The organism is Pseudomonas sp. LBUM1653, assembly GCF_059716115.1.
On the sequence record NZ_CP166803.1, the window covers coordinates 5450159 to 5565501 of the forward strand.

Sequence of the window (115343 nt, forward strand, 5' to 3'; positions counted from 1 at the left end):
GTTTGCCAGACCCTGCTGCTCGAACTGCACAACGGTGTGCTGCACATCACCCTCAATCGACCGGACAGCCGTAACGCCATGAGCTTGCAGATGGTTAGCGAACTGCGTGCGGTGCTGGCGGCGGTACACGATGACCGAGCGATTCGGGCCTTGGTGATCGGCGGTGCCGGCGGGCATTTCTGCGCTGGCGGCGACATCAAGGACATGGCCAACGCACGCGCCCAAGGCCCGAGCGCGCACCGTGATTTGAATCGATTGTTCGGTGCGTTGCTGCAAGAGGTGCAGCACGCGCCGCAAGTGGTGATCACCGTCTTGCAAGGCGCGGTGCTCGGTGGTGGCTTCGGTCTGGCCTGTGTCAGCGATATTGCCCTGGCCGATCACCAGGCGCAGTTCGGCCTGCCGGAAACCAGCCTCGGCCTGTTGCCAGCGCAGATCGCACCGTTCGTGGTGCAACGCATCGGCCTGACCCAGGCACGTCGCCTGGCCCTGACCGCGGCACGTTTCGACGGCACTCAGGCACGGCGGATGGGGCTGGTGCATTTTGTCGAGCACGATGCGCAGGCGTTGGCCGAGCGCCTCGATGAGGTGCTGGCCCATGTACTGTGTTGTGCGCCTGGGGCGAATGCGGCGACCAAGAAACTGTTGCTGGCGAGCGCGGTGCAGCCATCGGATGAACTGCTGGATCAAGCGGCCGAGTGGTTCAGCGAAGCGGTGACCGGGGCTGAAGGGGTCGAGGGGACCCAGGCATTTGTGCAAAAGCGTAAGCCGGGGTGGGCCTCTTAAATGCATCGCTGGCAAGCCAGCTCCTACAAAGAGATTTGTGAACCACACCGTCCACTGTAGGAGCTGGCTTGCCAGCGATGAGGCCCTCACATTCACCGCAAATCCCAGGGAATAGAACATGCCCGGATTCAGCAAAATCCTGATCGCCAACCGCGGTGAAATCGCCTGCCGCATCCAGCGCACCGCCCAGGCCCTAGGCTACCGCACGGTCGCCGTATTCAGTGACGCCGACGCCGATGCGCTGCATGTGCAATTGGCCGATGAAGCCGTGAACATAGGCCCGGCCCCGGTTCAACAGTCTTATCTGAACATCAAGGCGATCATCGATGCTGCCCGACGTACCGGGGCTGACGCCATCCATCCGGGTTACGGTTTCCTCTCGGAAAATGCCGGTTTTGCCCTCGCCTGCCAACACGCCGGCATCACCTTCATCGGCCCCAGTCCCGAAGCCATCGAACTGATGGGCAGTAAACGCCGGTCGAAAGTCGCCATGATCAATGCCGGCGTGCCCTGCATCGAGGGTTATCAGGGTGCCGAACAGGACGATGCGACCCTCATCCGCGAAGCCGAACGCATTGGCTACCCACTGATGATCAAGGCCAGTGCCGGCGGCGGTGGGCGCGGTATGCGCCTGGTGCATGCGGCCAGCGACCTGGCGCAACAGCTGCGCACCGCTCGCTCCGAAGCCTTGCACGGCTTTGGCAGTGACGAACTGATCCTCGAACAGGCATTGATCGAACCGCGCCATGTCGAGGTTCAACTGTTCGGCGACTCGCACGGTAACCTGATCTACCTTGGCGAGCGCGATTGCTCGATCCAGCGTCGCCACCAGAAAGTCATTGAAGAAGCGCCCTGCCCCGTGATGACCGATGAATTGCGCCAGGCCATGGGCGAAGCGGCGCTCAAGGCGGGGCGCGCGGTCAACTATGTCGGTGCGGGGACGGTGGAATTCTTGCTGGATGCACGCGGACAGTTTTATTTCCTGGAAATGAACACCCGACTGCAAGTGGAGCATCCGGTGACGGAACTCATCACCGGACTGGACCTGGTGGCCTGGCAGTTGAGCATCGCCCAAGGACAAGCGCTGCCGCTGCGTCAGGAGGACGTGCAACTCAAGGGACATGCCATGGAAGTGCGCTTGTACGCCGAGGACCCGGCTCAAGGTTTCCTGCCACAAACCGGACGAGTCACGGCGTGGGAACCGCGATTGCAGGACGGTGTGCGGATCGACCATGGCCTGATCGAAGGCCAGGACATCAGCCCGTTCTACGACCCGATGCTTGGCAAAATCATCGCTCACGGCCAAACCCGTGAAGAGGCTCGGCGCAAGTTGCTGCGGGCAGTGGAGGACAGCGTGCTGCTGGGGGTACAGAGCAATCAGCGCTTGCTCGCCAGCCTGCTGCAACATCCGCAATTCATCAACGGCGAATTCAGCACCGGGTTCATCGCCCGGTATTTTACTGAGCACCCCTGTTTGCATCGCCAGGTCCCGAGTGCCGAACAACTGGCCATTGCCGCGGCGTTGTTCTTTCAGGCATCCGCACAGGCGCATCCGGTTGCGCTGGCGGGTTGGCGCAACAACGCCAGCGTGCCGTTGCACTATCGTCTCGCACTGGACGATCAGGACTGGCCGGTGGCGTTGCACGCGATACCCGGTGAGCCACTGCGGATTCAAGTCGCCAGCCGCCACCTCGAACTGAAGATCATCCACAGTGACGGCCGCTGGGCCACCCTGCAAATCGACGGTATCCGCCAGCGTCACGCTTACCGCATGGAGGCCGGGCAGCTCTGGCTGTACACCGGTCCAGGCAGCCTGCGGCTGGTGGATCGCACTCAAGCGCCGGTCTGCAGTCAGGCCAACGTCAGCTCCGGCACCCTCAAGGCGCCCATGGACGGTTCGGTCATTGACGTGCTGGTCAGTGAAGGCAGCACGGTCAGCAAAGGCCAATTGCTGGTGGTGCTGGAAGCCATGAAAATGGAGCATCCGCTCAAGTCGGGCATCGACGGTGTGCTCAAGCGCTTGCAGGTGCAGGTCGGTGACCAGGTGAAAAACCGTCAGATTCTGCTGGAGGTCGAATAAGCCGCTAGGCGTAACCGTCGGCTTTGGCTACGCTCAAGCCCTATCAGCATGCGGAAACCGGGAACCCTGCGATGCCTCACTGGCTGGTCATTGATCTGGAAGCCACCACCGATGAGGGTGGTTGGCCAATAACGGAAATGGAAATCATCGAAATCGGTGCCACCCTCGTGGATCGCAAAGGCCGCGAGCTGGACTTCTTCCAACGTTTCGTGCGCCCGTTGCGGCGCCCCTTACTGACGCCGTTTTGCCGGGAGCTGACGCACATCACCCAGGCCAATATCGATGCGGCACAGCCCCTGGGCGAGGTCTGGGCGGCGTTCGAGCGCTGGTTGGGCCAACATCACTCGCGGCTTGAAGGCTGGGTCAGCTGGGGTGACTACGATCGCAAACAGTTGCTTCAGGAATGGCAACGCCTGGCACTCGACAGCGCGTTGAGCCGGGTGCCGCACATGAATCTCAAGCAGCGCTTTGCCAAGGCCCGGCGACTGGAACGACCGCTGGGGCTCAACGGTGCCCTGCAACTGGCGGGACTGCAGTTCACCGGTCAGCAACACCGGGCGCTGGAAGACGCGCGCAATACCGCACGCCTGTTGCCGCTTGTCCTTCCGCTTTAGAGAGGTGACTAGGCCTTGGGCCTTGTGCATACTGGCCGGCCCTTTATTAGTCCTTTTCAGCCCTTTTCGAGGAATCGCCCATGTTTAAAGTCAACGAGTACTTCGACGGCACCGTCAAGTCGATCGCCTTTGGCACTGCTGAAGGTCCAGCGACCATCGGCGTCATGGCTGCGGGCGAATACGAATTCGGCACCAGCCAGCGTGAAATCATGCACGTGGTGTCCGGCGCCCTGACCGTCAAGCTCCCGGACAGCAACGATTGGGAAACCTTCGCCGCCGGCAGCCAGTTTAACGTGCCAGCCAACAGCAAGTTCCAGCTCAAAGTGGCCGTAGACACTGCCTACCTGTGCGAATACCGCGGCTAAAACCCCGGGTTCACCACGAAAAAAATGCCCGTGTCCATCGACACGGGCATTTTTCATTGAAGGGCATTTATTCGAGGACGGTGACCGGCATGCCGACTTCGAGCTGGCCATTACCGTCGTTGACCAGGTTCTGCCCAAACATCGCACCATCGGCTTCGGTACGGTACTTCTGCAAGGTGGCGAAAGGTTCGCGGTCAGCGCTACGCTCGCCGGTTTGCGGGTCGATGGTGGTCAGGATGCAACGTGAACAGGGCTTGACCACGCGGAACTCGACATCGCCGATGCGCAGGCGTTTCCAGCCATCCTCGGCATACGCCTCGCTGCCCTCGATCACCAGGTTGGGCCGGAAACGCAGCATCTCCAGCGGGCGCCCGACGCGTTGTGACAAATCCTGCAGCGATGCCTGGCCAATCAGTAACAGCGGGAAGCCATCGGCGAAGGCAACCTGATCGTCGTCCTTGCCATAGCCCGATGCAGTGGTGCGTGCGCGGTCCAGTGGCACCTGCACCAGGCGCGTCGGCTTGCCGATGAACTGGCTGACCCAGGCGCCCGCCGCATCGCCGGCATCGGGCACGCGCAAGCTGTCACGCCAGATGGTCACGCCACGCAATTGAGCATCACTGGCGGGCAAGGCGACATCGATCGGCGAATGACCAGGGGCGCTGAGGGTCAAGCCACCCTCGGCATTCCACAACGCCGACAGCTGGCTCATCTGCGCCACCGCACGCTGGGTCAAAAAGCGTCCGCTGGCTTCATCCACCAACATCCAGCGTCGATCGCCGTCCAGCCCCAGCTTGTCGAGGCCGACCTGTTGCAGGATCTCCCCTTTGCCGGATTTCAATGGATAACGATACAGCGCGCTCAGACGCAACATGGCCAGCTCCCTGGGTGGACAAAAACGCCACCCTATACGAGCTTGATCACCGAATCAAAGCCCCAACCAAGGAGGCCTGACAGCCGACCTGGATTTTGTTGACTGAGTACATATCCATTCCTGCGGTAACGGCCACCTATGGTTTCGCTTTTACAGCGAGTCACTTGGAAAAGCCTGTAGGAGCGAGCATGCTCGCGATGGAGGTCAACGATGACGCGGGGAGCCTGACACCCCGCGGTGCTCTCAGGTTTTTCGCGAGCATGCTCGCTCCTACATGGCCCGCCGCGATCGGCCATCCTTGGCCCAGCGCGGCTAAACCGGCATCCATGCCGGTTTACCCACTACGCAGAACCTCCACTCGGCCTCTCGATGTGGCAAGAAGATCAAAAGCCAAAGCAGAGCAAAAGCAAAAGCAAAGCGAGGCGGCCTGACAGCCGACCTGATTACAGGCTTGTCCGCGATCCCCTGTGGGAGCGAGCCTGCTCGCGATTAACGTCCGGACAACGCGTTCATCCAGACAGCACGCGTTATCGTTGACGTCCATCGCGAGCAGGCTCGCTCCCACAGGGGATTTGGGGTATCCGGAAAAGTCAGGTCGGCTGTCAGGCCGCCTCGCTTTGGCTTTAGATTTGGGCGCCCCGTTAAACCACGATGGCCGAACGCAGGCATTGCGCAGTGGGTAAACCGGCAGGACGCCGGTTTAGCCGCGCTGGGCCATGGATGGCCCATCGCGGCGACCCACGGAGCAATGCCTTCGTTACGGCATGCCGAGCCCTAGCGAGGCACCGAGTGGTGGGGCAGAGCCTTTTGCTTACTTTTCGGCGTTTGGAAAAGTGAGTCGCTGTAAGAGCGAAACCATTAGTGGCCGTTACCGCAGCAATGGATATGTACTCCGACCCACACCCCGATCAGGCCGGCACCGCATCCCGCATCAAACGCTGGCGCACCACGTCGACGAGCTTGTCCGGCTGGAATTTGGAGAGGAAGTTGTCGCAGCCGACCTTCTTGACCATCGAGTCGTTGAAGCTCCCGGACAGGGACGTATGCAGCACCACATAAAGGCCGCGCAGTCGTGGATCGTTGCGTATTTCGGTAGTCAGGCGATAGCCGTCCATTTCCGGCATTTCCGCGTCGGTGAATACCATCAGCAATTTGTCGGTCATGTTGACCCCGGTATCCGCCCAAGCCTTGAGCATGTTCAGTGCCTTCAAGCCATCGCTGGCGATGTGCATCTTCACGCCCAGCTGCCCCAGGGTATCGCGCAATTGCGCCAGGGCCACATTCGAGTCATCCACCAGCAGCACCTCGCGGCCACGGGCGCGTTCGAGCAGCGGATCCTCGAGTTTTTCCCGGGAGACCTTGGCGTTGTAAGGCACGATTTCGGCGAGGACTTTCTCGACGTCGATAATCTCCACCAACTGATCATCAACCTTGCTTATCGCGGTAAGGTAATGTTGCCGACCGGCACTGCTGGGCGGCGGCAGAATCGCTTCCCAGTTCATGTTGACGATGCGATCCACCCCACCGACCAGGAAGGCTTGCACCGAGCGGTTGTACTCGGTGACGATGATCGTGCTGCCAGGGCCTGGCACCAGCGGACGCATGCCGATGGCCTGGGACAGGTCGATGACCGGCAGGGTCTGGCCGCGCAGATTGACCACGCCGCAAACGAACGGGTGACGCTGGGGCATCAGGGTCAGCTTCGGCAATTGCAGGACTTCCTGCACTTTAAACACGTTGATCGCGAACAATTGCCGCCCGGCCAACCGGAACATGAGAATTTCCAGGCGATTCTCACCCACAAGTTGCGTACGTTGGTCTACCGTATCGAGAATGCCGGCCATCGATGACTCCTGGGCTTGTGCGGATGAATTCACTGGATAGAGGGTTATCGGCTGTTTTTGCCGGACCTTGACCCCTTGGCATATGCCACGCTTTGGCATTGATGTCACATTAACATCATGCTTTACTGGCGCTGTTATTTCATCTGCTGCAATCTTTTCGTCGCGACCCCCGTTCGTGCGATTGGTTCCTCCATGTAGGGGATTCCCCTAGCAACAATCAGGTGCAACCTGATATTCGCAATATCCAATAGCCATTAATGTGACGCCATTCTCATTGCATGAATGGAGTCGGGCCTTTGTGTGCGATCACAAACCAGTGGCCAGCTGCCTTCTCAAGCGTTCAGCCCGCACTTGAGGCGTCCAGACCGCGAACTCAAGACATCAGGTTTACATTGCTCTCGTCGACACACACGACACCCTCCTCATTTCACATGACGTTGTGGAGATAAGCATGCCGAACAATCGTAAAGAGTGGGCAAAGCGTATTCCGGAGTTTCTCGTCGAGGCTGAAACACTCCTGGCCAGAACCGAGGAATGCCTGAGTCATCTGCAAATGATCAGCAATGACCCGGACGCCATCGACTGCATGCTCAGTACCCTGCTCAAACTGGCCAGCAAAGCGGATGCCCTCGCCCTCGCCGCCGTGTCAGAGTTTTCATTACACATACATGGCCTGCTCAATCACGCCCACAACCACATGGCACTGCACGACGAGGCCCTGGATGCGCTCAAGGACTGCCTGACGCTAATTGCCTGGCAACTTGAGCTGATCGACCAGAACACCGGCCAGCTCAGCCTCGATGAAACGGAACAGGCCACCCTGATCGAAGCCTTTGCGTTCCAGGTCGGCCAGAGTCAGTTTCGCCCCCCGGTTAATTCCAGGCCGTTCACTCTCGTTTCTTATTCGGAGCGCCAGGCTTAACTTCCCGCAAGTTCGTCCAGTTGCGAATAGATAACAGCATCACAAGACTCATGTCGCAATTGAATACTTCATATCTGCCAACGACACTTCGACACAAGTAACTATTGCTTGTACAAGTGTTCGCCTGCCCGAGCCGCGCGACCAACGGTATCCGAAGTGGTATTATGCCGCCCATTAGTTGACGTCAATTAACGGTAAGGCGATTGCAGCCTGCAAGTTCCAGGTCTGATTTCTTATACAAGACCCTGGTTTTCTTATACAAAATTCCGTAGAAGTCGACAGCTGACAATAAAAATCATCGATCTGTCAGCGCATGACCGATCGGCCCGCAGTGAACATCCATTGGCTCCATCCGCTATGTACGCCAGCCTCAAGTCAATCGCCAAGTGGCCACCCTCCCGAGAAAACGCACGCAGGCTCACGCTGTTGCTGTGCGCCGGCTCGACGCTCGGCAGCCTGCTGGTCTACAGCTTGTCCACGCGTTTGCCGCTGAGCCTGCTGGTACTCGATATTGCTGCTCTGGGCTGCGTCTGGATGCAGTACTGCCTGTCACGCAAGTCGATCAAGTTCCAACCCCAGGAGCTGGCCGACCGGTTGCTGCAAGTCCAGGAAAACGAACGCCACCGCCTCAGTCGGGAATTACATGACGACATCGGCCAGTTGCTGACCGCGGCAAAACTTCAGAGTGACTGGCTCAAGCGCAGGATGCCCGAAGACCTCCAGGGGCAATGCTCGGTGCTGTGCGACACGCTGGAAGAAACCCTCGCCAAGGTTCGCGATGTATCGGCCATCCTCAACCCCCGACAACTGGCCAGCCTTGGGCTGGAAGCCAGCTTGCGGGCGCATTTGCTCAAGACCCTGAGCAACACTCCGGTGCACTGGAGCCTGGAGTGCCATCAACGATTGACCGGCATCCCGGAAGAAATGGCCGTGGCGGCCTTTCGTATCACCCAGGAGGCTGTCACCAACATGCTGCGCCATGCCCAAGCGCAAAACCTGCTGGTCTGCCTGCAGCGTTTGCCCCAGGGCCTGGCGTTGATGATCAGTGACGATGGCCTGGGTTTCGCACCCGCCACTGACCCGGGGCGTGAAGGACAACGCGGAATGGCCGGGATGTCAGAACGGATCAAACAATTGGGCGGTACGCTGACCGTAACCAGCGAGCCAGGGAAAGGCACCCAAATCGAAGCCCTCTTCCCCTGGGCGCCTCGTGCGTTCGAACGGGCCAGTACGAATAAGGTTATGCATTGACTTGTAACTTACTTCTGGTGGATGACCACTCGCTGATCAGGGCTGGCGTACGCGCCCTGGTGCTGGACCTTCCTGGCTATGCGGTGATCGGCGAGGCCAACGATGGCTCGCAGTTGCTCGACATGGTCCAGCATCTGTCCCCGGATATCGTGCTTCTGGATATATCCATGAAGCAGACAGGCGGCCTCGAAGCCTTGCAACAGCTCAAGCGGGTGCGTCCGCAGAGCAAGGTGCTGATCCTGTCGATGCACACCGACCCGGCACTTATCATGCAGGCCCTGGAATCGGGTGCCCATGGGTATCTGCTCAAGGACACCACGGCCACCGAACTGGAACACGCGCTGCACGCCTTGCGTAACAATGAGCGCTACCTGAGCCCGGCCATCGCCCATACCGTGATCACCCAGGCATTGACCCGGACCCAGAAAAACCAGGCGGCCCCGGCAGACTCGCACAACCTGACAGCCCGCCAGCTGGAAATCCTTCGGCTGATCGTGCGTGGAAAATCCACCCGGGAAATCGCCAACGGCCTGGGCCTGAGCGTCAAAACGGTCGAAACCCATCGCTCGCAAGTCATGAAGCGCTTGCAGATCTTTGACGTGGCCGGCCTGGTGTTGTTCGCCGTGCGCGAGCAGATCATCAGTCTGGACGACTGACAGCTCCAGCCGCGCTCAACAAGGGTGACTGCTCGGGCAAATGCACCCACAACGCTGCCGGCCGAGCCGAGAACCGCAGGCTGTCACCCTCGAGTGGCTCGCCATCGAGGTTGATGAAAAGACCCTCCGAGGCTTTGATTTCAACCCATGGCAGGCGGGCCCGTACGAACATGTTATCGATGCCGAAGCCATCGGCCAGCAGGTCTTTCAAGGTGCTAACCAGCTCCTGCGGCGCCGGCAAAATACTGATGTCGAGCATCCCGTCGTCAGCCAGGGCCTCCGGGCAGAGCAGATGCCCCCCGCCCGCCTGCCGGCCATTGCCGATCCCCAAGGCCAGCAACTCGCCACTCCAGTGGAAACCAGGCCCCTGCAACTCACCGTACGCTGCATGCAACTCACTGAAACGCGTTAAGCCGGTGAACAGATACGCCGCACCACCCAGGACCTTTTTCAGTTCCTCGGAGGTATTGGCCGTGACCTGGCTGCCAAAACCCCCGGTGGCCATATTCAGGAATACCTGCCCACCGACTTCCCCCAGGTCGATGGCACTGGGTGCAACGTCCAGAAGCGCCAGTGCCTGATCCGGCTCCAGCGGAACACCGGCAGCACGGGCAAAATCGTTGGCGGTTCCCAGCGGCATCAGCACCAGGCTGGCCTGCTGCGACTGCCCGGCCATGGCTTCGGCAATATCGCGCAGGGTGCCGTCACCACCACCGGCAATGATCTGCCGATAGCCAGCCTCCAGCGCTTCGCCCACCAGCCGTTGCGCATCCCCGGCTTCCCAGGTCAGTCGAACGGCCAGCTCCCAGCCTTGTTCACGCTTGCTGTCGACGGCGGCCCGAACCGATTCGTTGAGCGCCTGCTTGCCATGCAAAATCAACAGCGCCTTACGTTCGCTCATTGTCGTCACTCCCTTCATTAATGGCGTATGGGATATGTGACCTTGCCACCCTGCGGAAAAGTCGAAAAAAACTGAATTATTTACAGTTGAGTCCAATAAGGAGATTTTTCTTACAAAACGTGAGGAATCGGCTCAATTGACCAGAAATGGCGATTGGTCCACTTTTGTGTCAGCGGTTTTCAGTCATCAGCAGGACACACACAAGGATGTGCAATGCAACGTCATGACATCAGGTCACCGGTGATTCCGGTGGTGCCGCTCGCAATGAAACGGGCCAATCAGAAAGCTGAACTCGTCAGCAGCGCAAAATCCAGCGGAGAAGTTGATATGCAACCTCGCGTCAACGAACTTGAGACACACCTCGAAACCCTGCGCAGCGATCTGGAAAAGATTCGAAGTGATGTCAAGTCCATTAGGTACAGGCTTGCCTATTCGGCCGGCGGGACAGCGGTTGTCCTTGGGCTGCTGGGCTGGATCGCCAACAGCCGTTTTGATCAGGTGGTATCACTGCTGCTGGCCCATTGACCCGCCATGGCTGCAAAACCCGGCTCGATCGACCGGGCTTGCTAACCTGGCGGCGGCCAGACTTAGCCCAACACTTCGCTCAGCGGGATGAAGTAGACGCTATCACCTGCCACCAGTGTGCGATCCTCCATGACCTCGACCAGCCCATCGGCCCAGGCGGCGCTGCGCAGCACACCGGAACTCTGATTCCTGTAGATGATGGCCCGACCGCTCTCCAGGCGACCGCGCAAGTACTCGCGTCGGTTGCCGGCCTTGGGCCAGTCGAACCCTGCCTGCACTTGCACCTTGAGAGGATCCACCTTCAGGACACCCATGCGCCGCAGCAGATAAGGCCGTGCCAGCAAGGCGAAGGTCACCAGGGTCGAGGCGGGATTGCCCGGCAAGCCGATCACCGGCACGCCACGAAAATGCCCGAAGGTCAGGGGTTTTCCGGGTTTGATGGCGAGCTTCCACAGCGCCAGCTCACCCTCTTCTCTCAGGGCGATGCCCAGAAAGTCGGCCTCCCCCACCGATACGCCACCGGTCGAGAGGATCAGGTCGACATCCCCTAACTCGCCCAGGCGCGCGCGCGTGGTCTCCAGGTTATCCGGCAGGATCCCGGCGTCGATCACCTCGCAACCCAAGCGCTGTAACCAGCTGCAGAGCAACACACGGTTGCTGTTGTAGATCTGCCCTGGCCCCAGCGCCTGCCCCGGCTCGATCAGTTCATCCCCGGTGGACAGCACCGCCACGCGCACCTTGCGAATCACTTCCAGCCCGGCACACCCTAGCGAGGCTGCCAGGCCCTGTTCGATCGGCCCCAGCCGTGTGCCCGCCGGCAGGATCAGTTCGCCAACGGTGGTTTCCTGTCCTTGTGGACGAATGTTCTGCCCGACGACCAGGGTTTCGGCGAAACGTACACGTCCATCGGACTGGACTTCGACGTTCTCCTGCATCTCGACGCAATCGGCACCCGCCGGGACAGGTGCCCCCGTGAAGATTCGTGCACAGGTGCCCGGCGTCAACGCAACCGGAGCCTGGCCGGCAAACACTTTCTGACTGACGACCAGCGGCCCTGTATTCCAGTCAGCCACGCGCAAGGCATAACCATCCATCGCGCTGTTGGGCCACGGCGGCAAATCGAGGGTCGACAGCAGATCATCGGCCAGCACCCGGCCCTGAACCTGCGCCAATGGCAAACGCTCGCGCTCGACAATTCGTGAGGCGTCCGCCATTTCCAGTAAACGCGCCAGGGCCACCTCGACCGGCATCAGGGGGCTGGTCTTGCCCGGCTTACCCGCGGGATTCACAGGGTGCCGCCTGTTTCAGGTGAGTCACGAAATTGCATGGGCGATGCCGCGAATCCAGCTGCTCGCCAAGAATGCCATCCCACCCCGTGCGCACGGCATTGGTCGACCCCGGCAAGCAGCACACCAGCGTGCCGTTGGCCAGGCCGGCCAAGGCGCGGGACTGGACAGTCGATGTGCCGATGTCTGCCACCGATATCTGGCGGAACAATTCACCAAAACCATCAACTTGCTTGTCGAGCAGGCAAGTCACCGCTTCCGGCGTGCTGTCGCGACCGGTGAAGCCGGTGCCGCCGGTGATCAGCACCACCTGTACGACGTCGTCGGCGATCCAGTTGGCAACTTGCGCGCGAATCTTGTAGAGGTCATCTTTGAGCAAGACCCGGCAGGCCAGGTTGTGTCCGGCAGCCGTCAGGCGGTCAACGAAGAGCTGGCCTGAGGTATCGGTTTCCAGGGTACGGGTATCGCTGACCGTCAGCACCGCGATGTTGAGCGGCGCGAAAGGTACATCAGCCTTGGCTTTCATAGGCTCGTCCAGTTGTAGGAGAAACAGCCCGGTGTTATATCACAGCGACCCCATTTTTCGCCGCCCCCATGGAGGCCTGGCATGACTTCAAACTTACCGTTGCCGCCCTGCTCCATTTTGCTCCTGGCAGGCGGCCGCGGCCAACGCATGGGCGGCCAGGACAAAGGATTACTGGAATGGCACGGCGAGCCTCTGATTGCGCATTTGCACCGCAAGACGCGCCCGCTGAGCGATGACTTGATCGTCTCGTGCAACAGGAACCTGGAAAAGTACGCGCCCTACGCCGATCAGTTGGTGCATGACGACGAAGGCGACTTTCCGGGGCCATTGGCGGGCATTCGTGCGGGTCTCAAGGCTGCTCGGCATACCCACCTGCTAGTCTTGCCTTGTGATGTCCCGCGCATCGACGAGGCACTGCTCACCCGCATGCGCGAAACCGCCGCCGAGCATCCCGACAAACCGTTGATGCTGCGCCATGACGGACACTGGGAACCCCTTCTGTGCATCATTCCCGTGGCCTTGCGCGCTGATTTCGAAACGGCCTGGAAGGAGGGTGAGCGCAGCCCGGGTCGACTGATGCGCCAGCTGGGCGCTACTGCATTGCAGTGCCTCGACAACGATCCACGGCTGGCGAACCTCAACACGCCGGAACTATTAAGCATGCCAGACACTGTGTCAGACTGAGTACCAAGGAACTTGCACGCGCTGTTTACGTCTCAAGCTCAGCAACCAAAAGAATTCATTTTCGGAGACACTTCCATGACTCAACGGACCCTGGCCACTTTCATGCTCGCACTGGGCCTCGCTACCCTCGCCGGTTGCGCATCGCCTACCGTGATCACCTTGAATGACGGTCGCGAAATCCAGGCCGTCGACACGCCAAACTTCGACAAGGATTCGGGCTTCTACGAATTCGAACAGCTGGATGGCAAGCAGACCCGCATCAACAAGGATCAGGTTCGTACCGTTAAAGAGTTGTAATCTTCGCGGCGACTACCGGATACATGAAAATGCCCCCGACCTGTCGGGTAGTGCTATTCACTTGAATAAGAACTGGATTGGGGGATATCCGTTGCTGCGGTAATGGCCACCTAGGGTTTCGCCCTTACGGCGAGTCACTTTTGAAAAGATCCCAAAAGTAACCAAAAGGCTCTTGCCCCACCACTCGGTGCCTCGCTTAGGCTCGGCATGCCGTAACGAAGGCATTGCTCCGTGGGTCGCCGCGATGGGCCATCCCTGGCCCAGCGCGGCTAAACCGGCGTCCTGCCGGTTTACCCACTGCGCAATGCCTGCGTTCGGCCATCGTGGTTTAACGGGGCGCTCGCGATCAAAAGCAAAGCGAGGCGGCTTGACAGCCGACCTAATTTCAACTGAACACGTTCGATCGTTCCCGCGCTCTGCGTGGGAATGCATCCTGTGACACTCCGCGTCACCGTTGCGCACGGCTCACGTCATGCGTCGTCAGCGGAACGCGGAGCGTCCCTGGCAGCATTCCCACGCAGAGCGTGGGAACGATCACAACGCGCACAGACCTGCAATCAGGTCGGCTGTAAGGCCGCCTCGCTTTGGCTGTTGCCGTTGCTGTTGCTTTGGCTTTTGATTTTCTTGCCCCCTCGAGAGGCCGAGTGGAGGTTCTGCGCAGTGGGTAAACCGGCATGGATGCCGGTTTAGCCGCGCTGGGCCAAGGATGGCCCATCGCGGCGGGCCCACGGAGCAGGACCGGAGCGAGGGCATGCCGAGCATTAGCGAGGCACCGAACGCCAGGGGCAAGAGCCCTTGGTTACTTGGGGCTCTTCCAAGTGACTCGCTGTAAAAGCGAAACCATAAGTGGCCGTTACCGCAGCAACGGATATACACCCAATCCAAATATGCACCAGCAGCCCCGGCGCTATGGGTTCGGCTCGTTGCTCAGTTTATCCACGCGTGCCAGCGCCTGCGTGGCTTCGGTGATGCATTTCTTGTCATCCTTGGCGGCTCGGGCCGCTTCAGCGCTGGCCTGCATCCGCTTGATTTCCATCGTGGTGTTTTCGGACGTGGCAGGCAGGCTGGTGACCTTGTCCTTGAGTTCCTGCAGCTTGATGGTGCACAGGTCGTTGTCTGCGGCGAATACGGGAGAGGCCAACATGGCGGCACAAATCAACATTCCAGCGAAAACGGTACGTTTCATGAATATCTCCTTGCATGGGAGGTCTCGGGGGCGCCTGAAGACCTTATGGCCGTGCCGAGATCATCGAACGCCACATGCGTGGCGCCTGATCAAAAGACTGTAGTCCTGCGCATAAATTCGATTTTTTTGAATCCCTTGCTCACCATTGCAACGTGATTGCGCTCTCGAACTCCCTTTCCTCGCCGGTGACCGGGTCTACAAACTTCAGCCCCTGGGCCAGCAGCTTCAACGGGTTGGCATAGTCATCTTCCACGTCCTTGAGCACCCGGGGATAAAACGGGTCGTTGCAGATGCTGGCGCCCAGGGCGGTCATGTGCACCCGCAACTGATGTTTTTTACCCGTCACCGGATAAAGCCCATAACGCCAGAGATCACCGTTCTTTTCCCTGACTTCGACAGCCGTCTCGGTGTTGCTGGCGCCCGGACCTTCCTGCATGCGAAAGAAAGGCTCGCCATCGATGAGCCGGCTCTTGTGCACCAGCGGGAAAGTCAATTCAGGCAACGCCCGGGCAATAGCCTCGTAGCGCTTTTCGATTTGCCGCGTTGGAAACAACGACTGATACGCCGAACGGCTTTGAGGGTTGGCGGAAAACAGCACAAGCCCCGCCGTATGCCGGTCAATGCGATGCAAGGGCACCAGATGCGGGTTATCCAGTCGACGGATAAGGCGACGCAACAAGGTTTGTTCGACGTATTCACCCGCCGGGGTCACGGGTAGGAAATGTGGCTTGTCCGCCACGACCAGATGCTCGTCCGCGTACAGAATAGACTCGACCACCGGGATCGGTTTTTCGTCCGGCACTTCGCGAAAATAGTGAATCCGCAGGCCTTCCTTGTAAGGCAGGTCAAGGGCAATTGGCGCGCCCTGCCCATCGAGGACGCGGCCGCGAGCGATTCTGTCCAGCCACTGTTCACGACCGATGGCACTGAAGTGCTCGCACAGGCAATCGAAAACGGTCTGCCAAGGGCCAGGCGGCAAGTACAGCGTGCTGGCCTGGCTGTGTGCAGCAGAGAATGTTGAAGTGGACATACAAAAGCTCTTACCTGGAATGCAGAGCGGTATTATCCAACAGCGGCGCAAACGAACCTAGCGCAGAATCCTCAAGCCGGTATCTGCGCACGCCCGGCTGCCTCGGTGTACTCCTTGAGCCAGCGCAGCACGTCGACCGCCTCCCAGCGACCCGGGTCATACAGTGCATACAACAAACCCTGGTAACCCACGACATCCAGCTGCCGGTGATAGCCTGCGCGCTGAAACAAGGCTTCGATTTCAGCAAAACAGGTATTGAAATGCGGCTTATTGAAGGGCGTTTTTCCTTCCGTCACCAGGCCGTCCAGGCGCAATTCGGCGACGGCTTCGCGTACCACATCCACCGACATGCGGTTAACGCTGCTCTTCAATTGTTCGACATTGACCACGACTCATCCCTCTCACGCCCGCAATTGCCCCGCCCATAACCGAAAACCAGCGGCGGCAGACAGCAATCCGGATAACTGTATGCGCATACAGTATCCGAATCGCGTCATTTAAGCCAAGGGGATTGTTCAGCGGGTGGGAGCCCACCCTCACAAAAACCGCTTACTGCAGGAATGCCACGACTTCTTCTGGCCCGAACGGCCAGCCTAACTCGGCACCTGTATCAACCCGACGCAGGACCGGAATCCGCAGGCTGTAGGCTTCGAACCAGGTTTCGTCGTCAGCGATGTCCACCAGCTCCACCAGCAAGCCACGCTCGACAAACTCCATCAGCATGGCTTCTGCCACTTCACAGAGATGGCACCCAACAGTGCCGAACAGCTGACATTCAGGAAGCATGAGCGCTCTACCAGAAAATTAAGTGCTTATTCTAGGCCTGCCCCGAAATGCCGTCGAGCCAATGAGCCCACTACTGATCCTGGCTGACGGCACCGATCTTGTGCACCGACAAATCCGCGCCGTAATACTCTTCCTCCTGGCTCAGGCGCAGACCATGGAACGCCTTGATCACGCCATACACCGCAAAGCCACCGGCCAGCGCCACCACCACACCCAGTGCAGTGCCGATCAACTGACTGACCAGGCTCACCCCGCCCAGTCCACCCAAGGCGGTCTGGCCGAAGAGGCCACAGGCAATCCCGCCCCAGGCGCCACACAGACCATGCAGCGGCCAGACACCCAGCACATCGTCGATATGCCATTTGCCTTGCGCGGCAGTAAAGCACCACACAAACAGCGCCCCGGCAATGGCACCGGTGACCAGCGCACCCACCGGGTGCATCAGGTCGGAACCGGCACAGATCGCCACCAGCCCGGCCAGTGGGCCGTTGTGCAGAAAGCCCGGGTCATTGCGCCCAACGATCAGCGCTGCCATCGTACCGCCGACCATGGCCATCAGCGAGTTCACCGCTACCAGCCCGCTGACCCCTTGCAGGGTTTGCGCGCTCATCACGTTGAAGCCGAACCAGCCGACAATGAGAATCCACGAGCCCAATGCCAGGAACGGGATGCTCGACGGCGCAAAGGCCACCAGCTTTCCTTCGCGGTAACGCCCATTGCGTGGTCCAAGCAACAGAACCGCCGCCAGCGCCAGCCAACCGCCCATGGCGTGCACCACCACGGAACCGGCAAAATCATGGAAGCTGGCGCCGAAGCGCTCCAGCAGCCAGGCCTGCAGACCCAGGTTACCGTTCCAGATCATGCCCTCGAAGAAGGGATAGATGAACGCCACGATCAGCGCTGTCGCGCACAATTGCGGGACGAACCGGGCACGCTCGGCGATGCCACCGGAAATGATTGCCGGGATTGCCGCGGCAAAGGTCAACAGGAAGAAAAATTTCACCAGGCCATAGCCGTGATCGGCATTGATCACGGCCGCCGGTTGCATAAAGGTGACCCCGTAGGAAATCCAATAGCCTATAAAGAAGTAAGCCAGGGTCGAAACGGCGAAGTCGCTGAGGATTTTCGACAAGGCGTTGACCTGGTTTTTTTGCCGGACAGTCCCGACTTCAAGAAAGGCGAAGCCGGCGTGCATGGCCAGCACCATGACCGCACCGATCAGGATGAACAACGTATTGGAGCTATGGACCAGGGTGTCCACAGCGCTTTGCAGATTTTCCATGGATTTGGCAGACCTTAAGGCTGAAAAAAGCACCAAAGCAGTTCGCGTGGGCAATCCATGCACCAAGTTGAGTCTTGTCGATTCGAGCAAGTCTCTCCCGATGAACCGTTTTGGAGCACTAGGTTCATCAAGGCCAATCATGACCGGGACATTTGCGCGGGTTTCGATTGTTTGAGTTAAGGTTTTACTGGAATCTTGCCCAGCAACAGCGCAACGGCGCGGGCCGACGCACCACGACACAGCAAAAGTTGTACCAGTCATTTGTACTGAACCTTCACACAAGGCTCATACTCGAACGATTCAGACGCCACTTATGGAGATCACCAATGGCCAGCATCAAGGCAAAGACTGCTCAAGAAATCCTGATGAGCGATTTTCAGACTCTGGTCAGCGATACCGAACGGTTGCTGGAACACACCGCCTCCCTGGCCGGTGACCAGGCCGATGAATTGCGCGAGCAGATCCACGACAGTCTGCTGCGTGCACGAGAAACCTTGAAATTGACCGAGGACTCCCTGCGCGAACGTGGCAAGGCTGCCGTGACCGCCACCGAGGACTACGTCCAGGCCAACCCGTGGCAATCGGTCGGGATCGCGGCCGGCGTGGGCTTCCTGATTGGCCTGCTGGCCACTCGGCGCTGATATGGCGATCGATGAATCCGGCTTGTCCGGGACAGGCTCAAACTCCTCACCGCGGCGCCTGGGTGCCGCCTTCCTTGGACTGCTGCACAGTCATGTCGAACTGTTCGGCATCGAACTGCAGGAACAAAAAGCCCGCACCGTGAGCCTGTTGCTGTTTGCAGGCCTGGCGCTGGTGTTTGCCCTGCTGTTGCTGGTGGGGTTGTCGACCCTGGTGATGATCCTGTTTTGGGACACTTATCGCCTGCCCGCCATCATCGCGCTTTGCGTGTTCTACACCCTTGCGTGCATCTTCTGCGGGATGCGCTTGAGAGCAGCGATCTTCGATGAATCCTCACCCTTCCATGGCACGTTGGAAGAACTGGCCAATGATCGGGAGCGCCTGTTGCCATGAACCTGCCTGAACTGCCTCGAAACAGCTCGCGCACGGAAATGCGCAAGACCCTGATCCGCCTGCGCATGGAAATGCATCGGCAGGAAATCCGCCACGAATCCGCGCAACTGCTGCAACCCTTGCAGCGTGTGCGTGGCATGACCCAAAACCTGCAGGATGGGTTCGGCATCAAGCATGCACCGCTGTGGGGCATGGCGGCCATTACCCTACTGGGCTTCCTGACCGGCAAGGGCACCAGGAACGGCGCCGGCGTGGGCAGCCTGACCCGGCTGGTCCGCTTGGGCACCACACTGGGGCCTCTGGTCAAACTGGTCATGCAAGGTTCTTCGCGTAAATACTGACCCTGTCAGTATCTGGCCACATTCTTGCAGTACCCTCGGGATTGAACCTCTTCATCGAGAGGTTCAATCCTGCGTGCCTACCCGGTGAACAGGCTTTATCCAAAAACAAAATCCATCAAGGAGGCCTTGTGATCGACGGGCAACCGCTCGCCTGCTTTCAGCCGTTCATCGATACCGCCACGGGCCTTATCGCCGGCGTGGAAGCACTGGGTCGACTGCGTCAGGCCGACGGCCAACTGGCTTCGGTGGGGCCGCTATTCGCCGATCCCCGAACCAACGCCGTTGCCCTGCGTCGCCTGGACCGCCAGCTACGCGATAACGCGTTGAGTCGCCTGCATGAAGCGCCCGGCGACTGGTTTCTCAGCCTGAACATTTCCCCTCGCTGGATCAGCCGCCTGCGCCCGGACCAACCCTTGCCGAGCCTCAGGCAACTGCAAAAGCACGGTGTAGACCCGCAGCGCATCGTTTTCGAAATTACTGAACTGGGTGGCGACATCCAGCGCCTGGCACAAGTGGTGGCGCGTTACCGGCAAGCCGGCGCGCGGATCGCCATCGATGATTTCGGCGCTGGGTATTCTCAGCTCGATCGGGTACTGGCGCTGCAACCGGACATCCTCAAACTCGATATGCGCCTGTTCCAAGCGGCGGCGCTGGGCGGGCCCAGCAGCGAGGTCGTCAAAGCCCTGGCACAAATGGCGGAAAAAACCGGTTGCTGGATCATTGCCGAAGGTGTGGAAACCGAAGCGCAACTGAATTTTGCCCTGGAGTGCGGCTCACGTTACGTCCAGGGGTTTCTGTTTGCCGCAGCTCAAGCGGATTTCTTTGCCGCTGACGCCTTCGTCGAGCGCTTTGCGCACCTACGTCAGGGCTATGTGCAGCAAAAGTTGGCCGAGCGCGGTCGCCTGAAGATCATGCGCCAGCAACTCAGCGAGCTGATGGCGATCCTGCAGGCCTGGGCACAGACTTGCGCCCCCCTGAGTGCCCTGCCGCAACTGGATGCCTTTCCCTGGCTGCTGCGTTTCTATCAGTGCGACCGTCACGGTACGCAGCTGACACCCAACCTGGAATGGCGCAATAACGGCTGGGTTGCCGACAACCGCTATCTGGGCCATAACTGGTCGTGGCGTCCGTATTTCTATCACCTGCTGGCTCAGGGTTGGGAAGAGCGTCAGCTGACCCTTTCCAGTACTTATCGCGACGCCACCAGCAACCAGTACTGCCTCACCGCCGGGCAATTTTTCGACAATGGCGAACGCCTGCTGCTGATCGATATCGATGCAGTCGGGCTGTAGTGACACTTGCAGGTACCGATGCGAACCGGGAAGCTAGTCAATCAGTCACCTGACGGAGAGAACCAGCCTTGGATTGGCCTACCCTGCTTACCCGCGAACGCCTCGGAAAGCCCCTGCACAGCCCGCAAGAACTGGGCCGCAGTCCTTTTCACAAAGATCATGACCGAATCATTTTCTCGGGGGCGTTCCGCCGTCTCGGGCGCAAGACTCAAGTTCATCCGGTCCACAGCAACGACCATATCCACACGCGTCTGACCCACTCGCTGGAAGTCAGTTGTGTTGGCCGTTCACTGGGTATGCGCGTCGGCGAAACCATCCGCAGCGCCCTGCCCGACTGGTGTGAACCCGGTGATCTGGGGATGGTGGTGCAATCGGCCTGCCTGGCCCATGACATTGGCAATCCACCCTTCGGCCATTCCGGCGAAGACGCGATACGGCACTGGTTCCAGCAAGCTGCCGGGCGGGGCTGGCTGGATGCGATGAGTGAAGCGCAACGCAATGACTTCCTCAACTTCGAAGGTAATGCCCAAGGCTTTCGGGTACTGACCCAGCTTGAATATCACCAGTTCGACGGTGGAACCCGGCTGACCTATGCCACCTTGGGCACTTACCTGAAATACCCATGGACAGCCAGGCACGCCGACTCCCTGGGGTACAAGAAACACAAGTTCGGTTGCTACCAGAGCGAACTGCCGCTGCTGGAGCAGATCGCGCAAAAACTTGGCCTGCCGCAGATTGAGGAGCAGCGCTGGGCACGCCATCCGCTGGTGTACCTGATGGAGGCCGCCGATGACATCTGCTATGCGTTGATCGACCTCGAAGACGGCCTGGAAATGGAGTTGCTGGAGTACGCCGAAGTCGAGTCCCTGCTACTGGATCTGGTGGGCGACGATTTACCGCAAACCTATCGCCTGCTCGGCCCGCAGGATTCGCGTCGGCGCAAACTGGCGATCCTGCGGGGCAAGGCCATCGAACACCTGACCAACGCAGCGGCCCGCGCCTTTGTCGAGCAACAGGACGCGCTATTGGCCGGCTCCCTGGCTGGCGACCTGGTGGAGCACATGCACGGCCCGGCCAAACGCTGCGTCCTCAACGCAAAAGACATGGCACGACAGAAGATCTTCCAGGACAAACGCAAGACCCTGCACGAGATCGGTGCCTATACCACCCTGGAAATTCTGCTCAACGCTTTCTGCGGTGCCGCACTGGAGCAACACAACGGTCGAACGCCGTCCTTCAAGAGCCGGCGGGTTCTTGACCTACTGGGCAACAATGCGCCAGATCCGAACGGCCCTCTACACAACTCGTTCCTGCGCATGATCGACTTCATCGCCGGCATGACCGACAGCTACGCCAGCCACATGGCCCTCGAGATGACGGGGCGTTCCAGCCACTGACGACAAACGGTCGATCAGCCATTACCCCCTCGGTAATGGCCGATCAATCCTGAAAATCCAAAAACATTCAACGAATACCGAATTCCCCTACAGCACCTGTCGAGTGCACTGATCGAAAGTTACGGCCTTGTCGGGAAACAATCACGCCTATCGGTTCCGATAGAAGAAGCGTGAATAATATGATCAACGACAATCTGCGCATCATGCTGGTGGAAGACCATCCGTTTCAGCTCAGGGCCACTCAGTGTCTGCTTGAGAGTTATGGCTTCACCCATTTGACCACCAGCGACTGTGCCGGAGGCGCCTTGCAACACATGTTCGGGGCAGAGAAGCCCTTCGATATCCTGTTATGCGATCAATGCCTGCCCGAAGTTTCCGGCATTGACCTGATAAAAATCGCCAGTCATCAGGGAATGATCAAGCAGGCAATACTTTTAAGTAGTCTGACAGCCACTGAATTGGGCGAACTTGAAAGCCTGGCAATCCTCAACGGACTGCCATTACTTGGCTACTTGATAAAACCTTTGAAACAATGCGAGCTGAGACAATTATTGAAATTGATTCCCTGACCCTATAACCAGGCGCTCATAAAAATGTTGCGATCCACAAATTACCGCGCTGCCTCCCCACAACTAAACAGCAACACTATGTGTGAAAACCGCCCCAAAAAACCGTTTGACACGTAAGTCAATTCCTTTTCGCTTGTAGGAACATTCCTATATTGCCACGACGGCCCCGTCAGTTCATACGTCGTCTCAACTATCTGAGCTAAGGTGCGCGCTTTATCTGAGCTCGCATGGGATTTGATTATGAACTCCGTTTTTATCGTCGACGATCACCCTGTCATCCGGCTTGCCGTTCGTATGTTGCTTGAACACGAGGGATTCAAAGTAGTCGGTGAAACCGATAATGGTGTCGATGCCATGCAGATGGTTCGTGAGTGCATGCCCGATCTGGTCATTCTCGATATCAGCATTCCCAAACTGGATGGCCTGGAAGTGCTGACCCGTTTCAACGCAATGCACACGCCCCCGAGAACTTTGGTATTGACTGCACAATGCCCGACGCTGTTCGGTATACGCTGCATGCAATCCGGCGCCTCGGGATATGTTTGCAAACAGGAAGAGTTGAGCGAACTGGTGAGTGCTATTAAAGCGGTACTATCAGGTTATAACTATTTCCCCAGTGAAGCCTTGAACCCTGCTCGTGGTGACGAAGCGCGGTGCGCCGAACTGGAACTGTTCAAGTTAGTCAATGACCGGGAGCTCATGGTAATGCAACTTTTTGCACAAGGTCGAAATAACAAGGAAATCGCCAAAGGCATGTTCTTGAGCAACAAAACGGTCAGCACCTACAAAAAACGCCTCATGCAAAAACTCAAGGCCAAATCACTGGTTGAACTCATCGAGATGGCAAAACGTAACGCGTTAGTGTGAGACACAGGATGCCCAGCCGCTTGAAGGACTATCTGCTGATCATGACCGCAGGCTTGTGCCTGTGCACCTCTTTGCAGGCCGCACAGGCCCCTGAACAATTCACCTTGCTCAGTCGTTCAGCGCCCCTGCACCTTGAAGTCCAGCTGGATCAACCACAACGACATTGGGTAGAAGGTAAACATGAACTGATCCTGGGTACTTCAGCGCCAGATTATCCCCCCTTCGACCTGACCAGCAGCGGTCATGACTACGAAGGTTTTACTGCGGATTACGCGGGAATTCTTGGCAAGGTCCTCGGCCTGCCCATCAAGGTTCAGCGCTTCACCTCCCGGGGAGCTGCGATCGAAGCGCTCGAAAACGGCGAAGTAGACCTGCTGGGCACCGCCAACGGATTCGAGGCGAGCAATGACGACATTGCGCTTTCCAGGCCCTATGCGGTCGATCAACCGGTCCTGGTGACACGTGAAGGCGAAACCCGGCCGCTCAATGATGGCCTTGCCGGGTTGCGCCTGAGCATGCTGTATCACTACTTGCCGCTTGAGGAGGTAAAGGCCCTGTATCCGAAGGCAATCATCACGTCCTACCCCTCTTACCAGAACGCGATCAATGCCGTTGCCTTTGACCAGGCCGATGTTTTTCTCGGTGACACCGTTTCAACCCATTACATGATCAACAAGGGCTATCTGAACAACATTCGCATGGCGAGTTTCGGCAAGCATGAAGCCCATGGCTTCAGCTTTGCCGTGCACAAGACCAATCCACAACTGCTCGACATCATCAACACGACGCTCGCGGCGATCCCCGCCAGCGAACGGGAAAACATCGCCAAACGTTGGAGCGCCGGGAGCGATATCCTGCTCACCGATCAAAAACTGGAGCTCAGTTACAGTGAGGAGCGCTGGCTGGCGCAACATCCGGTGGTCCGGGTGGTCGTCAATGAGGCCTATGCGCCGCTGACGTTTTTCGACAGTGCCGGCAACTTTCGCGGGATTGCCGCGGATCTGCTTGAGTTGATCAGATTGCGTACCGGCCTGCGCTTCGACATTCAGCGCAGCCGCAGTGACAGCGACATGATCGAGCGAATCAAGACCGACCAGGCCGACCTGATCGCCGCGCTGCTCCCTAGCGCGCGACGGGATACCTTGCTGAACTTTACCCGCCCCTACCTGCAGAACTCCTACGTCCTGTTGACACGCAAGGCGCACGACAGTCCGACAAACCTTGCACAGCTTCAGGGCAAGAGCCTGGCCATTGCCCGTGGCAACCCCCTGATCGACTATCTGCGCAGCGAGTTTCCGCAGATCCGGGTGATCAAGACCCGGGACACCTTCAGCGCCGTAGAAATGCTTGCCGAAGGCCGGGTGGAAGGCGCGGTGAACTCGCTGGTGATCGCCAACTACTTCATCGCATCGCAACTGTTCGAAACCGATCTGCAAATCAGCACCACCATCGGCACCCGGCAGGCGGCGTTCTCCCTGGCAACCGGGCGCGAGGCCAAGGAACTCAATGACATCCTCAACAAGGCACTGTTGAGCATCGCGCCGCAGGAGCTGGGCGTCATCAACAATCGTTGGCGCGGCTATTCGGCCTCCTCGCAAAGCACCTGGCGCAATTATCAACGGGTGTTCTACCAGATCGTCATCGGTGCAGGATTGCTGTTGTTGATCTCCGTGACCTGGAACGCCTACATGCGGCGCCAGATCAATCAACGCAAGGCGGCCGAGCGAGCGCTGAACGATCAACTGGAGTTCATGGGCTCATTGGTCAATGGCACGCCTCACCCGATTTATGTGCGTGACCGGCAAGGCCTGCTGCAAAGTTGCAATGACAGTTACCTGCAAACCTTCAACACAAATCGCGAAGACGTGATCGGTAAAAGCGTGACTCAGGGCACGCTGGGCAACGCCTTCGAAGCTCGGGAGTACCAGGCCGACTACCAGCGTGTCGTGGCCGAGGGCACGCCCATGATCCTTGACCGTGCGCTGCACATTGGCAGCCGCCGTTTGACGATCTATCACTGGATTCTTCCCTACCGCGACTCAAGCGGTGAGGTGCAAGGCATCATTGGTGGCTGGATAGACATCAGTGAACGAAGGCAATTGTTCGATGACCTGCGTTGCGCCAAGGAACGTGCCGACGAAGCCAACCGGGCCAAGAGCACGTTCCTGGCAACCATGAGCCATGAAATCCGCACCCCGATGAATGCTGTCATCGGCATGCTCGAACTGACACTCAAGCGCATCGAACACCACCATCCGGATCGTCCCGCCATTGATGTGGCGTACCACTCGGCTAAGGACCTGCTGGAACTGATCGGGGACATCCTCGATATTGCCCGCATCGAGTCCGGGCACCTGAGCCTGAACCCGGAACGGGTCAATCCAGAGGAAATCGTGGCGTCGGTGGCGCGAATCTTCGATGGTCTGGCCCGACAGAAGGGGCTCAAACTGCAACTTGAACTCAACCCGGCCAATCCGACGGTTGACGTGTTGCTCGATCCCCTGCGCTTCAAGCAGGTGCTGTCGAACCTGATCAGCAATGCCATCAAGTTTACCGAGCAGGGCCAGGTCAGGATCATTGTGGCCCTGCACCTGACCGGCGAGGCTGACCGGGTGCAAATGCTGCTATTGGTCGAAGACAGTGGCCCGGGAATCAGCCATGAGGATCAGCAACGCCTGTTCGAACCTTTCGCCCAGGCCGGTAATGCCGGGCAATCGGCCAGGGGCGGTGCCGGGCTTGGCCTGGTGATCAGCCGCAGCCTGTGCGACATGATGAACGGCAGCCTGCAGTTAAGCAGCCAGCCGGGCGTCGGCACCCGGGTGAGGATTTCGTTGCTGTTACCCACACTGCCTCGCGAATCCAGGGAGCAAACAGCTGAGCCCCCTATCCACTGCGCTACGCTTCCTTTGAATGTGCTGGTGGTCGACGACCACGCGGCCAATCGCTTGCTGATGTGCCAGCAGCTGGAATTTCTCGGCCATCGATTCAGTGTTGCAGCAGATGGCCAGGCTGGCTTGGACGCGTGGAAATCCGACGCTTTCGACCTGGTGATCGCCGATTGCAACATGCCGGTCATGAACGGATACGAACTGGCCCAAGCCATTCGTCGCCATGAACAGCACACGCAACAGCCGCGCTGCACCCTCCTGGGCTTTACCGCCAACGCTCAGCCGGAAGAGATTCAACGTTGCAAACAGGCCGGGATGGACGATTGCCTGTTCAAGCCTCTGTCCCTGGTCGCCTTGAGTCAATGGGTCAAAGGAATCCAGCCCAAGGTCGTCGCCCCGGCCTTCAGCCTGCAAGGCTTGCATTTGTTGACGGGGGGCAACCCGGCGTTGAACCTGCGCCTGCTGACCGAACTGTTGAACAGCAACCGCCTGGATCGACAGGGCCTGCAGACGCTGTCAGGCACACCGGACCTGCAGGCATTTCTCGACATCGCCCATAGAATCAAGGGTGCTGCCCGAATCGTACAGGCCACTCGGTTGATCGACAGCTGCGAGGCGCTCGAGGCCACCTGCCATGCCCACCTGTCCCCCGAGAAAGTGAGCGAATGTTGCGATGCGGTGGAGCGCGCACTGCTCGAACTGGAGCAGGCATTACTGCAACAAATCGGGCAAAACGACAACAGCACAATGAGCGAGGCTTAACTATGCTTGGTCGCGGAGCAGTGTGTTAACCATCACGGAGTGACCTGCATGCCCAGCCCACTGCGTCCGGATCAACGGCGATTTCCCCTGCACGTTCATATCAGCGTGATGTTCACTTGCCTGCTGTTGCTGACCGGGATCGTGCTGGGCATTTTCAACTACCGGCAAACCACTCAGATCATTCTGTCGAGCAGTGAAAAGCTGTTCAGCCGAATTGAGCAGGATGTGCGCCTGGACCTGCACGCCACCTATGAGCCGATTCGACATCTGCTGAGCCTGTTGAGGCACAACCCCGCAGCTCTGGCCCCCGATCTGCAACAGCGCCTGGCGCTGCTCCAACCCTTCAGTCAGTCGCTCAAAGACAACCCCGATCTGGCCTCGCTGTACGTGGGGTACGACACCGGTGACTTTTTCATGGTTCGCCCGCTGCGCACGCCAGAGCTGAAAGCGCTGCTCAAGGCCCCGGATACCGCGGCCTATCAGGTCTGGAGTATCGAGCGAAACAGCAGCGGCCGGGTGCATTCGCAATCCTTGTTTTTCGATCAGGACCTGACGCTCGTCAGCCGTCAGGACAACCTCGATGAAACCTATGATCCGCGTGGCCGCGCCTGGTTTACCAGCGCCAGCCAGGACCTTGACCAGATCACCACCGAGCCCTACGTTTTTTTCTCGACTCACAACGTCGGTACCACCCTGGCGCGGCGCAGCGGCGAGCATGCCGTGATCGCTGCCGACCTGACCCTGGCCGAGCTCTCGGCCACCCTGGCCAAACATGTGGTGACGCCCGCTACCGAGATCGTGCTGTTCGATGCCCAAGGCAATGCCATCGCTTATCCCGACAGCCGTCGCCTGATCGTTGACGATCAAACCGCCCGCCTGAGCAAGGCCGTCGACCTAAGTCCCGCCCTGGGAGCGCTGCTCGAGAAACCTGCGCAGGGCAATCGCCTGACCGCCATGGATCGCCAATGGATTGTTGCCCGCAGCAGCATCCAGGAAGGCGCCCCCCAAGGACTGCAACTGGCGATGTTGGTACCCGAAGATGAATTGCTCGCCGACGCCTACCGCATGCGCTGGCAAGGCGCGCTGATTACCCTGGCGACCCTGCTGTTGTGCGTGCCACTGGGGTGGCTGACGTCCAGGGTCCTGGTCAAGCCCCTGCGCGCCCTGGTGCAGGAGGCGGACGCCATTCGCAGTTTCGATTTCAACTTTCCCGCCGCACGCCGCTCTCCGGTGCTCGAGGTCGACCAACTGAGCGTGTCGATGGCGCGCATGAAAGACACCCTGGCGAGCTTCTTCCAGATCACTGACAGCCTGAGCGCCGAGACCCGGTTTGCCCCATTGCTGGAGCGGGTGCTGTTTGAAACGGTAAGGATTGGCCAGGCCCAGGCCGGCCTGATCTACCTGCGCGAAGGAGATGGCGATCTGATGGAACCCCAGGGCCTGGTGATCAACGACACGGCACAAGCCCTGTCTTCATTCGACCTTTGCACCCACGGGTTTCGGGACGCGCACAGCCCCGCCTGGCTGCAGCAGCTATCGACGGCCGACAACGTCGTCACCCACCTGGGCTTCGAACAGGCAGGGGATTTACAGCAAGTCCTGCTGGCAATGGCCTGTCCCCGCGTTCACCTGATCGGCATCCGCTTGCACAATCGTCACAACGAAACCGTCGGCCTGCTGGTGTTTCTGCTGGCCGACAGCGGTAACCAGAGCGACCTGGACAAACTGCGTCCCGACCGCATCGCGTTCTTGCAGGCGGTGTCCGGTGCTGCCGCTGTGAGTATCGAAAGCCAGCGCCTGCAAGGCCGGCAAAAACAGCTGCTGGACGCCTTCATCAAACTGCTGGCCGGCGCGATAGATGCCAAGAGTCCCTACACCGGTGGCCATTGCCAACGCGTACCAGCCCTGACGCTGATGCTCGCCCAGGCCGCGGCAGCCAGCCAGGAGCCGGCCTTCCGCGGCTATCAACCCACGGACGATGAATGGGAAGCGCTGCACATCGCCGCTTGGCTGCATGACTGCGGCAAGGTGACAACCCCGGAGTATGTGGTCGACAAAGCCACCAAACTCGAAACCCTGAACGACCGCATCCACGAAATACGCACCCGCTTCGAAGTGCTCAAGCGCGATGCCTGGATCAGCTATTGGCAAGCCATTGCCCAAAGTGGCGACGAGCAACACCTGGCGCAACAGCGCGATGTGACCCTGGCGGGGCTCGATGATGATTTCGCCTTCATCGCCCGCTGCAACCTCGGCGGCGAGGCCATGGCCGAAGCCGACCTGCAACGCCTGCGCAGTATCGCTCAACGCACCTGGACGCGAACCCTGGATGACCGGCTGGGTGTTTCCTGGGAAGAGAACCAGCGCCAGGCACGGACACCGGTACCGACACTGCCCGTCTGCGAAGCGTTGCTGGCGGACCGGCCCGAGCATCTGTTCGAGCGCGCCGAAGCCGAATTGATTGCCAAGGACAATCCCTGGGGCTTCAAGCTTGATGTCCCGCGTTACAAGTACAACCGCGGCGAGCTCTACAACTTGAGCATTGCCCGAGGCACCTTGACCTTTGAGGAGCGCTACATCATCAACCACCACATGGTGCAGACGATTCTGATGCTCAGCCACCTGCCCTTCCCCGAGCACTTGGGCAACGTCGCGGAGATTGCCGGCGGCCACCACGAGAAAATGGACGGCACCGGTTATCCGAAACGCTTGAAGCGTGAGCAGATGAGCCTGCCGGCGCGGATGATGGCGATTGCCGATATCTTCGAAGCGCTGACCGCCGCCGACCGCCCCTACAAGAAAGCCAAGACCCTGAGTGAAGCGCTGAGCATCATGGCCACCATGTGCCGGGATGCCCACATCGACCCGCAGTTGTTCGAGCTGTTCATCAACGCACAGATTTATCTGCAGTACGCCCGGCGCTTCCTCGACCCACGGCAGGTCGATGCTGTGGACGCACCAAGCCTGCTGATCAAGGCAGGCTTGAAAGTGTGATCAGCAGTCGGTCAGGCGCAGGAAAATAGCCGCCAGTTGCTCGATACCCGCTTGATCCTGCGCGGTGAAACGCGCCAGTTGCGGGCTGTCGAGGTCGAGCACGCCGATCAGGCGACCGTCCTTGACCAAGGGCACGACCAGTTCGCTGTTCGACGCACTGTCGCAGGCGATATGCCCGGCAAATGCGTGCACGTCTTCGACCCGCTGGGTCTGCAAGGTCGCCGCCGCCGTCCCGCACACACCCCGACCGAACGGAATCCGGACGCAGGCGATTTGACCTTGAAAGGGGCCCAGCACCAGCTCTTCATTACGATTGAGGTAGAACCCGGCCCAGTTCAAGCCCTCGAGCTGATTGAACAGGAACGCAGAAAACTGAGCGGCGTTGGCAATGAAATCGCGCTCGTCCGCCAGCAAGGACTCCAGCTGCGCGTGCAGCATGCCGTAGCCCTCGAGGCCCTGGCCGCTCTTTTGTAAATCGATCATGCCTTGTGCTCCAACAGTTTTAGCCCCACCCAATAGCGGGCGAATTGATACGCGCAGCGTCCGTTGCGATTGCCACGCCCCGTGGCCCAACGCACCGCGAGGATGTCCAGCTCTTCCGTGCGTTGCCACGGCAGGCCGGCCTTGTCGGTCAATTGACCGATCCAGTGTTCGACCACGTCGAGGAAGTGTTCCTGGGTGAACGGATAGAACGACAGCCACAAACCGAAGCGGTCCGACAGGGCGATCTTGTCTTCCACTGCCTCGCTGGGATGCAATTCGCCATCGACCCGTTTCCAGTTTTCGTTATCGCTTTCCTTTTCCGGCACCAGGTGGCGACGGTTGGAGGTGGCGTACAGCAACACGTTGTCCGGTGCCTGTTCGAGCGAACCGTCGAGAACGCTTTTGAGCACGCGATAATCGCCCTCGCCCGACTCGAACGACAGGTCATCGCAGAACAGCACGAAACGCTGCGGCAGCTTGGCGATCTGCTCGACCACCCGCGGCAAGTCCGCCAGGTGATCACGCTCGATTTCGATCAGGCGCAAACCAGCGTTGGCATGCTCGGCCAGCAAGGCGCGCACCAGCGACGATTTGCCGGTGCCGCGCGCCCCCCAGAGCAGGGCGTGGTTAGCTGGCATGCCATCGAGGAACTGGCGGGTATTTCGCCCCAGTTGCTCCACTTGGCGGTCGACGCCGATCAGGTCGCTCAGGCGCATGTCCAGGCTGACCTGCAGCGGCAGCAGAAAACCGCTGCGCCCCTCGCGCTGCCAGCGCGCAGCCAGGCAATGTGTCCAGTCGATGGCTTGCCGAGGGGTAGGCAGCAGCGGTTCGATACGGGCCAGAACGGCATCGGCACGTTCAAGAAAAGCATTTAATCGGGAATCCACGTCTTCTCCTCGGGCACGTTCACAGTAATGATGGCGATACAGCGACGAAACACAGCGTTCGATGAACGGTCAACCGCCCTGTAGCAGGGCTCACGGGATCACCCTGCATGATCGACTATGCTTGAGCAGCGAAGGAAAACGGAAGTGATTCAACACCCCATGGATATCAAGTTCACCAACCGTCTGTCTTACAAACAAGCGCGGCTCACCGTGCTGGTTGGTTTCGTTCTGGGTATGCTGCTCAGCGTGCTGCAAATAGGCATCGATTATGCCAGTGAAGACGCCTCCATCAACCGCGAAATACTGTCTTTGCTCGAAATCAGTCACAACCCCGCCTCGCGCATCGCCTACAACATCGACGCCGAACTCGCCCAGGAACTGACCCTGGGCCTGCTGCGCTCGCCCGCGATCATCGGTGCGAAACTGACGGACAACAACGGTAATATCCTGGCCAACGTCAAGCGTCCTGGCCTGCAAAGCGGCTATCGGGTATTGAGTGACCTTCTGTTCGGGGCCAAACGGCAGTTCGAAGACCGCCTGTACCTGGACCATTTGCCCGCCGAAGCCTTGGGTACATTGCAACTGGACGTCGACACTTACTCATTCGGCTACCGGTTCCTGCGGCGGGCCGAGGTGACCCTGCTCAATGGTTTCGCCCGCAGCCTGCTCCTGAGCGGTATCCTCCTGGCGCTGTTCTACGTAATGCTGACCAAGCCATTGGTGCGGGTCATCCGCGAACTCAGTAGCCGCGATCCGCGCAGCGCGGAGCCGACATCGCTGGAATGTCCGGCGGGACATGCCAAAGATGAAATTGGCGTGCTGGTGAAAGTCGCCAATCAGCAATTCGAAAACATCGCCACCGAAATCCAGCAGCGACGCAACGCCGAAAACCGCCTGACCGACTATCTTGGCCAGCTGGAGAACATCGTTTCGGCGCGCACAACCGAACTCAAGGCCATCAATGCCCGGCTCAGTCAATCCAACCAGGAACTGGAAGTAGCCCGCAGTACCGCCCTGGACATGGCCGAAGCGCGCTCAGTGTTCCTGGCCAACATGAGCCACGAAATTCGCACGCCCCTCAATGGCCTGCTGGGCATGATCGCGCTGTCGCTGGACGGCCCGCTGAGCGCCGAACAACAGCAACAGCTGGCCATCGCCCATGACTCGGGCAAAGTGCTGGTGGAGTTGCTCAACGATATTCTCGACCTGTCGAAATTCGATGCCGGCCAGCTCGAGCTCGAGCACATCCCGTTTGACTTGGGCTCGTTGATCGAAGACACCGCCAACTTGCTGTCGCAGAACGCCGCGCCGAGTGTCGAACTGACCTGCCTGATCGATCCGGACTTTCCTGCGCTGGTGCTCGGCGATCCGACACGGGTCCGGCAGATCGTCAGCAACCTGCTATCAAATGCGCTCAAGTTCACCCGTTTCGGCCGGGTCGATGTGCGTCTGTCGACCTACCAGGACGGCGTCAGCATCGAAGTCTGCGACACCGGCATCGGCATCCCTCGGGATGCCCAGGTCAAGATCTTCCAGCCCTTCACCCAGGCCGGTGCCGGGATCACCCGACAATTTGGCGGTACCGGGTTGGGCCTGGCCCTGACCTACAACCTGTGCGAAGCCATGCAAGGCCGGCTCACCATCAGTTCCGAACCCGGTTTCGGCAGCCAGTTCTGCGCGCAACTGCCACTGCCCAGTCACACCAGGGCACTGGCCCCGGCTCCCCTGCAGGGCAAGGTCATTGCAATTACCGCCGCCAGCAGCGGCTTGGCGGAACTGCTGAGCAGTGTGTTGCCCGGTTGGGGGCTTGATTGTCAGCAGCGTTCGATCGATGACCCGTTGCTCGGCCTGAACCCCGATGTACTGATCACCGATTGCCCCGAGTGCCTGTTCAACCTGCGCCCCACCATCTGTGCGCCGATTCTGCTGGTGACCGCTTACGGCAGTTTCTTGCCCAGCGAACAAGCCAACGCCCTCGCCCCCCTGCAGCAGCAGGCACGTCCCCTGGCACGCAATGCGCTGCATCAGACTTTGCGGCGCATCCTGCTGGCGCAAACCGACACCCCCAACGATACCCGGGTCGACGCTCGCGTCCCGCAGCGACGTGCGCGGGTGCTGCTGGTCGAGGACAACCCGGTCAACCAACTGGTGGCCAAGGGCATGCTGGGTAAACTTGGTTGCGACGTGGTCGTCGCCGCGCACGGAGCCGAGGCGCTTGATCAATTGGAGAACCGCGACTTCGATCTGGTGCTGATGGATTGCAATATGCCGGTCATGGACGGCTATGAAGCCAGTCGGCAAATCCGTCGCAGCGGTCGCTGGCCGCAACTGCCCATCGTCGCCCTGACCGCCAACGCCATGTCCGAAGAACGCGAACGCTGCCGTGCGGCGGGCATGAGCGACTACCTGGCCAAACCTTTCCGTCGGGAAGAGCTGGCCGCCCTGCTGGACATGTGGATACCCGCTACGACAGCGCCTTGATTTGCCCCAGCAAGTGATCAAGGCCGTCGCGCAGGTCATTCAGGCGATCCAGGTCCACGCCACTGTCGCACAACAGGCGAGCCTTGAGCGGCCCGACCTGGTCACGCAGCGCGGTGCCCTTGGGCGACAGGCTCAAGTGTACTTCCCGCTCATCCCGCGCCGAGCGCTGGCGTTGAACCAGTTGCAGTTGCTCAAGACGTTTGAGCAACGGCGTCAGTGTGCCGGAGTCCAGAGCCAGACGCTCACCCAGCGCCTTGACCGTCGGTTGCTCCGGGGCTGATTCCTGCCATTCCCACAGCACCAGCATCGCCAGGTACTGCGGGTAAGTCAGGCCCAACTGATCGAGCATCGGCTTGTAGGCGCGAATGACCGCCCGAGACGCGGCATACAGTTTGAAGCAAAGCTGGCTGTCGAGGTTCAGGGAATCGACGGACAAGGTGTTCATTTAAGCAGGGCTTCGATCTCGCGGCTCAGGTCCTGCGGCTTGGTCGCCGGGGCGAAGCGCTTGACCAACTTGCCGTCCTTGCCAATCAGGAATTTGGTGAAGTTCCACTTGATGCCCTGGGAACCGAGTACACCCGGTGCGCGCTTTTTCAACTGCACGAACAATGGATGGGCGCCGTCGCCATTGACTTCGATTTTCTTGAACAGCGGGAAACTTACACCGTAGTTCAGCTCGCAGAACTCGCTGATCGCCCCTTCGTTACCCGGCTCCTGCTTGCCGAACTGGTTGCAGGGAAAGCCGAGCACGACCAGGCCCTGGTCCTTGTAGGTCTGCCACAGTTCTTCAAGACCTTTGTATTGCGGGGTGAAGCCGCATTTGCTGGCCGTGTTGACCACCAGTACGGCTTTGCCGGCGTAATCCGCCAGGGTCTTTTGTTCGCCCTTGATGGTGGTGCAAGGGATGCTTAGGAGGTTGTCGCTCATGATTGGGGCACTCGAGGAGGGGGTGATGTGATAAACATAGCGAGCAATTGAATTGCGTGCAATTTAATTAATCAATCATCCCCACTTACCTGACGCAAACCTGAACCTGTAGGAGCCGGCTTGCTGGCGATCGGCGCGCCGCGGTGTGTCAAATCCACCGCCATCGCCAGCAAGTCGGCTCCTACAGGGGCTAATGCGTACTGCTCCCGATCAGGCCGGCCGGTAGGCCGCCCCGCTTTTGCTTTGGCTTTGGCTTTGGATTTTCTTACCCCCTCACGCCCTGAGCCTGTCCGGCAACCTGTGATTACCTCCATCGGCACCTATACCAACGTTGATCCATGCCGCGTCAAAGCCTGTGGGAGATTGTTGTCTGAGTACATATCCATTGCCGCGGTAACGACCACTTAGGGTTTCGCCCTTACGGCGACTCACTTTTCCAAACGCCGGAATGCCGGCCCAGCGAAAAGTAAGCAAAAGGCTTTTGCCCCACCACTCGGTGCCTCGCTAGGGCTCGGCATGCCGTAACGAAGGCATTGCTCCGTGGGTCGCCGCGATGGGCCATCCCTGGCCCAGCGCGGCTAAACCGGCGTCCTGCCGGTTTACCCACTACGCAATGCCTGCGTTCGGCCATCGTGGTTTAACGGGGCGCCCAAATCTAAAGCCAAAGCGAGGCGGCCTGACAGCCGACCTGACTTTTACGGCTGTACCTGGATCCCCTGTGGGAGCGAGCCTGCTCGCGATGGACTTCAACGATAACGCGTGCTGTCTGGATGAACGCGTTGTCTGGAGGTTTTTCGCGAGCAGGCTCGCTCCCACAATTGTATCGCGGACAGACCTGCAATCAGGTCGGCTGCCAGGCCGCCTCGCGCGGGCTTTTGATTTGGCTTTTGATTTTCTTGCCCCCTCGAGAGGCCGAGTGGAGGTTCTGCGCAGTGGGTAAACCGGCATGGATGCCGGTTTAGCCGCGCTGGGCCAAGGATGGCCCATCGCGGCGGGCCCACGGAGCAGGACCGGAGCGAGGGCATGCCGAGCCACAGCGAGGCACCGAACGCCAGGGGCAAGAGCCCTTGGTTACTTGGGGCTCTTCCAAGTGACTCGCTGTAAGAGCGAAACCCTAAGTGGCCGTTACCGCAGCAATGGATATGTACTCAGTCAACAAAATCCAGGTCAGCTGTCAGGCCGCCTTCGCTGCGATGCGGCGACCCGACAAGCCAATTACAAGGCTCGCATTATGAGCGTGGCACTAGGTCCAGGCACACGGAGTTGATGCAGTAACGCAACCCAGTCGGCGGCGGACCATCAGGAAACACATGGCCCAGGTGCGCGTCACATTTGGCGCAGACCACCTCGGTGCGGATCATGCCGTGGCTGACATCACGAATCTCGGTCATGGCGCTATCGCCGATCGGCGCATAAAAGCTTGGCCAGCCGCAGCCGGAATCGAACTTGGTCGTGGAGTCGAACAAAGGCTCATTGCAGCAGATGCAGTGGTAGATACCGTCGGTCTTGGTGTCGTTGTACTTGCCGGAAAACGGGCGCTCGGTGCCCTTGAGGCGGCAAACGTTGTACTGCTCCGGATCGAGCATGGCCTTCCATTCTTCCAGGGTTTTTTCCAACTTTTCCATCATCACACCTCAGCAGCTGAAAAAGCCCGATCTGTACCTTTTCCACGGATCGGGCGGCACGTATGATTGCGCCTCGTCAAACGCCAGTCTGGCAGCCAGACCACGCGCATTCAAACGGATTTATGGGTGCTGCCTCTCAAGGCGTCAGGCCTGTGTGATTACGCAGGATTCCCAGCACGGTTGTCCACACGCCGCCTGGATCGTTCATTTTCGGGAACACATCGCCATGCAGGTCAGCAAATCGAACAAGCTCGCCAACGTCTGCTACGACATTCGCGGCCCAGTGCTCAAGCACGCCAAACGCCTGGAAGAGGAAGGCCATCGCATCCTCAAGCTGAACATCGGCAACCCGGCGCCCTTTGGTTTCGAAGCGCCGGACGAAATTCTCCAGGATGTGATCCGCAACCTGCCGACCGCCCAGGGTTACAGCGACTCCAAGGGCCTGTTCAGTGCGCGCAAGGCCGTCATGCAGTACTACCAGCAAAAGCAGGTGGAAGGTGTCGGCATCGAAGACATCTACCTGGGCAACGGCGTTTCCGAGCTGATCGTGATGTCGATGCAGGCCCTGCTCAACAACGGCGACGAAGTACTGGTGCCGGCTCCCGACTACCCGTTGTGGACCGCCGCGGTGAGCCTGTCGGGCGGTAACCCGGTGCATTACCTGTGCGACGAGCAGGCCAACTGGTGGCCGGACCTGGCCGACATCAAGGCCAAGATCACCCCGAACACCAAGGCACTGGTGATCATCAACCCGAACAACCCGACCGGTGCGGTGTATTCGAAAGAAGTCCTGCTGGGCATGCTGGAACTGGCCCGCCAGCACAACCTGGTGGTTTTTTCCGACGAAATCTACGACAAAATCCTGTACGACGATGCCGTGCACATCTGCACCGCGTCCCTGGCACCGGACCTGCTGTGCCTGACCTTCAACGGCCTGTCCAAGTCCTATCGAGTGGCCGGTTTCCGTTCCGGCTGGATCGCCATTTCCGGACCGAAACACCACGCCCAGAGCTACATCGAAGGCATCGACATGCTCGCCAACATGCGCCTGTGCGCCAACGTGCCGAGCCAGCACGCGATCCAGACCGCGCTGGGTGGCTATCAGAGCATCAATGATCTGGTGTTGCCGCAAGGGCGCCTGCTGGAACAGCGTAACCGCACCTGGGAACTGCTCAACGACATTCCTGGCGTGAGCTGTGTCAAACCGATGGGCGCGCTGTATGCGTTCCCGCGGATCGACCCGAAGGTCTGCCCGATCCACAACGACGAAAAGTTCGTCCTCGACCTGTTGCTCTCGGAGAAGCTGCTGGTGGTGCAAGGCACGGCCTTCAACTGGCCATGGCCCGACCACTTCCGCGTCGTGACCCTGCCGCGCGTCGATGACCTGGACATGGCCATTGGACGCATTGGCAATTTCCTCAAATCCTATCGCCAGTAAGCGGCCTGTCACCGTGCGATGCCAGAAACATCGCACGGTGATTCATTCTGCAACACATGCTTGCGCCCTACCCCTGACCTCTGCCTCGATGCCTGTGCAATGACACATTGCCTGGTCACGTCGAGTAACGACGGGCACTCAGCCGTCGGTGGCCTGACAAACACTTCGCCGTCCCACGTCGGAAATGCCCTGCAAACAGCTACGCTATTGCTGTAGGACACAGTTTGAAATAGTCACTCGGTTGAATACCCCGTTGCAGCACCTTATATACCCCGCAGTACGCTACATCTTTAGCTTGAGGAGATTTCTACAACCATGATGCGCATCCTGCTGTTCTTGGCCACTAACCTGGCGGTCGTGCTGATTGCCAGCATCACCCTGAGCCTTTTCGGCTTCAACGGGTTCATGGCGGCCAATGGGGTTGATCTCAACCTCAATCAGCTGCTGATTTTCTGTGCGGTCTTCGGTTTCGCAGGTTCCCTGTTCTCGCTGTTCATCTCCAAGTGGATGGCGAAGATGAGCACCAGCACCCAAATCATCAGCCAGCCGCGCACGCGTCACGAGCAATGGCTGCTGCAAACGGTCGAGCAACTGTCCCGCGAAGCCGGGATCAAGATGCCCGAAGTCGGGATCTTCCCGGCCTATGAGGCGAATGCCTTTGCCACCGGCTGGAACAAGAACGACGCACTGGTCGCCGTCAGCCAGGGCCTGCTGGAGCGTTTCTCGCCGGATGAAGTGAAAGCCGTCCTGGCCCACGAAATCGGCCACGTGGCCAATGGCGACATGGTCACCCTGGCCTTGATCCAGGGCGTGGTGAACACCTTCGTGATGTTCTTCGCACGGATCATCGGCAACTTTGTCGACAAGGTGATCTTCAAGAACGAAGAAGGCCAGGGCATTGCCTACTACGTGGCGACCATCTTCGCCGAACTGGTCCTGGGTATCCTGGCCAGCGCCATCGTCATGTGGTTCTCGCGCAAACGCGAATTCCGCGCCGACGAAGCCGGTGCACGCCTGGCCGGTACCAGCGCGATGATTGGCGCACTGCAACGCCTGCGTGCGGAACAGGGCCTGCCAGTGCATATGCCTGACACCCTGAATGCCTTCGGCATCAACGGTGGCATCAAACAGGGCTTCGCCCGCATGTTCATGAGCCACCCGCCGCTGGAAGAGCGCATCGACGCACTGGCGCGTCGTCGCGGTTGAGAGCTTGCGAAGTAAATAAGAAGGCCCGCAGTGATGCGGGCCTTTTTTTGTCTGCTGATTTCGATTACCGGCTGGAAACCCGATAAACGCGCTCCTCAAACCGCGTAACGCCTGCCTCCAGAAACTTCCCGCTCTCGCTCAACACATCCTGGTCTTCCAGGATCTTCAGCGTCCACGAAGCACCGAACAAGCGTTGCACTTCTTCATCGAGCACAGCAAACGGCGGACCGGGCATCTGCGCCTGGTCGTAATCCAGCGTAATCAACAACCCAAGCGCATCCTTCGGCAGAATCCGCGATAGATGCGCGGCGTATTGCTCACGCATTGGCGGCGGTAGCGCAATCAGTGCGGCGCGGTCGTAAAGTGCGGCGCAATCGGCAACATCACCGGCAGTCAGTGCGAAAAAATCACCGCACCAAAGCTCGATCGAGCCTGCCCGATAGACCTTGAACGGGCCCTGTTCACTGACATCCGGGTCGAATTGGTGCTCATTGAAGAAATCCTCAATGGCCTTTTCCGACAGTTCGATTCCCAACACCTCATGGCCTTCGCGTGCGAGCCACAACAAATCCAGACTCTTCCCACACAACGGCACCAGCACGCGGGCGCCGTCCTCCACACCCAATTGCGGCCAAAACCTTTGCAGATAGGGATTCACTTGCGGCAAGTGAAAGCCGATCTGATTCGACGCCCACTTTTTGTGCCAAAACTCCGGCTGCATAAATAACCCCGAAAATTCGATCAAAACACCCTAAAACTTATATTAGATTTAGATCAATGATCTGACAGAAGATGGCGCTATCTTAACTCTCAGGAGCTCATCCATGTTCCCCAGCCTGTACATATCCCATGGCTCGCCGATGCTGGCCCTGGAACCTGGCGCCAGCGGGCCAGCCCTCGCTCGCCTGGCGACAGAGTTGCCCAGGCCAGACGCCATCGTGATTGTCTCCGCGCACTGGGAAAGTGATGAACTGCTGGTCGGCGGCAACCCGCAGCCAGACACCTGGCATGACTTCGGCGGTTTTCCACGGGCATTGTTCGAGGTGCAATACCCTGCCCCCGGTAACCCTGAGTTGGCCGCACAGGTGGTCAATCTGCTGCGCGCCAATGCCCTTCCCGCCCGCATCGACAGCACACGACCTTTCGACCATGGCGTCTGGGTGCCGCTGTCGTTGATGTACCCGCAGGCCGATATCCCGGTTGTGCAGGTTTCACTGCCCACCCGAGGCGGCCCGGCGCTACAGGCACGCGTTGGCCATGCCCTGGCAGGCTTGCGCGAACAGGGCGTTCTGTTGATCGGCTCCGGCAGCATTACCCACAACCTGCGAGAGCTGGACTGGCATGCCGGCCCCGAGAGCGTGCAACCCTGGGCTCAGGGTTTCCGCGACTGGATGATCGACAAGCTGGCGGCAAACGATGAAGCCGCCTTGCACGACTATCGCCGGCAAGCACCGAACGCGGTGCGTAACCATCCCAGCGATGAACATTTGTTGCCGTTGTACTTTGCCCGCAGTGCTGGGGGCCAATTCAGCATTGCCCACCAGGGATTCACCCTGGGCGCGCTGGGCATGGATATCTACCGTTTCGGATAAGGGCATGAAGCCTGCGGCGGCCAGGTTCAGGCCACATCGACGCCCACATCGACCCCAACATGGATCGCATCGTGGCGCCAAAACTCCAGGTCACAATCGATCAGCCGCTCATGCTGATCGTAATTGACCCGGGCGATGCGCAGTCCGGGACTGCCCACCGATACCCGCAAAGCGGCCGCCGCGTCCGCCGACAACGACGTCGGCACGATCTCGAAGCGCACCCGCCCGTAGTGCAGGTCGTAGTGCCGCGCATACAGCTCGGTGATCGACTGATTCAAGTCGAAATCCAGAATGCCCGGAAAATACTGCGGATTCAGATAGTGCTCCACGTACAACACCAGTCGCCCGTCGATACGTCGCGAACGACAGACCTGAATCACGCTCGACAACGCCGGCAACTGTAACCAGGCACAGACCGCCGCCGATGCCGGCTGCAATCGCGCCGAAATGACTTCGGTGGACGGCACCCGCCCCTGGGCGCTGACCATGGCGTGAAAGTGGCTGCGTTGCATCAGGTTGTAGGCCAGGCGCGGCGGCGACACGAACCAGCCACGACGCTCTTCGCGATAGATCTGGCCTTGGGCTTCGAGCTGCAGCAACGCCTCGCGTACGGTAATCCGCGTGGTACCAAACAACTCACTGAGCTTGCGTTCGGCTGGCAGCTTGCTCCCGGGAGCCAGCAGCCCGTGATCGAGCTGCTCCTGAAGCACCTGGCCAATGGCTGTCACCGCTTTTGTTGCCTCATCGCGCATCAACGTTACCTATCTGGACTAGACCAGCGCTCTTTCAGGGCAATACCTGCGAGAAAATCGGCTGTTTGAAGATTCTGCAAGCGTAGGCAATGCAGATGAACGAGAGATGACAAAGCCGCCCGACGGTCATTCCAATGGCGTGCAATACATCGGCCAAGTCCCTTATGTAATGGGGCTTCGCCCATGGTCTACGCTTACTTGGCACCCGCCAATACCGGGCAAATGAACATCCATCGGGGCGACGAACGACATCAAAGTGTCATCGAGCCGCCTTAGATTGGCTCAGGTATTGCTGACCTAGACCAACACAATCGCAATCGCAGCGTTGAAAACGCCCATAGGAGCTTCGGAATGAAACAGCTTTTCCTGGCATCACTGTTAGGCTCGACCATTGCCATGTGCACCGCCGCCATGGCGGCTGATGATTTGAAAACCCTTGAAGCCGCTGCGAAAGCGGAAGGCGCAGTAAACAGTGTCGGCATGCCCGATGACTGGGCCAACTGGAAAGGCACCTGGGAAGACCTGGCGAAGAAGTACGGCCTCAAGCACATCGACACCGACATGAGCTCGGCCCAGGAAATCGCCAAGTTCGCCGCGGAAAAAGACAACGCCAGTGCCGACATCGGCGACGTCGGTGCCGCCTTTGGCCCGATCGCGGTCAAGCAAGGCGTGGTGCAACCCTACAAACCAACGACCTGGGATCAGATCCCGGACTGGGCGAAAGACAAGGACGGCAACTGGGCGCTGGCCTACACCGGCACCATCGCCTTCATCGTCAACAAAAAGCTGCTGCACGGATCCGAAGTGCCGACCAAGTGGGCTGACCTCAAGACCGGCAAGTACAAGGTTTCCATTGGTGACGTAAGCACCGCGGCTCAGGCTGCAAACGGCGTTCTGGCGGCGGCACTGGCCAACGGCGGCGACGAGAAAAACCTTGAGCCTGCGCTGTTGCTGTTCGCCGACATCGCCAGGCAGGGTCGCCTGTCGATGTCCAACCCGGTCATTGGCGCCATGGAAAAAGGCGAGATCGAAGTCGGCGTGGTCTGGGACTTCAACGGCCTGAGCTACAAGGCCAAGATGGCCAATCCGGATGACTACGTGGTGCTGATCCCGTCCGATGGTTCGGTGATTTCCGGCTACACCACCATCATCAACAAATACGCCAAGAACCCCAACGCGGCCAAGCTGACTCGCGAGTACATCTTCAGCGACGCCGGCCAGATCAACCTGGCCAAGGGTAACGCCCGTCCGATCCGCGCCGAGCACATCACTCTGCCGGAAGACGTGAAGTCCAAGCTGCTGCCGAACGAGCAGTACAAAAAGGTCACGCCGATCAAGGACGCGGATGCCTGGGAAAAAACCTCCAAGGCCCTGCCGCAGAAGTGGAACGAAGAAGTCATCGTAGAAATGAAATGACGCGGTAGATCCCTGTGGGAGCGAGCCTGCTCGCGATAGCGATCTGACTTTCAACATTGATGTTGACTGACAGTCCCTCATCGCGAGCAGGCTCGCTCCCACAGTGGACCGAGTGAATTTCAAATTCCTGTTTCGCGGAGTTTGCCCCTATGAAACACAACGTCATCCTGGTCGTGCTCGACGGCCTCAGCTACAAGGTCGCCCACCACGCCATGGGGCACCTGCAGGCTTACGTCGGCGCAGGACGCGCCGCACTCTACAAATTGGAGTGCGAGCTGCCGGCCCTGTCCCGACCGCTCTACGAATGCATCCTGACCGGCGTGACACCGATCGACAGCGGGATCGTTCACAACAACGTCTCGCGCCTGTCCAACCAGCGCAGCATCTACCACTATGCCACCGATGCCGGCCTGAAAACCGCTGCCGCGGCCTACCACTGGGTCAGCGAACTGTACAACTGCTCGCCCTTCGTCGCGGCCCGGGATCGTCACACCGACAACCCTGACCTGCCGATCCAGCATGGGCATTTCTACTGGAACGATCACTACCCCGACTCGCACCTGTTCGCCGACGCCGAAAGCCTGCGCCTGCGTCACGCCCCGAATTTCCTGCTGGTTCACCCCATGAACATCGACGATGCCGGACACAAGCACGGTCTCGACACCCCTCAGTACCGTAACAGCGCCCGCTCCGCCGACATCATCCTGGCTGATTACCTGCAAGGCTGGCTCGACGCCGGTTACCAGGTGCTGGTGACCGCCGACCACGGCATGAACAACGACCGCTCCCACAACGGCCTGCTGCCCGAGGAACGTGAAGTGCCGCTGTTCGTCCTCGGCGATGCCTTCAGCTTCAATGCCGACGCGACGCCGAAACAGACCGACCTCTGCGGTACCGTCTGCGAACTGCTGGGCGTACCCCACGACAAACCCGTGTGCCGGGAGCTGCTCAAGTGACCTCCATGACTCGCGGCAAGTGGCTGGCAGCCCTGTGTCTGGTGCCCTTCGCCCTGTTCTTTATCGTGTTCGAAATCGCCCCGCTGACGTGGGTAATGATCAACAGCCTCGAATCGGAAGAGTTCGGTTGGGGTATTGCCAACTTCACCAAGATCTTCAGCTCGAAGTTCTATCTGCAGGCGATCCGGTACAGCCTCGAGATCAGCTTCTGGTCCAGCGTGTTCGGCATCATCATCGCCGTGCTCGGTGCCTATTCCTTGCGCCGGGTCGACTCCAGGCTGCGCAACTTCGTCAACGCCTTCGCCAACATGACCAGCAACTTCTCCGGCGTGCCTTTGGCCTTTGCCTTCATCATTTTGCTGGGCTTCAACGGCAGCTTCACCATCATGCTCAAGCAGGCCGGGATCATCCAGGACTTCAACCTGTACTCGAAAACCGGGCTGATCATTCTCTACACCTACTTCCAGATCCCCCTGGGCGTGCTGCTGCTCTACCCGGCCTTCGACGCCCTGCGCGAAGACTGGCGCGAATCCGCCGCGTTGCTGGGTGCCAGCGGCTGGCAGTTCTGGCGGCATATCGGCCTGCCGGTGCTGACTCCGGCGCTGCTCGGCACCTTCGTGATCCTGCTGGCCAACGCCCTCGGCGCCTACGCCACGGTGTACGCCCTGACCACCGGCAACTTCAACGTGCTGACGATCCGGATCGCTGCGATGGTCTCGGGTGACATTTCCCTGGACCCGAACCTGGCCAGTGCCCTGGCCGTGGTGCTGGTAGCGTTGATGACCCTGGTGACCATCGTCCATCAACTGCTGTTGAAGAGGAGCTACCATGTCTCGCGCTGAATTGGGGCCTGCCGGCATCTACCATCGGGTGGTGGTCTACCTGCTGTTTACCATCATGTTGCTACCGCTGATCGGCACCTTTATCTATTCGATTTCCAGCAGTTGGTCGGCCACCATTCTGCCCAGCGGTTTCAGTATTAAATGGTACGCGCAGCTGTGGAGCGATCCACGTTTCCTGAGCGCTTTCGGCCAGTCGCTGCTGGTTTGCGTCGGCGCACTGATTCTGGCGGTTGTACTGATCCTGCCGCTGTTGTTCGTGGTGCATTACCACTTCCCCAAACTCGATGCGCTGATGAACATCCTGATCCTGCTGCCCTTCGCCGTGCCGCCCGTGGTGTCATCGGTGGGACTGCTGCAGCTCTACGGTTCCGGGCCTTTTGCGATGGTCGGCACGCCGTGGATCCTGATCGGCTGCTACTTCACGGTAGCGCTGCCGTTCATGTACCGCGCCATCACCAACAACCTGCAAGCGATCAACCTGCGCGACCTGATGGACGCCGCCCAGTTGCTCGGCGCGAGCACTTTCCAGGCAGCGTTCCTGGTAGTGCTGCCAAACCTGCGCAAGGGCCTGATGGTGGCATTGCTGCTGTCGTTCTCGTTCCTGTTCGGTGAGTTCGTGTTCGCCAACATCCTCGTCGGCACCCGCTACGAAACCCTGCAGGTCTACCTCAACAACATGCGCAACAGCAGCGGCCACTTCACCAGTGCGCTGGTGATTTCCTACTTCTTCTTCGTGCTGGTTCTGACCTGGGCGGCCAATATCTTGAACAGGGACAAAAGCGAATGAGCTATGTCAGCGTCCAACATCTGCAGAAAAGCTACGCGGGCACCGCGGTGTTCAGCGATATCAACTGCGAAATCCAGAAAGGTGAATTCGTCACCCTGCTGGGCCCGTCCGGTTGCGGCAAGTCCACGCTGCTGCGTTGCATCGCCGGACTGACCTCGGTGGATGGCGGCCAGATCCTGCTCGATGATCGCGACATCGTGCCATTGAGCCCGCAAAAACGCGGGATCGGCATGGTGTTCCAGAGTTATGCGCTGTTCCCCAACATGACCGTGGAACAAAACGTCGCGTTCGGCCTGCGCATGCAAAAGGTTAACGCCGACGACAGCCACAAGCGTGTCGCCGAGGTGCTGCAGCTGGTGGAACTGACCGACTTTGCCAGCCGCTACCCGCACCAGCTGTCGGGCGGCCAGTGCCAGCGTGTCGCCCTGGCTCGTTCACTGGTAACCCGACCGCGCCTGCTATTGCTGGATGAGCCGCTGTCGGCCCTGGATGCGCGGATACGCAAGCACCTGCGCGAACAGATCCGCCAGATCCAGCGCGAGCTGGGCCTGACCACGATCTTCGTCACACACGACCAGGAAGAAGCGCTGACGATGTCCGATCGCATTTTCCTGATGAACCAGGGAAAGATAGTACAAAGCGGTGACGCTGAAACCCTTTACACGGCACCGGTGGATGTTTTCGCCGCCGGTTTCATCGGTAACTACAACCTGCTGGATGCCGACAGCGCGTCGAAGCTGTTGCAACGGCCGATCAACCACCGCATCGCCATTCGCCCAGAGGCCATCGAACTGAGCCTCGACGGCGATCTCGACGCCCAAGTGCGCAGCCACAGCCTGCTGGGCAATGTGATTCGCTACCGGATCGAAGCCCGAGGCGTGGAACTGGTGGTGGATGTGCTCAATCGCTCGGCGTCCGACCTGCATCCCGATGGTCAGCGCCTGGCGCTTTCCATCGATCCGACGGCCCTGTGTGAGGTAGCCTGATGCCCTTGCTGATGTTGAAGAGAGAGTTGCACTAATGGCCCTGGCAATTTTTGATCTGGACGAAACCCTGATCCACGGCGACTGCGCCTCGTTGTGGAGTGAGCAAATGGTCCGCCTCGGCTGGGTCGACGGCGAATCCTTCCTGCGTCGCGACAAGGAATTGATGGATGCCTACGGCAGGGGTCACCTGGCCATGGAGGACTACATGGCCTTCAGCCTGGAACCCTTGATCGGCCGAACACCAGCAGAAGTCGAGCACCTGGTCGGCCCTTGGGTGGAAGACTTCATCGAACCGATCATCTTCAGCGACGCCACCAAAGCCATCGCCGCCCACCGCAAGGCCGGCGACCGGATCCTGGTGATCTCGGCCTCGGGTGTCCATTTGGTCAAGCCGATCGCCGAACGCCTGGGCATCGATGAAATTCTTGGTATCGAGCTGGAAGTGGCTCACGGGGCGTATACCGGCAAGACCGTCGGCACCCTGACGTATCGCGAAGGCAAGATCACCCGGCTGCTGGAGTGGCTGGACGCGGAGGAAGAGAACCTTGAGGGCGCGAGTTTCTACTCGGACTCACGCAATGACTTGCCGTTGTTGCTGAAGGTGGATTTCCCGCACGTGGTCAATCCGGACCCGGTGTTGCTTGAGCAGGCCGAGAAATCCAACTGGCCAATCCATCTCTGGAAATAACACCGATCCCCTGTGGGAGCGAGCCTGCTCGCGAAAGCGGACATACATTCAACACATACGTCGAATGACACACCGCCTTCGCGAGCAGGCTCGCTCCCACAAGGTTTTGTGGTGTCAGGTCAGGCTTTCATCAATCACCAGCACCAATTTCCCCGCCACCTTATTACTCGCCAACTCGGCAAACGCCGCTTCGGCATCCTTGATCGGGAAAGCCTTGGCCAGTTGCGGGCTCAGGCGTTTATCCGCAAACAGCGGCCAGACATGCAGGCGTAGATCGCTGAACAGATCCGCCTTGAACTGATCATCGCGACTGCGCAGGGTCGAGCCCAGCAGTTGCACACGTTTGGCCAGCACCTGCGCCAGATCCAGCTTCGCCTCGCGCCCTCCCATCAGGCCGATCAACACCCAACGGCCATCAGTCGCCATCAGTTTCAGGTTCAGCGCTGCGTAGTTGCCGCCCACCGGGTCGAGGATGACATCGAACGGCCCCAGGTCGCGCAGGCTGTCCAGCTCGTCAGTGCGGACCACACCGCCCTGGGCGCCGAGCGCTTCGCAATAGGCCAGACGCTCAGCGGAGCCGACACTGACCCAGCACGGATTGCCGAACGCCTTGCACAGCTGAATGGCAGCTGAACCAATTCCACTTGCCCCGGCGTGCAGCAGAACTTTTTCACCGGGTTTGAGCGCTGCCAGTTGAAACAAATTCAACCAGACGGTCGCATACACTTCCGGCAACGCGGCGGCTTCGGCCAGCGACATTTCGTCGGGTACCGGTAATACATGCCGTCCGTCGACAACCACCTCTTCGGCCATGCCGCCCCCGGCCAGCAAGGCGCAAACCCGATCCCCCACCTGCCACGACGAACCCGGACCCACTTCGCTGATCACCCCCGAACACTCTAGACCCAGCACCTGACTGGCCCCCGGCGGTGGCGGATAAAGACCGGCCTTCTGCAACAAATCGGCACGATTGAGACCCGCTGCCGCCACTCGAATGCGAACTTGTCCTACATCACACGCAGGACTGGGCTCTTCAAGCCACTCCACTTGACCGTCAACGCCTTGCAATGCTTTCACAGTGCCTCCATAGTGAGTCTGGACTGAGCCCGAAGCTGTAACGCCGGGCTTTTTGCATTATGCGACCGGCCCTTGTGGAACCGGCGACTTCAAAGACGGCCTAATATGCGTTATCAATTGTCCCCGCGTCGAATCAACATGAAGCGTTTGTTCCCCAGCACTGCCCTCGCCCTTTTCATCGGTTTCGGCCTGCTGCCGATGTCGAGCAGTTCTTTTGCAGCCAATAGCTGGGACAAGCTTCAGCCCGACCGTGACGAAGTCATCGCCAGTCTGAACGTCGTGGAGTTGCTCAAGCGCCACCACTACAGCAAGCCGCCGCTCGACGACGCGCGCTCGGTGATCATCTACGACAGCTACCTGAAATTGCTCGACCCGTCGCGCAGCTACTTCATGGCCAGCGACATTGCCGAATTCGACAAGTGGAAGACCCAGTTCGACGACTTCCTCAAGAGCGGCGACCTCAACGCCGGGTTCACCATCTACAAGCGCTACCTGGACCGCGTCAAGGCGCGTCTGGACTTTGCCCTTGCCGAGCTGAACAAGGGCGTCGACAAGATCGACTTCAACACCAAGGAAACCTTGCTGATCGACCGCAAGGATGCCCCTTGGCTCAAATCCACCGCAGAACTCGACGACCTGTGGCGCAAGCGCGTCAAGGACGAAGTGCTGCGGCAGAAGATCGCCGGCAAGGATTCCAAGCAAATCCAGGAAACCCTGACCAAGCGCTACAAGAACCAGCTGGCGCGCCTGGACCAGACCCGCGCGGAAGACATCTTCCAGGCGTACATCAACACCTTCGCCATGTCCTACGACCCGCACACCAACTATCTGTCGCCGGATAACGCGGAAAACTTCGACATCAACATGAGCCTGTCCCTGGAGGGTATCGGCGCCGTGTTGCAGAGCGATAACGATCAAGTGAAGATCGTGCGCCTGGTACCGGCAGGTCCGGCGGACAAGACCAAGCAAGTCGCTCCGGCCGACAAGATCATCGGTGTTGCCCAAGGCAATAAAGAGATGGTCGACGTTGTGGGCTGGCGCCTGGACGAAGTGGTCAAGCTGATCCGTGGCCCGAAAGGCACTGTGGTGCGCCTGGAAGTGATCCCGGCCAGCAATGCGCCGAACGACCAGACCAGCAAGATCGTGCCGATCACCCGCGAAGCGGTGAAGCTTGAAGACCAGGCCGTGAAAAAGTCGGTGCTCAACCTCAAGCAGGATGGCAAGGACTACAAGCTCGGCGTCATCGAGATCCCGGCCTTCTACCTGGACTTCAAGGCCTTCCGTGCCGGTGATCCGGACTATAAGAGCACCACCCGCGACGTCAAGAAGCTGCTGAGCGAGTTGCAAAAGGACAAGGTTGACGGCGTGGTCATCGACCTGCGCAACAATGGCGGTGGTTCCTTGCAGGAAGCTACCGAGCTGACCAGCCTGTTCATCGACAAGGGTCCTACCGTACTCGTGCGTAACGCCGATGGACGGGTCGATGTCCTGGAAGACGAAAACCCCGGCGCCTTTTACAAAGGCCCGATGGCACTGCTGGTCAACCGCCTGTCCGCCTCGGCTTCGGAAATTTTCGCTGGCGCCATGCAGGACTACCACCGCGCCCTGATCATCGGCGGCCAGACCTTCGGCAAAGGCACCGTGCAGACCATCCAGCCGCTGAACCATGGCGAGCTCAAGCTGACACTGGCCAAGTTCTACCGGGTTTCCGGGCAGAGCACCCAGCATCAGGGCGTACTGCCGGACATCGATTACCCGTCGATCATCGACACCAAGGAAATCGGCGAAAGCGCCCTGCCGGAAGCCATGCCGTGGGACACCATCAAGGCGGCGATCAAGCCTGCGGTCGATCCGTTCAAACCGTACATCACCCAGCTCAAGTCCGAGCATGACGTACGCACGACCAAGGACGCGGAGTTCGTGTTCATCCGCGACAAGCTGGCCCTGGCGCAGAAACTCATGACGGAAAAAACCGTCAGCCTCAATGAAGCCGAGCGTCGTGCCCAGCACGCCGATATCGAAGCCAAGCAACTGGCGATGGAAAATATTCGCCGCAAGGCCAAGGGCGAAGAGCCGCTCAAGGAACTGAAGAAAGAAGACGAAGACGCTATCGCGGCCGAGGACGACAAGACCAAGCCGGAAGACGATGCCTACCTGAGCGAGACCGGGCGCATTCTCCTGGATTACCTGAAGCTCAATACGGCAGTAGCGAAGCACTAAGATTGACGGCAGTTTAATGCTGACGCTCCCCGGAGCGTCATCAAACAGTCATCATTCTGTCGTGAAATAACGGACCGGTAGCGCCTCTTTCAATCAAGAGCACGCCCGGTCCTTTTTTTTCGCCAGAGATCGCCATGACCACAACCGAACAGCTGAGTGCCTTGAGTTCAATCCTGGCTCAAAGCGGTTTGCACAGCCTGTTCCAACCCATCATTTGCCTCTCTGAACGACGCATCCTGGGCTACGAAGCCCTGAGCCGCGGCCCCTCCAATAGTCCGTTGCACTCCCCTGTCGCCCTGTTCGCCGTCGCCCGCCAGGCGGGTCGCCTGAGCGAACTGGAAATCGCCTGCCGGCAGAGTGCGTGCCGGCGCTTCAACGAACAACAACTGCCCGGCAAACTGTTCCTCAACGTTTCCCCGGAATCCTTGCTCGAAGCGGCTCACCAGCCCGGCCGAACGTTGCAGTTGCTGCAGGATTTCGGCATTGAACCGAACCAGGTGGTGATCGAACTCACCGAGCAGACCCCCACCGACGACTTCCAACTGTTGCATACCGCCCTGCATCATTATCGGGCCATGGGTTTTTCCATTGCGCTGGACGATCTGGGCGCGGGTTACTCAAGCTTGCGCCTGTGGTCCGAATTACGTCCCGACTACGTGAAGATCGACCGACACTTCATCGACGGCATTCACCTGGATGCCCTCAAGCGTGAGTTCGTTGGCTCGATCCTGCAAATTGCCAAAGCCTCGCGGGCACAGGTAATCGCCGAAGGCATCGAATTGCCGGAAGAACTGGCGGTGTTGACCGAAATGGGCGTCGACCTGGTCCAGGGCTATTTGCTCTGTCGGCCACAGGAGCATCCGCCGCGCGATGCCCGCACCTTGATGCCAAGGCGCGACAGCAGCTCCGTAGTGTTGGGCGATGACGGCAGCGACCTGAGTGCCCTGCTCAATGACCAGCCCGCGGTGGCCCGCGACACCCCGACCGCCACCGTGCTCGAAGCCTTCCGTCGCCAAGCCAACCTGAACTCGCTGGCGGTGCTGGATGAGCAAGGCCAGCCTTGCGGAATCGTCCATCGACATTCGCTCTCGGATGCCTTGCTCAAGCCGTTTGCCACCGACTTGTTCGCCCGCAAACCGATCAGCCGCCTGATGAGCGACGACTTCCTGGCCGTCGAGATAAGCCAGTCGCTGCAGCAGGTCAGCCGGCTGATTACCAGCCGCGCCCGGCAACGCATCGAAGAAGACTTCATCATCACCCTCAATAGCAATTACCTGGGCCTGGGCCGGGTGATCGATGTGCTCAAGCTGATTACCGAACTGAAAATCCAGCAAGCGCGCTACGCCAACCCGCTGACCCTGCTGCCGGGCAACGTACCGATCCAGCAATGCCTGACACGACTGCTGCAACAGCAACGCGAATCGGTGATCTGTTACGTGGACATCGACAGCTTCAAACCCTTCAACGACATTTACGGCTACGGCCGTGGCGATGAAGTCCTGCTGTGCCTGGCGCAATGCCTGAACGATCGCATCGACCCATCCCGCGACTTTGTCGGCCATATCGGCGGCGATGACTTCCTGCTGGTGCTAGGCCCGGACGACTGGCGCAAACGTTTGAACCAGCTGCTCGACGACTTCCACAGCCAGTGCCGACGCTTCTACCGCAGCGAACACCTGGAAGCCGGCTGCTTCATCGCCCCCAACCGCCAGGGCATGCGCCAGGAATTTCCCTTGTTGTCACTGTCGATCGGCGTGGTGCATCTACACCCACAGGCTTGTGGGCAACTCGATGCGAGCCAGTTGGCGGAACTGGCTTCGCAGGCCAAGCATCACGCGAAGAATGTGCCGGGGTATAGCGTGCATGTGATTGATAGTCTGGCGGGGACAGGGCGAGAGAGTGAATTGTTGATTGCGAAATTGCACTCCACTTGAGTACTTGATTGCATCGGTACTAAGCACTCGTTTGCATGCACTTGACCAGGCGTTAGCTATTAAGGCCCTTGTTAGGTCCCCTTTTACTCTTTTTCCGATAGTGGCAACGTGCCACAATTACTGGATGCCTGGCATCCCAGGGATTTCTATTGCAACGGCTCACCGCCTTTCAGGGCGGCTGATCCGGCTAAAAACAAGGAGTTGGCAACGTTGACGCCTCAGCAGGATTTACTCGTACCCGTGACTCGTACCCAAAAAATCACTTCGCTGATCACCCGTGGCATGGCCGGTCTCGGTGTTGTACTCAGTGGTTTATGGGCGTTGATCACTTATGCCGTACCCGACCCAAGTGCATTCGGTTTCACCTTCATTAGTTGGAAGAGCGTGGTGATGGTGGTCAGTACCTTTCTCTTTCTGAGCGCTGTTTCCATCGGTTGGCAAATCCGTAACCTCGCGCCAATCCTGAGAGGAACGCTTCAGGTTTTCATGGCGATTGGTCTTTCTTTCGGCTTCTTCATCTTGGGCACCGAATACGCCAAGCCTTCTTTCGAATTTGCCAAACTGCAATCGAGAATTGTCGAAAACGAAGGAACCAATCTGCTCGGTAAACGCATGGAAGTATTGGATAACGTCCGCATTGAATTGCTGGGTTGCGAGAACATTGGTCGCTTGCCGACCTGCACTTTCGAGTTGACCAACCTGAATACTGATCGAGGTTTTCGATTTAACGATGGCACCCTTCTGTTCGACGAAACGGGCGGCCCACTCAAACTTGAGTCGGTACGCGTCGGCCAGTTGGATGACGGTTATTACAGGGCATTCCAGCTGGTCAGGAACGTGCCGACACGAGTGACGCTGAACTTTCAACAAAGCGGCAGCAAGCTGAACAGGACACCGGCTATCAAGCTCAGTTTCCGGGATAAGAACGATGATTCACTAATGCTCAAATTCAGCGATGTGGCGATGAATTAAGCGAGAAATCATGCCGCTGCTCAGGAAGGCTTACTAAAAAAGGGGACCGGAGAATAAGGAAAAAGGGGAAAAAGCGGACGGATTTATTTTTTCTTCCCGTTTTGGGAATAAATCCGCCCCCTTTTTTGGTCCCCTTTATGAAATCAAGGAGAGGTCGACCACACGGCTAGCTCATAGCCATCTGGGTCGATGAAGTGGAATCGGTACCCACCTGGAAAAGAGAAAACTTCACGGCTAATTGTAGCGCCTGCTGCCATGAGCCTGAGTTTGGTAAGGTCTAGATCTTCCGCGTAGAGGATAACCAAAGGCCCGCCAGTCCGCACAGGTTCTCCTGTAGTGAATCCACCTGTCATACGACCGTCGCTGAACTCGCTGTAAGTCGGGCCGTAGTCGACGAAACTCCAGTCGAATACGCTTCCGTAAAAGGCCTTGCTTCGAGCTATGTCGCCGACGTTGAACTCGATGTTATCGATCTGATGGTCTTTTCCTCGAATGCCCATTGTCGCTTCCTTGGCTGGTAGGTAGGAAGCGAGTTTACGGTGAAAAGGGGACGGATTTATTTTTCCTTCAAGAAGCACGGCGTAGCGACGGCAAGGTAGTGAATGGCAAGAGTACCTATATGACCAAGTCGTTTGGTAATGCACCTATAAAACCACCTCTGGGTATCGAACCAGTTGCTGGATGGCCAGTGAACGGCAACAACTTTTTTTGGTTTCTGCGAGCTACGGTGAAGCACTGGAAAGCTTCATTTTTAATCCCTGGGTCGGCTGCTGCCCTTCGTAACTGGTCGTTATCGACCGAACGCAAGGAGGTAGGAACCTTTAAGGCCCACCCTCCCACAACTCAGCAGCCACCTGGGAGCATTGCTACGTCCAGTAATCGACCTGATGATGCCAGCCGCTCGACAAAAGTCGCAATTCAATCCCGAGCAATCTTGTCATTTGCCAAGGCTTAGGGCAGGGTCGATACCACTGAGATTTCTGCCAAAGGAGTCACCCATGTCAAAGCTCTATCCCAGTATCGATCCTGAGGGGCTGGTCGAGTACTCGGTGGTCTACACCGACCGCTCGCTCAACCACATGTCGCAGTCGTTTCAAGGCGTAATGAAGAACATTTCCAGCACCCTGAAACAGGTCTACAACGCCCAGGCTGTTGCGGTGGTCCCGGGCAGCGGGACATTTGGCATGGAAGCGGTGGCGCGACAGTTTGCCACCGGCCAGCAATGCCTGGTGATACGCAACGGCTGGTTCAGTTACCGCTGGAGCCAGATCCTTGAGATGGGCAACATCCCGGCGGCCACCACGGTGCTGAAAGCCCGACCGGTCGACACTGGTCGCCAGGCTGCCTACGCCCCACCCCCTCTGGACGAAGTGCTGGCAGCCATTGCGGCGCAGAAGCCGCAGATTGTCTTCGCCCCCCACGTTGAAACCTCATCAGGGATTATCCTGCCCGACGAGTACCTGCGGGCCGTCGGCGACGCCGTGCATGCGGTGGGTGGCCTGTTCGTGCTGGACTGCATCGCCTCAGGCACGCTTTGGGTTGATATGCAGAAATGCGCAGTCGACCTGCTGATCAGCGCACCGCAGAAAGGCTGGAGCGCCTCCCCTTGCTGCGCCCTGGTGATGCTCAGTTCTTTGGCTCTCGAGCGCATCGAACAGACGCATAGCAGCAGCTTCGCCTGCGACCTGAAAAAGTGGCTTCAGATCATGCAGGCCTACGAACAGGGCGGACATGCCTACCATGCGACCATGCCCAGCGATTCCCTCGCGCGATTTAACGAAGTGATGAAAGAAACGCAAGCCTACGGTTTCGACAAGGTCCGCGGCGAACAACAGGCTCTGGGCGATCGGGTGCGCGCAATGTTGACCGGCAAAGGCATCAAAAGCGTGGCCGCAGCCGGCTTTCAGGCTCCTGGCGTAGTGGTGAGCTACACCGATGATGCCGACATCAAGAGCGGTAAGAAATTTGCCAACCACGGCCTGCAGATCGCCGCCGGAGTGCCGTTGCAATGCGACGAGCCGGCCGACTTCCAGACCTTCCGCATCGGTCTGTTCGGACTCGAAAAGCTGCACAATATCGAGCGCACGGTCAGCACCCTCGAGCAGGCACTGGACGAGGTGATGGTTAACTAAGCCCTCATCTTGCCCGCAGCACAAGTCAGTGCAATTACCCCATTGATGGGGCAGCGGTGATTGGGAAGGATGTCTTCGCGGGCAAGTCTAATCGCCGCCCGCGAAGTGGCCAGATCAAACACTACAACTCTCTGAGTTAATCCGCCGCTGACCGAGCCCGTAACCGCCGCCCAATCACATCCAGTGCTGACTTCAAACTGCCAGGACTAATGGGCAGATCCACGCGATTCCAGCTCTTGCAGCTTCATCTGCGCCAGCGGATGCCCGGCCTTGGCGGCCATTGCCCAGAAACGCGCCGCTTCTGCCGGATCCGGCGCCTTGCTCGGGCTTCCGGCGAGGCTGATCACACCCACCTGATAGGCCGCCTTGCCATCACCGGCCAATGCCGCCAGGCGCAGCAGCCGAACACCCTCTTCGCGCGCGCCCAGGCCGACGCCACGAAAGGTCAGGATGTGCCCATAGAAACTCATGGCGCGGACATCGCCCAGGTTCGCCATGCGCGCGAACTGGCCTTCCAGCCAGCTCCAACCGCGAGGCTGGCGCACAAACCATGGCCAGTGAAACAACCGGCGGGCCAGCCAGTAACCGGCCCGCGCCTTTAGCCGCAGAAACACTCAGGCTTCCGCCGATTCGGGGTACTCGTATTCGAACACGCGAACCACTTCCGACGCGTGCCACGAGGCTGCGGCGACGCCGTCGGACGGGCCGGTGAAACGCCCCAATCGCTCGACACACTCGAAGAAACCGGTTCGCGGCAAGCGGCTGGCACCCTGGCTGATCACCAGCGAACTGCGCAGCGGCTGTTCGGCCTTGGCATCCAGCGCGGCCAGATGCTCAAGTGCGGCAGTCAAGGTTTGCATGGCTGGCGTAGGAAGCTGCAAACGCTCCAGCAATGCCCGATACGTCAGGAGATGGCGCTGACGGCGCGCCTGATCCAGCTCCCCCAGCAATCCGTCCCAATGGTGACGACTGATGCGTACGCTCACGATTCATCCCTCCACCCTGGCACCGTCAATTCCCAGGCCAGGCTGCGGCGAATCGCGGCGTCGGGTTGACGCTCACCACTTTCGATCAAGGCCAGATAAGACGGGCTGATGCCTACCGTGCGGGCGAGCGCCTCGATGGCGATGCCCTTCCCTTCGCGCAAACTGCGGAGTTGATCCAGACCTGGAAGAATGGCGTCTGGCGTTGTCGCGAGCGGCGTCGTGGCCGGACGCGACGGTGCTTCGTTGATGCCTGCTGCTTTCAGTAGAGCCTGATACTGAGCCCACGGCAGAACCGCGTATTCGGGCTCGCCTTCGCGTGTAATTATCTGAATATCCATGACTACCCCGTAGGACAACAACACTTAGCGAGTCGGCACTTTTCCCTAGAAGTGTAATCCTAACAGCGGCCAAGGTCGCGGGGGCTATCTATCTAAAGCACAGACTGGATCGAATCAGGTTTTTTTCGGTTTCTGCAGCTTGAGTTGCTGAGGGGTGTCGGGCAGGCGCTCGACCACGGCGAGCTTTTCCGGTACCTGGCGTTTGCGCCAGGTGCGGAAGGCGTTGAGTTCATCGTCGAGGACTTTCATCAGCCAGGCCAGCACGGCGATGTCATCGATCATGCCGAACAGCGGCAGAAAATCCGGAATGGCATCGACCGGGCTGAGGAAATACATCAGGCCGGCGACCACCGATATCAGCGCCTTGGGGCTGATGGCCCGATATTCGCCACGCCAGTACGCCAGGCACAGCGCCTGCAACAGGCGCAGATCATCCTTGAGCTTGCCCAACCGGTTACCCTGGCTGGCACTTTTACTCGCCACCGCAAACAGCAAGGTCGGCAAGCGCCCGCGGGCGAGCAGGCGTCCGGCCAGGGGCAGGAAACGAGCAAAATTCCAGGGTGCTTTCATGACGCCTCCGGCAAGAATGTTATCCACACAAATTGTGGATAACCTTGTGAACAGAGCCACTTTTCATGGCTGAAAGGCCCGCTGCATAAGGGCTGAACTCAGATCGGGCGTTTTTTGCCCATCTAAAAAAACCTAATATTTCATTGACTTGGAGGTCTACCGAGGGTTAGGCACGGCCCCTACACTGACTATGACTTCAGCTTACCGCAACTGTTCGCTTTGTTTACCCATTCAGAATGCCAGATGCGACAACGCCCCGCATGAGCGAGGCGTTGTCGTCAAAGCAGACGCGGATTACTTGGCAGCGTCTTCTTTTGCTGGATCCTTGATTGCCAGCAGTTCCAGGTCGAATACCAGCACCGAGTTGGCCGGGATCGCCGGGCTTGGGCTTTGCGCGCCGTAAGCCAGTTCGCTAGGAATATACAGCTTGTACTTCTCGCCTACGTGCATCAGTTGCAGGCCTTCGACCCAACCCGGGATCACACCGCTGACCGGCAGATCGATCGGGCTGCCGCGCTCGACGGAGCTGTCGAAAACGGTGCCATTGGTCAGTTTGCCGGTGTAGTGAACGGTCACTACGTCAGTCGGCTTCGGCTGGGCGCCATCGGCTTTCTTTTCCACTTCATATTGCAGGCCCGAAGCGGTGGTCACGACGCCAGCTTTCTTGGCGTTATCTTCGAGGAATTTCTTGCCGGCGGCTGCCGACTCTTCGCTCATCTTGGCCATACGCTCTTCGGCACGCTTTTGCAGCGCGGCGAAGGCTTCTACCAATTCTTCATCCTTGAGCTTCTGTTCTTTCTTGCCGACCGCATCTTCGATGCCCTGGGCAACGGCTTTGGAGTCCAGATCATCCATGCCTTCCTGAGCCAGGCTCTTGCCCATGTTCAGGCCAATCCCGTAGGAAGCTTTTTGCGCCGGGGTTTTCAGCTCTGCGCTGGTTTGCGAGTCGCAACCCGCAAGTACCAGGCTAACCAGGGCCACCGCCGCCGCCAACCGATGCTGTTTCATGCTATTTCCTTGTTCATGCGCCTAAAGGGCAATCGAGTAAAGTCGCGAGCTTATCAGGCGGCCACGACCAATGGCTACCGGCATGAGAGCCGCAAACTGGCGATAAGTTCAGGTGTTTAAACGCATTTAGCCATGTTGATGATGAAACTTCTGTCATCTTGCGCTCAGGGGGGCTGAACATCTGGCGTAATGGCCTCTTGCCGCATAACTGGCGCTGAGGCATAACGGAAGAAAAAATCGACAAGGATGTTCAACGTGCGCCTTTTGCTCCGCTTGCTGGGTCTGATTGTTGCCCTGGCGGCCCTCGCCGTGGCCGTGGTCCTGTACTACATCGCCAACCCGAAACTGCCGCGCCACGCGGCCGCGCAACAGGTGCATTACCTGGACCAATGGAGCGCCGAAGATCGCCAGCGTTACTATTTCACGCCTCAGGGCACTCAGGTCAAGGGCTTGCACTACGACTGGTTCACCGCCCTGGAACTGCCGTTTTCGCAACGACGATTTGCCTCTCCCGAGTACCTCGCGCGCTTCGGTTTCCTGATCGAACTTGAGCAGAAACCCACACCGGACAACCCCGGCAACCTGCCCGTGGGCTTCGCCCGGCATCAGAATCCCGGAAGTGCGGATACATTTCTGGATATTACCTGCGCCGCCTGTCACACCGGTGAACTGCGCTTGAACGGTCAAGCCGTGCGCATCGACGGCGGCGCTGCGCAGCATGTGTTGCCCTCCAGTGTGCCCACCCTGCAGGGCGGCAGTTTTGGCCAGGCACTGGTGGCGAGCCTGGCTTCTACTTACTACAACCCATGGAAGTTCGAACGTTTCGCCCGCAAGGTCCTGGGTCCTGACTACGAGGCCGGACGCCAACAGCTGCGCGAGGCATTCAAGGGCTCCCTCGATACCTTCCTCAAAGTTGCCTGGAATGACACTCATCGCGGGCTCTACCCGACCGAAGAAGGTCCCGGACGTACCGACGCGTTCGGGCGCATTGCCAACGCCAGCTTCGGCGACGCGATTTCCCCCGCCAACTACCGCGTGGCCAATGCCCCCGTCGACTACCCGCAGTTGTGGGACATGTGGACCTTCGACTGGGTGCAATGGAATGGCTCGGCGCAGCAGCCCATGGCGCGCAATATCGGAGAAGCTCTGGGGGTAGGCGCCACGCTGAACTTTTTCGATAGCGACGGGCAGCCACTCAAGGGCGACAATCGCTATCCGTCCAGCGTCCGGGTGCGTGATTTACACCTGATCGAGCAAACCCTGCAACGACTCAAGCCGCCAGCCTGGCCGGAAGAATGGCTGGGCGCGGTCGACAAACCGCTGGCCGCCAAGGGTCGCACGTTGTTCACGCAGAACTGCGCCGGCTGCCACGTACCGCACGTCAGCCTCAGCGAAGGGCGCCCGGTGCAACAGCTGAAAATGCTGCCAGTGGAGGTGATCGGCACCGACCCCGGCGCAGCCAACAATATCGCCGATCACCGCTTCGACCTGACGGCCTTGCAGTGGGACCCGGCCGAGCTGGCGCGACTGGACGTACAACTGCATCCAGCCCCCACCGAACCTCTGGACATGAGCCAGCTTTCGGTCGCCAAGGGGTTGGCCTACGTCACGGCATTCGTCGGCAACCGCGCCTATCGCGAGGCCGCCATCACGCCGACCGAGCGAGCGGACATGGATGGCTTCGGCCTGCCGATCGGGGTCCAGGAATTGCGTGCCTACAAGGTCCGCCCCTTGGCGGGCGTATGGGCAACGGCGCCATTCCTGCACAATGGTTCGGTGCCGAGTATTTATCAATTGCTTTCGCCCCAGAACGAACGCGCCACCACCTTTTACAAAGGCACCTTCGAGTACGACCCGAGGCACTTGGGCTATCGCACAGAAGCTTTTACCAATGGCTTTGTGTTCGACACCCGCATTACCGGAAATCACAACAGCGGCCACGAATTCCGCGCCGGCAAGCGTGGCAACGGCGTGATCGGCCGCTTGCTGCAACCCGAAGAGCGCTGGGCGTTGCTGGAGTATTTGAAAGTGCTGGGCGGCCCCCTGGAGGCGCAACTGCCATGAAATTTCTGTGGATGCGCCTGGGCGCCTTTCTCGGCAAGACCCTGCTCTGTTTGCTGGGCCTGGGGTTACTCGGCTGGGCATTAGCCACGGCGTGGTTCGCCTGGCAGCACCGTGGACCGGTGTCGGCGCAAGAGCTGATACCCGATGGCGAAGCCGCGATGACCCAGGACATCATCCAGACGGCGGTGCGTATCGTCGACCAGCACCGTGAAAGCACCCGCTACCTGCGCGATGCCCACGCCAAGGCCCACGGCTGCGTGAAAGCCGAGATTCAAGTGCTGCCGGACCTGGTGAACGACCTGCGTCAAGGGGTGTTCAGCGAACCGGGCAAAACCTGGCAGGCGACCCTGCGCCTGTCCAATGGCAACGCCTACCCTCAATTCGACAGCATCCGTGATGCTCGGGGCATGGCGATCAAGCTGCACGATGTGCCCGGCAAACAGTTGCTCAGCGATCAACCGGGTCGAGGTGAACAGGACTTCGTGATGTTCAGTCATCCGAACTTTTTTGTCAGCGATGTCGCCGAGTATCGTCAGAATGTGGCCGCCCAGGCGGACGGCAAAAAGGCACTGGCGTTCTTCCCGAGCCGGGACCCGCGCACCTGGCAGCTCCGCCATCTGTTTATCGCCCTGGCGACACTCGCCCCCGCCCCGGAAAGTCCGACGCGGGCAACTTACTTTTCGGTTTCGCCCTACAAGTTCGGTGAGGCCAATGCCAAGTTTCGGGTCATGCCGGATCCTGACAGCTGCCCGGCCTACACCCTACCCGCGCAGAATCAGAAGTTGCCGAATTTCCTGCGCAATGCGCTGTACCAGCAGTTATCGACCGATCGGATGCCGGCGTGTTTCGTCTTGCAGATACAGCGGCAAGACCCGGGCAAGTACATGCCGATCGAGGACACCAGCATCGAATGGCAGGAAAGCGATGCTCCCTTCGAGACGGTGGCGCGGATCACCCTGCCCGCCCAGGATTTCGACACCCCGGCACTGAACCTGCAATGCGATAACCAGTCTTTCAACCCATGGTTCGGGATTGAGGCGCACCGCCCCATCGGCGGAATCAACCGGCTGCGCAAAGCTGTTTATGAAGCGGTCAGCGACTATCGACACAGTCGCAATGCCGAGGCTTCACTGCGCTGACTCGGACTCGGACTCAATGAACACCGTCGCAGCCGCAGCCCCAGCTGGAGCTGGAGCCTGGACCCGGCCCTTTGGCCAGACATCGCTCGGATAAAGGACACTCAGGGTGCCGGCAGCCGCTACCAGATCGACAAACGCTTGCGGACGCAATTCACCGCTCACTATTTTTTGTTCAAAATCTGGATAGCCAGTGTTTTGCGGATCCAGTTGCGCCATCAGCCCCTGGACTTTCTCCGGCTCCGGCTTGGCAAAACGCAATACAGCCCCATCAGGCGTGCACAGAAACAAGCGATGATGAGGCGCTACGCTCACTCGGCTTAACCCGATGCGCATATCTTTGATAGAGAAGAAGTTTTTATAGGTTTGCAGGTCCTGTGAGGGAAGCCTGTCAGCAGCGATCGAGCTCATGGAGTGATAGAAGCCGTGAACCCGAAACTCTGCCGGGAGCAGTATGTTTCCGTGCAGATCCCTGGGGAAGAGAATGTGCCTGTCGAAACTGGCGTAATCACTCGACACAGGTGCGGTGACGACAAAAATATCCTGGGTTTTGTGCTTGAGAACAATGCCGACGTACTGCTGCTCGTTCGATAACTCGAGCATCTGCTCGTGGAGATAATGAGCCACTGCACTGGCATCCCCGAGGACCGGCCCACAGACAGGCATCAGCTCTATCGGCGGATTGTGCTGCAGTATGTCGTTCCTCCAGCTGGCTTTCAGCTTGCCCCTACGCCTCCAGAGACTACCGGCTACCAGCGTAGTTACACTACCGGCCGCCAATGCCAGCAAAATCAGGATACTGCTTGGGATTGCACCTCTTTCATACAGGCTCTCGAAAGCTTGCGGTCTACCATCAGGTTTTTTCTGAAGCCGGGGCGACAACTCCTTCTCGAAGTCTGATTGGATTGAGGTGTAAGCGATGAGACCGCCATCACTTGTCGACAGATAACATCTGGAATATTTACGTCGCGAAGACATTACCTTGGACAAATCGGCAACTGCATGGAACAGCTTGCGCTGGCCCCACTCCGCAGTGCTTTCATCCATGCCTCTGACCTTGTCGACGTGGGAGAGCAAGCCCGCTTCGAGGGTATATCCGCTCGGCACATCCATCTCTCCTGTGAGATTCACGGATACGGCTAACGGGAAATCAGGGTTTTGTTGTGTATCAGCATTTTCATCGGCGTCCCTCACCTCCTGGGCACAAAAAAAATGCCCTTCCTGGTTTTTGAGGATAAAGCCCGTGAACTCGGTACCTCGCCGACCTTTCAACGTCTCATGCATACAGGCTGCGGCGTCATCACAGGTCAGGAAAGCCGGATTCGATCCTGCTACCGAATCGGTAGAGGATGACGAAACAACAATTTCTGGAGGGAGGATATTCATGCTTTCAGTCTCTCGGTAGATTTCGAACGCTTTCCATGACCGTCATGGAAACGTTGCCCATCATCCGAAAGCAGCGTGCCTTGCAGGCACTACATAGTTATATCCACGGCATCCAGAGCAGAATTGCCAAACGCCAGACAGCAAAAAGCCCGCATTGAGCGGGCTTTCTGTGGTGACCTGGCGTTCAGTGTTCCAGGTAACCGAATATGGCGCAGCGGACGGGACTCGAACCCGCGACCCCCGGCGTGACAGGCCGGTATTCTAACCGACTGAACTACCGCTGCGCGAAACGCTTGAAACGAATGGTGGGTGATGACGGGATCGAACCGCCGACATTCTGCTTGTAAGGCAGACGCTCTCCCAGCTGAGCTAATCACCCTTCGCTTCGTTACGGGACGCATTATGCCACAAGTTTTCGTAATGTGTTGATTTAATTGAAGTTTTTTTCAAATAAATCCGAAAACCGGTGGAACGACACATCCTGCGGGTACAACGTAAAAACTTGAGACAGAAAAAAACCCGCGTTAGCGGGCTTTTCCGTGGTGACCTGGCGTTCAGTGGTCCAGGTTACCGAATATGGCGCAGCGGACGGGACTCGAACCCGCGACCCCCGGCGTGACAGGCCGGTATTCTAACCGACTGAACTACCGCTGCGCTAAACACTTGAAACGAATGGTGGGTGATGACGGGATCGAACCGCCGACATTCTGCTTGTAAGGCAGACGCTCTCCCAGCTGAGCTAATCACCCTTCGCTTCGGTGTGGCGCGCATTCTACGGAGCGCCCCCACCTCTGGCAAGCACTTTTTTAATTAATTTTCTGATGCCTTCCAAAGGCTTAGAGAAGGGTTGGCCTATGGCACACGGAAGACAATAATGCCCCCCTTTGTATAAAGGAGAGACTCACCCCATGTGGTTCAAAAACCTGCTTATCTATCGCCTGACCCAAGATCTGCCTGTTGATGCCGAGGCGTTGGAGACTGCACTGGCCACCAAGCTGGCGCGTCCATGTGCAAGCCAGGAGTTGACCACCTACGGTTTCGTCGCGCCGTTCGGCAAGGGCGAAGATGCCCCCCTGGTGCACGTCAGCGGTGATTTCCTGCTGATCAGCGCGCGCAAGGAAGAACGCATTCTGCCGGGCAGCGTCGTGCGTGACGCGGTGAAGGAGAAGGTCGAAGAGATCGAGGCCGAGCAAATGCGCAAGGTCTATAAAAAGGAACGCGATCAGATCAAGGATGAAATCATCCAGGCCTTCCTGCCGCGCGCCTTTATCCGTCGCTCCTCGACCTTCGCCGCCATCGCGCCGAAACAGGGCCTGATCCTGGTCAACTCGGCCAGCCCGAAACGCGCCGAGGACCTGTTGTCCACCCTGCGCGAAGTGATCGGCACACTGCCGGTGCGCCCACTGACAGTGAAAATGTCCCCGACCGCGACCATGACCGAGTGGGTCACCACCCAGAAAGCCGCGGACGACTTCTTTGTGCTGGACGAGTGCGAACTGCGCGACACCCACGAAGACGGCGGCATCGTGCGTTGCAAACGCCAGGACCTGACCAGCGAAGAGATTCAGCTGCACCTGAGCACCGGCAAAGTGGTCACTCAGCTGTCGCTGGCCTGGCAGGACAAACTGTCTTTCGTCCTCGACGACAAGATGGTGGTCAAGCGCCTGAAGTTCGAAGACCTGCTGCAAGACCAGGCGGAACAGGACGGTGGCGATGAAGCCCTCGGCCAACTGGATGCCAGCTTCACCCTGATGATGCTGACCTTCGGTGACTTCCTGCCGGCATTGGTTGAAGCGCTGGGTGGCGAAGAGACTCCGCAGGGGATTTAAAGCCTATAGATTTCCCCTGTGGGAGCGAGCTTGCTCGCGATAGCGGAGTATCAGTCGATATATTTTTTGGCTGTTATACCGCTATCGCGAGCAAGCTCGCTCCCACAGGTTTTTTGGTGCTTCTGAAATCACTTCAATAACAAGGATCAGGCCATGCGCGCACTGGCTGCATTGAGTCGTTTTGTCGGTAACACCTTCGCCTACTGGGTACTGATTTTCGCCGTCGTGGCGTTCCTGCAACCGGCTTGGTTCATTGGCCTCAAAGGCGCCATCGTGCCGTTGCTGGGGCTGGTGATGTTCGGCATGGGCCTGACCCTCAAGCTCGAAGACTTCGCCGAAGTCGCCCGCCATCCGTGGCGTGTTGCCTTGGGCGTGGTGGCGCATTTCGTGATCATGCCCGGCGTGGCGTGGTTGCTCTGCCAGGCTTTCCATTTGCCGCCAGAGATTGCCGTCGGTGTGATTCTGGTCGGCTGCTGCCCAAGCGGCACCTCGTCGAACGTGATGACCTGGCTGGCACGCGGGGACCTGGCGTTGTCGGTGGCCATCGCCGCAGTGACCACCCTCCTCGCTCCGCTGCTGACGCCGGCCTTGATCTGGCTGCTGGCTTCCGCCTGGCTGCCGGTGTCGTTCATGGAGCTGTTCTGGTCGATCCTCCAGGTGGTGCTGCTGCCGATCGTGCTGGGTGTCGTTGCCCAGCGTCTGCTCGGGAACAAGGTTCGCCACGCGGTGGACGTGTTGCCTCTGGTTTCAGTGGTGAGCATCGTGATCATCGTCACCGCTGTGGTGGCCGCCAGCCAGGCGAAAATTGCCGAGTCGGGACTGTTGATCATGGCCGTGGTCATGCTGCACAACAGCTTCGGTTACCTGGTGGGCTACTTCACCGGGCGCCTGTTCAAGCTACCACTGGCCCAGCGCAAATCCCTGGCACTGGAAGTCGGCATGCAGAACTCCGGACTGGGTGCAGCCTTGGCCAGCGCGCACTTCTCGCCGCTGGCGGCGGTGCCGAGCGCACTGTTCAGTGTCTGGCACAACATATCCGGGGCGCTGCTCTCGACGTACTTCCGCCGCATGAGCGAGAAGCAAGATCGCCAGGTCGCGGCTCAGCAGGCGGCTGACTGAACCGCGAACTTGTTCGAAAACTTGATCCCCGGGTTAATGCTGGGCACTATATTGCGCAACGCGAGGACGACCTCGCGGCTCGATCGAGTCATTAACCTGGGGACGACCCCGTCAATCGATGGAGGTCTTCCATGTCCTGGATCATTCTGTTTTTCGCGGGTCTGTTCGAAGTGGGCTGGGCCGTTGGCCTCAAGTACACCGACGGCTTCAGCCGTCCGCTGCCCACCGCCCTCACTGTAGCGGCCATGGCAGTCAGCCTTGGCTTGCTGGGCCTGGCCATGAAGGAATTGCCGCTGGGCACGGCCTATGCAATCTGGACGGGTGTGGGTGCTGTCGGAACAGTGATTGCCGGAATCATTCTGTTTGGCGAATCCATGGCGCTGTTCCGATTGGCCAGTGTGGCATTGATCATCGCCGGGCTGGTCGGGCTTAAAGTCAGCGCCTGATGCCTGCAAAAAAAAAGCCCGCCCCCTGTCGTCAGGGGGCGGGTTTTTTCATGGGCGTCTACCCGATCAGGTTTCGGCCAGCGCCAGGCGCTCACGCATCACCGGGGCCTTTTCCGAATGCTCCAGCTGCATGCAACGTTCCAGGAACAGGAACATATAGTCGTAGCTCTTGCATACGGCCTGACGCAGTTCCACTTGCAATGACTTGCTCGGATTCATGCCCGCCAGCGTGCTGATGATTTCGAGCGCTTCCCACGGGTGGGCATCGTCATACTGGGCATGCATCTTCAACCACTTCATGGCCCGCTTGCGATCCTCCTCAGGAAACGCCGCCGCGTAAAGACCATTGGAACAGACCAGCGCCGACCACTCCCCGGTCGCGCCTTCAATGGCGTAGTTGGTGGCGGCAATGGCAACGATCAGCGAATCGGCGGAACTGGTGTGCCAGCACCAATGGCTCAATGCGTGTAGCTCAGGTGCCACCTGCTGCGCCTGCAGATCCTCCAGGCTGACGCCGTGAGCACGGCTCCAGTTCACCCAGTATTCGGCATGGTTCAGTTCGACACGAATATTGCGCATCAACCAGCGACGCGCCATGTCCTCGCCCGGGTGGCGGGCAAAACGGGTCTTGGTCAGGTTCTGTGCCATGTATAACGCGAACTGCTCGACCACGGGCCAGCCACCGATCAGGTACTGGCGCATCGTCCTGGCGCTGAGTCGGTTATCTCGCATGCGCTGATACAGTTCGTGCTCTACAACCCGGCGCTTACTCTCGCTGCAATCCTGAATCAGGCGCTGGGCCCAGGCGGGATAACTTGCAGCTTCCATGAGTGGGCCGGTTCGGTTGAATGTCTCGATCACTGTCGGGTTCCTTTTGATTGTGATTGTTCTGATCAACGAGAGACTTCAACGGAACGTGCCGGGCGCCTTGAACAACAGGGGCTGCGGCCTGGCTGGACGACTTTGCAAGCTGTCGCGGGTAAACAGATGCGGGCGTTCTATGACATACCCTTGAGCGTAATCAACCCCGATCTCCAGCAATGCCTGCTCGATCTGGGGTGTTTCGACAAACTCGGCAATCGTGCGCTTACCCATGACATGACCGATGTGATTGATCACTTCGACCATTGCGCGGTTAATCGGGTCGTCCAGCATATCCTTTACGAAACTCCCGTCGATCTTCAGGAAGTCTACAGGCAAATGTTTCAAGTAGGCGAATGAGGACATACCGGCGCAAAAGTCGTCCAGGGAAAACAGGCATCCTAAGCCCTTGAGTTCATTGATGAATCTAATTGCACTAGCAAGATTGGAAATGGCGCTGGTTTCAGTGATTTCAAAACAAATTATTTCAGGTGGTATTGCGTAAGTAATGAACTGTTGACGCAGGAAGTCCAGGAACGCCTCATCTCCTATAGTTGTGCCTGACAGATTAATCGCACACATCGCTAAAGGCCCTTTGTGCTTTTCGGCTATACATTGGGCAATGATCTTGAATACGTTCTGTACAACCCAACGATCTAAGGAAGTCATCAGGCCATAACGTTCCGCTGCCGGAATAAAACTGTCGGGCAATATCATGCGCCCGGCTTCGTCATGTAGACGCAGCAGAATTTCGATATGCCCGCCGCCCTGTTCGATATGACCGAGCGGGGCGATTTCCTGTGCATACAGACAAAAACGATCTTCCTCCAAGGCCATGTGCAAGCGCTGCACCCAAGCCATTTCGCCAAAGCGCAGGGACAGCTCCGAGTCGTCGGCGTGATACACCTGAACACGGTTGCGCCCTTTTTCCTTGGCCATGTAGCAGGCCATGTCAGCAGCGCGCAGCGAGACTTCCAGGGTGGTCGGCTGCTGAGTGACATGCACCAGTCCGATGCTCACGGTGGTCACGAACGGCCGCCCCTTCCAGACGAAGTGCAAGTTCTGCACGGTCTGGCGCAACGCCTCGGCAATTTTCTCGGCCGCCTCCGGTCCACAGTTCTCCAGCAGGATGCCGAACTCGTCACCGCCCAACCGGGCCAGGGTGTCGCCCTCGCGCAATCCGGATTGCAACAGCGCACAGATATGCCGCAGCAGTTCGTCACCCGCCGCGTGTCCGCAGGTATCGTTGACCAACTTGAACTGATCCAGATCGAGGAACATCAAGGCGTGGCGCCCAGGCGTTCGCGTCAGGACCTGCAGCGCCTGTTCCAGGCGAAATTCGAACTCGCGGCGGTTGGCGAGCCCGGTAAGCGCATCATGGGTCGCCTGCCAGGACAGGTTGGCGATGTATTGCCGCTCCTGGGTCATGTCATGCAGCACCAGCACGGCACCGCTGACCTTCCCGGCATTGCGGATCGGCGCCCCGACCAGGGTGACCGACACCGTGCTGCCATCGAGGCGCTGAATGAGCTTGGAGTGTTCGCTGCCACCACTGAGCTGACCGCTCAGGATGTGCTCGATCAAGGTAAAGCCATCGGCCTGGGCATTGTCGTCCAGCAGATTGAACAGTGCCGCCAGCGGCAACCCTGTCGCCTGTTCGGCTTTCCAGTGCGTCAAGACTTCGGCTGCCGGATTCATGTAGGCGATCGCGCCCTCGACATTCGTGGTGATCACCGCGTCGCCAATCGATTGCAGGGTGATTTGCGCCCGCTCTTTCTCCAGTTGCAGGGCGTCGGCAAAAGCATGCCGCTGCTTGAGCAATTTATGCGTGCGCAGCAGCGCCAGGGCGATCAGGCCGAGGGCGGTGGCCAGGTTCGTCGCCAGCAGCAGTCGCAGGATCATCCGCGAACCCTCGCCCAGCGCATCGCTGAAGGCCTTTGCCGCCGGCGTTACCCCGTTGTTGATGGCGAAGATCTGTTCCTTCCAGCCTTGGATGTCGGCAGGGTTGGCCTGCTTGATGCTGATGTGCTGATGCATGTCCCTGGCGACGTCATCGAGTTGAACCAGGTACGCGTCACCCACGGTCCAGCGATCGATGGCTTTTTCGAGGTAGCTGAAATGGCGAAAATTGAGGTATAGCCAGATCAGGCTAGGGACGTCATCGGGATGGTTGCCACCCTTGAGAATCGCCCGCCTGGCCGCCTCGATATCGGGTGGTTGCTGGTCCAGTGCCAGGCGCAGCTCGTGCCCTCCCTGAGGGACGGCAATGGCCTCCTGGTACTTGAGGAATTTGCTCTCGTCGCGACTGTCGGCATACAGATTGAGGTAATAGATCGCGTCCTTCTGGCCCTTGGACCACAGGCTTTCACCGGCAACATAACCGCGCACCGCCGACAATACATAAAGACTGACGCCCCCCAACAGGGCCTGAAATAACACAACGGCGATAAATGGCCAGACGATGCCCAGCAACCGTGGCGTTCCGAGAGTCCGCGTTTGATTCATGAGGTCCCTTGTTTTAGCACTGCCAGATCATCATCCACGTGATCGCTACAGCTAGACTAGGGGGCCTTCCGCATCCCGGCAAGCGGCAACCCCTCCTCCCATTGCGGGAAACTCCACTCAAGATGCTGTGGCGCTGACTCAGTGCTGCTGCAAATGCCCATAAAGCTTGGCGTATAGACCACCATCGGCAATCAGTTGCTGATGGTCGCCATCCTCGGCAATCTGCCCACCGTCAAACACCAGCACCCGATCGGCCTGCTTCACCGCGGACAAGCGGTGCGCGATGATCAACGTGGTGCGGTTGCTCAAGAATCGCGCCAGCGCCTGGTGCAGGTTGTATTCGGTGGCGGCATCCAGCGCTGAGGTGGCCTCGTCGAGAATCACCACCTTGGGATCGGCCAGCACCATCCGCGCAATGGCCAGGCGTTGGCGCTGGCCGCCGGACAAGCGCACGCCGGATCGCCCGACAATGCTGTCCAGGCCATTGGGCAACTCGCGTACCGTGGTGTGCAATTGCGCGATTTCCAGGGCGTTCCAGCAAGCCTCGTCGCTGCGCTCACGGCCCATGGTCAGGTTGGCGCGTACCGTGTCGTTGAACAGCGCCGGGTGTTGCAGGACCACCGCGACATTTTCTCGTACGGTTTCCAGGCCGATCTCCTGTTGGGTCGAACCGCCGAAACGGATGGTCCCGGCCAGCGGCGTGTACAAGCCCAGCAGCAACTGCACCAGCGTGCTTTTGCCACCACCGCTGGCACCGACAATCGCGACTTTTTCGCCGGGAGCAATGGACAGGTCCATCTGGTTCAAGACCAGTTCGTCGCCGTAACCGAAACTCAAGCCCTGGACTTCGATGCCAACGGTTTCGCGACCTTTGAACGGGTCGATACCACCCGGGTATTGGGGTTCATCGGCCCGGGCAAGCAACTCGTTGATCCGCGATAATGCGCCGCCGGCAGCGTAATACGCGTACTGCAAATTCAGCAGTTGCTCGACTGGACCGATCATGAACCACAGGTAGCTGAATACCGCGAGCATCTGGCCGATGGACAGGTCGGAAAACAGCACGGTAAGCATGGCTGCGGCACGAAAAATATCGATGCCGAACTGGAACAGCAAACCGCTGGCCCGGTTCGAAGCATCGGTTTTCCATTGCGAGTTCACCGCGTAATCGCGAACGTCCCGGGCGCGTTGCCCCAAACGACCGAGGAAAAACCCCTGGCGGTTACCGGCACGCACTTCCTGGATCGCGTCCAGGGTTTCGGTCAATGCCTGGGTGAAGCGCGAGGTGCTGTCGTTCTCGAGCTTCTTCAGGTGCTTGACCCGCTTGCCCAACTGCACCGTGGCGTAGATCACCAGCGGATTGAACAACAGGATCAACAGCGCCAGTTGCCAGTGCATCCACAGCAGAATGCCCGCTGTGCCGACCAGCGTCAGCATGGCCACCAGGAACCGGCTGAGGGTTTCGCCGACGAATTTGTCCAGAGTGTCGAGATCGGTCACCAGGTGTGTGGTCACCGTGCCGCTGCCCAGGCTTTCGTATTCCCCCAGCGAGATGCGCTTGAGTCGCTCGATCAGGCGGATGCGAATGCGGTAGACGATGTCCTTGGCCAAGGCGGCGAACAAGCGCGCCTGCACCACGTTGAACAGCAATGCCGCGCAACGCAGGGCCAAGGTCACCACCAGCATCAAGCCGATGTAGCCCGCGGCTTTCTGCCAGACCTCAGGCAGTGCGAGGTTCATGATTTTCAGCGCGGCGTCGCCGTGCCCCAACAACACTTCGTCCACCAGTAATGGCAGGAGCAAGGGAATCGGCACGCTACATAGGGTCGCCAACACGGCAACACCGTTGGCGATCCACAGGGATTTCTTGTGATGAAGGGCCAGACGACGGATTTCTGCCCAGCTCAGCCGGTCGACACGTTTAACGGTTGGGGTGTCGTTGGCCAGATCATGCACAGGCAGCGCGCTCCAGCCAGCGGCCGAGCAAGGGGGACAGGACACTGAGGGGCTGATAGCCATTGGTCAGCAACGCCAATTGACCATTGCGTTCAGCCAGCAACGTCGGGAAACCGGCAATGCCCAGGTCCTGGACCCAAGTGAAATCGGCAGCCGTCGCGGCGTGCGTATCGGCACGGTCGAAAGCGGCGGCGAACTCGATGCGGGGCACCCCGGCCTGTTCCGCCAACTCAACCAGGACGCTGGCGTGGGTGACATCGCGACCTTCGGCGTAAAACGCATGCTGGATCAACCCGAGCAGCTTCCACGCACAATCCGGCGCCAGACCGCGTGCCGTCACCAGCGCCCGACAGGCCGGCTCGGTGTCATAGACGAAGCCTTCGGGCAACGCACCGTCGAGCTTGAAGGGCTGGCCGGTGGCCTCGGTGACCGCCTGCCAGTGCTCAAGTATGTAGCGGCGGGTAGTCGGCTCCAGCGCCGCGCCGCTACCGGTGCGCAAACCACCCACCACCAGGTGCACGTCCACGCCTGAGGCTTGCGCCTGCTCGACCAATGCGTTGGCAACCGGCGCGAAGCCCCAGCACCAGGAACACATCGGGTCCATCACATAGAGCAGGCGTGCAGACATGGTTCAGGCCTCGGTGGATGCTTGCTTATAGTTGTAGCCGATCGGGTGCGGCATGTTGCGCGCCTTGGCCAGTTCGATCTGCTTTTGCCGGTCGATGGCGCTGCGACGGGTTTTCTCGCTCAGCGTATCCCAGCAATGCGGGCAACTGATCCCGGCCACGTAGTGCTCGGACGCGCGGTCTTCGACGCTGATCGGTGTGCGGCAGGCATGACATTGATCGTAGTCGCCTTCGCTCAGGTCGTGGCGAACCGTTACGCGGTTGTCGAACACGAAGCAGTCGCCCTGCCACTTGGTTTCTTCCTGAGGCACCTCTTCGAGGTACTTCAGAATGCCACCCTTGAGGTGGTAGACCTCATCGAAGCCCTCGTTGAGCATGTAGCTCGAGGCTTTTTCACAGCGAATGCCGCCGGTGCAGAACATCGCCACCTTCTTGTGCACGGCAGGGTCGAAGTTGGCTTTGATATAGTCAGGAAATTCGCGAAAACTGGTGGTTTTCGGGTCGATAGCACCTTCAAAGGTGCCGATCGAGACTTCGTAGTCGTTGCGGGTATCGATCAGCAGGACTTCCGGATCACTGATCAGCGCGTTCCAGTCTTGTGGATCGACATAGGTGCCGACTTTTGTGTTCGGGTCGACGCCTTCGACGCCCAGGGTCACGATCTCTTTCTTGAGCTTGACCTTGGTACGGTAGAACGGCTGTTCGTCGCAGTACGACTCTTTATGGTCGATGTCGTCCATGCGCGCATCGTTCTTGAGCCAGGCCATCAGCCCGTCGATGCCTTCGCGGCTGCCGGACACGGTGCCGTTGATACCTTCTTCGGCGATCAGCAGCGTGCCTTTGATGCCGTTGTCGACCATCGCCTGGAGCAGGGGCTCGCGCAGGGCGACGTAATCTTGCAGGGTGACGAACTTATACAGTGCCGCCACGACAATCTGTTGTGTCATGGGTAAATCTCCAGGTGGCTACCCTCGTAAGGGGTGAACCGGATGCGAAAAAAAAACGCGCCGCAGGAGCGGCGCGTTGGACATTCTAACAAATAATTGTAGGAGCCGGCTTGCTGGCGATGGCGATCTTGAGGACGCCATCGCCAGCAAGCCGGCTCCTACAAGGGACGTATCAGGATTTGCTGCCGCCCGCACAGGTCGGCGAAGCAGGCGCCGCGTCAATTTGCGCCCATTCCTCAGGCGTGTAGGTGTGCAACGCCAAGGCATGGAACTCGCCCATCAGCTCCCCAAGCGTGCCGTAGACCTTCTGGTGGCGCTTGACCCGGTTCAAGCCTTCGAACTGCGCACTGACCACCACGGCCTTGAAGTGGGTCTGTAAGCCGCGGCTGTGCATGTGGCTTTCATCCAGCACCTGCAAATGCTCGGGCTGTAGCAGGCTCAGTGTCGATTCAATGCGTTGTTGCATGCTCATGCCCAACTCCGGCTCAAGGCTTTTTCTTGGCTGGAGCGGCGGCGCCTTTAGGCTCCAGCTCGGCGGTCATGTCAGCCAGCAGCTTGTTGACAACAGGCACCGCGCTTTCCAGCTTGGCCTGGGTCATCTGGGCCGATTGCTGGGTCAGCTGCGGCATTTTCTCCAGGACTTTCTTGCCCAGTGGCGACTGGTAGAACGCGACCAGGTCCTTGAGTTCCGACTCGCTGAAGTTGGTGGTGTAGAGCTTGACCATGTCCGGCTTCAGCTTATTCCAGCCAATGGCCTGGTCCAGAGCGGCGTTGGCCTTGGCCTGGTAGGTTTCCAGTACGGCTTTTTTCGACTCGGGGGCTTTGGTTTGCTGAAAGCGCTGGGCGAACATCTGCTGTACTTGCATGTACACCGGAGTACCCAGTTTGTCGGCATGCGCCAGGGTCAGGAAAGCCTCGGCACTGGCGTTGTGGCTGGCGGTATCGGCAAAAACAGGGCCGCTGGCGCAGACCAGTGCAACCGCGGTACAGATGGCACGAAGACGAGTCATCGAGTTTCCTTTTCTAGCAGGCGAGGTAAAACCCCAAGGACGACCATTCTGCGCCTAAAAAACTCTGTCGCTCAACCCCAAGCCTTGTCGCGTCTGATTTAGAGGGGTTGAATGAGCAGAATCCAGACTGATGGAACCACGGCCGCCGATCACGGCCTAAACTGCGCAATCAGACCTACAGGAGTGTGCATGATGAGCCGAATCGAAACCGACAGCCTGGGCCAGGTTGAAGTCCCGGATGAGGCCTATTGGGGTGCTCAAACGCAACGCTCGCTGGTTAACTTTGCCATCGGCAACGAACGCATGCCGCTGGCGGTACTGCACGGCCTGGCGCTGATCAAGAAAGCGGCAGCACGGGTCAACGACCGTAACGGCGATTTGCCCGCCGACATCGCCAGGCTGATCGAGCAAGCGGCCGATGAAGTGCTCGACGGCGAGCATGACGATCAATTCCCGCTGGTGGTCTGGCAGACCGGCAGCGGCACCCAGAGCAACATGAACGTCAACGAAGTGATCGCCGGACGCGCCAACGAACTGGCCGGCAACCCGCGTGGCGGCAAGTCCCCGGTGCACCCCAACGATCACGTCAACCGCTCCCAGAGCTCCAACGACTGCTTCCCCACGGCCATGCACATCGCTACGGCACAGGCGGTGCAACAGCACCTGCTGCCGGCAATCAGCGAACTGTCCGGTGGCCTGGCCGAGTTATCGGCCCGCCACATGAAACTGGTCAAGACCGGCCGCACCCACATGATGGATGCCACGCCGATCACTTTTGGCCAGGAAATCTCGGCGTTCATCGCCCAGCTCGATTACGCCGAACGGGCGATCCGCAGCGCGCTGCCGGCGGTCTATGAACTGGCCCAGGGCGGTACGGCGGTGGGCACCGGGCTGAACTCGCCCCACGGCTTCGGTGAAGCCATCGCCGCGGAACTTGCCGCTCTTTCCGGCTTGCCGTTCATCACCGCACCGAACAAGTTCGCGGCCCTGGCCGGCCACGAGCCGCTGACCACATTGTCCGGCGCGCTCAAAACCCTCGCCGTGACGCTGATGAAAATCGCCAACGACTTGCGCTTGCTGGGCTCAGGTCCGCGCGCCGGCTTCGCCGAAGTGAAACTGCCGGCCAACGAACCGGGCAGTTCGATCATGCCGGGCAAGGTCAACCCGACCCAGTGCGAAGCGCTGTCGATGCTGGCCTGCCAGGTCTTGGGCAACGACGTGACCATCGGCTTCGCGGCGAGCCAGGGTCACTTGCAGCTGAATGTGTTCAAGCCGGTGATCATCCACAACCTGCTGCAATCGATCCGCCTGCTGGCCGATGGCTGCAGCAACTTCCAGCAGCATTGCATCGCCGGCCTGGAACCGGACGCCGGAAAAATGGCTGAACACCTGGAACAAGGCTTGATGCTGGTGACAGCGCTGAACCCGCACATTGGTTATGACAAATCGGCGGAGATCGCCAAGAAAGCCTATGCAGAGAGGCTGACGTTGCGGGAAGCGGCGTTGCAGCTGGGGTATCTGACTGATGAGCAGTTTGATGCCTGGGTAAGGCCAGAGAATATGCTGGAGGCTGGGGCCAAGGGCTGAGATTTTTAGCGTCTGGTAGTCAGTCTTCGCGAGCAGGCTCGCTCCCACAATGAACGGTGCACGGATCAAATGTGGGAGCGAGCCGGCTCCGGGCGGCGTTCCGACGAAGAACGATGACGCGGTCTAACTGGCTGCCATCCGCACCTTGCGAGCCTTGAGCCCGGCAATCAACGACGGCCCCAACGCCACCAACGCCGACCCCAATACCACCAACACCGCCCCGCCATAACCCAAACCATTGATGGTTTCGGCGTGGACATACTCCGGCCACCACCAGGCGGCCACGGCAACGGCGGCAAGGGTCACCAGCGGCGTGATCGCCAGTGTCGCACTGACCCGCGACGCCTCCCAATGCGCCAGCGCCTCGGCAAATGCGCCATAGGCAATCAGGGTGTTCATGCAGCACGCCAGCAGCAGCCAGCCTTGCACGGGGGTCAATTGCAGCGCCTCCAGGGGATGCACCCAAGGCGTCAGCAACAGCCCGCAGAACAGGTAGATCACCATCATCACCTGCAACGAATTCCACACGGTCAGCAACTGCTTCTGCCCCAGCGCATAAAACGTCCAGACCGTGGAGGCCAGCAACACCAGCAGCACACCGGCGGTGTAGTCACTCAACGAAGTCAGCAGCTCACTCAGGCGCTGGTTGAAAAACAGCGCAAAGCCGATCAACAACACCAACAAGCCAATCCCCTGCCCCAGGCTGAACCGCTCCTTGAACACGAACACACTGGCGATCAGCAACATGATCGGGCCCATCTGCACCACCAGTTGCGCGGTGCCGGGGCTGAGCAGATTCAACCCCATCAGGTACAGCACGTAGTTGCCCACCAGACCAAGCACCGCCATCAGCACCAGCCAGCCACCCCGCGGCCCTAGCACTTTGCGGCTCGGCAGGCGCCTGGTTGCCGCCAGGTAAATGAACAGGCATCCACCGGACACCATCAGGCGAAACCAGGTCACCGTGACCGGGTCCATCACCAGCAGCACCTGCTTGAGTTTGATCGGCAGGATCCCCCACAACAACGAGGTCAGCAAAGCCAGGAACAGCCCATAAGCCCAGCGACCCGATGAAATGTGCATGCGAACCCCAATCCGGAATACAAGTAGCGCCATTCTAGGGGTTGAGCCGCGTGACACACAGGGACAGTTAACGCTTGGCCGCGAATGAAACTGTGCAGGTCGCAACATTATTCTGGCGAGATGCCGTCGATCAGATGGCCAGGCACTGCAAGTGGTTCATGCATAAGCTGATCGGAGCCACTCACAGGACTTCCCTCAGGAGATCGCCATGTACGGCATGCGCGCCCAGGACCACGCCCCCGCTACGCACTTTCGCAGTGACCGGTTATGCCGGGTGAATGGGGAGCTGTATTTCAGCACCCGGGAAAACACCCTGGAGGGGCCGTTTGCCAACCGGGAGGCGGCGCAGAAGGAGATTCAGGCGTATATCGCGCGGGTGCAATCTTTGCAGTTGAGCCGGTAAACCGAGGCGCCTGCATCGCGGGCAAGTCGGATCGCCGCACCGCCGCTCCCACAGGGATTTGCTGTGTGACGAAGATCCAGTGTGGGAGCGAGCTTGCTCGCGATAGCTATTTAACAATCACTACAAAATGCCAAGGTGTTTAACGCACCGCCTCGAACAGCCCGGTAGCCCCCATCCCGCCGCCCACGCACATGGTGACGATGCCGTAACGCAGATTGCGCCGCTGCAACTCGCGAACGATATGCCCTACCTGACGCGAGCCGGTCATGCCGAACGGGTGGCCAATGGAGATCGAGCCGCCATTGACGTTGTACCTGTCGTTGTCGATCTCCAGCCGGTTACGCGCGTACAGGCACTGCGAGGCGAATGCTTCGTTGAGTTCCCACAAATCGATATCGCCCATGTGCAAGCCCTTGGCCTTGAGCAGTTTCGGCACCGAGAACACCGGGCCGATGCCCATCTCGTCCGGTTCGCAGCCCGCCACGGAGAATCCGCGGAAGAACGCTTTGGGTTTCAAGCCCAGCGCCAGGGCTTTTTCCAGGCTCATCACCAGGGTCATGGAGGCGCCGTCGGACAGCTGCGACGAGTTACCGGCGGTGACCGAGCCCCCCTCGGCAAACACTGGATTCAATCCGGCCAGGCTTTGCAGGGTGGTACCAGGACGGTTGCAGTCATCGTGATCCACGACACCTTCGAGAATCTGCACCTGGCCGGTGGCCTTGTCTTCAACCCGGTACTTCACCGCCATCGGCACGATTTCATCGTCGAACAACCCCGCAGCTTGTGCCTGGGCAGTCCGCTGCTGGCTTTGCAGGGCGTACAGATCCTGTTCTTCACGGCTGACGTCGTAACGTCGAGCGACGATTTCCGCGGTCTGGCCCATCGGGAAGTAGATCCCCGGCACCTGCTCCTTGAGCAGCGGATTGATCAGGTGATCGGTGTTGATGCTTTTCATCGTCAGGCTGATGGACTCGACGCCACCGGCAACGATGATGTCGCTGCAACCGGATGCGATCTGGTTGGCGGCAATGGCGATCGCCTGCAAACCCGAGGAGCAGAAGCGGTTGAGGGTCATGCCGGCGACGCCGATGCCCAGGCGCGACAACACCGCGACGTTGCGCCCGATGTTATAGCCCTGGGAGCCTTCGTTGGAGCCGGCACCGACGATGCAGTCCTCGACACTGGCAGGGTCGATGCCGGTGCGCGCCAGCAAGGCGTCGACGCAATGCGCCGCCATGTCGTCGGGACGGGTCATGTTGAACTTGCCGCGAAAGGATTTGGCCAGGCCGGTCCGCACGCTGTCGACGATCACCACTTCACGCATGGCATACCTCATTGTTGTTGTCGGTTGAGAGTGGACCGAGCATAAGCCCACCCAATTACCGACCGCGACAATCATTCACCCCGCGTATGCGTAACCATCGCCTGACTACTTACCCTTGCGCGAATGCTTGTCCGCCTTTTCGAACGCCTCTTCCAGTGCACGGTTGATGGTGCGCAATACCTTGACCCGCGCCCAGCGCTTGTCATTGGCCTCCACCAGCGTCCAGGGCGAGATCTCCGTGCTGGTGCGGTCAACCATGTCGCCGACGGCGGAGCGATAGTCGTCCCACTTGTCGCGGTTGCGCCAATCGTCCTCGGTGATTTTGAAGCGTTTGAACGGGATCTCTTCGCGCTCCTGGAAACGTTCCAGTTGCGTCTGCTTGTCGATGGCCAGCCAGAACTTGACCACAATCACCCCGGCATCGGTGATCTGTTCCTCAAAGTCGTTGATTTCACTGTAGGCGCGCAGCCAGTCCGCCGGGGTGCAGAATCCTTCGATGCGTTCCACCAACACCCGGCCATACCAGGAACGGTCGAATACAGTGAATTTCCCTCGTGCGGGAACATGCCGCCAAAAACGCCAGAGATACGGCTGCGCCCGTTCCTCTTCAGTAGGCGCGGCAATCGGCACGATGTTGTATTGGCGCGGGTCCAGCGCCGCGGCAACCCGGCGAATCGCCCCACCCTTGCCCGCCGCGTCATTGCCTTCGAACACCGCCATCAACGCGTGGCGGCGCATGCGTTTGTCGCGCATCAACCCGGAGAACTTTGCCTGCTCAGTGATCAATTGCTCTTCATAATCACCCTTGGCCAGATGCACGCTCAGGTCGAGGCTGTCGAGCAGGTTCAATTGATCAACACTGGGGAACACCGGCGCGGCGTTGACTTTTTCCGGGTGGATCTTCGGTCGTTTCAAGGCGCCCTGCAGGCCTTCGAGCAGAATTTTCCCCACCACCAGGCTGCGATAATGCGCATCCTTTCCGGCGATCACATGCCACGGCGCATAGTCGCGACTGGTGCGGCGCAAAATGCGCTCACCGTATTTCACAAAGCGGTCGTACGTCTGCGATTGCTGCCAGTCCAGCGGGCTGATGCGCCAGCTGTGCAGCGGGTCGTCGGCCAATGCCTTGAGGCGGGCCTTCATTTGTTTTTTGGAGAGGTGGAACCAGAACTTGAAGATCAGTGCGCCTTCATCGCAAAGCATTTTTTCCAGGCGTTCGGCGGCGTTGATACTTTGATCGAGCCTTGGGTCCTTGATCACACCGTGGACCCGGGCCTGCAGCATCTGGCTGTACCAGTTGCCGAAGAATATGCCCATGCGGCCCTTGGCCGGAAGCATCCGCCAATAGCGCCAGGCCGGTGGCCGCGCCAGTTCTTCGTCGGTTTGCTGATCGAAGGTGCGGACCTCGATCAAGCGCGGGTCCATCCACTCATTGAGCAACTTGACCGTCTCGCCCTTGCCGGCGCCTTCGATGCCGTTGATCAGGATGATCACCGGAAACCGGCTCTGCTGGCGCAGTTCGAATTGCGCTTCAAGCAAGGCTTCACGCAGGGCCGGTACCTCGGCGTCAAAGGTTTCTTTGTCGATGGCGTGATCGATTTCAGCGGATTCGAACATGGATGGCTCCCTGGCAGATGTGAGCAAGACTAGTGGATTGACCTCTCCTGCGGGGGAGAAATCCCATTTTCATCGCTTCGGCCGTAGCAGGCCTTGCCATGGATCAAGCATCCCTTCCGCGATCGGATAGAATGGCGACCTTGCCGTTACCGAGCCTGCCATGAAACCTGTAATGCCCCACGCCCAGATCGACTGGGACGACCAAGGGCTCCCGCGCTCGCGGGTGTTCGATGATGTGTATTTTTCCGACCTGTCTGGGCTGGACGAAACCCGCTATGTGTTCCTGGAACAGAATGCCTTGCGTGAACGTTTCGCTGCGCTGCCGGCGGGCGGGCGATTGGTGATTGGCGAAACCGGGTTCGGTACCGGGTTGAATTTCTTGTGCGCCTGGCAGTTGTTCGAGCAGCACGCGCTGGCCGGTGCGCGACTGCATTTTGTCAGTGTCGAAAAATACCCGCTGAGTCTGTCCGACCTGCAACGGGCGCTGGCGTTGTGGCCGGAACTCAAGCCGTTCGCCGATCAACTGCTGGCGCAATACAGGGCGATCCATCAGGGTTTCCAGCGCCTGGTCCTGGATAACGGCCGCGTCACGCTCACCTTGCTGATCGGCGATGCACTGGAGCAACTACCGCAACTGGACGCGCAGATCGACGCCTGGTTCCTCGACGGCTTCGCCCCGGCGAAAAACCCCGACATGTGGACCGCCCAATTGTTTGCCGAACTCGCCCGCCTGGCGGCACCCGGTTCGACCATCAGCACCTTTACCAGCACAGGTTGGGTGCGCCGGCTGCTCAATGCCGCGGGCTTCAAGATGAAACGTACGCCAGGCATCGGCCACAAATGGGAAATCCTGCGCGGCACCTTCCTCGGCTGGCCTGCAGAAATCCCGCCCCCCGCTGTGGCGAAACCTTGGTTTGCCCGCCCGACCTCGCTAACCGGCAAACGTCGCGCGCTAGTAATCGGTGCCGGACTGGCCGGTTGTGCTACGGCCGCCAGCCTGGCTGCACGCGGTTGGCAGGTGAGTCTGCTGGAGCGTCACGAGGCGCTGGCGCAGGAAGCCTCGGGTAATCCCCAGGGCGTGCTGTACCTCAAGCTTTCCGCCCACGGCACAGCGTTGTCACAATTGATTGTCAGTGGATTCGGTTACACCCGACGCTTGCTTGAGCATTTGCAACGGGGCGTTGACTGGGACGATTGCGGGGTCTTGCAACTGGCCTTCAATACCAAAGAAGCCGAGCGTCAGGCGCAATTGGCGACGGCGTTTCCCAGTGACTTGCTGCACACACTCGATCAGGCACGCGCCGAGGCTCGCGCCGGTATTGCACTGCCATCGGGGGGCCTGTTTTACCCCGAAGGCGGTTGGGTACATCCGCCTGCGCTGTGCCAATGGCAGGCTGGGCAATCGAACATTGAGCTGCTGACACATCACGATGTGCTGGAGCTGCGCCGTGTGGGCGGAAGTTGGCAAGCGTGGGATGGCGACAGGTTGCTGACCGACGCACCTGCCGTGGTGCTGGCCGGCGCTGCCGAGATCAAGCGATTCACCTACAGCAGCGAGTTGCCGCTCAAGCGCATTCGCGGACAAATCACCCGCTTGCCCCAAACCCCGGCGAGCCAGACGCTGAGTACCGTGGTATGCGCCGAAGGCTATGTCGCGCCAGCACGCCTGGGCGAACATACCCTGGGGGCGAGTTTCGATTTCAACAGCGACGACCTGACCCCGACCACGGCCGAACATCTCGGCAACTTGCAGATGCTCGAAGAAATCTCGCTGGATCTGGTCGCTCGGCTCGGCGCGCACACCTTGCAAGCTGATGAACTTGAAGGTCGCGCAGCGTTTCGCTGTACCAGCCCGGATTACTTGCCGATTGTCGGACCATTGGCCGACAGCCAGGCATTCGCCGACGCCTACAACGTATTGAGCAAGGATGCCCGGCAAACCCCGGACATCCCTTGCCCCTGGCTGGATGGTTTGTACGTCAATAGCGGCCACGGTTCGCGAGGACTGATCACAGCGCCATTGTCAGGCGAATTGATCGCCGCGTGGCTGGATGACGAACCGCTGCCGCTGCCCAGAGCCGTGGCCGAGGCCTGTCATCCTAACCGCTTCAATTTGCGTCGTTTGATACGTGGCAAGGCCTGAGGCGTTCAATCCAGCGCAAAACAGGTCTTTGACTCGTCGGCCGTCATGGCTGCCTCGGTCAGGCGCTTCAACAAAGCGGTCTCAGCTTTCTGCATTTCACCGTTGATGCCGTTGATCGTTGAAAGATAAGTCGCGCCAAACTCCACCTCGTTTCCAAAGACCGCATCCATCCGAGCTTGAAAAGGCGCAACCAGATCAGTGAACTGTTTGGCATGATGCCGTTGCAAAAAATCGACCCAGAACGATCGGCTGAGCATGTCATCCAGGAGTTCGTGCGAGAGCTCTGCGGCGAGGACTTTGATGCGTGCTATCTCCAGGTGACCAGCCGTCACGCCTGCAATTCGTGCATAGCGCATGTGCCTGGGTTGGCCGACCAGGTCAAGTTCTTCAGCCAGACCGGTGCGGTAGGCCAGTTCAACTTCCACCGGATCCGGCCTGGGGTTGGTCTGCCCAATATGTTCTTGGGCGAGCTTCGCAAGATAATCCTGGCGGAACAGGCGTCGCCCTAGACTCAATAACCGAGCGGCCTGATCATGGGAGTTAGCGGCCTGGCGAACCAACGTGTCAAGCTCGACTGCCACCTCAAGATTACTGAATATCGCTGCGGCGGCATCCTCGCAATTGGCATGCAGTGCGAGCTTGAACAATCGGGCGCGCAATTGCGAGTCAGCCTGAGCCGCATCGATGACACTCCAGACCCGTCGGGTCATGTCCTCGCGCAGAAAGCGGTTATCCGCCGAGTCTCCTACTGCTGCCAGCAAGTCAAAGAACTCTTTGGAACCGGGTTCGTTTTTCAGCGCCAGCCATGCTTGATTACGACTGGCATAGGTCACTTCACGCGAATCTGGCATCCACAGGTCTCGAGCCCTTATGTCATTGAACACCACGGTCTCATCGTCCAGCAGCCCCATACCGATGCCCGTATTGGTACGGTAAGCTTCCAGCTTCGTACGGCTCGCCGCGGATATCGGGTTGTACGCCAGGTTGATCGCTCGGGCGAATTGCCCATTGACCTGGAACAGCCAGTCGGGCAATTCCTGAATCTGGTTACCTTGCAGGTCCACGAAGTCCAGATACGGCAAACGGGAAAGCCCAACAGGCAGTTCCGTCGCGTGAGTATCGCGCAACAGCAGAGATTGCAGATTTAACATCTTGCTGACGTTAATCGTGGCCCCCAAACGATTACCGCTGAGCCCGAGCGTGCGTAGATTGAGCATGTCGGCCAGCTTGCGCAATGTATGTTCGGTCAGCTGTATCTGATTATTGTTCAGTCTCAATTGCTCAAGGTCAGGCATGTGCGACAACACCTCAGGCAATCGTGTTAGTTGATTGCGATCCAGCTCCAGGCTGACAAGGCCTTTGAACGGATTGAGGAAATACGCCAGCTCATCTCCAGCCTGCATATCCTTGATTGAAAGGCTGCGCACATGGGCAACATCCTGTTCTGTCAGCGTCGGCAACGAGCCCACTGGGTTGCGCTCCAGCGTAAGCGTTGTAAAAGGCTGGTCTTGTGGCCAATGCGAAGGTGGTACCCGGCGCCAGCAGTTTTCGATTGCACTGGCCACCAGTCGACGGTTGGCACGGATATCATTGAGGTTACCCGGCACCGTCTTCATTTGTACTTCATCGTTACACCAGGTATGCAGCACCCCGCGCAGTTTCTTCAGTTGCTGCCCCAGCGCCTTGATTTGATTCACCTTTAACATCTGGGTACTGCCGGCATTGTCGAGTAACGACGTAACCTGGGCATCGGTGAACAGTGGATAGAGTTTTTTGACTTTACGAATCAAGCCCCTTGCATAATGACTCGCGGCGGAAGGATCTGCCTGAACACAGGCTGCAAGGTGTTTCGGTGTCTCACTGCGTTCACCCCGTAGCACCCGCCCGGTACGCGCCGGATCGCCAGCGGCGGCCCTGAATATCCGTGAACGTAGCGTCGCGATTCCCGCATCGGAGTCAGTGAGACCCATGCGAGTGCGTTGGGTGCCAGGCAATGCATCAACTATCGCCTGAAGCAGAGTGTTGCTCGTCCGGGTGGAAGATATATTGCCGTTGCGGTGGGTGACCTTATAGCCGGTAGCGGTCTTGACGATTACCCCGCGTGACTGCGCATCTGTCTCCCCCACGCTGTCCAGCAAGGTGCCTGTCACTGATCCCTGTCGTACTTCAAGTCGATAGCCGTCATCCCAACCTTGCACCCGATCCATCAGACCAAGCGTCAGTTTGTCGGTGTCCGCATTGGCCAGATGCGGGAAATGCAATCCCGTGAGTGCACGGTCCTGCCTGATTGCTGCCCGTGCCTCACTGACCTGCTGCGCAAGATCCATTCCAGGGATCTTTCGATCACGCAGGAAGCTGCGATCCCTGCCAGAGGCATTTTCCAGCAACTCCTGACACACGCGGGTGGGAAGGTCAGCGGCGTGTTCGCGCAGTGTCGCAACGTCACCGGAGGCCGTACCGTCATAGGTGTTATACATCCAGTCTTGCAGCGGCCGGCGATTACTCTTGAGGCTTGTCGCGATCTTCTTTGCCAACAGCTGCGATTTCGATTCCGTGGTCGTGCGACCGAGGAGGCCCTCCACTTCTGTCGGATAGAGACCACTGATGACAGTCTCGAGCAGTTTCCCCGAATCCAGCTCCGACTGATTGACGAGCACGCTGTTGACGTCATCATCGGGTGGTGCTGTCTCGGGGAAGCGCGACACGACCAGGTCCGCCTCGCCGCGCACTTCCAGGAAGCGATCCTCCGGCCAGCCGGGCAGCTTCGGCAGTGTATGCAGTTGCTCTTGAATGAAGTCCTTGTTCGCGGTCTCTCCCCGGTCCATTGCCGCCACCATCGCAGTGATGCGCCGGTCAATCTTGAAGCGCTCGACACAATCATTCAGCCGCTGCGGTAACTTGAGGTTGCTTTCATGCAGCTGGTGCAACTTGTCAGGCGTCATGTCGGTGATGTTGGCAAGCGCTTCCAGATCATTGCCGAGCTCGCTTAGGCGCGGATTCGTGCGCCCCAACGCATAAGCACCGTCGCGCCACTCGTGCGCATGCTCATAGGTATGCCGCCAGCCACCTTCCACATTTCGCTCGACGGCAGGCTGAAATGCGTCAGTGCGCACAGGATGATTGATTGTCCATGCCGATTCCGCGGCGTTGCCGGTGACTCGATAGGGTGCTCCTTCCATGACGATCGACGTCTGTCCGGCATGCCGGTAAAGCCCTTGCGAATCAGGTTGCGCGTCGATTGGCAGACTCGTGGTCTGTTTATAGGACTCGAGGTTGGGCTTCCACAATCTTGCTTTACCATCAGTGCGAGTGACGGCCTCGAAACCGTCGAAAAATGCCGCCTGCTCCTTTGCGCCCCTACCGATAGCCGTCGCGATGATTTTTCCGCCGGCAGCAAACGCTGCCAGCTGCGCGACGTTTTCCACAACACTCAACAAATGTGTCAACGCCTCGGCCCGCTCGTCATGCGTCCAGTCAATCACACCTTCATACACCTCGATGACGATGTCGACGAGAGCCGTAGCCAGCATGAATTGGCCGATCACCGGTACGAAAAAACCAGCTGCGTTCAACAGCAGAAGTCCACCGTCGAGCAATGTCTGAAGGATTTTTTCCCGTTGTTGCTCATCGACGTCTGCAGTCGGTACGGCAAGGATTCGCGCGTCTTCTTGAGTTTTTTGGACAAATGCACTGAAGAAAAAATCGCCAAGGCAGGTGTCGGCGGGCGCGGCAGCGAGCGTGCCCACGTTCTTGCCCTTGTCAAACGAGGTAAAAAACCCGGTTTTATCGTGGCCGTGCAAGTACTGCTCGGCGAAAGACTTTCTGTAGCTTTTGCTTTGCAAATGGAGGGCAAGGTAGACCTTGAATTCATCCAGCGAGGCGTATTCATACAGCGGTCGTCGGGGTTCGTTCGGCATGTAAACAACACACCGGGCCTTCGGCTCGGTATCGATGGAGACTTTGGTAAATACCAGTGCTCCACAGATGCAGGTGTCATGAATCGTCAAGCCCTGCCAATGCACCGGCCCGCCATCAAACACTGCGCCCTTGGTTTGAGCCGCTGGGAGATCCTGATCGATCACACTCAGCAGCATCGTATAAACAGCGGGAGTGATGGTCTTTTGCAGGGAGGCCATGTGAAGGGCGACGCGCATGTCCAGCACTTTCAGCCGCCGGATATCCGCGACGCTGGCCCGATCATCGGCAAGCGCATCATTTGCGGGTTTGGCCGGCAATGCCAAGGCCTCGTCGATATGGCGCTGATAGCGGGCACCCAGGTCGAGTTCACGACAGAGTGCGGCGAATTTTTCAGGGGTTGTTTCAGCGTCTGATGAGACCTGTTTATTGATGCGTATTACCGAGTCCGCTGGAAAGCCGCCGCTGCTTGCTTCCCCAGCGGTAAAGTTTTCCATGGCCGCCTGGAGCAGGCTACGTGATGTGGTGGTTTTCAGATCAGGGGACCCGAAGGCCGGGAGCACGCCTGTGGACGTGTACAGTGTTGTCGTGATGTCCAGCATGTCGCGCTCGACATCGAAATCGATCGTCCATTTACCCTTGAGGAACACCGCCAGTTGCTCTTTGCAGAACTCGTCCAACGGCTTGAGCTTTTTAAGCGCCTCTGTGACCTGGCCTTGGGCAACAAAAGACTGCTCGAACGTGGCCTTCAAAGCCTGCACCATGTTCAGGTCTGCAGTCGCCAACCATTGTGGGATAGACGCTTGCAACACTTGCGCCTTGTCCAGATCGCCTGTGTGTTCCAACAACGCCTCGAGACGTTGTGCCGCTGTCATTGGTACCGCCACAGGGGCGGTTTCGGAAACTGTAGCCGGCATGAGCAATATCCTTATTGCGTTAAGAGACGCTCAGTTTAGGAAGCCCGTCAGGCAATTGATAATTCGAATACCGGGTCGATTTGCAATCCATCCAAGCAGCTACTTCCATGCATCCCATCAATAATTACCGCCACGGCCAACAGCATTTCTGCCGTGCCTGCCATTCATCCGGCAATTCCTGCTTATAACGTATCGTTCTAAAACTCCCACTACCGAGGCGGGTCAGTTTCTGAGTACCCGCTGTTTTGGCGCGGTATCGATTGAACCTCCCCAACGGAAAAACCGGTAAGGAATTTATGTGCGGATTAGCTGGCGAGTTACGTTTTGACAATCAACCTGCAGACCTTGCAGCCATTGAGCGAATCACCCATCACCTGGCACCTCGAGGCCCTGACGCCTGGGGCTTTCACAGCCAGGGGCCAATTGCCCTTGGCCATCGTCGCCTGAAAATCATGGACCTGTCGGACGGATCGGCGCAGCCGATGGTCGACAATCAACTGGGCCTGTCCCTGGCCTTCAACGGCGCGATCTATAACTACCCGGAACTGCGCACCGAGCTCGAAAGCCTCGGTTACGCCTTCTATTCCGGCGGCGACACCGAAGTGCTGCTCAAGGGCTATCACGCCTGGGGCGAAGCGCTGTTGCCCAAGCTCAACGGCATGTTTGCCTTCGCTATCTGGGAACGCGACGCCAAGCGCCTGTTCATCGCCCGTGACCGTCTCGGCGTGAAGCCGCTGTACCTGTCGCGCACCGGCCAGCGCCTGCGCTTTGCCTCGGCGTTGCCTGCGTTGCTCAAGGGCGGCGACATCAACCCGATCCTCGATCCGGTGGCGCTCAATCATTACCTGAATTTCCACGCCGTGGTCCCGGCACCGCGCACATTGCTGGCCGGCATCGAAAAACTGCCACCGGCGACCTGGATGCGCATTGAAGCGGATGGCCGTACCGAGCAGAAAACCTGGTGGACCCTGCCCTACGGCCCACACGAAGATGAGCAGGATCTGACCCTCGAGGACTGGCGTGACCGTGTGCTCGACAGTACGCGCGACGCGGTGGCCATCCGCCAACGTGCAGCGGTCGATGTCGGCGTGCTGCTTTCCGGCGGCGTCGATTCAAGCATGCTGGTCGGGCTGTTGAGGGAAGTCGGCGTGGAAAACCTGTCGACCTTCTCCATCGGCTTCCAGGACGCCGGTGGCGAGCGCGGCGACGAGTTCCAGTACTCGGACCTCATCGCCAAGCACTACGGCACCCATCACCACCAACTGCGCATCGACGAAAACGAGATCATCGAACAACTGCCCGCCGCTTTCCGCGCCATGAGCGAGCCGATGGTCAGTCACGACTGCATCGCGTTCTACTTGTTGTCCAGAGAAGTGGCCAAGCATTGCAAAGTGGTGCAGAGCGGCCAGGGTGCGGACGAACTGTTCGCCGGTTACCACTGGTATCCGCAGGTCGACGGCGCCAGCGATCCGTACGCGGCCTATCGTGAAGCGTTTTTCGACCGCAGTTACGACGACTACGCCGCCACCGTGCAGCCGAAATGGCTGACGGCCAATGACGCTGCTGGCGACTTCGTGAAGGAACATTTCGCACAGCCCGGTGCCGACGCGGCGGTGGACAAAGCCCTACGCCTGGACAGCACCGTGATGCTGGTGGACGACCCGGTCAAGCGCGTCGACAACATGACCATGGCCTGGGGCCTGGAAGCGCGCACACCGTTTCTCGACTATCGCCTGGTGGAATTGTCAGCGCGGGTGCCGGGCAAATTCAAACTGCCCGACGGTGGCAAACAAGTCCTCAAGGAAGCGGCGCGCCTGGTGATTCCAAGTGAAGTGATCGACCGCAAGAAGGGTTACTTCCCGGTACCCGGACTCAAGCATTTGCAGGGAGACACGCTGAACTGGGTGCGCGAACTGCTGCTCGATCCGAGCCAGGATCGCGGCCTGTTCAACCCCGCCATGCTCGACCGCCTGCTGACTGACCCGCAAGGTCAATTGACGCCATTGCGCGGCTCCAAGTTGTGGCAACTGGCGGCCCTGAACCTGTGGCTCAGCGAACAAGGAATCTGACCGATGAAACCTCACGCCACGGCTATCAGTCAGCGCTTGTTACGCGGTCAGGCGCCCTCCTACGAACGCTTGCAGGCGCGTCTGGCCGAAGACGGCAGCACACTGGGCACCGAGCCGATTGCAGTGCATTGCGGCTGGGGCCGGTTGCTGATCGGCCATACCTTCGCCGATGCCGCCAGCCTGGCCCGGGAGTTGCTCAACGAGCGGCCCGGCGAACGCGATATCGCCCTCTACGTCGCCGCACCCCAGCAAGTGTTGGGGCTGGAGCCGACCCAACTGTTCCTCGATCCGTCCGACACCTTGCGCCTGTGGTTCAGCGATTACCGTCAGGCCACCCGGGTGTTCCGCGGCTTTCGCATCCGCCGCGCCCAGAGCGACGCCGACTGGAACGCCATCAATCAGCTTTACCACGCACGTGGCATGCTGCCGATCGATGCCTGCTTGCTGACCCCCAGACATCAGGGCGGTCCGGTGTACTGGCTGGCGGAAGACGAGGACAGCGGCGCGGTCATCGGCAGCGTCATGGGCCTCGATCATCACAAGGCCTTCAACGATCCGGAAAACGGCAGCAGCCTGTGGTGCCTGGCGGTCGATCCGCGCTGTTCGCGGCCCGGCGTCGGTGAGGTGCTGGTACGGCATCTGATTGAACACTTCATGAGTCGCGGGCTGAGTTACCTTGATCTGTCGGTGTTGCACGACAATCGCCAGGCGAAAAACCTTTACGCCAAGCTCGGTTTCCGCAACCTCTCGACGTTCGCCATCAAGCGCAAGAACAGCATCAACCAGTCGTTGTTTCTCGGCCCGGGTCCTGAAGCGGCGTTCAATCCGTACGCGCGGATCATCGTCGAAGAAGCGCACCGTCGTGGCATCGATGTTCAGGTCGATGATGCCGAAGCCGGCATGTTCACCCTCAGCCATGGCGGACGCCGGGTACGTTGTCGCGAGTCCCTCAGCGACCTGACCAGCGCCATCAGCATGAGCCTGTGCCAGGACAAAAGCCTGACCCACAAAGTACTCAAATCCGCCGGATTGAACCTGCCCGCGCAGCAACTGGCGGGTAACGCCGATGACAACCTGGCGTTTCTCGACGAGCACCATCGGGTGGTGGTCAAACCGCTGGACGGTGAACAAGGGCACGGCGTGGCGGTAGATTTGCAAACCATCGAAGACGTCCAGGAAGCCATCGAAGCAGCCCGCCAATTCGACAGCCGCGTGCTGCTGGAAAGCTTCCACGAAGGCCTCGACCTGCGGATTCTGGTGATCGGCTTCGAAGTGGTCGCCGCGGCGATTCGTCGACCGGCCGAGGTGGTGGGCGATGGCCAGCACTCCATCGGCGCGCTGATCGAAGCCCAGAGTCGACGGCGCCAGGCAGCTACAGGCGGCGAAAGCAAGATTCCGCTGGACCATGAGACCGAGCGCACCGTGCACGCGGCGGGTTACGACTACGACAGCATTTTGCCGGCTGGCGAGCACCTGTTCGTGCGGCGTACGGCGAACCTTCATACCGGCGGGATTCTCGAAGACGTCACCGCGATCCTGCACCCGACGCTGGTGGATGCTGCGGTGCGCGCGGCGCGGGCGCTGGATATTCCCATGGTCGGACTCGACCTGATGGTGTCTGCCGCCGATCAACCGCAGTACGTGTTTATCGAAGCCAACGAGCGCGCCGGACTGGCCAACCATGAGCCACAGCCGACGGCCGAGCGGTTTGTGGATTTGTTGTTCCCGCATAGTCAGCCGGCCGTGTAGTCCCCGATCGTTCCCACGCTCTGCGTGGGAATGCAGCCCGGGACGCTCCGCGTCCCTCAAGAGCCGAACGCAGAGCGTCCGTTGAGGCATTCCTTTGCTGCGCGTGGGAACGATCCCTCAACCAATCAGGAGTTTCCATGACTCGCCAATACCCAGAACCAGATCTGACTTACCTGCAAAAAGTCCTGCTGGAAATGCTCGCCATTCCCAGCCCCACCGGCTTCACCGACACCATCGTGCGTTACGTCGCCGAACGGCTGGAAGAGCTGGGCATTCCCTTCGAAATGACCCGCCGCGGCACCATCCGCGCCACCCTCAAGGGCAAGAAAAACAGCCCGGACCGTGCCGTTTCCGCCCACCTGGACACCATTGGCGCCGCCGTGCGCGCCATCAAGGACAACGGGCGCCTGACGCTGGCCCCCGTGGGTTGCTGGTCCAGCCGTTTTGCCGAGGGCAGCCGCGTCAGCCTGTTTACCGACAACGGCGTGATCCGCGGCAGTGTGCTGCCCTTGATGGCCTCCGGGCACGCGTTCAACACCGCCGTGGATGAAATGCCGATCAGTTGGGATCACATCGAATTGCGCCTGGATGCCTATTGCGCAACCCGCGCCGATTGTGACTCGCTAGGCATCAGCATCGGTGATTTCGTCGCCTTCGATCCGTTGCCGGAGTTCACCGAAAGCGGCCACATCAGCGCCCGTCACCTGGACGACAAGGCCGGCGTCGCGGCGTTGCTGGCAGCGTTGAAAGCGATCGTCGACAGCGGCGAGGAGCTGGCGATCGATTGTCATCCGCTGTTCACCATCACCGAGGAAACCGGCAGTGGCGCCGCGGCGGCGTTGCCCTGGGACGTCAGTGAATTCGTCGGCATCGACATCGCGCCCGTCGCGCCCGGCCAGCACTCCAGCGAGCACGCGGTGAGCATTGCGATGCAGGATTCCGGCGGGCCGTATGACTATCACTTGTCGCGGCACCTGCTGCGCCTGGCCAGTGACAACGAGTTGCCGGTACGCCGCGACCTGTTCCGCTACTACTTCAGCGACGCTCACTCGGCGGTTACCGCCGGCCATGACATCCGCACCGCCCTGCTCGCCTTCGGCTGCGACGCCACCCACGGCTACGAACGCACCCACATCGACAGTCTCGCCGCCCTCAGTCGCCTGCTCGGCGCCTACATCCTCAGCCCGCCGGTGTTCGCCAGCGACGCGCAACCGGCCAAGGGTTCGCTGGACCGGTTCAGTCATCAGATCGAACACGAGACGCAGATGGAAAGCGACACGCGGGTGCCGTCGGTGGACAGCCTGGTGGGACAGCGATCCAATAGCTGAGTCAGGTATTTTCGTCGATTGATCTAACGCCTTCGCGAGCAGGCTCGCTCCCACAGGAGTAGGCGGTAAACTGTGGGAGCGAGCCTGCTCGCGAAGAGGCCGGATCAAACAATGCAAACCCGTAGGCTAGCGGCGACCTCCCGTTCACCGTAGCATCGCGCCATTGTTTAGCCGAGGTACCTATGCTGATTCCCCACGACCAACTTGAAGTCGATACCCTGACCCGCCTGATCGAAGATTTCGTGACCCGCGACGGTACCGACAATGGCGATGACACGCCGCTGGAGACCCGTGTATTGCGTGTTCGCCAGGCATTGACCAAGGGCCAGGCCCTGATTGTCTTCGATCCGGAGAGCGAGCAATGCCAGTTGATGCTCAAGCATGACGTGCCCAAGCATCTATTCGACTGATTTTTTGTCTCGCGTCAGCTTGCGCTGGATTCGCTCGTAGACTTCGCTACGGTGCACGTTGACATGGTTCGGGGCTTCGATGCCGAAGCGCACGTTGCCGCCATTGACGGCAAGAATGCGCACCGAAATGGTATCGCCGATGGAAATCAATTCGCCGACTACACGACTCAGTACAAGCATGGCTTTGGTCCTTCAGGGTTACCGGACCTTGAAGATGCCCGGTGCACGGCGGGCCTACAAGGCAGCCACGGTAATCCAGACCAAACCTACAACCACAGGATTGCCTTGCTGAAGGAAATGCCTGACACGCCGCTTCAATCAAGGGCCGATTCGTCAGGACGCCGAGAAGCGCGGGCCGAACAGGATAATGCTTGCCCCGATTACGCACAGCGCCACGCCGAGCCAGTCGGAGCCCAGTGGCCGAATCCGCTCGACCACCGCCAGCCAGCCAATCGAAGCAATGATGTAGATACCGCCGTAAGCGGCATAGGCACGGCCTGCGTAAGTCGCCTCTATTCGCGTCAGCAACAACGCGAACAACGTCAGGCTGAGTAACGCCGGCACCACCCACCAGACACTTTTACCCTGGCGCAACCACATCCAGAAGGCGAAGCAACCGGCGATTTCGAACAACGCGGCGAGGAAAAACCACAGGTAATTGAGCATGCGAACGTCTCGCGAGGATGGCCGATGGCGGCCACCCTAACGAGGCTGTTCCGTGCGGGCAAGTTCAGCTTGCGGATTGTTTGGCCTTGGCGCGCATCTTGTCGGCCATCAAGGTCATTTCGTTATAGAGCAGTTGCGGGTTCTTCTGCTTCAGCGCCCAGGCCATGCGGCCCTGTTCGTGGGGCAGGATCATGAACTCGCCGGCGGCGACCTGCTGGTAGATATAGTCGGCAATATCGGCGGCACTGATGGGCGAACTTTCCAGCAACTTACCAACCTGGGCTTTCATCGCCGGGGTCGGGCCGCGGAATGAGTCCAGCAGATTGGTCTGGAAGAACGATGGGCACACCACATGCACGCCGACTTCCTGATGCGCGAGTTCGATCAGCAGGCTTTCGGACAACGCCACCACGCCGGCCTTGGCCACGTTGTAGTTGCTCATGGCCGGGCCCTGCATCAAAGCCGCCATCGACGCGATGTTGATGATCTTGCCCTTGCTCTTCTCCAGCAACGGCAGGAAGGCCTTGCAGCCCTTGACCACGCCCATGAGGTTGATTGCGATCTGCCAGTCCCAGTCTTCCAGGGACAGTTCGCTGAAGAACCCGCCAGAGGCCACGCCCGCGTTGTTGACGATGACGTCGATGCCGCCGAATTTCACTTCGCAAGCCTGTGCGAAGGCGGTCAACTGGCTGTAATCACGCACGTCACAGCGCTGGATAAACCCGTCACCCCCGGCTTCTCGCACCAGCTTCAGGGTTTCCTGCAGGCCGGACTCACTGACGTCCGACAAGGCCAGTTGCCAGCCCTCGCGCGCCCAGCGCAGCGCGATTTCGCGACCCAGGCCGGAGCCCGCGCCAGTGATCATCATGCGATTTTGCATAGCAAACAGCCTTGTTGTTCCGGGGAAGATGCGTCGAGTGTAGCGAAGGATATTGGCCGTCCCACGCTCTATCAGATTGCTGAATGCCCCAAGCAAACCCCGGACGCGGGCTCAAGCAACTAACGCAACAGCAGACGGAATAGGGAATAGTTCTAAAAGCAGCAAAAAAACTTGGAATTTTTTGTCCTGCGTTGCGGTCGGATTTTTTAAGCAGCTAGAATAAATGACATTCCCGCTGACTGATAACGGCTAGGTCATTCCTAATACTTACAGCAAGGAAACAGACATGGGCACAATTCTTCTGATCATTCTGATCCTGTTACTGATCGGTGGTCTACCGGTCTTCCCGCACTCCAGAAGTTGGGGTTATGGCCCGTCCGGTATCATCGGCGTGGTGTTGGTGGTGATACTCATCCTGTTGTTGCTCGGCAAGATATGAAGTTCTGACCGGTAAAAAAAGAGGCCCTTCAAGGGCCTCTTTTTTATTGCATCGCTATTTTCTCGGTCTTGCCAGTTTAGTCCGGCTTGCCGTCGACCACACCGGCGGTGTTGTCGATCAGGCTCTTGGTCGCCGTTTGCAGGAACGCTTCGAGCTTGGTTTTAAGCTCAGCGGTACGCGGTGCATCCGGTACGACCACGGCACGCGGCGTAGCGCCCAGTTCGTACTGGTACATCTTCGGTGCCATGTCCTTGTCCTTCGGCAAAACCAGAATCTGGTCCGCTGTGATGATCGCGGTGGTCTGCTCGCTGCCCGAGGGCTTTATCACGCCAAAACCGGTATCGCCTTCAGGCAGGTTGAGCAAGTCGCGGCCCCAGCACTGATGACGCACTTCGCCACCGATCCGGCCCATGATGGTCGGCACGATGTCGACTTGAGTGCCAACGGTGTGGTTGAGCGTGCCGAATTTTTCCTGGATGCCCGGTGCAATCAGCAGCATCGGTACGTTGAAGCGGCCCAGGTCCATTTCAGTGATCTGGCGCTCGTTGCCGAAACCGTGGTCGCCGACCACGACAAACAGGGTTTCCTTGAAGTAAGGCTCCTTGCGCGCCTTCTCGAAGAATTGACCCAGCGCCCAATCGGAGTAGCGCATGGCAGTCATATGTTCGTTCAGGCTGCCACGATCGGTTACGCGCTCGACCGGCAATGGGGTCGGCAACGCATAGGGCGTGTGGTTGGACAAGGTTTGCAGCAAGGCATAGAAGGGTTTCTTGTCCTTGCCATCGCGGGCTTTGAGCTCCACCAGGCCACGATCGAACATGTCCTGGTCGGACACACCCCAGGTCGGATCGGAGAACACCGGGTTTACGAAGTCGTTACGTCCGATGAAGTTGGTCATGCCCTGGTTGCTGAAGAAACCCGACTGGTTGTCCCAGGCGAAATCGCCGTTGTAGACATACACATCGTCGTACTCACGAGCGCTGAGCAACTGTGGCAGGCCGGACAGTTTGTGGCTGCCTTCCGGGGTCTGCATCAGGTATTCGAAACCTGGCAGGTTCGGGAAGCAGGCCATAGTGGCGAACATGCCCTGGTGGGTGTGGGTACCGTTGGAGAAGAAGCGGTCGAACAGCAGGCCTTCCTTCGACAGCTTGTCGAGGTACGGCGTGATGTTGCCCGGTGCGCCCAGTGCACCCACCGAGTGACCGGCCATGCTTTCCATCAGGATCACGACGACGTTCTTGATCGGCAAGGTCTTGTCCGCTGGCGGCATGTAGTCGCGACGCACTGCGGCGGTCTCGCCATCCACCAGTTTGTCGTCCTTCATCACCAGCAGGTCGCGCACGGTCTGTTGTGCCATCGGTTGAGGCAACGTGGCCTTCCAGATGTTATCGCGATCTTCGGACATCCGGCTCTTCGCCGCAGCCACCAGGGACAGGGTACCGTTGAGGCCCAACTGGTTGGCGAAGTTGGAATCGGTGGTGTAGACATCACCCCAACGCATGGGCGGGCCTTGACGCAAGGTACCGCGGGCCGCGACCACGCAGATCAGCAGGCACACCACGAACACCATGGCGCGCGAGTACCAAGGGGCAACCTGCCGGGTACTGATACTGCCGCCGCTGAAAGGGCCACGAGGACGCGTGGCGCGGTCGGCGCCCTTGAACGCGAGGCTCAGGAGCCAGGTACCTACAGCCCAGGCCAGCAGGTAGCGAACCACCGGAAAACCGTACCAGAGCATGCTCATCACGGTTTTCGGGTCTTCCTTCACATACTGGAAGACCAACCCGTTGAGGCGCTGGTGGAATTCACGGTAGAAGTCCATCTCCATCAGGCCCAGGAATAGCGCGATGCTGGAGGTCACCGTCAGCCACAGGCGGAAAATCCCGCGCGCCGCCATGGCCCGGGCGCTGAACAGCGCCAGTACCAGTGGAACGCTCAGGTAGACCACCAGGCGCAGGTCGAAACGCAGGCCATTGGCGAATGCTTCGAGAAAGGTCGCGGCCGGTGTATCGAGGATCATTTCGCGGTTGTAGACCAGCAGCGCGACGCGCAGCGCGGAAAACATCACCATCATGACCAGAGCGCACAACAGCGTGTAGGCCAGATGCGATTTGACGGTCGGTTGCAGCAAGCGACTCGATGCTCGCTTCTGACTCAGGGCGTCCGGGATTGCCATGTCGTTTTTAGGACCCATTGGAAGTTGAAGTTTCGAAAATACAGCTGCGCCCTGCCCTCTGTTGGCCAGACTCGGCCCCGGGGTTTTGCGCGGAGCGCAAATGTTGCACGATCAATCGCGGCATTGCCATTGATTACTGTTCGTCGATGGCGGCGCGGGGGGATTGTCTTGGAGGCTTTGTGAAAATTTTGTGCAACGAATATTCGGAAACACATTAAATGTTTCTGTAGGAGCGATGCTTGCTCGCGATGGAGGCCAAAGTTAACGTGGGGTATTTGATACCCCGCGGCGCTCTCAGGTTTTTCGCGAGCATGCTCGCTCCTACAGGGAATAGGTGGCACCCGCTTTTATTTCTCGGCCAGAGCCTTCAGGTTTTTCAAGGTATTGAACGGCGCATCAACCACGAACTTGTTGGCCACCATCGATGGCACGCTACCACCCGGCTCGGTATGCACCTGATAGGTCACTTCAACCTGATCGCCCTTGGGTACGAACTTCCAGAACCCATCGACCTTGGCGACCCGGACAAAGCCCTTTTCTTCAGGAAGGTATTTCGGCACGCCCTCGAGCTTGCGCGTCAGGCTGCCATCGGCGGCTGCGATCGTGGTGATATGCAGCACCGAATCACGCGGCGTGACTGGCCATGGCGTATTGAACTGGGTGTAGGTCCAGCTCTGATCGCCTTCGTGCTTGAGCAACTTCTGGGTCTTGCACTCGTGAATCCAGGCGCAGGCGCCGACCACGTCTTCCTGCAGCGCGCGCAGTTTGGCCACGGTGGTCTTCATCAGGGTGACGCCCTGATAGGCCTTGTAGTCGGAGCCGGCCACTTCACTCAGGGAGATCTTGATGCCGTCTTCGTTCCTGGCGACTTTCCAGTCCTCGGCCTGGGCGACCGAAGTGGCCAGTACAGCCGTCAAACCACACAGCACAGCAATACGATGCAGCGAACCCATAATCTTATTCCTTATTGTTGAAGTTCCGTTCGTTGGGCGAGCCCACACATCACGCGGCTGTCATTTGCTCCCACCATCCAATCAACCGGATAGCCTCTTCGCTGCTGTCGCCACACACCTCGACGTCAGCCTCGAACGCCGAACACACCGCCGGGCGCTCGGGTTTACCGAAAATGTTGCACAGGTTTTCGGCAGACAGTTGCAGGCAACGTTCCCCGGCGGCTTTGCCATGGGGCATACCGGGAATCGGTGAACTGATGGAAGGGGCAATGCAGCAGGCGCCACAGCCCTCACGGCATTTCATGACGAAAAGCTCCTCGCGACGAGCAATGTGTTAAAGGACGGGGCACAGAGTAACCGCTAAAACAGTTGTTTTAAATTACCCTTGCCTGGGTATTTACCTGCAAACGGGCGTGACCGGCCAGTCTCCGACAAAGCGTCTGGCTGGCAGGTCAGCTAAAGGCGGAATTTACCGCTTGAACTCGAATTCCAGTGCAGCGCCCTCGACTTCACGGCGCTCTTCGTTACGCATTTGCAACTGCATTTCGTTGTTGATCAGCCTGCCGTTGAGCTGGAACTGGCTGTTTTTGTCACCGAACATTTGCGGCAAAACCGGTTCGCGCTTGGGCAATGGAACGGTACCGACCGGTTTCAGCTCTTCAACCATGTCCTTGGGCAGACTCAAATCCAGGTCGGCTGAAGGTACTGGGGTTTTCACCACCTCGCTGGCCGGTTTTGACTTGGAGCCAATCGGTGGGCGCTTTTTTACCGCGGCTGGCTTTTTGACCGGTGCGGTTTTTTTCGGGGTTGCCTTGGCATCGCTGGCGGTGGGTTTTTCCTGCACGGATTCGGCCTTCACGGACGCCGGCTGAACACTCACTAACAGGCAGATCAACAGCCAGACGACAGGTAAAATCGGCTTCATGTACCCAACGATGCAAACGGCGAAAACGACAGAGGTGCATATGCTCGCCTGTTGCGCGCCCCGTGACAAGCACGGACAGAAACCGCCCCGTCAAAAGCCGCCGGTCATCTCCTGGCAGAGCTGGGTGGCAAGCATGCCCAAGGTCATCAGCGCACGTTCAGCTTCGCGGTTCCACGGGATCCCGCAATTGAGCCGGATGCAGTGATTGAACTGCTCGGTGTTACTGAAAATCAGCCCCGGCGCGATACTGATGCCCTGCTGCAACGCTCGTACATGCAGCTCCTGGGTGTTTACCCGTCCCGGCAGACTCACCCACAAAATGAAACCGCCGGTAGGCCGGGTCATCTGCGTGCCTTCGGGGAAATACTGCTGCACCGCCAGCTGGAAAGCGCTGAGATTCTTGCGGTACTCCTGGCGGATGTAACGCAAATGGCGGTCGTAACCACCGTTTTCCAGATAGGCGGCAATGCCCATCTGCGTGACGCTGCAGGCCGAATGGGTACTGAAGGTCTGCAAGCGCTGGATCTCCTGCTGGTACTTGCCGGCAATCATCCAGCCGATCCGCACCCCCGGCGACAGGGTCTTGGAGAAGCTCGAGCAATAGATCACCCGATCCAGCCGGTCATAGGCCTTGAGCGATTTGGTGCGGCCCTGCTCAAACATCAGCTCGCCGTAGATATCGTCTTCGACTATCTGGATGTCAAAGTCCGACGCCAGGCGCAGCAGCTGCTTCTGCCGCTCTTCAGGCATGGTGCCGCCTAACGGATTGCTCAGGCGAGTGGTCAGCACCAGCGCCTTGATCGACCACTGGTTGGCCGCCAATTGCAGGGCCTCGAGGCTCATGCCGGTGGACGGGTCGCTAGGGATTTCGATGACCTTGAGGCCCAAGAGATCGGCCAGCTGCAGCAAACCGTAGTAAGTCGGTGACTCGGCCGCTATCAGGTCACCGGGGCGGGTCAGCACCCGCAGAGACATCTGCAAGGCGTCGACGCAGCCGTGGGTGATCACCACTTCCGAAGGGTCGACCACCACGCCGGCATCGCGCATGCGGATCGCCACCTGTCGGCGCAACGGTTCGAAACCGGGGCTGAACATGTAGCTGAAAGCCCGCGGGCTATGGAACCGGGTGACTTTGGCCAATTGCTGATGCAGGGCCCGCACCGGCAAATAATCGACGCTGGGCACCGCGGCACCCAGCGGAAAAACGCCTTCGCGGCGGGATTCGACCAACACCTGCTGAATGATACTGCTGCGGGTGACCAGGCCTGGACGTTCGACCCGGGCGATGTCCGGGGTCGGCGCAGTCAACGCCGGTGTCTGGTGCACGTAGTAACCGGACTGCGGCCGCGCACGGATCAGCCCCTGATCTTCAAGGTTGGCATACGCCTGCAGCACCGTGGCATGGCTGACGTTGAGCTGCGAACTCATCTTGCGCACCGAAGGCACGCGCTCTCCCGGTTGATAGACGCCACGGCGGATGTCTTCGGCCAGTTGCTGAGCAATACGTTGGTAGAGCAAGAGGTTGGTCATGACGCAGCACTCGATTTCACGGGCATTTTATTCTTGTGTGAAACAATACCGGAACAGTTTAGAAGTGTACTGGGACAGTTGCCACAATAGTCGACAGAACAGTGCAGTGTCAGCAAAAACTGTACTGTTTTTTCGCAGAACGCGACCTGATTGGCAGGCGAAAAAAACCCGGCGCTGTCTGGCAGGCCGGGCTTTCCAGCGACGCTACCCTTTAGCGGGCAGCGCCGAGCTGGCCTTTTTCGTCGGAGAACACAATTTCCACCCGACGGTTCTGCGCCCGGCCCCGTTCGGAGGCATTCGCGTCGACCGGGTACTCATCGCCATACCCTTCAACCCGGATACGTTTATCGTCGATGCCCAGGTCCATCAGCACATCCGCCACCGATTGCGCTCGGTCACGGGACAGCTTGAGGTTTTCCTGCTTGCCCCCGGTACTGTCGGCGTAGCCTTCGATGCGCACCACGCGCTTGGGGTTGAGCTGCAGGAACTGCACAATCTTCAGCACCACGCGGTTGGCCGAGTTTTTCAGCTCTGCTTCGCCGGTGTCGAACAGCACATCGCCCAGGGTCATCACCAGACCACGGTCGGTCTGGGTGGTGGCCAGTGCAAGGATCTGCTCTTCCAGCCATTTGCCTTGCTGCTGCACGCTGAGCAACTTGGATTCGCGCAAGGCCAGTTGCAGGCGCTGGCGTTCCAGCTCGAGTTTGGCTGCGCGCTCTTCGTTGAGCACCTGATTAGTGTGTTGCCTGGCGATTTCGCTGTAGCGCTGGCTCAGGTAGGCGTAATGCACCACATCCGAGCCGCTGCCCCAATAGCTGGACAAACGGTCGGCGCGGGCCAGGGACTCACCGGCGCGAATCACGTCCTTGGGGGCGATGCGCAGCACGTTGGAGTCTTCCTTGACCTTCTGGAAGTCGGCGCCCGCCTGTTGCAGCGCTGCTTCGCCTTGCTGGCCGGCGCAGCCGACGAGGCTGACAGTACCTGCCAGGATCAAAGCGCCGAGAACGTTGGATTTGAGGCTCATTGGGCAGCTCCCAACTGCTTTTGCAGGCGGGCTATGCGGGTATTGAGCACGTTCAGTTGTTCTTCACTCTTGAGGGTCAGGACCCGGGCTTCGGCCAGGCGCGCGTCCAGCTCGGCCTGCTCGGCGCGCATCCGCGCATTTCTGAAAGACTGGTCAGCCATGCTGCCCTTGGCCCGGTTGTACTTGTCTTCGGCCAGTTTCATTTCAGGCACTTCGTCGGCAGTGGCACCCACGGCACGGGCTTGCTCGACGGCCTGTGCGGTCAGGCGCATTTGTTCATTCGGCGCCGGATCGGCTGCACAACCCGCCAGAGCCAGAACGGCCAGGGCAGCGAAAAGAGGTCGAATACTCACTAAAAATCCCTACTGTTTTGGGGTACTGACAGGTTTCTTCTGCCGTTGAGAAAGTCGAGCGTTCCAGCGCTCGATATTGCGCAACAGCATGGCCTCCGTCAGTCCGGACGCGGGCAATTCTGTCATCTTTTTGGCCAACTGTCCGCGCAACCACGGATCGTTGCAGGAGGAGTTGTGGGAAATCGCCAGAAACAGTCCCGGTTTGTCGACCGGTTGCGCGCGGGCCACCAGGTCATTGGCCATACCCAGTGTCTGTGCCATTGCCATGCCGGAGTAGCGCCCTGCCAAGACAAATTCCACCTCGCCCAAGAGCAATTTCTGAAAGGCCTGGGTCAGGTTTGGCGTACGGGTAAGGGTTAGTTGCTGCTCGGCGAAAGTGGCGAATTGCGCGGTCAATCGAGACTTTTCCGACAACGCGCCGGGATGACCATGCAGGTCCTGGACTTCGTTGTAGACCAGCGACGAATCCTTGCGGGTCCACACCAGATAATCGTTTTCCAGCAACGGTGGATGAATGTAGTCCAGGGATTCGAGCTCAGCGACCGTCAGCGGCGCATCGGCCAGCATGTCCATGCGCCCGCTGCGCACTTCGTCCAAGGCCTGAGAGCGTTTGCCGGCGTAGAGCAATTCGACCTTGATCCCCAACTGCCCTGCTACCTGCTGCAACAAATCGGCACTGGCGCCGATCAGGTGCTTGGGATTTTGCGGGTCTTGCCACAGGTACGGTGGCGCATCGGGGCTGCCGGTGACCACCAGGCGTTCGCACTTGCCGGCGGCATTGGACAGCGCCGGGAATACCGTCAGCCCCAATAGCAATGACCAGCCACACACGCGGCGCAGATCCATGGCAAATCACCCCCGTTCAAACCCGGTTATTTCGAAACCAAAAAAAAGCCCGACCAAAAGGTCGGGCTCTTTATAAGTGAAGCAGCCGGATTAGACCAGCTTCTCCAGCTCAGGGATGGCTTCGAACAGGTCCGCCACCAGGCCGTAATCGGCCACCTGGAAGATCGGCGCTTCTTCGTCCTTGTTGATCGCAACGATCACTTTAGAGTCTTTCATGCCGGCCAGGTGCTGAATCGCGCCGGAGATACCGACGGCGATGTACAGCTGTGGAGCAACGATCTTGCCGGTCTGACCGACCTGCATGTCGTTGGGTACGAAACCTGCGTCGACCGCGGCGCGGGAAGCACCGACGGCAGCGCCCAGCTTGTCGGCCAGGGCGTACAGGTGTTTGAAGTTGTCGCCGTTCTGCATGCCACGGCCGCCGGAAACGACGATCTTGGCAGCGGTCAGTTCCGGACGATCGGACTTGGCCAGTTCTTCGCCAACGAAGCTGGAGATTGCAGCGTCGTGAGCAGCAGCAACGGATTCAACCGAAGCGGAACCGCCTTCAGCGGCAACCGGGTCGAAACCGGTGGCACGCACGGTGATCACTTTGACCGCAGCGTTCGATTGAACGGTAGCGATGGCGTTACCGGCGTAGATTGGGCGCTTGAAGGTGTCAGCGCTTTCTACCGAGATGATCTCGGAGATCTGGTCAACGTCCAGTGCAGCGGCAACGCGCGGCAGGATGTTTTTGCCGTTGGAAGTGGCGGCAGCCAGGATGTGGCTGTAGCCCTTGCCCAACTCTGCTACCAGCGGCGCAACGTTTTCCGGCAGTTGGTGAGCGTAGGCGGCGTTGTCAGCCACCAGCACTTTAGTCACGCCAGCGATTTTCGCAGCGGCTTCAGCCACGGCGCCAACACCCTGGCCTGCAACCAGAACGTGGATGTCACCACCGATTTTGGCGGCAGCAGCAACGGTGTTCAGCGTGGCCGGGGCCACTACTTTGTTGTCGTGTTCAGCAATAACCAAGATAGTCATTTAGATTACCTTCGCTTCGTTTTTCAGTTTCTCGACCAGTTCAGCCACCGACTTGACCTTGATACCCGCGCTGCGTGCAGCTGGCGCTTCGACTTTCACGGTCTTGTTGGTGGAGGCGGTGGAAACGCCCAAAGCGTCCGGAGTCAGCACTTCGAGAGGCTTCTTCTTGGCTTTCATGATGTTTGGCAGAGACGCGTAGCGCGGCTCGTTCAAACGCAGGTCGGTGGTGACGATGGCCGGCAGTTTCAGGGAAACCGTCTGCGCGCCGCCGTCGACTTCGCGAGTCACGGCGACGCTGTCGCCGCTGATTTCGACTTTCGAAGCAAACGTGCCCTGACCGTAGCCGCTCAGTGCAGCCAACATCTGGCCGGTCTGGTTGTTGTCGCTGTCGATGGCTTGTTTGCCAAGGATCACCAGCTGAGGCTGTTCCTTGTCGACAACGGCTTTCAACAGTTTGGCAACGGCCAGGGAAGTCAGGTCTTCGGCGGACTCGACGAGGATGGCGCGGTCGGCACCCAGAGCCAGCGCGGTGCGCAGTTGCTCTTGAGCGGTGGACGGGCCGACGGAGACGACGACGATTTCAGTCGCAACACCTTTCTCTTTCAGGCGTACGGCTTCTTCCACGGCGATCTCGCAGAACGGGTTCATCGACATCTTGACGTTGGCAAGATCGACGCCGGAATTGTCCGCCTTGACGCGGACCTTGACGTTGTAATCCACAACGCGTTTGACAGCTACAAGAACCTTCATGGATTCCTCGTTACTCTCCGGTGAAAAGAAAATCGCCTAGGCGAACCTGGCGGATAATGCTCATCGGGCGCAAGGGCACCTCCAAAAACGCCGGCAAAGGTGTCAAGTGACCATCGCTCATGATGCTGATGACCGTTCGTCAGGAGTGACTAACGGGTCATTCAATATCGCGACGTGTAAACTGCGCGCCAAAGCCGCGCGGCGCATCACCTTCTACTGCCATCGCCCTGTCTTTAGAGGTGCTCTTGAAACCAACAGTCAGCCTACGGCGAGCGCAAAACCGCCCGTATCTTGACCGGAACACCTATTCCGGTCAATACGCCAAAATAGCCGTTCATAAGCCGGGTGACTTTGATTTCTCTGGCTTGGAGCCATTTCAAACAAACGTTTGTATTGGACGCTGAGAGTGGTGTAGATATAATGCGCCACCAAAGAGAAAGGTGGTTAATCGATTGTCCTCTCCCGGCGTTGCGCAGGGATTCATGGATGCGACACCCAACCTCCATATTAGAAAAAAAACTGTTGAGCCTTGAGTAGGAGATAACCTGTGGAACGCGAATACATGGAATTCGACGTGGTCATCGTCGGTGCCGGCCCCGCTGGTCTTTCCGCTGCCTGCCGATTGAAGCAGAAGGCCGCCGAAGCCGGTAAGGAAATCAGCGTCTGCGTGGTCGAAAAAGGCTCCGAAGTCGGTGCTCACATCTTGTCCGGTGCGGTGTTCGAACCCCGCGCCCTGAACGAATTGTTCCCGGACTGGAAAGAACTCGGCGCGCCACTGAACACGCCGGTCACTCGCGATGACATTTTCGTGCTGAAAAACGCCGAAAGCGGGCAAAAAATTCCAGACTTCTTTGTGCCCAAGACCATGCACAACGAAGGCAACTACATCATCTCCCTGGGCAACCTGTGCCGCTGGCTGGCCCAGCAGGCCGAGAACCTGGGCGTGGAGATCTACCCGGGCTTCGCCGCTCAGGAAGCACTGTTCGACGAAAACGGTGTGGTTCGCGGGATCATCACCGGGGATCTGGGCGTTGACCGCGAAGGCAACCCGAAAGAAGGCCTGTACACCCCAGGCATGGAACTGCGTGGCAAGTACACGCTGTTCGCCGAAGGTTGCCGCGGCCACATCGGCAAACAGCTGATCAAGCGCTTCAACCTCGACAATGATTCCGACGTGCAGCACTACGGCATCGGCCTGAAGGAAATCTGGGAAGTCGATCCGGCCAAGCATCAGCCAGGCCTGGTGGTGCACACCGCCGGTTGGCCAATGGACATCATGGGCACCGAGAACACCGGTGGCTCGTTCCTCTACCACCTGGAAAACAACCAGGTGGTCGTCGGTCTGATCGTCGACCTGTCCTACAGCAACACCTACCTGTCGCCGTTCGACGAGTTCCAACGCCTCAAGCATCACCCGGTGCTCAAGCAGTACCTGGAAGGCGGCAAGCGCATCAGCTACGGCGCCCGCGCCATCTGCAAGGGCGGCCTGAACTCGCTGCCGAAGATGGTCTTCAAGGGCGGCGCGCTGATCGGCTGCGACCTCGGCACCCTGAACTTCGCCAAGATCAAGGGCAGCCACACCGCGATGAAGTCCGGCATGCTTGCCGCTGAATCCGTAGCTGACGCACTGTTCGCCGACAAGGATGGTACTGAAGAGCTGACCACCTACGTGGATGCGTTCAAGAACAGCTGGCTCCACGAAGAACTGTTCGCCAGCCGCAACTTCGGTCCGGCGATCCACAAGTTCGGCGCTATCGTCGGCGGTGGTTTCAACTGGCTGGACCAGAACATCTTCGGCGGCAAACTGCCGTTCACCCTGCATGACACCAAGCCGGATTACGCTTGCCTGAAACTGGCGGCCGACTGCAAGAAGATCGACTACCCGAAACCGGACGGCAAGATCAGCTTCGACAAACTGAGCTCGGTGTTCATCTCCGGGACCAACCACGAAGAAGAGCAGCCGTGCCACCTGAAGCTGGCCGACGCGAGCATCCCGATCAGCAAGAACCTGCCGCTGTACGACGAACCTGCCCAGCGTTACTGCCCGGCCGGCGTGTATGAAGTGGTGACCAAGGAAGATGGCGAGAAGCGCTTCCAGATCAACGCCCAGAACTGTGTTCACTGCAAGACCTGCGACATCAAGGACCCTGCACAGAACATCACCTGGGTGGCACCGGAAGGTGCCGGCGGCCCGACTTACCCGAACATGTAAGCCGAACGCCTGAACATCAAGGCTCCCAATTTGGGGGCCTTTTTGTTGCCCACAATCTTTGCAGCACCACTGCCCCCTGTGGGAGCGAGCCTGCTCGCGAAGGCGGCGTAGCATCCGATATTGATTTCGACTGACACACCGCTTTCGCGAGCAGGCTCGCTCCCACAGGGGATACTCGGTGAGTCAGGTGGCGCGTTCGTCTCCGGGGTTGCGCTCGAAGTAGCGTTTGTACTCCCGACTGAACTGCGACGTGCTCTGATACCCCACCCGATGCGCCACCTGCGCCACGCCCAGCCCCTCTCCCAGCAACAACTGCTGAGCCCTGAGCAAACGCAATCGCTTCAGATACTGCACCGGCGACAACAATGTGCTGCGCTTGAAATGCTCATGAAACGTCGACGCACTCATGTTCGCGCAACTGGCCAGAGTCTCGACGTTCAGCGGCTCGGTGTAATGCGCATGCAGATGACTAAGGGATGCCGCGATCCGCGCGAATTGCCCCTGTTGCTCGACCAGAGCGCGCAACACATCCGCTTGCGGACCGCGCAAAGCGACGAACAACAACTCGCGCAAACGCGCTTGCCCCATGATCTGGCATTCCAGCGGATCGTGCAGGCAGCGCAACAAGCGCTCGACACAACCGCGCATGGCGTCATCGAGCACCGCCGAGGTCATGGACTCCGGTGTTTGTGCCGGAATATGCCGCCCGGGCGCCAAGCCCATCGCCAGCACCAATTCGCCCAGCATTACCCGGTCAATCGCTACCGACACCCCGAGCATCGGCCCGTCTGGTGCGGCAAAGGTTTCACACTCGAAGGGTACTGGCAGCGCCTGAATCAGATAGTGCCCTGCCCCGTATTCAAGGGTGCGCGGTCCAAGGTACGCCAGTTTGCTGCCCTGGGCGATGATCACCAGGCTCGGCTCGTAGATCTGCGGCCCACGGGCCACATCGCAACTGGCGCGCAGAACCTGCACACCCGGCAACGCGGTCGGAACGAATCCGTCGCGAGTGGACAGCGGCTTGATCAGCGAAACCAACGTGGCATTGGCATCAAGATGACGGGTTAACAGCATCGGAGTTCTTCACAAAAAAATCACGGAAAAAGGAATGAAAGCATCATCGCAGGTCTGATCGCCAATGCGCTCGATCAAAGCCGGATGCCGGAGGAATAGGCATGACACCCGGAGGAATTGTCATGGCCGCGACGGGGTCCGGCGCCCAGAATGCGCCGCCTCACCTGTTAACGCTTTTGCGAGGCTCACCATGTACACCGCCATCGGATACGCCGCCCAGTCGGCCACCACTCCCCTCGCCCCCGTGAAATTCGAACGCCGCACCCCAAGGGCCGACGATGTTGCGATCGATATTCTGTTCTGCGGCGTGTGCCACTCCGACATCCACCAGGCCCGCAACGAGTGGGGCATTGCCGTTTATCCGCTGATGCCCGGCCACGAGATCGTAGGCAAAGTGACCGCCGTCGGTGCGAATGTCACCAAGCACAAGGTCGGCGATCTGGTTGGCGTCGGTTGCATGGTCGATTCCTGCCGCAGCTGTGAAGCCTGCCAGTCGAACCTCGAGCAATACTGCCTCGAAGGCCCGACCATGACCTACGCCACCCCGGACCGGGTCGATGGCAGCAACACCATGGGCGGCTATTCCGACAGCATCGTGGTCAGTGAGCACTTCGTCGTGCGCATCCCGGAAAAACTCGACCTGGCCACCGCCGCACCGATCCTGTGTGCCGGTATCACCACCTATTCGCCGCTCAAGCATTACGGCGTCAAGGCTGGCGACAAGGTCGGGATTCTCGGCATGGGTGGTCTTGGCCACATGGGCATCAAGTTCGCCAAAGCGATGGGGGCCGAAGTGACGTTGTTCACCCGTTCGGCGAGCAAGGCTGAAGAAGCCCGCCGCCAGGGCGCGGACCACGTCATCGTGTCCACCGATGTCGAACAGATGAAGGCTGCTGCCGGACATTTCGACTTTCTGCTGGACACCATTCCGGTGCAGCACGACCTCAATCCCTACCTTGATACGCTGCGCTTCGACGGCGTGCACATTCTGGTGGGCTTGATCGAGCCGGTGGATCCGCCGGTGCATGCCGGCAAACTGGTGATGAGCCGTCGCGTGTTGGCCGGCTCGCTGATCGGCGGTATCGCCGAAACCCAGGAAGTGCTGGATTTCTGCGCCGAGCACAACATCAGTTGCGACATCGAGATGCTCGACATCCGCCAGATCAACGAAGCCTATGCGCGCATGATCGCCGGTGACGTGAAGTACCGCTTTGTCATCGACATGGCAACGCTGAAGCTCTAAACCTTGGCGCCGAGTTCTGCCGAAAGCCGGGCCGTGACCCCTTTGATCAGGGGAATCAGCTCGGCCATTTTTTCCAGCGGCATGTACGGCACGGTGCTGGCGATGCTGATGCCGGCAACGATGCGCTTGCTGGCATCACGGATCGGCGCCGCCACACAGCGGATCGACGGTTCGTTGTCTTCCAGATCGAAGGCGTAACCGCCGGCCACGTACTCGATCATGCGCTGTTGGAATTGCTCCCAGGATTGCTCGGGGTGCTGCGGCCAGAACAGATTTTTCCCACCCGTCGGCAGGCTGACTTCGTACAAGCGCTGCCACTCTTGCGGCGAGTCATCGAGCATCAGCGCCTTGCCGATCCCGGTGCGCGCCAACGGCATTCGATGGCCGACCCGCGAGCGCATTTCCGGACCGTTGCGCCCCGGATTCTTGTGCAGGTACAGCACCTCGTCGCCTTCGCGGATGGCCAGGTGAATGGTGTCGCCAGTCAACGCCGACAACTCATCCAGATACGGCCCGGCCAGGGTCACCAGCGGCAATTCTTCGCGCGCCTGAAACCCCAGTTCGATCAGCTTGGGCCCCAACAGATAACCGACCTGCGGCACCACCCGCAGATACCGCTCGTCCACCAGGCAACTGGCCAGGCGATGGGTGGTGCTGCGCGTGGTGCCGATCAAACGGGCGATTTCCTTGAGATCGCGGGCACCACTGGCCACGGCCTGAACCACACCCAGACCGCGAAGCAGGGTCTGGGTGCCGGTCGGTGCGGCGTCCTTGGCGATTTTTGGGGCGTCTTCCTGCATATCCAGCCTTTACCGTTGAGCGAGTGAACGGGCGGCATTATGGTCGCCCGCAGGTCACGACTACAACTTGATACGCTCGACCTTGCCCACCAGCAAGATGTAGGAAAGTGCACCGATCAACGCCAAAACCGAGATATAGGTGATGGCCGGGGCAAAGGAGTCACCGCTGGCAAGGAAGCCGATGACGATCGGCGTGGCGATGGCCGACAGGTTGCCGATGAAGTTGAATACCCCACCGGTCAGCCCAAGCAAGCGCGCCGGAGCCAGAGTCGACACCAGCGACCAGGTGATCGAAGCCAGGCCGTTGCCGAAAAATGCCAGCGCGAGGAAGGCAATCACCAGCGGCGTCGATTCGACGAAATTGGCGCCAATGATCGAAGTGGAAATCAGCAGACCACTGATAATCGGCAACTTGCGCGCGAACCCTACGGTGTAGCCACGACGAATCAGGAAGTCCGAGAAGAACCCGGAACACAGCACGCCGACGAACGCCGCGAGAAACGGCAGCGACGCCAGCAAGCCGGACTTGATGAAGTCCATGCCGCGGTATTTCACCAGATAGGTCGGGAACCACGTCAGGAAAAACCACAGCGTCGAGTTGAGGCAGAACTGGCCGAGGTAGATGCCCCAGAGCTTGCGCTTGGTCAGGACAATCCCCAGGTCGGTCCAGCTGAATTTGGCTTTGACTTTGGCTTGTTCAGCCTGGATATCCACCAGCCCGCCACCTTCGCGGATCAGGTCGATTTCGGCGTCGTTGGCGCCTTTGAAATCCCGTGGCTCGCGATACACCGCGTACCAGATCACCGCCCAGAGAATGCCCACCGCGCCGGTGGCGACGAACACCATGTGCCAGCCGAATTCGTGCTGGAGCCAGGCCAGTACCGGTGTCAGGAATGCCAGGCCGACGAACTGTCCGGAGGTATAGAAACCGATGGCCGTGGCGCGCTCACGCTCCGGGAACCAGGTGGTAACCACGCGGCTGTTGATCGGATAGGCCGGCGCTTCCAAGGCACCGACCGCCATGCGCAACACGAACAGGGCGATGAAACTGCCGGCGAAGCCGAGCATGACCGTGGCAATCGACCACAACAGGAGTGCGGCGGTATAGAGAATGCGCGGCGGCACCCGGTCCACCAACCAGCCGCCGGGAATCTGCATGGCGGCGTAGGTCCAGCCGAAGGCCGAGAAGATCAGGCCGACGTGGATCGGATCGATGCCCAGGTCGCTGGTCAGCGCTGGCGCTGCGATCGACAGGTTGCTGCGGTCCAGGTAGTTGATCACCACGGTGATGAACAGCAGGACCATGATGAAAAAACGCTTGCGGCTGGGCGCCGCCAACGACGCCTGCCCGGTGAGGGTTTGCGGTTGCATGGGGAGTGCCTCTTTTTATGTTTATTGAGGTCGTTCTAAGACTGGCGCTAACCCTGTAGGAGCCGGCTTGCTGGCGATGGCGGCGTGTCAGGCACCATCAATGTTGAATGATGTGCCGCTATCGCCAGCAAGCCGGCTCCTACAGGGGTTTTGCGGTGGGTCAGGGAGAACTCACCACTCGGCAAAACTGCCGTCGGCATGGCGCCAGATCGGGTTGCGCCAGCGGTGGCCGACTGCGGCGCGTTCGATCACGTATTCCTCGTTGATCTCGATACCCAGGCCCGGACCGTTGGGGATCTTCACAAAGCCTTTGTCGTAGTCGAATACCCGTGGGTCTTTCACGTAGTCGAGCAGGTCGTTGCTCTCGTTGTAATGGATGCCCAGGCTCTGTTCCTGGATGAACGCGTTGTAGCAGACCGCGTCCAGTTGCAGGCAGGCGGCCAGCGCGATCGGCCCTAGCGGGCAATGCAGCGCCAGCGCCACGTCGTAGGCTTCGGCCATGTTGGCGATCTTGCGGGTTTCGGTGATGCCACCCGCATGGGAAGCATCCGGCTGGATGATGTCGACGTAGCCTTCGCTGAGCACGCGCTTAAAATCCCAGCGCGAGAACAGCCGCTCGCCCAGGGCAATCGGCGTGCTGGTCAGCGGTGCCAATTCCTTCAGCGCTTCGTAGTTTTCGCTAAGCACCGGTTCTTCGATGAACATCAGTTTGTACGGATCGAGTTCCTTCATCAGCACCTTGGCCATGGGCTTGTGTACCCGGCCATGGAAGTCGACGCCGATACCGACGTTCGGCCCCACCGCATCCCGCACGGCGGCGACGTTGGCCAGGGCAAGGTCGACTTTGTCGAAGGTATCGAGGAACTGCAGCTCTTCGGTGCCATTCATTTTCACCGCGGTGAAACCCCGGCTGACCGCTTCTTTCGCCGCGCGCGCGGTGTCTGCCGGGCGGTCGCCGCCGATCCACGAATACACGCGGATCTTGTCCCGCACCTGACCACCGAGCAGGTCACTGACCGACACACCCAGTGCCTTGCCCTTGATGTCCCACAACGCCTGGTCGATACCGGCCAGGGCGCTCATGTGGATCGCGCCGCCACGGTAGAAGCCACCGCGGTACAGCACGGTCCAGATGTCTTCGATGTTGCGTGGGTCTTTGCCGATCAGGTAGTCGGATAATTCTTCAACGGCTGCAGCGACAGTGTGGGCGCGGCCTTCGACCACGGGCTCGCCCCAGCCGGTCACGCCTTCGTCGGTCTCGACCTTGAGGAAGCACCAGCGTGGCGGAACGATGAAGGTGGTCAGTTTGGTGATTTTCATCTTTGGCTCTCTTATTAGATGCAGCGCGCTCGGCGCCTAAAAAAGTCTTAGCGAAGGGCTTTCCAGGCAGCGACATAGGCCTTGGCATTGGCCGCCACTTGCGCCGGGGTCATGCCCGGTTTGAACAGCCCGGACCCGAGGCCGAAGCCTTTGACGCCGGCGTCGATGAACACCTGCATGTTGTCCGGGGTGATGCCACCGACCGGCGCCAGAATCGTTCCCGCCGGCAGCACCGCGAGCCAGGCTTTGACGACCGCCGGGCCCATCTGCTCGGCCGGGAACATCTTCAACACATCAGCGCCTTCGGCCAGTGCCGCGAAGGCTTCGGTCGGGGTGGCGACACCGGGCGACAGATAAAGGCCGGCCGCTTTCGCCGCGCGCAAAACCTTCGGATCGCTGTGGGGCATGACGATCACCTGGCCGCCCGCTGCCTTTACCTGTTCAACCTGCTCCGGCGTCAGCACCGTGCCCGCGCCGATCAGGCAATCGGCAGGCAAGGTGCTGCGCAGGATGCGGATACTTTCGTACGGCTCAGGGGAATTGAGCGGCACTTCGATGACACGAAATCCGGCTGCATACAGGACTTCGCCGATGGCGGCTGCTTCTTGCGGGCGCAGGCCACGCAGAATCGCGATCAGCCCGTTTTGCGCCAGTGCTTGTTTGAGCATGTCAGGACTCCAGTCAGGTTTAACGATTTGGATTGGACGCGATCAGGCCGGCAGCCAGTGCCAGCTGCCACAACCCGCGTTCGGTGGCCTGCTCGGCCAACGTTACTCGGGCAAAACCGCAGGCATCGAGCGCCCGGCTATAGCGGCTGCACAGTTGGGAATTGCCGATCAGGATGATCGAAGGCAGATGCAGGCTGTTGCGTCGACGCCGCTGCACGCTGGCCAGGGCTGAGAGCTCATGGCCAATCAACAGGCCCGACAGATAATCCGGCTGCGCCGTGGCGCTGAGTTCACCGGTCAGGCCGAGGCTGCGGGCGCTGAACAAGGTCGACAAGGGACCGATTTCGCCGTCCGTCGACAGCGCCACTTGCACGCCGCGATCGAATGCATCGCCATCGAATGACGCTCCGCGCTGCTGGGTGCGCCCCAGAATGCTGTGTTCGCTGAGTACGGCGAAGACTTCGCCGGTCATGAAGGTATCGAAATGCACGATGCAGCCGTCGGCCACTTCCACCCATTTCGAATGGCTGCCCGGCAGGCCGATCAACAGATCGGCGCCCGCCTCGACCGCGAGGTTCTGCAGTACGCCGAGTACCTGGGTTTCCTCGCCGCGCATCACGTTCGGCAGGCGCGAGCGCTGGATCACCCCCGGCACGATGTGCACATCGACACCGCGAAGACTGCGTACGGTTTGCAGGGAAGTGCCTAGATTGGCGACGTTCGCCGGTGTGTCGCGATAGGCTGCTTCGCACCAGCCCTGGGCGCTGCCGACCATGCCGCAGGCGATCACCGGCAAGTGGGGCTGTGCGTCGAGCCAATCTCCACAGGCTTCGTCAAAAGCCAGTTCAAAACCGTCGACGCATTCTTGGCCGTTGATGACTCGCGCAGCCTTGGGCAACTGCATGATCCCCGACGAAAGCGAACGTTGTTCGAGCACCTGGCCGCCCGCGGCAAGATTGTAAGCACGTAATGAGGTTGTCCCCCAGTCGAGCGCGATCAATTGCGCCTGCATCGCTTCACCTGTTCTGTTTTTGGCAGTGAGTGAGCGGACTATAAACCTTGGCGCCGTTAAATCTCAATATATAAATATCAATCCCATATATTGAGACGAGACAAAAAAAGATCGCAGCCTTCGGCAGCTCCTACATCGACCGCGTGTTAACTCGATCCTGTAGGAGCTGCCGAAGGCTGCGATCTTTTGGAGCCGATCAATGACCTTCGGCGAATTCTCTCAACACCTTGCCATCCATGCGGTAGCGCACCCACTCTTCCTGCGGCTGCGCGCCCAGGGATTTGTAGAAGTCGATGGCCGGGGTGTTCCACTCCAGCACGCTCCATTCGAAGCGCCCACAGTCGTTGGCACAGGCGATCTTCGCCAGGTGACGCAACAAGGTTTTTCCCGCACCGCCGCCGCGCTGTTCAGGCGTGATGTACAAGTCTTCGAGGTACAGGCAGTTGCTGCCCAGCCACGTGGAGTAGCTGAAAAAGAACACCGCAAAACCGATGGGCAAGCCATCGCGCAGGCAGACCAGGCCATGGGCCGTCGCCCCTTCACTGAACAGGCTGCGTTCGATGTCGGCGACGCTGGCGATGACTTCATGGCGAGCACGTTCGTAGTCGGCCAGTTCAGTGATGAACGCGAGGATTTGCGGCGCGTCACTGGGGGTCGCCGGGCGGATTTCGATCGTCATGGACGTGCCTTGTCAGAAGTTGAAAACGCCATACTAAGTCGCCGCAGGGCCTGTGGCGAGCAGACCTGTGGCAAGCGAACTTGTGGCGAGGGGATTTATCTGTGGCGAGGGGATTTATCCCCGCTGGACTGCGCAGCAGTCCCTCTAAGGATCGACCGGTTTTATCTGAGAAACCACGGCGCCTGTTATTGGGGTTGCTACGCAACCCAACGGGGATAAATCCCCTCGCCACAGATCCCACCCCACCACAAAGGCATCTTTGCTTTTACTCCGGTCGTCGCTAACCCTGGCATCGCTAAGCTCAGACCTAACATAGACACGTCGCATGATAGATAGATGACCTGCGCATCTATCAGGTCAAGGAACGTGTCATGCCTACCGCAACACCCCCAATCTCCAGCAAGTTGTTCGGTCTGTTTTGCCTGGCCAGTTACCTGCTTTCACTGTCCTACGGATCGACCTTTCTGCTGTCGCTGCTGATCGGCTCGCGCGGGGGCAACGAGCACGATGCGGGCAGTGTAATTTCAGCGGCGATGCTCAGTACCTTTGTCGCGGTCATTGTTTCCGGCCACCTGTCGGACCTGCTCGGCGCCGCCCGTTCGGTGGCGTTGTTCGGCGTCCTGCTGGTGTTAGCC

At 59.3% G+C, this 115343-nt stretch carries 105 protein-coding genes and 4 tRNA genes (2 of these 109 running past the window's edge); 49 read left to right on the forward strand and 60 right to left on the reverse strand.

Going from position 1 to position 115343, the window contains the following annotated elements; translation table 11 throughout:
* From ACA054_RS24475 to ppnP, 4 genes are all read left to right on the forward strand, one after another.
* Positions 1-783, forward strand: partial view of an enoyl-CoA hydratase/isomerase family protein gene (locus ACA054_RS24475; RefSeq protein WP_497686558.1) — the 3' portion only. It extends 15 nt beyond the left edge of the window; only the last 783 of its 798 coding nucleotides appear in the window; its start codon lies off the left edge, out of view; it ends in the stop codon at positions 781-783.
* A gap of 118 nt (positions 784-901) precedes the next feature.
* On the forward strand, positions 902-2863 hold the full coding sequence (locus tag ACA054_RS24480; protein ID WP_497686559.1) for an acetyl/propionyl/methylcrotonyl-CoA carboxylase subunit alpha: 1962 nt from the start codon (positions 902-904) through the stop codon (positions 2861-2863).
* 71 nt (positions 2864-2934) lie between these two features.
* Entirely contained in the window at positions 2935-3477 is a 543-nt protein-coding gene (locus tag ACA054_RS24485) for a 3'-5' exonuclease (protein WP_497686560.1), read from the forward strand.
* 80 nt (positions 3478-3557) lie between these two features.
* Positions 3558-3842 carry a pyrimidine/purine nucleoside phosphorylase gene (gene ppnP, locus ACA054_RS24490; protein WP_433736347.1) on the forward strand — a complete coding sequence of 95 codons (285 nt, stop codon included), beginning with the start codon at positions 3558-3560 and terminating at the stop codon, positions 3840-3842.
* A 67-nt stretch (positions 3843-3909) separates the two neighbouring features.
* Here the strand turns inward: ppnP and ACA054_RS24495 are convergent, their stop codons facing one another.
* A complete protein-coding gene (locus tag ACA054_RS24495) occupies positions 3910-4716 on the reverse strand; it encodes an MOSC domain-containing protein (RefSeq protein WP_497686561.1) in 807 nt (268 codons plus the stop codon).
* Between the two features lie 908 nt (positions 4717-5624).
* Positions 5625-6560, reverse strand: coding sequence for a chemotaxis protein CheV (locus ACA054_RS24500; protein WP_497686562.1), 936 nt, complete (start codon positions 6558-6560; stop codon positions 5625-5627).
* A 451-nt stretch (positions 6561-7011) separates the two neighbouring features.
* Between ACA054_RS24500 and ACA054_RS24505 the strand changes: the two genes are divergently transcribed.
* From ACA054_RS24505 to ACA054_RS24515, 3 genes are all read left to right on the forward strand, one after another.
* Positions 7012-7482: a hypothetical protein gene (locus ACA054_RS24505; RefSeq protein ID WP_497686563.1), complete on the forward strand. Its 471-nt coding sequence runs from the start codon at positions 7012-7014 to the stop codon at positions 7480-7482.
* Between the two features lie 357 nt (positions 7483-7839).
* Positions 7840-8733 (forward strand): sensor histidine kinase, encoded by an 894-nt coding sequence (locus ACA054_RS24510; protein WP_497690363.1) that lies wholly within the window; start codon positions 7840-7842, stop codon positions 8731-8733.
* A complete protein-coding gene (locus ACA054_RS24515) occupies positions 8730-9389 on the forward strand; it encodes a response regulator (protein ID WP_497686564.1) in 660 nt (219 codons plus the stop codon). The genes ACA054_RS24510 and ACA054_RS24515 overlap by 4 nt, the downstream gene beginning before the upstream one ends.
* On the opposite strand, the gene yegS is transcribed toward ACA054_RS24515, so the two are convergent.
* Complete coding sequence (yegS, locus tag ACA054_RS24520) at positions 9373-10290, reverse strand: lipid kinase YegS (RefSeq protein WP_497686565.1); 918 nt, start codon at positions 10288-10290, stop codon at positions 9373-9375. The genes ACA054_RS24515 and yegS overlap by 17 nt on opposite strands.
* 213 nt (positions 10291-10503) lie before the next feature.
* On the opposite strand from yegS, the gene ACA054_RS24525 reads away from it, so the two are divergent.
* Positions 10504-10815 carry a hypothetical protein gene (locus tag ACA054_RS24525; protein WP_497686566.1) on the forward strand — a complete coding sequence of 104 codons (312 nt, stop codon included), beginning with the start codon at positions 10504-10506 and terminating at the stop codon, positions 10813-10815.
* 62 nt (positions 10816-10877) lie between these two features.
* Here ACA054_RS24525 and ACA054_RS24530 read toward each other — a convergent pair whose 3' ends face one another.
* Both ACA054_RS24530 and moaB read right to left on the reverse strand, forming a co-directional pair.
* On the reverse strand, positions 10878-12104 hold the full coding sequence (locus ACA054_RS24530) for a molybdopterin molybdotransferase MoeA (RefSeq protein ID WP_497686567.1): 1227 nt from the start codon (positions 12102-12104) through the stop codon (positions 10878-10880).
* Entirely contained in the window at positions 12088-12627 is a 540-nt protein-coding gene (moaB, locus tag ACA054_RS24535; protein ID WP_497686568.1) for a molybdenum cofactor biosynthesis protein B, read from the reverse strand. The genes ACA054_RS24530 and moaB overlap by 17 nt, the downstream gene beginning before the upstream one ends.
* An 81-nt stretch (positions 12628-12708) precedes the next feature.
* Here moaB and mobA point away from each other — a divergent pair, with 81 nt between their 5' ends.
* Positions 12709-13311 (forward strand): molybdenum cofactor guanylyltransferase MobA, encoded by a 603-nt coding sequence (gene mobA / locus ACA054_RS24540; protein ID WP_497686569.1) that lies wholly within the window; start codon positions 12709-12711, stop codon positions 13309-13311.
* 75 nt (positions 13312-13386) lie between these two features.
* Positions 13387-13608, forward strand: coding sequence for a YgdI/YgdR family lipoprotein (locus tag ACA054_RS24545; RefSeq protein WP_077044580.1), 222 nt, complete (start codon positions 13387-13389; stop codon positions 13606-13608).
* 907 nt (positions 13609-14515) lie between these two features.
* Here ACA054_RS24545 and ACA054_RS24550 read toward each other — a convergent pair.
* The 5 genes from ACA054_RS24550 to ACA054_RS24570 all read right to left on the reverse strand — a co-directional run bounded on the left by ACA054_RS24550 (position 14516) and on the right by ACA054_RS24570 (position 17892).
* The gene (locus ACA054_RS24550) at positions 14516-14794 is read right to left on the reverse strand and encodes a PA2433 domain-containing protein (protein ID WP_497686570.1); all 279 of its coding nucleotides are present in this window, start codon (positions 14792-14794) and stop codon (positions 14516-14518) included.
* A 139-nt stretch (positions 14795-14933) separates the two neighbouring features.
* The gene (locus ACA054_RS24555) at positions 14934-15824 is read right to left on the reverse strand and encodes a pseudouridine synthase (RefSeq protein ID WP_497686571.1); all 891 of its coding nucleotides are present in this window, start codon (positions 15822-15824) and stop codon (positions 14934-14936) included.
* Between the two features lie 71 nt (positions 15825-15895).
* Entirely contained in the window at positions 15896-16213 is a 318-nt protein-coding gene (locus ACA054_RS24560) for a transcriptional regulator (RefSeq protein ID WP_497686572.1), read from the reverse strand.
* 160 nt (positions 16214-16373) lie between these two features.
* Positions 16374-16610 (reverse strand): glutaredoxin family protein, encoded by a 237-nt coding sequence (locus ACA054_RS24565; protein ID WP_497686573.1) that lies wholly within the window; start codon positions 16608-16610, stop codon positions 16374-16376.
* Between the two features lie 70 nt (positions 16611-16680).
* Entirely contained in the window at positions 16681-17892 is a 1212-nt protein-coding gene (locus tag ACA054_RS24570) for an ammonium transporter (RefSeq protein ID WP_497686574.1), read from the reverse strand.
* Between the two features lie 326 nt (positions 17893-18218).
* On the opposite strand from ACA054_RS24570, the gene ACA054_RS24575 reads away from it, so the two are divergent.
* The 9 genes from ACA054_RS24575 (at position 18219) to ACA054_RS24615 (ending at position 30034) form a co-directional block, all read left to right on the forward strand.
* Complete coding sequence (locus tag ACA054_RS24575) at positions 18219-18533, forward strand: ElaB/YgaM/YqjD family protein (protein ID WP_497686575.1); 315 nt, start codon at positions 18219-18221, stop codon at positions 18531-18533.
* A 1-nt stretch (position 18534) separates the two neighbouring features.
* Complete coding sequence (locus tag ACA054_RS24580; RefSeq protein WP_497686576.1) at positions 18535-18924, forward strand: phage holin family protein; 390 nt, start codon at positions 18535-18537, stop codon at positions 18922-18924.
* Positions 18921-19265 (forward strand): hypothetical protein, encoded by a 345-nt coding sequence (locus ACA054_RS24585; RefSeq protein WP_497686577.1) that lies wholly within the window; start codon positions 18921-18923, stop codon positions 19263-19265. The genes ACA054_RS24580 and ACA054_RS24585 overlap by 4 nt, the downstream gene beginning before the upstream one ends.
* Positions 19266-19393: 128 nt before the next feature.
* Positions 19394-20557 carry an EAL domain-containing protein gene (locus tag ACA054_RS24590; protein WP_497686578.1) on the forward strand — a complete coding sequence of 388 codons (1164 nt, stop codon included), beginning with the start codon at positions 19394-19396 and terminating at the stop codon, positions 20555-20557.
* A 68-nt stretch (positions 20558-20625) separates the two neighbouring features.
* Positions 20626-21954, forward strand: a complete 1329-nt coding sequence (locus ACA054_RS24595; RefSeq protein WP_497686579.1) for a deoxyguanosinetriphosphate triphosphohydrolase — start codon at positions 20626-20628, stop codon at positions 21952-21954.
* 179 nt (positions 21955-22133) lie between these two features.
* A complete protein-coding gene (locus ACA054_RS24600; RefSeq protein ID WP_497686580.1) occupies positions 22134-22523 on the forward strand; it encodes a response regulator in 390 nt (129 codons plus the stop codon).
* 240 nt (positions 22524-22763) lie between these two features.
* Complete coding sequence (locus tag ACA054_RS24605) at positions 22764-23390, forward strand: response regulator (protein ID WP_497686581.1); 627 nt, start codon at positions 22764-22766, stop codon at positions 23388-23390.
* Between the two features lie 8 nt (positions 23391-23398).
* On the forward strand, positions 23399-27040 hold the full coding sequence (locus ACA054_RS24610) for a transporter substrate-binding domain-containing protein (RefSeq protein ID WP_497686582.1): 3642 nt from the start codon (positions 23399-23401) through the stop codon (positions 27038-27040).
* 48 nt (positions 27041-27088) lie between these two features.
* Complete coding sequence (locus tag ACA054_RS24615; RefSeq protein ID WP_497686583.1) at positions 27089-30034, forward strand: HD domain-containing phosphohydrolase; 2946 nt, start codon at positions 27089-27091, stop codon at positions 30032-30034.
* Here ACA054_RS24615 and ACA054_RS24620 read toward each other — a convergent pair whose 3' ends face one another.
* Positions 30035-30517: a GAF domain-containing protein gene (locus ACA054_RS24620; RefSeq protein ID WP_497686584.1), complete on the reverse strand. Its 483-nt coding sequence runs from the start codon at positions 30515-30517 to the stop codon at positions 30035-30037. It lies immediately after the preceding gene.
* Positions 30514-31404, reverse strand: coding sequence for an ATP-binding protein (locus ACA054_RS24625; RefSeq protein WP_497686585.1), 891 nt, complete (start codon positions 31402-31404; stop codon positions 30514-30516). The genes ACA054_RS24620 and ACA054_RS24625 overlap by 4 nt, the downstream gene beginning before the upstream one ends.
* A 117-nt stretch (positions 31405-31521) precedes the next feature.
* Between ACA054_RS24625 and ACA054_RS24630 the strand changes: the two genes are divergently transcribed.
* Positions 31522-33885, forward strand: a complete 2364-nt coding sequence (locus ACA054_RS24630) for a hybrid sensor histidine kinase/response regulator (protein WP_497686586.1) — start codon at positions 31522-31524, stop codon at positions 33883-33885.
* Here ACA054_RS24630 and ACA054_RS24635 read toward each other — a convergent pair.
* The 3 genes from ACA054_RS24635 to msrB form a co-directional block, all read right to left on the reverse strand.
* The gene (locus ACA054_RS24635; RefSeq protein ID WP_497686587.1) at positions 33869-34330 is read right to left on the reverse strand and encodes a MarR family winged helix-turn-helix transcriptional regulator; all 462 of its coding nucleotides are present in this window, start codon (positions 34328-34330) and stop codon (positions 33869-33871) included. The genes ACA054_RS24630 and ACA054_RS24635 overlap by 17 nt on opposite strands.
* Positions 34327-34812, reverse strand: a complete 486-nt coding sequence (locus ACA054_RS24640; RefSeq protein ID WP_497686588.1) for a glutathione peroxidase — start codon at positions 34810-34812, stop codon at positions 34327-34329. Before ACA054_RS24640 ends, ACA054_RS24635 begins: the two co-directional genes overlap by 4 nt.
* 1229 nt (positions 34813-36041) lie before the next feature.
* Complete coding sequence (msrB, locus tag ACA054_RS24645) at positions 36042-36437, reverse strand: peptide-methionine (R)-S-oxide reductase MsrB (protein WP_497686589.1); 396 nt, start codon at positions 36435-36437, stop codon at positions 36042-36044.
* A 226-nt stretch (positions 36438-36663) separates the two neighbouring features.
* Here msrB and ACA054_RS24650 point away from each other — a divergent pair, with 226 nt between their 5' ends.
* Positions 36664-37875, forward strand: coding sequence for a pyridoxal phosphate-dependent aminotransferase (locus ACA054_RS24650; RefSeq protein WP_008030363.1), 1212 nt, complete (start codon positions 36664-36666; stop codon positions 37873-37875).
* Positions 37876-38190: 315 nt separating this feature from the next.
* A complete protein-coding gene (gene htpX / locus ACA054_RS24655; protein ID WP_497686590.1) occupies positions 38191-39081 on the forward strand; it encodes a protease HtpX in 891 nt (296 codons plus the stop codon).
* Between the two features lie 64 nt (positions 39082-39145).
* On the opposite strand, the gene ACA054_RS24660 is transcribed toward htpX, so the two are convergent.
* Positions 39146-39802: a thiopurine S-methyltransferase gene (locus ACA054_RS24660; protein ID WP_497686591.1), complete on the reverse strand. Its 657-nt coding sequence runs from the start codon at positions 39800-39802 to the stop codon at positions 39146-39148.
* A 103-nt stretch (positions 39803-39905) separates the two neighbouring features.
* Here ACA054_RS24660 and ACA054_RS24665 point away from each other — a divergent pair, with 103 nt between their 5' ends.
* A complete protein-coding gene (locus ACA054_RS24665) occupies positions 39906-40673 on the forward strand; it encodes a DODA-type extradiol aromatic ring-opening family dioxygenase (RefSeq protein WP_497686592.1) in 768 nt (255 codons plus the stop codon).
* A 26-nt stretch (positions 40674-40699) separates the two neighbouring features.
* Here the strand turns inward: ACA054_RS24665 and ACA054_RS24670 are convergent, their stop codons facing one another.
* A complete protein-coding gene (locus ACA054_RS24670) occupies positions 40700-41425 on the reverse strand; it encodes a UTRA domain-containing protein (protein WP_497686593.1) in 726 nt (241 codons plus the stop codon).
* A gap of 351 nt (positions 41426-41776) precedes the next feature.
* Here ACA054_RS24670 and ACA054_RS24675 point away from each other — a divergent pair, with 351 nt between their 5' ends.
* The 6 genes from ACA054_RS24675 (at position 41777) to ACA054_RS24700 (ending at position 47100) form a co-directional block, all read left to right on the forward strand.
* On the forward strand, positions 41777-42841 hold the full coding sequence (locus ACA054_RS24675) for an ABC transporter substrate-binding protein (RefSeq protein WP_497686594.1): 1065 nt from the start codon (positions 41777-41779) through the stop codon (positions 42839-42841).
* Between the two features lie 149 nt (positions 42842-42990).
* Positions 42991-43797: an alkaline phosphatase family protein gene (locus tag ACA054_RS24680; RefSeq protein ID WP_497686595.1), complete on the forward strand. Its 807-nt coding sequence runs from the start codon at positions 42991-42993 to the stop codon at positions 43795-43797.
* Positions 43798-43802: 5 nt separating this feature from the next.
* Positions 43803-44639 (forward strand): ABC transporter permease, encoded by an 837-nt coding sequence (locus ACA054_RS24685; RefSeq protein ID WP_497690364.1) that lies wholly within the window; start codon positions 43803-43805, stop codon positions 44637-44639.
* Positions 44626-45426: an ABC transporter permease gene (locus ACA054_RS24690; protein WP_497686596.1), complete on the forward strand. Its 801-nt coding sequence runs from the start codon at positions 44626-44628 to the stop codon at positions 45424-45426. The genes ACA054_RS24685 and ACA054_RS24690 overlap by 14 nt, the downstream gene beginning before the upstream one ends.
* Positions 45423-46412 carry an ABC transporter ATP-binding protein gene (locus tag ACA054_RS24695; protein WP_497686597.1) on the forward strand — a complete coding sequence of 330 codons (990 nt, stop codon included), beginning with the start codon at positions 45423-45425 and terminating at the stop codon, positions 46410-46412. Before ACA054_RS24690 ends, ACA054_RS24695 begins: the two co-directional genes overlap by 4 nt.
* A 34-nt stretch (positions 46413-46446) precedes the next feature.
* Entirely contained in the window at positions 46447-47100 is a 654-nt protein-coding gene (locus tag ACA054_RS24700) for an HAD family hydrolase (RefSeq protein WP_497686598.1), read from the forward strand.
* Positions 47101-47214: 114 nt separating this feature from the next.
* Here the strand turns inward: ACA054_RS24700 and ACA054_RS24705 are convergent, their stop codons facing one another.
* Entirely contained in the window at positions 47215-48177 is a 963-nt protein-coding gene (locus ACA054_RS24705; RefSeq protein WP_497686599.1) for an NAD(P)H-quinone oxidoreductase, read from the reverse strand.
* 138 nt (positions 48178-48315) lie between these two features.
* Here ACA054_RS24705 and ACA054_RS24710 point away from each other — a divergent pair, with 138 nt between their 5' ends.
* The 3 genes from ACA054_RS24710 to ACA054_RS24720 all read left to right on the forward strand — a co-directional run bounded on the left by ACA054_RS24710 (position 48316) and on the right by ACA054_RS24720 (position 53303).
* Complete coding sequence (locus tag ACA054_RS24710; protein WP_497686600.1) at positions 48316-50397, forward strand: carboxy terminal-processing peptidase; 2082 nt, start codon at positions 48316-48318, stop codon at positions 50395-50397.
* Between the two features lie 134 nt (positions 50398-50531).
* A complete protein-coding gene (locus tag ACA054_RS24715; RefSeq protein ID WP_497686601.1) occupies positions 50532-52331 on the forward strand; it encodes a bifunctional diguanylate cyclase/phosphodiesterase in 1800 nt (599 codons plus the stop codon).
* Positions 52332-52439: 108 nt separating this feature from the next.
* Positions 52440-53303 (forward strand): hypothetical protein, encoded by an 864-nt coding sequence (locus tag ACA054_RS24720; RefSeq protein ID WP_497686602.1) that lies wholly within the window; start codon positions 52440-52442, stop codon positions 53301-53303.
* Positions 53304-53446: 143 nt separating this feature from the next.
* Here the strand turns inward: ACA054_RS24720 and ACA054_RS24725 are convergent, their stop codons facing one another.
* Positions 53447-53803 carry a VOC family protein gene (locus ACA054_RS24725; RefSeq protein ID WP_497686603.1) on the reverse strand — a complete coding sequence of 119 codons (357 nt, stop codon included), beginning with the start codon at positions 53801-53803 and terminating at the stop codon, positions 53447-53449.
* A gap of 498 nt (positions 53804-54301) precedes the next feature.
* Here ACA054_RS24725 and ACA054_RS24730 point away from each other — a divergent pair, with 498 nt between their 5' ends.
* Complete coding sequence (locus tag ACA054_RS24730) at positions 54302-55435, forward strand: aminotransferase class V-fold PLP-dependent enzyme (protein WP_497686604.1); 1134 nt, start codon at positions 54302-54304, stop codon at positions 55433-55435.
* Between the two features lie 206 nt (positions 55436-55641).
* Here the strand turns inward: ACA054_RS24730 and ACA054_RS24735 are convergent, their stop codons facing one another.
* The 5 genes from ACA054_RS24735 to bamJ all read right to left on the reverse strand — a co-directional run bounded on the left by ACA054_RS24735 (position 55642) and on the right by bamJ (position 58337).
* A complete protein-coding gene (locus tag ACA054_RS24735) occupies positions 55642-56049 on the reverse strand; it encodes an SEL1-like repeat protein (protein ID WP_497686605.1) in 408 nt (135 codons plus the stop codon).
* A complete protein-coding gene (locus ACA054_RS24740) occupies positions 56050-56421 on the reverse strand; it encodes a hypothetical protein (protein WP_008060892.1) in 372 nt (123 codons plus the stop codon).
* On the reverse strand, positions 56418-56759 hold the full coding sequence (locus tag ACA054_RS24745; RefSeq protein WP_497686606.1) for a helix-turn-helix domain-containing protein: 342 nt from the start codon (positions 56757-56759) through the stop codon (positions 56418-56420). The genes ACA054_RS24740 and ACA054_RS24745 overlap by 4 nt, the downstream gene beginning before the upstream one ends.
* Before the next feature lie 114 nt (positions 56760-56873).
* Entirely contained in the window at positions 56874-57329 is a 456-nt protein-coding gene (locus ACA054_RS24750) for a YkvA family protein (RefSeq protein WP_497686607.1), read from the reverse strand.
* A 294-nt stretch (positions 57330-57623) separates the two neighbouring features.
* Positions 57624-58337 carry a BamJ family beta-barrel-assembly machinery protein gene (gene bamJ, locus ACA054_RS24755; RefSeq protein ID WP_497686608.1) on the reverse strand — a complete coding sequence of 238 codons (714 nt, stop codon included), beginning with the start codon at positions 58335-58337 and terminating at the stop codon, positions 57624-57626.
* A gap of 255 nt (positions 58338-58592) precedes the next feature.
* On the opposite strand from bamJ, the gene ACA054_RS24760 reads away from it, so the two are divergent.
* Positions 58593-60401, forward strand: coding sequence for a di-heme-cytochrome C peroxidase (locus tag ACA054_RS24760; protein WP_497686609.1), 1809 nt, complete (start codon positions 58593-58595; stop codon positions 60399-60401).
* The gene (locus ACA054_RS24765; RefSeq protein ID WP_497686610.1) at positions 60398-61540 is read left to right on the forward strand and encodes a catalase family protein; all 1143 of its coding nucleotides are present in this window, start codon (positions 60398-60400) and stop codon (positions 61538-61540) included. Before ACA054_RS24760 ends, ACA054_RS24765 begins: the two co-directional genes overlap by 4 nt.
* Here ACA054_RS24765 and ACA054_RS24770 read toward each other — a convergent pair.
* The 5 genes from ACA054_RS24770 to ACA054_RS24790 form a co-directional block, all read right to left on the reverse strand.
* Positions 61529-62923, reverse strand: coding sequence for a hypothetical protein (locus tag ACA054_RS24770; RefSeq protein ID WP_497686611.1), 1395 nt, complete (start codon positions 62921-62923; stop codon positions 61529-61531). The two genes, ACA054_RS24765 and ACA054_RS24770, sit on opposite strands and share 12 nt — an antisense overlap.
* A 207-nt stretch (positions 62924-63130) precedes the next feature.
* Positions 63131-63207, reverse strand: a tRNA-Asp gene (locus tag ACA054_RS24775).
* A gap of 19 nt (positions 63208-63226) precedes the next feature.
* Positions 63227-63302, reverse strand: a tRNA-Val gene (locus ACA054_RS24780).
* A 198-nt stretch (positions 63303-63500) separates the two neighbouring features.
* Positions 63501-63577: transfer RNA gene (locus ACA054_RS24785), tRNA-Asp, on the reverse strand.
* Positions 63578-63596: 19 nt separating this feature from the next.
* A tRNA-Val gene (locus ACA054_RS24790) sits at positions 63597-63672 on the reverse strand.
* Between the two features lie 159 nt (positions 63673-63831).
* Between ACA054_RS24790 and rdgC the strand changes: the two genes are divergently transcribed.
* From rdgC to sugE, 3 genes are all read left to right on the forward strand, one after another.
* Positions 63832-64752, forward strand: coding sequence for a recombination-associated protein RdgC (gene rdgC, locus ACA054_RS24795; protein WP_008060875.1), 921 nt, complete (start codon positions 63832-63834; stop codon positions 64750-64752).
* Between the two features lie 153 nt (positions 64753-64905).
* Positions 64906-65871 carry a bile acid:sodium symporter family protein gene (locus ACA054_RS24800; RefSeq protein WP_497686612.1) on the forward strand — a complete coding sequence of 322 codons (966 nt, stop codon included), beginning with the start codon at positions 64906-64908 and terminating at the stop codon, positions 65869-65871.
* Positions 65872-66002: 131 nt separating this feature from the next.
* Positions 66003-66317 (forward strand): quaternary ammonium compound efflux SMR transporter SugE, encoded by a 315-nt coding sequence (gene sugE / locus ACA054_RS24805; protein WP_007945200.1) that lies wholly within the window; start codon positions 66003-66005, stop codon positions 66315-66317.
* Positions 66318-66383: 66 nt separating this feature from the next.
* On the opposite strand, the gene ACA054_RS24810 is transcribed toward sugE, so the two are convergent.
* The 7 genes from ACA054_RS24810 to ACA054_RS24840 all read right to left on the reverse strand — a co-directional run bounded on the left by ACA054_RS24810 (position 66384) and on the right by ACA054_RS24840 (position 74222).
* Positions 66384-67178: an iron-containing redox enzyme family protein gene (locus ACA054_RS24810; RefSeq protein ID WP_497686613.1), complete on the reverse strand. Its 795-nt coding sequence runs from the start codon at positions 67176-67178 to the stop codon at positions 66384-66386.
* 45 nt (positions 67179-67223) lie between these two features.
* Positions 67224-69683, reverse strand: coding sequence for an EAL domain-containing protein (locus ACA054_RS24815; protein ID WP_497686614.1), 2460 nt, complete (start codon positions 69681-69683; stop codon positions 67224-67226).
* 138 nt (positions 69684-69821) lie between these two features.
* Positions 69822-71639, reverse strand: a complete 1818-nt coding sequence (locus tag ACA054_RS24820) for an ABC transporter ATP-binding protein (RefSeq protein WP_497686615.1) — start codon at positions 71637-71639, stop codon at positions 69822-69824.
* A complete protein-coding gene (locus ACA054_RS24825; protein ID WP_497690365.1) occupies positions 71632-72234 on the reverse strand; it encodes a DsbA family protein in 603 nt (200 codons plus the stop codon). Before ACA054_RS24825 ends, ACA054_RS24820 begins: the two co-directional genes overlap by 8 nt.
* Before the next feature lie 36 nt (positions 72235-72270).
* Entirely contained in the window at positions 72271-73212 is a 942-nt protein-coding gene (trhO, locus tag ACA054_RS24830; RefSeq protein ID WP_497686616.1) for an oxygen-dependent tRNA uridine(34) hydroxylase TrhO, read from the reverse strand.
* A gap of 172 nt (positions 73213-73384) precedes the next feature.
* On the reverse strand, positions 73385-73684 hold the full coding sequence (locus tag ACA054_RS24835) for a BolA family protein (protein WP_497686617.1): 300 nt from the start codon (positions 73682-73684) through the stop codon (positions 73385-73387).
* A 13-nt stretch (positions 73685-73697) separates the two neighbouring features.
* Complete coding sequence (locus tag ACA054_RS24840; RefSeq protein ID WP_497686618.1) at positions 73698-74222, reverse strand: DUF2059 domain-containing protein; 525 nt, start codon at positions 74220-74222, stop codon at positions 73698-73700.
* Positions 74223-74414: 192 nt separating this feature from the next.
* Between ACA054_RS24840 and ACA054_RS24845 the strand changes: the two genes are divergently transcribed.
* Positions 74415-75809: a class II fumarate hydratase gene (locus ACA054_RS24845; protein ID WP_497686619.1), complete on the forward strand. Its 1395-nt coding sequence runs from the start codon at positions 74415-74417 to the stop codon at positions 75807-75809.
* A gap of 123 nt (positions 75810-75932) precedes the next feature.
* Here ACA054_RS24845 and ACA054_RS24850 read toward each other — a convergent pair whose 3' ends face one another.
* A complete protein-coding gene (locus ACA054_RS24850; RefSeq protein ID WP_497686620.1) occupies positions 75933-76892 on the reverse strand; it encodes a DMT family transporter in 960 nt (319 codons plus the stop codon).
* A 208-nt stretch (positions 76893-77100) separates the two neighbouring features.
* On the opposite strand from ACA054_RS24850, the gene ACA054_RS24855 reads away from it, so the two are divergent.
* The gene (locus ACA054_RS24855) at positions 77101-77295 is read left to right on the forward strand and encodes a DUF6316 family protein (protein ID WP_497686621.1); all 195 of its coding nucleotides are present in this window, start codon (positions 77101-77103) and stop codon (positions 77293-77295) included.
* A 139-nt stretch (positions 77296-77434) separates the two neighbouring features.
* Here the strand turns inward: ACA054_RS24855 and ACA054_RS24860 are convergent, their stop codons facing one another.
* A complete protein-coding gene (locus tag ACA054_RS24860; protein ID WP_497686622.1) occupies positions 77435-78619 on the reverse strand; it encodes a thiolase family protein in 1185 nt (394 codons plus the stop codon).
* Positions 78620-78724: 105 nt separating this feature from the next.
* Positions 78725-80236 (reverse strand): polyphosphate:AMP phosphotransferase, encoded by a 1512-nt coding sequence (pap, locus tag ACA054_RS24865; RefSeq protein ID WP_497686623.1) that lies wholly within the window; start codon positions 80234-80236, stop codon positions 78725-78727.
* A gap of 160 nt (positions 80237-80396) precedes the next feature.
* On the opposite strand from pap, the gene mnmC reads away from it, so the two are divergent.
* Positions 80397-82379, forward strand: a complete 1983-nt coding sequence (mnmC, locus tag ACA054_RS24870; RefSeq protein WP_497686624.1) for a bifunctional tRNA (5-methylaminomethyl-2-thiouridine)(34)-methyltransferase MnmC2/FAD-dependent 5-carboxymethylaminomethyl-2-thiouridine(34) oxidoreductase MnmC1 — start codon at positions 80397-80399, stop codon at positions 82377-82379.
* 5 nt (positions 82380-82384) lie between these two features.
* Here the strand turns inward: mnmC and ACA054_RS24875 are convergent, their stop codons facing one another.
* On the reverse strand, positions 82385-87211 hold the full coding sequence (locus tag ACA054_RS24875) for an NEL-type E3 ubiquitin ligase domain-containing protein (protein ID WP_497686625.1): 4827 nt from the start codon (positions 87209-87211) through the stop codon (positions 82385-82387).
* A 296-nt stretch (positions 87212-87507) separates the two neighbouring features.
* On the opposite strand from ACA054_RS24875, the gene ACA054_RS24880 reads away from it, so the two are divergent.
* From ACA054_RS24880 to ACA054_RS24895, 4 genes are all read left to right on the forward strand, one after another.
* Positions 87508-89280, forward strand: coding sequence for an N-acetylglutaminylglutamine amidotransferase (locus ACA054_RS24880; protein ID WP_497686626.1), 1773 nt, complete (start codon positions 87508-87510; stop codon positions 89278-89280).
* A 3-nt stretch (positions 89281-89283) separates the two neighbouring features.
* A complete protein-coding gene (gene ngg, locus ACA054_RS24885) occupies positions 89284-91029 on the forward strand; it encodes an N-acetylglutaminylglutamine synthetase (RefSeq protein WP_497686627.1) in 1746 nt (581 codons plus the stop codon).
* A 137-nt stretch (positions 91030-91166) separates the two neighbouring features.
* Complete coding sequence (locus ACA054_RS24890; RefSeq protein ID WP_497686628.1) at positions 91167-92357, forward strand: osmoprotectant NAGGN system M42 family peptidase; 1191 nt, start codon at positions 91167-91169, stop codon at positions 92355-92357.
* A gap of 182 nt (positions 92358-92539) precedes the next feature.
* On the forward strand, positions 92540-92767 hold the full coding sequence (locus ACA054_RS24895; RefSeq protein WP_003199186.1) for a YheU family protein: 228 nt from the start codon (positions 92540-92542) through the stop codon (positions 92765-92767).
* Here ACA054_RS24895 and csrA read toward each other — a convergent pair.
* From csrA to ACA054_RS24910, 3 genes are all read right to left on the reverse strand, one after another.
* The gene (csrA, locus tag ACA054_RS24900) at positions 92756-92947 is read right to left on the reverse strand and encodes a carbon storage regulator CsrA (RefSeq protein ID WP_497686629.1); all 192 of its coding nucleotides are present in this window, start codon (positions 92945-92947) and stop codon (positions 92756-92758) included. The genes ACA054_RS24895 and csrA overlap by 12 nt on opposite strands.
* 153 nt (positions 92948-93100) lie before the next feature.
* A complete protein-coding gene (locus ACA054_RS24905) occupies positions 93101-93433 on the reverse strand; it encodes a YnfA family protein (RefSeq protein ID WP_497686630.1) in 333 nt (110 codons plus the stop codon).
* 64 nt (positions 93434-93497) lie between these two features.
* A complete protein-coding gene (locus ACA054_RS24910) occupies positions 93498-94313 on the reverse strand; it encodes an SDR family oxidoreductase (protein WP_497686631.1) in 816 nt (271 codons plus the stop codon).
* A 286-nt stretch (positions 94314-94599) separates the two neighbouring features.
* Here ACA054_RS24910 and ACA054_RS24915 point away from each other — a divergent pair, with 286 nt between their 5' ends.
* Positions 94600-94752, forward strand: a complete 153-nt coding sequence (locus ACA054_RS24915; protein ID WP_008060837.1) for a DUF3309 family protein — start codon at positions 94600-94602, stop codon at positions 94750-94752.
* Between the two features lie 76 nt (positions 94753-94828).
* On the opposite strand, the gene ACA054_RS24920 is transcribed toward ACA054_RS24915, so the two are convergent.
* The 10 genes from ACA054_RS24920 to ACA054_RS24965 form a co-directional block, all read right to left on the reverse strand.
* Complete coding sequence (locus tag ACA054_RS24920) at positions 94829-96928, reverse strand: LTA synthase family protein (RefSeq protein WP_497686632.1); 2100 nt, start codon at positions 96926-96928, stop codon at positions 94829-94831.
* A gap of 347 nt (positions 96929-97275) precedes the next feature.
* A complete protein-coding gene (locus tag ACA054_RS24925) occupies positions 97276-97881 on the reverse strand; it encodes an START domain-containing protein (RefSeq protein WP_497686633.1) in 606 nt (201 codons plus the stop codon).
* Positions 97882-97930: 49 nt separating this feature from the next.
* Positions 97931-98185, reverse strand: a complete 255-nt coding sequence (locus tag ACA054_RS24930; RefSeq protein WP_497686634.1) for a YkgJ family cysteine cluster protein — start codon at positions 98183-98185, stop codon at positions 97931-97933.
* Between the two features lie 165 nt (positions 98186-98350).
* Entirely contained in the window at positions 98351-98806 is a 456-nt protein-coding gene (locus ACA054_RS24935; RefSeq protein ID WP_497686635.1) for a translation initiation factor 2, read from the reverse strand.
* 90 nt (positions 98807-98896) lie between these two features.
* Positions 98897-100336 (reverse strand): aminotransferase-like domain-containing protein, encoded by a 1440-nt coding sequence (locus tag ACA054_RS24940; protein ID WP_432668509.1) that lies wholly within the window; start codon positions 100334-100336, stop codon positions 98897-98899.
* A gap of 211 nt (positions 100337-100547) precedes the next feature.
* A complete protein-coding gene (locus ACA054_RS24945; RefSeq protein WP_497686636.1) occupies positions 100548-101360 on the reverse strand; it encodes an OmpA family protein in 813 nt (270 codons plus the stop codon).
* A complete protein-coding gene (locus tag ACA054_RS24950; RefSeq protein ID WP_008060823.1) occupies positions 101357-101713 on the reverse strand; it encodes a DUF4398 domain-containing protein in 357 nt (118 codons plus the stop codon). The genes ACA054_RS24945 and ACA054_RS24950 overlap by 4 nt, the downstream gene beginning before the upstream one ends.
* Positions 101714-101722: 9 nt before the next feature.
* Positions 101723-102559, reverse strand: coding sequence for a substrate-binding periplasmic protein (locus ACA054_RS24955; RefSeq protein ID WP_497686637.1), 837 nt, complete (start codon positions 102557-102559; stop codon positions 101723-101725).
* A gap of 90 nt (positions 102560-102649) precedes the next feature.
* A complete protein-coding gene (locus tag ACA054_RS24960; RefSeq protein ID WP_497686638.1) occupies positions 102650-103579 on the reverse strand; it encodes an electron transfer flavoprotein subunit alpha/FixB family protein in 930 nt (309 codons plus the stop codon).
* The gene (locus tag ACA054_RS24965) at positions 103580-104329 is read right to left on the reverse strand and encodes an electron transfer flavoprotein subunit beta/FixA family protein (RefSeq protein ID WP_007945693.1); all 750 of its coding nucleotides are present in this window, start codon (positions 104327-104329) and stop codon (positions 103580-103582) included.
* A gap of 547 nt (positions 104330-104876) precedes the next feature.
* Here ACA054_RS24965 and ACA054_RS24970 point away from each other — a divergent pair.
* On the forward strand, positions 104877-106541 hold the full coding sequence (locus tag ACA054_RS24970; protein WP_497686639.1) for an electron transfer flavoprotein-ubiquinone oxidoreductase: 1665 nt from the start codon (positions 104877-104879) through the stop codon (positions 106539-106541).
* 183 nt (positions 106542-106724) lie between these two features.
* Here ACA054_RS24970 and ACA054_RS24975 read toward each other — a convergent pair whose 3' ends face one another.
* Positions 106725-107615 (reverse strand): AraC family transcriptional regulator, encoded by an 891-nt coding sequence (locus ACA054_RS24975; protein WP_497686640.1) that lies wholly within the window; start codon positions 107613-107615, stop codon positions 106725-106727.
* 190 nt (positions 107616-107805) lie between these two features.
* On the opposite strand from ACA054_RS24975, the gene ACA054_RS24980 reads away from it, so the two are divergent.
* Positions 107806-108858 carry an NAD(P)-dependent alcohol dehydrogenase gene (locus ACA054_RS24980; protein WP_497686641.1) on the forward strand — a complete coding sequence of 351 codons (1053 nt, stop codon included), beginning with the start codon at positions 107806-107808 and terminating at the stop codon, positions 108856-108858.
* On the opposite strand, the gene ACA054_RS24985 is transcribed toward ACA054_RS24980, so the two are convergent.
* The 6 genes from ACA054_RS24985 to ACA054_RS25010 all read right to left on the reverse strand — a co-directional run bounded on the left by ACA054_RS24985 (position 108855) and on the right by ACA054_RS25010 (position 114708).
* Positions 108855-109658 (reverse strand): IclR family transcriptional regulator, encoded by an 804-nt coding sequence (locus ACA054_RS24985; RefSeq protein ID WP_497686642.1) that lies wholly within the window; start codon positions 109656-109658, stop codon positions 108855-108857. The genes ACA054_RS24980 and ACA054_RS24985 overlap by 4 nt on opposite strands.
* Before the next feature lie 60 nt (positions 109659-109718).
* The gene (locus ACA054_RS24990) at positions 109719-111029 is read right to left on the reverse strand and encodes an MFS transporter (RefSeq protein WP_497686643.1); all 1311 of its coding nucleotides are present in this window, start codon (positions 111027-111029) and stop codon (positions 109719-109721) included.
* Between the two features lie 171 nt (positions 111030-111200).
* On the reverse strand, positions 111201-112349 hold the full coding sequence (gene dgoD / locus ACA054_RS24995; RefSeq protein WP_046815968.1) for a galactonate dehydratase: 1149 nt from the start codon (positions 112347-112349) through the stop codon (positions 111201-111203).
* A gap of 47 nt (positions 112350-112396) precedes the next feature.
* Complete coding sequence (locus tag ACA054_RS25000; protein ID WP_497686644.1) at positions 112397-113017, reverse strand: 2-dehydro-3-deoxy-6-phosphogalactonate aldolase; 621 nt, start codon at positions 113015-113017, stop codon at positions 112397-112399.
* 19 nt (positions 113018-113036) lie between these two features.
* Positions 113037-114029, reverse strand: a complete 993-nt coding sequence (locus tag ACA054_RS25005; protein WP_497686645.1) for a 2-dehydro-3-deoxygalactonokinase — start codon at positions 114027-114029, stop codon at positions 113037-113039.
* Between the two features lie 196 nt (positions 114030-114225).
* Positions 114226-114708 (reverse strand): GNAT family N-acetyltransferase, encoded by a 483-nt coding sequence (locus ACA054_RS25010; protein ID WP_497686646.1) that lies wholly within the window; start codon positions 114706-114708, stop codon positions 114226-114228.
* Positions 114709-115079: 371 nt separating this feature from the next.
* On the opposite strand from ACA054_RS25010, the gene ACA054_RS25015 reads away from it, so the two are divergent.
* Positions 115080-115343: the beginning of an MFS transporter gene (locus ACA054_RS25015; protein ID WP_497686647.1), read on the forward strand. 942 nt of this gene lie beyond the right edge of the window; only the first 264 of its 1206 coding nucleotides appear in the window; its start codon is at positions 115080-115082; the stop codon falls past the right edge of the window.

Coding starts and splice junctions, on each gene's coding strand:
- ACA054_RS24835 (WP_497686617.1), bottom strand. CDS start 73,684: ATGAGCATGCAACAACGCATTGAATCGACACTGAGCCTGCTACAGCCC.
- ACA054_RS24550 (WP_497686570.1), bottom strand. CDS start 14,794: ATGAAACGTACCGTTTTCGCTGGAATGTTGATTTGTGCCGCCATGTTG.
- ACA054_RS24580 (WP_497686576.1), top strand. CDS start 18,535: ATGGCGATCGATGAATCCGGCTTGTCCGGGACAGGCTCAAACTCCTCA.
- ACA054_RS24610 (WP_497686582.1), top strand. CDS start 23,399: ATGCCCAGCCGCTTGAAGGACTATCTGCTGATCATGACCGCAGGCTTG.
- ACA054_RS24845 (WP_497686619.1), top strand. CDS start 74,415: ATGAGCCGAATCGAAACCGACAGCCTGGGCCAGGTTGAAGTCCCGGAT.
- ACA054_RS24570 (WP_497686574.1), bottom strand. CDS start 17,892: ATGGAAAATCTGCAAAGCGCTGTGGACACCCTGGTCCATAGCTCCAAT.
- ACA054_RS24770 (WP_497686611.1), bottom strand. CDS start 62,923: ATGAATATCCTCCCTCCAGAAATTGTTGTTTCGTCATCCTCTACCGAT.
- ACA054_RS24730 (WP_497686604.1), top strand. CDS start 54,302: ATGTCAAAGCTCTATCCCAGTATCGATCCTGAGGGGCTGGTCGAGTAC.
- ACA054_RS24670 (WP_497686593.1), bottom strand. CDS start 41,425: ATGCGCGATGAGGCAACAAAAGCGGTGACAGCCATTGGCCAGGTGCTT.
- ACA054_RS24725 (WP_497686603.1), bottom strand. CDS start 53,803: ATGGGCATTCGAGGAAAAGACCATCAGATCGATAACATCGAGTTCAAC.
- ACA054_RS24915 (WP_008060837.1), top strand. CDS start 94,600: ATGGGCACAATTCTTCTGATCATTCTGATCCTGTTACTGATCGGTGGT.
- ACA054_RS24500 (WP_497686562.1), bottom strand. CDS start 6,560: ATGGCCGGCATTCTCGATACGGTAGACCAACGTACGCAACTTGTGGGT.
- ACA054_RS24940 (WP_432668509.1), bottom strand. CDS start 100,336: ATGACCAACCTCTTGCTCTACCAACGTATTGCTCAGCAACTGGCCGAA.
- ACA054_RS24935 (WP_497686635.1), bottom strand. CDS start 98,806: ATGAAGCCGATTTTACCTGTCGTCTGGCTGTTGATCTGCCTGTTAGTG.
- ngg (WP_497686627.1), top strand. CDS start 89,284: ATGAAACCTCACGCCACGGCTATCAGTCAGCGCTTGTTACGCGGTCAG.
- mobA (WP_497686569.1), top strand. CDS start 12,709: ATGACTTCAAACTTACCGTTGCCGCCCTGCTCCATTTTGCTCCTGGCA.
- csrA (WP_497686629.1), bottom strand. CDS start 92,947: ATGCTTGTACTGAGTCGTGTAGTCGGCGAATTGATTTCCATCGGCGAT.
- ACA054_RS24635 (WP_497686587.1), bottom strand. CDS start 34,330: ATGAACACCTTGTCCGTCGATTCCCTGAACCTCGACAGCCAGCTTTGC.
- ACA054_RS24745 (WP_497686606.1), bottom strand. CDS start 56,759: ATGGATATTCAGATAATTACACGCGAAGGCGAGCCCGAATACGCGGTT.
- ACA054_RS24890 (WP_497686628.1), top strand. CDS start 91,167: ATGACTCGCCAATACCCAGAACCAGATCTGACTTACCTGCAAAAAGTC.
- ACA054_RS24710 (WP_497686600.1), top strand. CDS start 48,316: ATGAAGCGTTTGTTCCCCAGCACTGCCCTCGCCCTTTTCATCGGTTTC.
- moaB (WP_497686568.1), bottom strand. CDS start 12,627: ATGAAAGCCAAGGCTGATGTACCTTTCGCGCCGCTCAACATCGCGGTG.
- ACA054_RS24615 (WP_497686583.1), top strand. CDS start 27,089: ATGCCCAGCCCACTGCGTCCGGATCAACGGCGATTTCCCCTGCACGTT.
- ACA054_RS24880 (WP_497686626.1), top strand. CDS start 87,508: ATGTGCGGATTAGCTGGCGAGTTACGTTTTGACAATCAACCTGCAGAC.
- ACA054_RS24620 (WP_497686584.1), bottom strand. CDS start 30,517: ATGATCGATTTACAAAAGAGCGGCCAGGGCCTCGAGGGCTACGGCATG.
- trhO (WP_497686616.1), bottom strand. CDS start 73,212: ATGACACAACAGATTGTCGTGGCGGCACTGTATAAGTTCGTCACCCTG.
- ACA054_RS24675 (WP_497686594.1), top strand. CDS start 41,777: ATGAAACAGCTTTTCCTGGCATCACTGTTAGGCTCGACCATTGCCATG.
- ACA054_RS24920 (WP_497686632.1), bottom strand. CDS start 96,928: ATGGCAATCCCGGACGCCCTGAGTCAGAAGCGAGCATCGAGTCGCTTG.
- ACA054_RS24985 (WP_497686642.1), bottom strand. CDS start 109,658: ATGCAGGAAGACGCCCCAAAAATCGCCAAGGACGCCGCACCGACCGGC.
- ACA054_RS25010 (WP_497686646.1), bottom strand. CDS start 114,708: ATGACGATCGAAATCCGCCCGGCGACCCCCAGTGACGCGCCGCAAATC.
- ACA054_RS24600 (WP_497686580.1), top strand. CDS start 22,134: ATGATCAACGACAATCTGCGCATCATGCTGGTGGAAGACCATCCGTTT.
- ACA054_RS24980 (WP_497686641.1), top strand. CDS start 107,806: ATGTACACCGCCATCGGATACGCCGCCCAGTCGGCCACCACTCCCCTC.
- ACA054_RS24750 (WP_497686607.1), bottom strand. CDS start 57,329: ATGAAAGCACCCTGGAATTTTGCTCGTTTCCTGCCCCTGGCCGGACGC.
- ACA054_RS24505 (WP_497686563.1), top strand. CDS start 7,012: ATGCCGAACAATCGTAAAGAGTGGGCAAAGCGTATTCCGGAGTTTCTC.
- ACA054_RS24960 (WP_497686638.1), bottom strand. CDS start 103,579: ATGACTATCTTGGTTATTGCTGAACACGACAACAAAGTAGTGGCCCCG.
- ACA054_RS24910 (WP_497686631.1), bottom strand. CDS start 94,313: ATGCAAAATCGCATGATGATCACTGGCGCGGGCTCCGGCCTGGGTCGC.
- ACA054_RS25005 (WP_497686645.1), bottom strand. CDS start 114,029: ATGCAGGCGCAATTGATCGCGCTCGACTGGGGGACAACCTCATTACGT.
- ACA054_RS24945 (WP_497686636.1), bottom strand. CDS start 101,360: ATGAGCCTCAAATCCAACGTTCTCGGCGCTTTGATCCTGGCAGGTACT.
- ACA054_RS24685 (WP_497690364.1), top strand. CDS start 43,803: ATGACTCGCGGCAAGTGGCTGGCAGCCCTGTGTCTGGTGCCCTTCGCC.
- ppnP (WP_433736347.1), top strand. CDS start 3,558: ATGTTTAAAGTCAACGAGTACTTCGACGGCACCGTCAAGTCGATCGCC.
- ACA054_RS24555 (WP_497686571.1), bottom strand. CDS start 15,824: ATGTCCACTTCAACATTCTCTGCTGCACACAGCCAGGCCAGCACGCTG.
- mnmC (WP_497686624.1), top strand. CDS start 80,397: ATGAAACCTGTAATGCCCCACGCCCAGATCGACTGGGACGACCAAGGG.
- ACA054_RS24715 (WP_497686601.1), top strand. CDS start 50,532: ATGACCACAACCGAACAGCTGAGTGCCTTGAGTTCAATCCTGGCTCAA.
- ACA054_RS24850 (WP_497686620.1), bottom strand. CDS start 76,892: ATGCACATTTCATCGGGTCGCTGGGCTTATGGGCTGTTCCTGGCTTTG.
- sugE (WP_007945200.1), top strand. CDS start 66,003: ATGTCCTGGATCATTCTGTTTTTCGCGGGTCTGTTCGAAGTGGGCTGG.
- ACA054_RS24905 (WP_497686630.1), bottom strand. CDS start 93,433: ATGCTCAATTACCTGTGGTTTTTCCTCGCCGCGTTGTTCGAAATCGCC.
- ACA054_RS24765 (WP_497686610.1), top strand. CDS start 60,398: ATGAAATTTCTGTGGATGCGCCTGGGCGCCTTTCTCGGCAAGACCCTG.
- rdgC (WP_008060875.1), top strand. CDS start 63,832: ATGTGGTTCAAAAACCTGCTTATCTATCGCCTGACCCAAGATCTGCCT.
- ACA054_RS24895 (WP_003199186.1), top strand. CDS start 92,540: ATGCTGATTCCCCACGACCAACTTGAAGTCGATACCCTGACCCGCCTG.
- ACA054_RS24840 (WP_497686618.1), bottom strand. CDS start 74,222: ATGACTCGTCTTCGTGCCATCTGTACCGCGGTTGCACTGGTCTGCGCC.
- msrB (WP_497686589.1), bottom strand. CDS start 36,437: ATGGAAAAGTTGGAAAAAACCCTGGAAGAATGGAAGGCCATGCTCGAT.
- bamJ (WP_497686608.1), bottom strand. CDS start 58,337: ATGAAACAGCATCGGTTGGCGGCGGCGGTGGCCCTGGTTAGCCTGGTA.
- ACA054_RS24855 (WP_497686621.1), top strand. CDS start 77,101: ATGTACGGCATGCGCGCCCAGGACCACGCCCCCGCTACGCACTTTCGC.
- ACA054_RS24860 (WP_497686622.1), bottom strand. CDS start 78,619: ATGCGTGAAGTGGTGATCGTCGACAGCGTGCGGACCGGCCTGGCCAAA.
- ACA054_RS24575 (WP_497686575.1), top strand. CDS start 18,219: ATGGCCAGCATCAAGGCAAAGACTGCTCAAGAAATCCTGATGAGCGAT.
- ACA054_RS24525 (WP_497686566.1), top strand. CDS start 10,504: ATGCAACGTCATGACATCAGGTCACCGGTGATTCCGGTGGTGCCGCTC.
- ACA054_RS24825 (WP_497690365.1), bottom strand. CDS start 72,234: ATGTGTTCCTGGTGCTGGGGCTTCGCGCCGGTTGCCAACGCATTGGTC.
- ACA054_RS24495 (WP_497686561.1), bottom strand. CDS start 4,716: ATGTTGCGTCTGAGCGCGCTGTATCGTTATCCATTGAAATCCGGCAAA.
- ACA054_RS24630 (WP_497686586.1), top strand. CDS start 31,522: ATGCTTGAGCAGCGAAGGAAAACGGAAGTGATTCAACACCCCATGGAT.
- ACA054_RS24660 (WP_497686591.1), bottom strand. CDS start 39,802: ATGCAGCCGGAGTTTTGGCACAAAAAGTGGGCGTCGAATCAGATCGGC.
- ACA054_RS24665 (WP_497686592.1), top strand. CDS start 39,906: ATGTTCCCCAGCCTGTACATATCCCATGGCTCGCCGATGCTGGCCCTG.
- dgoD (WP_046815968.1), bottom strand. CDS start 112,349: ATGAAAATCACCAAACTGACCACCTTCATCGTTCCGCCACGCTGGTGC.
- ACA054_RS24975 (WP_497686640.1), bottom strand. CDS start 107,615: ATGCTGTTAACCCGTCATCTTGATGCCAATGCCACGTTGGTTTCGCTG.
- ACA054_RS24545 (WP_077044580.1), top strand. CDS start 13,387: ATGACTCAACGGACCCTGGCCACTTTCATGCTCGCACTGGGCCTCGCT.
- ACA054_RS24990 (WP_497686643.1), bottom strand. CDS start 111,029: ATGCAACCGCAAACCCTCACCGGGCAGGCGTCGTTGGCGGCGCCCAGC.
- ACA054_RS24965 (WP_007945693.1), bottom strand. CDS start 104,329: ATGAAGGTTCTTGTAGCTGTCAAACGCGTTGTGGATTACAACGTCAAG.
- ACA054_RS24585 (WP_497686577.1), top strand. CDS start 18,921: ATGAACCTGCCTGAACTGCCTCGAAACAGCTCGCGCACGGAAATGCGC.
- ACA054_RS24650 (WP_008030363.1), top strand. CDS start 36,664: ATGCAGGTCAGCAAATCGAACAAGCTCGCCAACGTCTGCTACGACATT.
- ACA054_RS24480 (WP_497686559.1), top strand. CDS start 902: ATGCCCGGATTCAGCAAAATCCTGATCGCCAACCGCGGTGAAATCGCC.
- ACA054_RS24815 (WP_497686614.1), bottom strand. CDS start 69,683: ATGAATCAAACGCGGACTCTCGGAACGCCACGGTTGCTGGGCATCGTC.
- htpX (WP_497686590.1), top strand. CDS start 38,191: ATGATGCGCATCCTGCTGTTCTTGGCCACTAACCTGGCGGTCGTGCTG.
- ACA054_RS24510 (WP_497690363.1), top strand. CDS start 7,840: ATGTACGCCAGCCTCAAGTCAATCGCCAAGTGGCCACCCTCCCGAGAA.
- ACA054_RS24875 (WP_497686625.1), bottom strand. CDS start 87,211: ATGCCGGCTACAGTTTCCGAAACCGCCCCTGTGGCGGTACCAATGACA.
- ACA054_RS24640 (WP_497686588.1), bottom strand. CDS start 34,812: ATGAGCGACAACCTCCTAAGCATCCCTTGCACCACCATCAAGGGCGAA.
- ACA054_RS24485 (WP_497686560.1), top strand. CDS start 2,935: ATGCCTCACTGGCTGGTCATTGATCTGGAAGCCACCACCGATGAGGGT.
- yegS (WP_497686565.1), bottom strand. CDS start 10,290: ATGAGCGAACGTAAGGCGCTGTTGATTTTGCATGGCAAGCAGGCGCTC.
- pap (WP_497686623.1), bottom strand. CDS start 80,236: ATGTTCGAATCCGCTGAAATCGATCACGCCATCGACAAAGAAACCTTT.
- ACA054_RS24605 (WP_497686581.1), top strand. CDS start 22,764: ATGAACTCCGTTTTTATCGTCGACGATCACCCTGTCATCCGGCTTGCC.
- ACA054_RS25000 (WP_497686644.1), bottom strand. CDS start 113,017: ATGCTCAAACAAGCACTGGCGCAAAACGGGCTGATCGCGATTCTGCGT.
- ACA054_RS24930 (WP_497686634.1), bottom strand. CDS start 98,185: ATGAAATGCCGTGAGGGCTGTGGCGCCTGCTGCATTGCCCCTTCCATC.
- ACA054_RS24695 (WP_497686597.1), top strand. CDS start 45,423: ATGAGCTATGTCAGCGTCCAACATCTGCAGAAAAGCTACGCGGGCACC.
- ACA054_RS24925 (WP_497686633.1), bottom strand. CDS start 97,881: ATGGGTTCGCTGCATCGTATTGCTGTGCTGTGTGGTTTGACGGCTGTA.
- ACA054_RS24800 (WP_497686612.1), top strand. CDS start 64,906: ATGCGCGCACTGGCTGCATTGAGTCGTTTTGTCGGTAACACCTTCGCC.
- ACA054_RS24690 (WP_497686596.1), top strand. CDS start 44,626: ATGTCTCGCGCTGAATTGGGGCCTGCCGGCATCTACCATCGGGTGGTG.
- ACA054_RS24680 (WP_497686595.1), top strand. CDS start 42,991: ATGAAACACAACGTCATCCTGGTCGTGCTCGACGGCCTCAGCTACAAG.
- ACA054_RS24565 (WP_497686573.1), bottom strand. CDS start 16,610: ATGCTTCCTGAATGTCAGCTGTTCGGCACTGTTGGGTGCCATCTCTGT.
- ACA054_RS24955 (WP_497686637.1), bottom strand. CDS start 102,559: ATGGATCTGCGCCGCGTGTGTGGCTGGTCATTGCTATTGGGGCTGACG.
- ACA054_RS24700 (WP_497686598.1), top strand. CDS start 46,447: ATGGCCCTGGCAATTTTTGATCTGGACGAAACCCTGATCCACGGCGAC.